104 protein-coding genes, 4 tRNA genes and 1 pseudogene (1 of these 109 cut by a window edge) are annotated in these 115,343 nt (G+C 59.2%); 41 read left to right on the top strand and 68 right to left on the bottom strand.

Features of this window, described 5'->3' with window-relative positions:
* Positions 1-418 precede the first annotated feature (418 nt).
* The 22 genes from FBZ97_RS15060 to FBZ97_RS14955 all read right to left on the bottom strand — a co-directional run bounded on the left by FBZ97_RS15060 (position 419) and on the right by FBZ97_RS14955 (position 20,530).
* Positions 419-694 carry a DUF1467 family protein gene (locus tag FBZ97_RS15060; protein WP_145320387.1) on the bottom strand — a complete coding sequence of 92 codons (276 nt, stop codon included), beginning with the start codon at positions 692-694 and terminating at the stop codon, positions 419-421.
* A gap of 149 nt (positions 695-843) precedes the next feature.
* Positions 844-1,248 carry a methylmalonyl-CoA epimerase gene (gene mce / locus FBZ97_RS15055; RefSeq protein ID WP_069614964.1) on the bottom strand — a complete coding sequence of 135 codons (405 nt, stop codon included), beginning with the start codon at positions 1,246-1,248 and terminating at the stop codon, positions 844-846.
* 24 nt (positions 1,249-1,272) lie between these two features.
* Positions 1,273-2,946, bottom strand: coding sequence for a ribonuclease J (locus tag FBZ97_RS15050; RefSeq protein WP_112723119.1), 1,674 nt, complete (start codon positions 2,944-2,946; stop codon positions 1,273-1,275).
* A gap of 14 nt (positions 2,947-2,960) precedes the next feature.
* Positions 2,961-3,725, bottom strand: a complete 765-nt coding sequence (locus FBZ97_RS15045; RefSeq protein WP_145320389.1) for a biotin--[acetyl-CoA-carboxylase] ligase — start codon at positions 3,723-3,725, stop codon at positions 2,961-2,963.
* A complete protein-coding gene (gene nuoN / locus FBZ97_RS15040) occupies positions 3,725-5,167 on the bottom strand; it encodes an NADH-quinone oxidoreductase subunit NuoN (RefSeq protein ID WP_113328973.1) in 1,443 nt (480 codons plus the stop codon). Before nuoN ends, FBZ97_RS15045 begins: the two co-directional genes overlap by 1 nt.
* Before the next feature lie 18 nt (positions 5,168-5,185).
* Positions 5,186-6,697, bottom strand: coding sequence for an NADH-quinone oxidoreductase subunit M (locus FBZ97_RS15035; RefSeq protein ID WP_069614968.1), 1,512 nt, complete (start codon positions 6,695-6,697; stop codon positions 5,186-5,188).
* Complete coding sequence (gene nuoL, locus FBZ97_RS15030) at positions 6,697-8,691, bottom strand: NADH-quinone oxidoreductase subunit L (protein WP_145320391.1); 1,995 nt, start codon at positions 8,689-8,691, stop codon at positions 6,697-6,699. Before nuoL ends, FBZ97_RS15035 begins: the two co-directional genes overlap by 1 nt.
* A gap of 7 nt (positions 8,692-8,698) precedes the next feature.
* Complete coding sequence (nuoK, locus tag FBZ97_RS15025) at positions 8,699-9,007, bottom strand: NADH-quinone oxidoreductase subunit NuoK (RefSeq protein WP_007689961.1); 309 nt, start codon at positions 9,005-9,007, stop codon at positions 8,699-8,701.
* Between the two features lie 31 nt (positions 9,008-9,038).
* Positions 9,039-9,653 (bottom strand): NADH-quinone oxidoreductase subunit J, encoded by a 615-nt coding sequence (locus FBZ97_RS15020; protein ID WP_069614970.1) that lies wholly within the window; start codon positions 9,651-9,653, stop codon positions 9,039-9,041.
* A 149-nt stretch (positions 9,654-9,802) separates the two neighbouring features.
* Entirely contained in the window at positions 9,803-10,294 is a 492-nt protein-coding gene (nuoI, locus tag FBZ97_RS15015) for an NADH-quinone oxidoreductase subunit NuoI (protein ID WP_112511122.1), read from the bottom strand.
* Positions 10,295-10,334: 40 nt separating this feature from the next.
* Positions 10,335-11,378 carry an NADH-quinone oxidoreductase subunit NuoH gene (gene nuoH / locus FBZ97_RS15010; RefSeq protein WP_047627053.1) on the bottom strand — a complete coding sequence of 348 codons (1,044 nt, stop codon included), beginning with the start codon at positions 11,376-11,378 and terminating at the stop codon, positions 10,335-10,337.
* Positions 11,379-11,390: 12 nt separating this feature from the next.
* Positions 11,391-13,472: an NADH-quinone oxidoreductase subunit NuoG gene (gene nuoG, locus FBZ97_RS15005; protein WP_145320393.1), complete on the bottom strand. Its 2,082-nt coding sequence runs from the start codon at positions 13,470-13,472 to the stop codon at positions 11,391-11,393.
* A 242-nt stretch (positions 13,473-13,714) separates the two neighbouring features.
* Positions 13,715-14,473 (bottom strand): 5' DNA nuclease, encoded by a 759-nt coding sequence (locus FBZ97_RS15000; protein WP_145320395.1) that lies wholly within the window; start codon positions 14,471-14,473, stop codon positions 13,715-13,717.
* A 9-nt stretch (positions 14,474-14,482) separates the two neighbouring features.
* On the bottom strand, positions 14,483-15,787 hold the full coding sequence (gene nuoF / locus FBZ97_RS14995) for an NADH-quinone oxidoreductase subunit NuoF (protein ID WP_069614974.1): 1,305 nt from the start codon (positions 15,785-15,787) through the stop codon (positions 14,483-14,485).
* A gap of 10 nt (positions 15,788-15,797) precedes the next feature.
* Entirely contained in the window at positions 15,798-16,919 is a 1,122-nt protein-coding gene (locus FBZ97_RS14990; protein WP_145320397.1) for an NADH-quinone oxidoreductase subunit E, read from the bottom strand.
* Positions 16,920-16,934: 15 nt separating this feature from the next.
* Positions 16,935-17,252: a hypothetical protein gene (locus FBZ97_RS14985; RefSeq protein WP_145320400.1), complete on the bottom strand. Its 318-nt coding sequence runs from the start codon at positions 17,250-17,252 to the stop codon at positions 16,935-16,937.
* Complete coding sequence (locus FBZ97_RS14980) at positions 17,252-18,442, bottom strand: NADH-quinone oxidoreductase subunit D (protein WP_113328981.1); 1,191 nt, start codon at positions 18,440-18,442, stop codon at positions 17,252-17,254. The genes FBZ97_RS14985 and FBZ97_RS14980 overlap by 1 nt, the downstream gene beginning before the upstream one ends.
* 69 nt (positions 18,443-18,511) lie before the next feature.
* Positions 18,512-19,114: an NADH-quinone oxidoreductase subunit C gene (locus FBZ97_RS14975; RefSeq protein WP_069614978.1), complete on the bottom strand. Its 603-nt coding sequence runs from the start codon at positions 19,112-19,114 to the stop codon at positions 18,512-18,514.
* A gap of 18 nt (positions 19,115-19,132) precedes the next feature.
* A complete protein-coding gene (locus FBZ97_RS14970) occupies positions 19,133-19,714 on the bottom strand; it encodes an NADH-quinone oxidoreductase subunit B (RefSeq protein WP_015339504.1) in 582 nt (193 codons plus the stop codon).
* Positions 19,705-20,070 carry an NADH-quinone oxidoreductase subunit A gene (locus tag FBZ97_RS14965; RefSeq protein WP_028754004.1) on the bottom strand — a complete coding sequence of 122 codons (366 nt, stop codon included), beginning with the start codon at positions 20,068-20,070 and terminating at the stop codon, positions 19,705-19,707. Before FBZ97_RS14965 ends, FBZ97_RS14970 begins: the two co-directional genes overlap by 10 nt.
* A 258-nt stretch (positions 20,071-20,328) precedes the next feature.
* A tRNA-Asp gene (locus tag FBZ97_RS14960) sits at positions 20,329-20,405 on the bottom strand.
* Between the two features lie 48 nt (positions 20,406-20,453).
* Positions 20,454-20,530 (bottom strand) — tRNA-Asp (locus FBZ97_RS14955).
* A gap of 390 nt (positions 20,531-20,920) precedes the next feature.
* Here FBZ97_RS14955 and FBZ97_RS14950 point away from each other — a divergent pair.
* Positions 20,921-20,996 (top strand) — tRNA-Val (locus tag FBZ97_RS14950).
* A 362-nt stretch (positions 20,997-21,358) separates the two neighbouring features.
* On the opposite strand, the gene FBZ97_RS14945 is transcribed toward FBZ97_RS14950, so the two are convergent.
* The 7 genes from FBZ97_RS14945 to FBZ97_RS14915 all read right to left on the bottom strand — a co-directional run bounded on the left by FBZ97_RS14945 (position 21,359) and on the right by FBZ97_RS14915 (position 35,974).
* Positions 21,359-22,654, bottom strand: a complete 1,296-nt coding sequence (locus FBZ97_RS14945) for a capsular biosynthesis protein (protein WP_145320402.1) — start codon at positions 22,652-22,654, stop codon at positions 21,359-21,361.
* Entirely contained in the window at positions 22,651-24,228 is a 1,578-nt protein-coding gene (locus FBZ97_RS14940) for a sulfatase-like hydrolase/transferase (RefSeq protein ID WP_145320404.1), read from the bottom strand. The genes FBZ97_RS14945 and FBZ97_RS14940 overlap by 4 nt, the downstream gene beginning before the upstream one ends.
* Before the next feature lie 130 nt (positions 24,229-24,358).
* The gene (locus FBZ97_RS14935) at positions 24,359-25,213 is read right to left on the bottom strand and encodes an SDR family oxidoreductase (protein ID WP_145320407.1); all 855 of its coding nucleotides are present in this window, start codon (positions 25,211-25,213) and stop codon (positions 24,359-24,361) included.
* A gap of 18 nt (positions 25,214-25,231) precedes the next feature.
* Complete coding sequence (locus FBZ97_RS14930) at positions 25,232-26,590, bottom strand: aminotransferase class I/II-fold pyridoxal phosphate-dependent enzyme (RefSeq protein ID WP_246661783.1); 1,359 nt, start codon at positions 26,588-26,590, stop codon at positions 25,232-25,234.
* 62 nt (positions 26,591-26,652) lie between these two features.
* Positions 26,653-34,116: a type I polyketide synthase gene (locus FBZ97_RS14925; protein ID WP_145320413.1), complete on the bottom strand. Its 7,464-nt coding sequence runs from the start codon at positions 34,114-34,116 to the stop codon at positions 26,653-26,655.
* A gap of 342 nt (positions 34,117-34,458) precedes the next feature.
* Positions 34,459-35,637: a polysaccharide biosynthesis/export family protein gene (locus tag FBZ97_RS14920; RefSeq protein ID WP_145320415.1), complete on the bottom strand. Its 1,179-nt coding sequence runs from the start codon at positions 35,635-35,637 to the stop codon at positions 34,459-34,461.
* 103 nt (positions 35,638-35,740) lie between these two features.
* Positions 35,741-35,974, bottom strand: a complete 234-nt coding sequence (locus tag FBZ97_RS14915; protein WP_145320417.1) for a hypothetical protein — start codon at positions 35,972-35,974, stop codon at positions 35,741-35,743.
* A 302-nt stretch (positions 35,975-36,276) separates the two neighbouring features.
* Here FBZ97_RS14915 and FBZ97_RS14910 point away from each other — a divergent pair, with 302 nt between their 5' ends.
* From FBZ97_RS14910 to FBZ97_RS14880, 7 genes are all read left to right on the top strand, one after another.
* Positions 36,277-37,113 (top strand): class I SAM-dependent methyltransferase, encoded by an 837-nt coding sequence (locus FBZ97_RS14910; RefSeq protein WP_145320419.1) that lies wholly within the window; start codon positions 36,277-36,279, stop codon positions 37,111-37,113.
* 140 nt (positions 37,114-37,253) lie between these two features.
* Positions 37,254-38,318 (top strand): hypothetical protein, encoded by a 1,065-nt coding sequence (locus FBZ97_RS14905; RefSeq protein WP_069616301.1) that lies wholly within the window; start codon positions 37,254-37,256, stop codon positions 38,316-38,318.
* Between the two features lies 1 nt (position 38,319).
* The gene (locus FBZ97_RS14900) at positions 38,320-39,600 is read left to right on the top strand and encodes a capsule biosynthesis protein (RefSeq protein WP_145320421.1); all 1,281 of its coding nucleotides are present in this window, start codon (positions 38,320-38,322) and stop codon (positions 39,598-39,600) included.
* Between the two features lie 13 nt (positions 39,601-39,613).
* On the top strand, positions 39,614-40,267 hold the full coding sequence (locus FBZ97_RS14895) for an ABC transporter ATP-binding protein (RefSeq protein ID WP_069616299.1): 654 nt from the start codon (positions 39,614-39,616) through the stop codon (positions 40,265-40,267).
* A 95-nt stretch (positions 40,268-40,362) separates the two neighbouring features.
* Positions 40,363-41,562 carry a capsule biosynthesis protein gene (locus FBZ97_RS14890; protein ID WP_233788738.1) on the top strand — a complete coding sequence of 400 codons (1,200 nt, stop codon included), beginning with the start codon at positions 40,363-40,365 and terminating at the stop codon, positions 41,560-41,562.
* A gap of 17 nt (positions 41,563-41,579) precedes the next feature.
* Entirely contained in the window at positions 41,580-42,686 is a 1,107-nt protein-coding gene (locus FBZ97_RS14885) for a hypothetical protein (RefSeq protein WP_145320423.1), read from the top strand.
* A 56-nt stretch (positions 42,687-42,742) separates the two neighbouring features.
* The gene (locus FBZ97_RS14880) at positions 42,743-44,926 is read left to right on the top strand and encodes a glycosyltransferase family 2 protein (RefSeq protein ID WP_145320425.1); all 2,184 of its coding nucleotides are present in this window, start codon (positions 42,743-42,745) and stop codon (positions 44,924-44,926) included.
* 17 nt (positions 44,927-44,943) lie between these two features.
* On the opposite strand, the gene FBZ97_RS14875 is transcribed toward FBZ97_RS14880, so the two are convergent.
* Positions 44,944-48,399, bottom strand: a complete 3,456-nt coding sequence (locus FBZ97_RS14875; protein WP_145320428.1) for a YhaN family protein — start codon at positions 48,397-48,399, stop codon at positions 44,944-44,946.
* Positions 48,399-49,634 carry a DNA repair exonuclease gene (locus FBZ97_RS14870; protein ID WP_145320430.1) on the bottom strand — a complete coding sequence of 412 codons (1,236 nt, stop codon included), beginning with the start codon at positions 49,632-49,634 and terminating at the stop codon, positions 48,399-48,401. The genes FBZ97_RS14875 and FBZ97_RS14870 overlap by 1 nt, the downstream gene beginning before the upstream one ends.
* Positions 49,635-49,853: 219 nt before the next feature.
* On the opposite strand from FBZ97_RS14870, the gene FBZ97_RS14865 reads away from it, so the two are divergent.
* The gene (locus FBZ97_RS14865) at positions 49,854-50,840 is read left to right on the top strand and encodes an aldo/keto reductase (RefSeq protein WP_145320432.1); all 987 of its coding nucleotides are present in this window, start codon (positions 49,854-49,856) and stop codon (positions 50,838-50,840) included.
* 146 nt (positions 50,841-50,986) lie between these two features.
* The gene (locus FBZ97_RS14860) at positions 50,987-51,724 is read left to right on the top strand and encodes an SDR family oxidoreductase (protein WP_145320434.1); all 738 of its coding nucleotides are present in this window, start codon (positions 50,987-50,989) and stop codon (positions 51,722-51,724) included.
* 144 nt (positions 51,725-51,868) lie between these two features.
* Here the strand turns inward: FBZ97_RS14860 and FBZ97_RS14855 are convergent, their stop codons facing one another.
* Entirely contained in the window at positions 51,869-52,387 is a 519-nt protein-coding gene (locus tag FBZ97_RS14855; protein WP_113390754.1) for a helix-turn-helix domain-containing protein, read from the bottom strand.
* Between the two features lie 89 nt (positions 52,388-52,476).
* On the opposite strand from FBZ97_RS14855, the gene FBZ97_RS14850 reads away from it, so the two are divergent.
* Entirely contained in the window at positions 52,477-53,118 is a 642-nt protein-coding gene (locus FBZ97_RS14850; RefSeq protein WP_145320436.1) for a dihydrofolate reductase family protein, read from the top strand.
* Positions 53,119-53,327: 209 nt separating this feature from the next.
* Here the strand turns inward: FBZ97_RS14850 and hupB are convergent, their stop codons facing one another.
* From hupB to clpP, 4 genes are all read right to left on the bottom strand, one after another.
* Positions 53,328-53,603: a DNA-binding protein HupB gene (gene hupB, locus FBZ97_RS14845; protein WP_015339480.1), complete on the bottom strand. Its 276-nt coding sequence runs from the start codon at positions 53,601-53,603 to the stop codon at positions 53,328-53,330.
* A gap of 203 nt (positions 53,604-53,806) precedes the next feature.
* Positions 53,807-56,227 carry an endopeptidase La gene (gene lon, locus FBZ97_RS14840; RefSeq protein WP_145320438.1) on the bottom strand — a complete coding sequence of 807 codons (2,421 nt, stop codon included), beginning with the start codon at positions 56,225-56,227 and terminating at the stop codon, positions 53,807-53,809.
* Between the two features lie 416 nt (positions 56,228-56,643).
* A complete protein-coding gene (clpX, locus tag FBZ97_RS14835) occupies positions 56,644-57,921 on the bottom strand; it encodes an ATP-dependent Clp protease ATP-binding subunit ClpX (RefSeq protein ID WP_047627083.1) in 1,278 nt (425 codons plus the stop codon).
* A gap of 298 nt (positions 57,922-58,219) precedes the next feature.
* Positions 58,220-58,852 (bottom strand): ATP-dependent Clp endopeptidase proteolytic subunit ClpP, encoded by a 633-nt coding sequence (clpP, locus tag FBZ97_RS14830; RefSeq protein ID WP_015339477.1) that lies wholly within the window; start codon positions 58,850-58,852, stop codon positions 58,220-58,222.
* 403 nt (positions 58,853-59,255) lie between these two features.
* Here clpP and FBZ97_RS14825 point away from each other — a divergent pair, with 403 nt between their 5' ends.
* Entirely contained in the window at positions 59,256-60,509 is a 1,254-nt protein-coding gene (locus tag FBZ97_RS14825; RefSeq protein WP_145320440.1) for a GGDEF domain-containing protein, read from the top strand.
* A 140-nt stretch (positions 60,510-60,649) separates the two neighbouring features.
* Here FBZ97_RS14825 and pstB read toward each other — a convergent pair whose 3' ends face one another.
* The 5 genes from pstB to FBZ97_RS14800 all read right to left on the bottom strand — a co-directional run bounded on the left by pstB (position 60,650) and on the right by FBZ97_RS14800 (position 65,059).
* A complete protein-coding gene (pstB, locus tag FBZ97_RS14820; protein ID WP_095434490.1) occupies positions 60,650-61,486 on the bottom strand; it encodes a phosphate ABC transporter ATP-binding protein PstB in 837 nt (278 codons plus the stop codon).
* Between the two features lie 29 nt (positions 61,487-61,515).
* Positions 61,516-62,367, bottom strand: coding sequence for a phosphate ABC transporter permease PstA (gene pstA / locus FBZ97_RS14815; protein ID WP_113328999.1), 852 nt, complete (start codon positions 62,365-62,367; stop codon positions 61,516-61,518).
* 10 nt (positions 62,368-62,377) lie between these two features.
* The gene (pstC, locus tag FBZ97_RS14810; RefSeq protein ID WP_145320442.1) at positions 62,378-63,349 is read right to left on the bottom strand and encodes a phosphate ABC transporter permease subunit PstC; all 972 of its coding nucleotides are present in this window, start codon (positions 63,347-63,349) and stop codon (positions 62,378-62,380) included.
* A gap of 76 nt (positions 63,350-63,425) precedes the next feature.
* Positions 63,426-64,451, bottom strand: a complete 1,026-nt coding sequence (gene pstS, locus FBZ97_RS14805) for a phosphate ABC transporter substrate-binding protein PstS (protein ID WP_113329001.1) — start codon at positions 64,449-64,451, stop codon at positions 63,426-63,428.
* Positions 64,452-64,714: 263 nt separating this feature from the next.
* Entirely contained in the window at positions 64,715-65,059 is a 345-nt protein-coding gene (locus tag FBZ97_RS14800; protein ID WP_113329002.1) for a cupin domain-containing protein, read from the bottom strand.
* A gap of 208 nt (positions 65,060-65,267) precedes the next feature.
* Between FBZ97_RS14800 and FBZ97_RS14795 the strand changes: the two genes are divergently transcribed.
* On the top strand, positions 65,268-65,816 hold the full coding sequence (locus tag FBZ97_RS14795) for a phosphatase PAP2 family protein (protein WP_113329003.1): 549 nt from the start codon (positions 65,268-65,270) through the stop codon (positions 65,814-65,816).
* A 113-nt stretch (positions 65,817-65,929) separates the two neighbouring features.
* Here the strand turns inward: FBZ97_RS14795 and FBZ97_RS14790 are convergent, their stop codons facing one another.
* Together FBZ97_RS14790 and FBZ97_RS14785 are read right to left on the bottom strand one after the other, a co-directional pair.
* A complete protein-coding gene (locus tag FBZ97_RS14790; RefSeq protein ID WP_145320446.1) occupies positions 65,930-67,213 on the bottom strand; it encodes an O-acetylhomoserine aminocarboxypropyltransferase in 1,284 nt (427 codons plus the stop codon).
* A 167-nt stretch (positions 67,214-67,380) separates the two neighbouring features.
* Positions 67,381-67,809, bottom strand: a complete 429-nt coding sequence (locus FBZ97_RS14785; RefSeq protein WP_015339469.1) for a CoA-binding protein — start codon at positions 67,807-67,809, stop codon at positions 67,381-67,383.
* A gap of 113 nt (positions 67,810-67,922) precedes the next feature.
* Between FBZ97_RS14785 and FBZ97_RS14780 the strand changes: the two genes are divergently transcribed.
* From FBZ97_RS14780 to FBZ97_RS14740, 9 genes are all read left to right on the top strand, one after another.
* A complete protein-coding gene (locus FBZ97_RS14780; protein ID WP_113329005.1) occupies positions 67,923-68,249 on the top strand; it encodes a hypothetical protein in 327 nt (108 codons plus the stop codon).
* Between the two features lie 825 nt (positions 68,250-69,074).
* On the top strand, positions 69,075-69,911 hold the full coding sequence (locus FBZ97_RS14775; RefSeq protein ID WP_145320448.1) for an EamA family transporter: 837 nt from the start codon (positions 69,075-69,077) through the stop codon (positions 69,909-69,911).
* 237 nt (positions 69,912-70,148) lie between these two features.
* Positions 70,149-70,613, top strand: a complete 465-nt coding sequence (gene rplM, locus FBZ97_RS14770; protein ID WP_004122374.1) for a 50S ribosomal protein L13 — start codon at positions 70,149-70,151, stop codon at positions 70,611-70,613.
* Positions 70,614-70,615: 2 nt separating this feature from the next.
* Positions 70,616-71,086, top strand: coding sequence for a 30S ribosomal protein S9 (gene rpsI, locus FBZ97_RS14765; RefSeq protein ID WP_069616279.1), 471 nt, complete (start codon positions 70,616-70,618; stop codon positions 71,084-71,086).
* Between the two features lie 140 nt (positions 71,087-71,226).
* The gene (locus tag FBZ97_RS14760; RefSeq protein WP_145320450.1) at positions 71,227-71,490 is read left to right on the top strand and encodes a hypothetical protein; all 264 of its coding nucleotides are present in this window, start codon (positions 71,227-71,229) and stop codon (positions 71,488-71,490) included.
* 65 nt (positions 71,491-71,555) lie between these two features.
* Positions 71,556-71,933, top strand: coding sequence for an antibiotic biosynthesis monooxygenase (locus tag FBZ97_RS14755; protein WP_145320452.1), 378 nt, complete (start codon positions 71,556-71,558; stop codon positions 71,931-71,933).
* On the top strand, positions 71,914-72,867 hold the full coding sequence (gene speB, locus FBZ97_RS14750; RefSeq protein ID WP_145320455.1) for an agmatinase: 954 nt from the start codon (positions 71,914-71,916) through the stop codon (positions 72,865-72,867). Before FBZ97_RS14755 ends, speB begins: the two co-directional genes overlap by 20 nt.
* A 137-nt stretch (positions 72,868-73,004) precedes the next feature.
* Positions 73,005-73,937, top strand: a complete 933-nt coding sequence (gene argC / locus FBZ97_RS14745) for an N-acetyl-gamma-glutamyl-phosphate reductase (RefSeq protein WP_145320457.1) — start codon at positions 73,005-73,007, stop codon at positions 73,935-73,937.
* Between the two features lie 429 nt (positions 73,938-74,366).
* The gene (locus FBZ97_RS14740) at positions 74,367-75,677 is read left to right on the top strand and encodes a DUF2778 domain-containing protein (RefSeq protein WP_145320459.1); all 1,311 of its coding nucleotides are present in this window, start codon (positions 74,367-74,369) and stop codon (positions 75,675-75,677) included.
* A gap of 23 nt (positions 75,678-75,700) precedes the next feature.
* Here FBZ97_RS14740 and FBZ97_RS14735 read toward each other — a convergent pair whose 3' ends face one another.
* Positions 75,701-76,804 (bottom strand): COX15/CtaA family protein, encoded by a 1,104-nt coding sequence (locus FBZ97_RS14735; RefSeq protein ID WP_145320461.1) that lies wholly within the window; start codon positions 76,802-76,804, stop codon positions 75,701-75,703.
* Positions 76,805-76,916: 112 nt separating this feature from the next.
* Between FBZ97_RS14735 and FBZ97_RS14730 the strand changes: the two genes are divergently transcribed.
* Both FBZ97_RS14730 and FBZ97_RS14725 read left to right on the top strand, forming a co-directional pair.
* Positions 76,917-77,126, top strand: a complete 210-nt coding sequence (locus FBZ97_RS14730) for a DUF2842 domain-containing protein (protein ID WP_069616272.1) — start codon at positions 76,917-76,919, stop codon at positions 77,124-77,126.
* 135 nt (positions 77,127-77,261) lie between these two features.
* Positions 77,262-78,518 (top strand): GNAT family N-acetyltransferase, encoded by a 1,257-nt coding sequence (locus FBZ97_RS14725; protein WP_145320463.1) that lies wholly within the window; start codon positions 77,262-77,264, stop codon positions 78,516-78,518.
* Here FBZ97_RS14725 and FBZ97_RS14720 read toward each other — a convergent pair whose 3' ends face one another.
* The gene (locus tag FBZ97_RS14720; RefSeq protein ID WP_145320465.1) at positions 78,519-80,774 is read right to left on the bottom strand and encodes a Wzz/FepE/Etk N-terminal domain-containing protein; all 2,256 of its coding nucleotides are present in this window, start codon (positions 80,772-80,774) and stop codon (positions 78,519-78,521) included. It lies immediately after the preceding gene.
* Positions 80,775-80,965: 191 nt separating this feature from the next.
* On the opposite strand from FBZ97_RS14720, the gene FBZ97_RS14715 reads away from it, so the two are divergent.
* From FBZ97_RS14715 to FBZ97_RS14690, 6 genes are all read left to right on the top strand, one after another.
* The gene (locus tag FBZ97_RS14715; protein WP_069616269.1) at positions 80,966-81,541 is read left to right on the top strand and encodes a polysaccharide biosynthesis/export family protein; all 576 of its coding nucleotides are present in this window, start codon (positions 80,966-80,968) and stop codon (positions 81,539-81,541) included.
* 12 nt (positions 81,542-81,553) lie between these two features.
* Positions 81,554-82,699 (top strand): glycosyltransferase, encoded by a 1,146-nt coding sequence (locus FBZ97_RS14710; RefSeq protein ID WP_145320467.1) that lies wholly within the window; start codon positions 81,554-81,556, stop codon positions 82,697-82,699.
* A gap of 76 nt (positions 82,700-82,775) precedes the next feature.
* On the top strand, positions 82,776-84,332 hold the full coding sequence (locus FBZ97_RS14705; RefSeq protein ID WP_113354719.1) for an undecaprenyl-phosphate glucose phosphotransferase: 1,557 nt from the start codon (positions 82,776-82,778) through the stop codon (positions 84,330-84,332).
* Positions 84,329-85,591: an O-antigen ligase family protein gene (locus tag FBZ97_RS14700; RefSeq protein WP_113354718.1), complete on the top strand. Its 1,263-nt coding sequence runs from the start codon at positions 84,329-84,331 to the stop codon at positions 85,589-85,591. The genes FBZ97_RS14705 and FBZ97_RS14700 overlap by 4 nt, the downstream gene beginning before the upstream one ends.
* Complete coding sequence (locus FBZ97_RS14695) at positions 85,588-86,823, top strand: glycosyltransferase family 4 protein (RefSeq protein WP_145320469.1); 1,236 nt, start codon at positions 85,588-85,590, stop codon at positions 86,821-86,823. Before FBZ97_RS14700 ends, FBZ97_RS14695 begins: the two co-directional genes overlap by 4 nt.
* A gap of 63 nt (positions 86,824-86,886) precedes the next feature.
* Positions 86,887-87,177 carry a DNA-binding protein gene (locus tag FBZ97_RS14690; RefSeq protein ID WP_069616264.1) on the top strand — a complete coding sequence of 97 codons (291 nt, stop codon included), beginning with the start codon at positions 86,887-86,889 and terminating at the stop codon, positions 87,175-87,177.
* A 68-nt stretch (positions 87,178-87,245) separates the two neighbouring features.
* Here FBZ97_RS14690 and FBZ97_RS14685 read toward each other — a convergent pair whose 3' ends face one another.
* Entirely contained in the window at positions 87,246-88,268 is a 1,023-nt protein-coding gene (locus tag FBZ97_RS14685; protein WP_246661063.1) for a PHB depolymerase family esterase, read from the bottom strand.
* A 224-nt stretch (positions 88,269-88,492) separates the two neighbouring features.
* Positions 88,493-88,705: a hypothetical protein gene (locus tag FBZ97_RS14680; RefSeq protein WP_069616263.1), complete on the bottom strand. Its 213-nt coding sequence runs from the start codon at positions 88,703-88,705 to the stop codon at positions 88,493-88,495.
* A gap of 370 nt (positions 88,706-89,075) precedes the next feature.
* Here FBZ97_RS14680 and FBZ97_RS14675 point away from each other — a divergent pair, with 370 nt between their 5' ends.
* Positions 89,076-89,339 carry a hypothetical protein gene (locus FBZ97_RS14675; protein WP_246661771.1) on the top strand — a complete coding sequence of 88 codons (264 nt, stop codon included), beginning with the start codon at positions 89,076-89,078 and terminating at the stop codon, positions 89,337-89,339.
* Between the two features lie 93 nt (positions 89,340-89,432).
* Entirely contained in the window at positions 89,433-90,128 is a 696-nt protein-coding gene (locus FBZ97_RS14670) for a thermonuclease family protein (protein ID WP_145320471.1), read from the top strand.
* A 36-nt stretch (positions 90,129-90,164) separates the two neighbouring features.
* Here FBZ97_RS14670 and FBZ97_RS14665 read toward each other — a convergent pair.
* Positions 90,165-90,241, bottom strand: a tRNA-Pro gene (locus FBZ97_RS14665).
* Positions 90,242-90,327: 86 nt separating this feature from the next.
* Positions 90,328-90,738 carry a BA14K family protein gene (locus tag FBZ97_RS14660; protein ID WP_113329025.1) on the bottom strand — a complete coding sequence of 137 codons (411 nt, stop codon included), beginning with the start codon at positions 90,736-90,738 and terminating at the stop codon, positions 90,328-90,330.
* A 174-nt stretch (positions 90,739-90,912) separates the two neighbouring features.
* Here FBZ97_RS14660 and FBZ97_RS14655 point away from each other — a divergent pair, with 174 nt between their 5' ends.
* Complete coding sequence (locus FBZ97_RS14655; RefSeq protein ID WP_112723085.1) at positions 90,913-91,173, top strand: hypothetical protein; 261 nt, start codon at positions 90,913-90,915, stop codon at positions 91,171-91,173.
* A 168-nt stretch (positions 91,174-91,341) separates the two neighbouring features.
* Here FBZ97_RS14655 and FBZ97_RS14650 read toward each other — a convergent pair whose 3' ends face one another.
* The 8 genes from FBZ97_RS14650 to FBZ97_RS35110 form a co-directional block, all read right to left on the bottom strand.
* Positions 91,342-91,671 (bottom strand): hypothetical protein, encoded by a 330-nt coding sequence (locus FBZ97_RS14650; RefSeq protein WP_069616257.1) that lies wholly within the window; start codon positions 91,669-91,671, stop codon positions 91,342-91,344.
* Between the two features lie 248 nt (positions 91,672-91,919).
* A complete protein-coding gene (locus FBZ97_RS14645) occupies positions 91,920-93,026 on the bottom strand; it encodes a porin (protein ID WP_145320473.1) in 1,107 nt (368 codons plus the stop codon).
* 341 nt (positions 93,027-93,367) lie between these two features.
* Positions 93,368-93,913: a MerR family transcriptional regulator gene (locus tag FBZ97_RS14640; protein WP_145320475.1), complete on the bottom strand. Its 546-nt coding sequence runs from the start codon at positions 93,911-93,913 to the stop codon at positions 93,368-93,370.
* Positions 93,914-94,143: 230 nt separating this feature from the next.
* Complete coding sequence (locus FBZ97_RS14635; protein WP_069616254.1) at positions 94,144-94,482, bottom strand: integration host factor subunit alpha; 339 nt, start codon at positions 94,480-94,482, stop codon at positions 94,144-94,146.
* Positions 94,483-94,589: 107 nt separating this feature from the next.
* On the bottom strand, positions 94,590-95,561 hold the full coding sequence (locus FBZ97_RS14630) for a beta-ketoacyl-ACP synthase III (protein ID WP_113354714.1): 972 nt from the start codon (positions 95,559-95,561) through the stop codon (positions 94,590-94,592).
* A 19-nt stretch (positions 95,562-95,580) separates the two neighbouring features.
* Positions 95,581-96,627, bottom strand: a complete 1,047-nt coding sequence (gene plsX, locus FBZ97_RS14625) for a phosphate acyltransferase PlsX (protein ID WP_113329028.1) — start codon at positions 96,625-96,627, stop codon at positions 95,581-95,583.
* Between the two features lie 102 nt (positions 96,628-96,729).
* A complete protein-coding gene (locus FBZ97_RS14620) occupies positions 96,730-97,287 on the bottom strand; it encodes a DUF177 domain-containing protein (protein WP_095434461.1) in 558 nt (185 codons plus the stop codon).
* Between the two features lie 9 nt (positions 97,288-97,296).
* Positions 97,297-97,854, bottom strand: a complete 558-nt coding sequence (locus FBZ97_RS35110) for a ubiquinol-cytochrome C chaperone family protein (RefSeq protein ID WP_069616334.1) — start codon at positions 97,852-97,854, stop codon at positions 97,297-97,299.
* A 280-nt stretch (positions 97,855-98,134) separates the two neighbouring features.
* On the opposite strand from FBZ97_RS35110, the gene FBZ97_RS14610 reads away from it, so the two are divergent.
* A complete protein-coding gene (locus tag FBZ97_RS14610) occupies positions 98,135-98,644 on the top strand; it encodes an outer membrane protein assembly factor BamE (protein WP_069616250.1) in 510 nt (169 codons plus the stop codon).
* 79 nt (positions 98,645-98,723) lie between these two features.
* Here FBZ97_RS14610 and FBZ97_RS14605 read toward each other — a convergent pair whose 3' ends face one another.
* The 3 genes from FBZ97_RS14605 to FBZ97_RS14595 all read right to left on the bottom strand — a co-directional run bounded on the left by FBZ97_RS14605 (position 98,724) and on the right by FBZ97_RS14595 (position 102,052).
* Positions 98,724-100,862, bottom strand: coding sequence for a sodium-translocating pyrophosphatase (locus tag FBZ97_RS14605; protein ID WP_145320477.1), 2,139 nt, complete (start codon positions 100,860-100,862; stop codon positions 98,724-98,726).
* 248 nt (positions 100,863-101,110) lie between these two features.
* Positions 101,111-101,593, bottom strand: coding sequence for a transcription antitermination factor NusB (gene nusB, locus FBZ97_RS14600; RefSeq protein WP_047627120.1), 483 nt, complete (start codon positions 101,591-101,593; stop codon positions 101,111-101,113).
* 3 nt (positions 101,594-101,596) lie between these two features.
* Complete coding sequence (locus FBZ97_RS14595; RefSeq protein WP_075852228.1) at positions 101,597-102,052, bottom strand: 6,7-dimethyl-8-ribityllumazine synthase; 456 nt, start codon at positions 102,050-102,052, stop codon at positions 101,597-101,599.
* Positions 102,053-102,250: 198 nt separating this feature from the next.
* Here FBZ97_RS14595 and FBZ97_RS14590 point away from each other — a divergent pair, with 198 nt between their 5' ends.
* From FBZ97_RS14590 to FBZ97_RS14580, 3 genes and pseudogenes are all read left to right on the top strand, one after another.
* A complete protein-coding gene (locus tag FBZ97_RS14590; RefSeq protein WP_145320480.1) occupies positions 102,251-102,760 on the top strand; it encodes a cupin domain-containing protein in 510 nt (169 codons plus the stop codon).
* Between the two features lie 37 nt (positions 102,761-102,797).
* Positions 102,798-103,316, top strand: a complete 519-nt coding sequence (locus FBZ97_RS14585; protein WP_145320482.1) for a GNAT family N-acetyltransferase — start codon at positions 102,798-102,800, stop codon at positions 103,314-103,316.
* Positions 103,317-103,336: 20 nt separating this feature from the next.
* A pseudogene (locus FBZ97_RS14580) lies at positions 103,337-103,818 on the top strand (GNAT family N-acetyltransferase).
* A gap of 46 nt (positions 103,819-103,864) precedes the next feature.
* Here the strand turns inward: FBZ97_RS14580 and FBZ97_RS14575 are convergent.
* From FBZ97_RS14575 to FBZ97_RS14545, 7 genes are all read right to left on the bottom strand, one after another.
* Positions 103,865-104,485, bottom strand: coding sequence for a riboflavin synthase (locus tag FBZ97_RS14575; protein ID WP_113329032.1), 621 nt, complete (start codon positions 104,483-104,485; stop codon positions 103,865-103,867).
* Positions 104,485-105,594, bottom strand: coding sequence for a bifunctional diaminohydroxyphosphoribosylaminopyrimidine deaminase/5-amino-6-(5-phosphoribosylamino)uracil reductase RibD (gene ribD, locus FBZ97_RS14570; RefSeq protein WP_145320484.1), 1,110 nt, complete (start codon positions 105,592-105,594; stop codon positions 104,485-104,487). The genes FBZ97_RS14575 and ribD overlap by 1 nt, the downstream gene beginning before the upstream one ends.
* A gap of 2 nt (positions 105,595-105,596) precedes the next feature.
* Complete coding sequence (nrdR, locus tag FBZ97_RS14565) at positions 105,597-106,073, bottom strand: transcriptional regulator NrdR (RefSeq protein WP_015339425.1); 477 nt, start codon at positions 106,071-106,073, stop codon at positions 105,597-105,599.
* Between the two features lie 9 nt (positions 106,074-106,082).
* Positions 106,083-107,381, bottom strand: coding sequence for a serine hydroxymethyltransferase (gene glyA / locus FBZ97_RS14560; protein WP_113329135.1), 1,299 nt, complete (start codon positions 107,379-107,381; stop codon positions 106,083-106,085).
* A 175-nt stretch (positions 107,382-107,556) separates the two neighbouring features.
* Positions 107,557-108,870: a L,D-transpeptidase family protein gene (locus FBZ97_RS14555; RefSeq protein WP_113329034.1), complete on the bottom strand. Its 1,314-nt coding sequence runs from the start codon at positions 108,868-108,870 to the stop codon at positions 107,557-107,559.
* A gap of 513 nt (positions 108,871-109,383) precedes the next feature.
* Positions 109,384-109,899 (bottom strand): MarR family winged helix-turn-helix transcriptional regulator, encoded by a 516-nt coding sequence (locus FBZ97_RS14550; protein ID WP_069616333.1) that lies wholly within the window; start codon positions 109,897-109,899, stop codon positions 109,384-109,386.
* 133 nt (positions 109,900-110,032) lie between these two features.
* Positions 110,033-110,473: a DUF6163 family protein gene (locus FBZ97_RS14545; protein ID WP_069616240.1), complete on the bottom strand. Its 441-nt coding sequence runs from the start codon at positions 110,471-110,473 to the stop codon at positions 110,033-110,035.
* Between the two features lie 143 nt (positions 110,474-110,616).
* Between FBZ97_RS14545 and hemB the strand changes: the two genes are divergently transcribed.
* The 4 genes from hemB to FBZ97_RS14525 all read left to right on the top strand — a co-directional run bounded on the left by hemB (position 110,617) and on the right by FBZ97_RS14525 (position 114,004).
* Positions 110,617-111,630 carry a porphobilinogen synthase gene (hemB, locus tag FBZ97_RS14540; RefSeq protein WP_113329035.1) on the top strand — a complete coding sequence of 338 codons (1,014 nt, stop codon included), beginning with the start codon at positions 110,617-110,619 and terminating at the stop codon, positions 111,628-111,630.
* 180 nt (positions 111,631-111,810) lie between these two features.
* A complete protein-coding gene (locus tag FBZ97_RS14535) occupies positions 111,811-112,269 on the top strand; it encodes an RDD family protein (RefSeq protein WP_145320486.1) in 459 nt (152 codons plus the stop codon).
* Between the two features lie 181 nt (positions 112,270-112,450).
* A complete protein-coding gene (locus FBZ97_RS14530; RefSeq protein ID WP_069616237.1) occupies positions 112,451-113,230 on the top strand; it encodes an arginyltransferase in 780 nt (259 codons plus the stop codon).
* Positions 113,231-114,004, top strand: coding sequence for a DMT family transporter (locus tag FBZ97_RS14525; protein ID WP_246661770.1), 774 nt, complete (start codon positions 113,231-113,233; stop codon positions 114,002-114,004). It abuts the gene before it with no gap.
* Positions 114,005-114,011: 7 nt separating this feature from the next.
* On the opposite strand, the gene parC is transcribed toward FBZ97_RS14525, so the two are convergent.
* Positions 114,012-115,343 carry the 3' portion of a DNA topoisomerase IV subunit A gene (parC, locus tag FBZ97_RS14520; protein WP_145320488.1) on the bottom strand. It continues 927 nt past the right edge of the window, so 1,332 of the gene's 2,259 nt are visible here — the last part of the coding sequence; its start codon lies off the right edge, out of view; it ends in the stop codon at positions 114,012-114,014.

The following is a 115,343-nucleotide window of genomic DNA, read 5'->3' as shown; positions in this document are numbered from 1 at the left end:
AAATTCGTCAACAGAAAAATTCTGCGCGGCTGCAGCAAAAAAGCAAAAAAAAGGATGACAAAGCTCAATGTTTGAGCTAATTTTAGCTCACAAAAGAGGCAGGAAGGCTAAATTCTTGCCGTTTCGCGGTCAAGTCTTGGGAGGATCAGATCTTAGGCGCGCTCGTTCGCTGCCCCGGTAACGGATAAGGATCACGCGATACTTTAAAACAAGGCTTTTAGCCTTGTTTTTTTTTGCTTTCTCAGCTCAGCCTCGACGGACCACGGATTTGCCCGAAACACTCGGCTCGTGCTTCTGCTGAAATAATATACACAGATTGTAAATTCTTTGCTCCACGCTCATGACAAGCGTGTGACGAATTGATGGCGATCGCAAGGCACCCGCATTCCGGGCACCTTTAATTTACAGCTGCCACAGATCACTTGTAGCTTGGAACGACCTGCGGAATGGAATCTATACTCAGCCCGAAATAACGCGAGGCGATATACCACGCGCCATAAATAAGGGCCGATACCAGCGTTGTAGCAAGCACGACCCGCCAAGCACGAAATTTCGTCGGCGCACTTTCGACCGTACCCAGAATGACATGCTCATCCTCGGCCTGAGTACGCAAGCCAAAGGGCAGGACGGCGAAAAGCGTAATCCACCAGATGACGAAATAGACGGCGAAACCGGCGGCAATCTGCTGTGCCATTGTGCTCCCTTCGAGACGAGCCTGCTCGCCTCCTCCTCTTCCAAACTGCTTATAGGGGCAAAGCAGTTGTCTTTCAAAGCGCCGATCAGCGCACTTAAAGCAGATTCAGATTTTAGGCCAGTTCCGCCAAAAATCATCCGGCTCTGATGTCACACCTGCTCAAGCTCGATGAGCGTGCCGAAGAAATCCTTCGGATGCAGGAAGAGTACAGGCTTGCCATGCGCACCGATCTTCGGCTCGCCATTACCAAGCACGCGTGCACCGCTGGAAACCAGCTGATCGCGTGCCGCCAGGATATCCGCAACTTCGTAACAGATATGGTGCATGCCGCCATCCGGGTTCTTGGCGAGGAAGGAGGCGATGGGCGAAGCCTCGCCCAGGGGCTCGAGCAGCTCCACCTTGCTGTTCGGCAGCTCGACGAAAACGACGGTTACGCCATGCTCCGGCAAGGATTGTGGCGCGGATACAGTGGCGCCGAGCGTCTCGCGATAGGCTCGGGAAGCCATGGCGATATCGGGAACGGCGATCGCAATGTGATTGATGCGTCCCAACATGACCCTCTCCTCCCCGCTCAGACCTCAGCCGCCAGTGCGCGTGACGAATACGGTCACGACCGGCTTCTTGCCCCAGCCCTGATTGGCGGCGGCACGCACCGCGCGGCGTACAGCCTCCTGCAGCATGTCCAGATCCTTGCGGCGCGCGCGCGGAATGCTCTCGATGGCACTGACAATGGCGTCGAAGAGCGTATCCTCCATCTCCTCGCCCTCGTCGTCATAGGCCGGCAGGCCGATCGGTACGAGGTCGGGATCACCGACGATGTCATAACGAGCATCGAGCACGACATTGACGGCGACGTGGCCGACATAGGAGAGCTTCTTGCGCTCGCCGATGCCCATCTCGTCAAAATCGCCGATCAGAATACCATCCTTGAAGATGCGTCCATGCGGCGCCTCGCCGATGACCTCGACGGGACCGGGCGCAAGGCGCACGACATCGCCGTTGCGCACCCGCGGCACGGTGGCAATGCCGCTCTGTTCGGCCAGCTCCTTATGGGCGGTCAAATGCGTCGCCTCGCCATGCACGGGGATAACGACCTTCGGGCGCGTCCACTCGTACATCTTCTGCAGTTCGTTGCGGCGAGGATGGCCGGAGACGTGCACAAGCGCTTCGGCATCCGTGACCACATGCACCCCCTGCTCGATCAGGCCGTTCTTGATGTCCTGAATCGCCTTTTCATTGCCCGGAATGGCGCGCGAAGAAAAGACGACGATATCGCCAGCGGCCAGTGCGACATTGCGCATCTCGTCCCGGGAGAGCTTGGCAAGGGCTGCGCGCGGCTCGCCCTGGCTGCCGGTCAGGATGACCACAACCTTGTCGCGCGGGATATAGCCATATTCGTCTTCAGCGATGAAGGGCTTGATACCTTCCATGAGGCCGATATCGCGGGCAACATCGACGACGCGCTTCAGCGAGCTGCCGAGCAGCAGCACTTCGCGGCCGGCGGCTTCGGCGGCCTCGGCGATGGTGCGGATACGGCCGACATTCGAGGAGAAAGTGGTGATCGCTACCCTACCCTCGGCATCCTCGATAATCTTGCGCAGGCTTTCCGAAACGTCCTTTTCCGAAGGCGAAACGCCATCGCGCAAGGCGTTGGTGGAATCGCACATCAATGCCAGCACGCCTTCGTCCCCGAGCTGCCGGAAGCGGGTCTCATCGGTCAGCGGCCCAAGCGAGGGTTCGTGATCGATCTTCCAGTCGCCCGTATGGACGACATTGCCGAGCGGCGTGCGGATCATCAGCGACATCGGCTCGGGGATCGAGTGATTGACGGCCACGCCCTCGATCTCGAAAGGGCCGACATTGATGCGATCACCAGCCTTGAAAAGCGTCACCGGGATTTCGCCCATCGACTTCTCGTAATCGCGCTTTGCTTCAAGAAGGCCAGCGGTGAAGGCAGAGGCATAGATCGGAACATTCAGGCCCGGCCAAAGATCGTTCAATGCGCCATAGTGATCCTCATGGGCATGGGTGATGATGATACCCTTGAGGTTCTTGCGCTCCTTGGCGAGGAAACGGATATCCGGCAAGACGAGATCGACGCCAGGCAGATCCGGCCCCGGGAAGGTGACGCCGCAATCGACCATGATCCATTGGCGCTGTTCCGCCGGGCCGTAGCCGTAGAGCGCGAGATTCATGCCGATTTCGCCGACGCCGCCGAGAGGCAGAAACACCAGTTCGTCTTGCTTCGCCATGTGATCCCCAACCATTATCTAAAGAAAACGTCGCCCGCCGCGATCGGCATGATCCTGCCGTCCTCGGTTTCGAGCATCAACAAGCCATTATCATCGATTCCCGAGAAATGGCCCGAAATCGAGCGATCCGGCAAATTTACCGTGATCTTTTCCCCGATGCCGCACGCAAATTCGCGCCAACGCGCGGTGATCTCGCGAACACCCTTGCCGCGGTTCCAGACACCGAGCGCCTCGGCCATATCGGCGTAAAGATGGGCAAACAGCTCGTCCGGCGACACCATCGAGCCCTGCTGCCTGAGGCAGGTGACGGGATACATCGGATTGTCAGGCATGACGGCAATGTTGATGCCGATGCCGATGACCAGCGCATAACGCCCATCCGGCAATGCCTCGCCTTCGATCAGAATGCCGCAGGTCTTCTTGCGACCGATCAGGATATCGTTCGGCCACTTGATCTCGGCGGCTTCTGCTGCCAGCGGCAGCACGCTGCGCACCGCCTGATGCACCGCGACCGCGACCGCAAGCGGCAGCGAGCCGAGGCGGTCCATCGGAGCGGGATCGATCAGAAGGAGAGATGCATAGAGATTGCCGGCTTCCGAAACCCAAGGGCGACCGCGGCGGCCGCGTCCACCCGTCTGACGCTCGGCGGTCACCCAAAGGTTCCCGGGATCGCCGGCACGTGCACGCTCGAGGCACACGCTATTCGTAGAGGACGTCTCTTGAAGGGCATCGTGCCGGAAGTCGGCGAGCGACTTCCGGCTGTTCATGTCAGACGCCATCAAAACAGTGTCGCAGCAGCGAGATCGGCCGCTCCGCCGATTGCACCGCCGAAGAAGACATAGGTGATGACGAACAGGCCGGAGAGACCGAAGACGAGGCGCAGCGAACCGGCCGTGCGCGTGAATTCGTCCTTGGCTTCATCGAACCACATTACCTTGATGACGCGCAGATAGTAGTAAGCGCCGACGACCGAGGCCAGAACGCCGATGATGGCGAGCGCATAGAGATGCGCCTGGATGGCGGCGACGAAGACGAAATACTTTCCGAAGAAGCCTGCGAGCGGCGGAATACCAGCCAGCGAGAACATCAGCGCCGTCAGAACGACCGCCATGAACGGATTCGTCGTGGAGAGGCCGGCGAGATCGTCGATGCTTTCGACCTGACGGCCATCCTTGCGACGCATCGCCATGATGATGGCGAAGGAGCCGAGCGTCATGACCATATAGATGACCATATAGAGCATGACGCCGGATACGCCGGTCTTGGTGCCGGCGGCGAGGCCGACGAGTGCATAGCCCATGTGACCGATCGACGAATAGGCCATCAGTCGCTTGAAATTGCGCTGACCGATCGCAGCGAAGGAGCCGAGCAGCATCGAGGCGATCGAGATGAACACGATAATCTGCTGCCAGTCGGCGAGCACCGGATGGAAGGCGGTGACGACGATGCGGGTCAGGATCGCCATGGCGGCAACCTTCGGGGCAGCCGCAAAGAAAGCGGTAACCGGCGTCGGCGCACCTTCATAAACGTCCGGCGTCCACATGTGGAACGGCACGGCGGAGATCTTGAAGGCGAGGCCCGCAAGCACGAAGACCAGACCGAAGACGAGGCCCAGCGAACGGGTCTCGGCGCTGAGTGCTGTCGCGATCGCATCGAAGGTCGTATGGCCGGTGAAGCCGTAAACCAGCGACATGCCATAGAGCAGCATACCGGAGGATAGCGCACCGAGCACGAAGTATTTCAGGCCGGCTTCGGTCGACTTGATGCTGTCGCGGTTGATAGCGGCCACGACGTAAAGGGCCAGCGACTGCAGTTCCAGCGACAGGTAGAGCGAGATCAGATCGTGTGCGGAGATCATCAGCAGAATGCCGAGGGTCGCGAGCACGAGCAGGACCGGGAACTCGAAGCGATCGAGCTGCTGCTCGCGCGCCTGGCCCATGCTGAGGAACATGGCGACGATCGAGCCGACCAGCGCGACGATCTTCATGAAGCGGGAGAAGCCATCGGCGAGATAGGCACCGCCATAGGCAAGCCCCTCGCCCGGCACGAAGATGATCCAGAGACCTGCCACCGCGAGGACCGCGATGGCAAGACCGGTGACCGTGGGTCCCGACCGCTCGCCCGAGAAGACGCCGATCATGAGCAACGCAAGCGCACCGACCGCGAGGATGAGCTCCGGAATGGAAAGATGCAGGCTTGCAAGAATTGTGTCAGCAGTCATGTCGAATAGGTCCCGTCATCAATTCATCGACAGCGCAACATTCTGCGCAGCGTGCAGGGCAGCGGTATAATTGTTCACCAGCAGATCCACCGATGCCGCCGTGGCATCGAAGATCGGAGCCGGATAAACGCCGAAGAGGATCGTCAAAGCGATCAGCGGATAGAGGATCAGCTGTTCACGCGGCGACAGATCCAGAAGCTTCTTCAGGTTTTCCTTCTCCAGCGCGCCGAATATGACGCGGCGGTAGAGCCAGAGCGCGTAAGCCGCCGACAGGATCACGCCGGTCGCGGCAAAGAGCGCAACCCAGGTGTTGGCGCGGAAGACGCCGATCAGGGTCAGGAATTCGCCAATGAAGCCGGAGGTACCGGGCAGACCGACATTGGCCATGGTGAAGACCATCATGGCGACGGCATATTTCGGCATGTTGTTGACCAAGCCGCCGTAAGCCGCGATCTCGCGGGTGTGGGTGCGGTCATAGATCACGCCGACGCAGAGGAAGAGCGCCCCCGAGACGATGCCGTGCGACAGCATCTGGAAGATCGCACCCTGGACGCCCTGCTGGTTGGCCGCGAAGATACCCATCGTCACGTAGCCCATGTGGGCGACCGACGAATAGGCGATCAGTTTCTTGATGTCGTCCTGCATCATCGCCACGAGCGAGGTGTAGATGATGGCGATGACCGAGAGTGCGAAGACGAGCGGAGCGAAATATTCCGAGGCGTTCGGGAACATGCCGAGCGAGAAGCGGATGAGGCCGTAGCCGCCGAGCTTCAGGAGAACGCCTGCCAGGATGACCGAGCCTGCCGTCGGCGCCTGAACGTGTGCATCCGGAAGCCAGGTGTGAACCGGCCACATCGGCATCTTCACGGCGAAGGAGGCGAAGAAGGCGAGCCACAGCCAGGTCTGCAGCTGCGGCGGGAACTTGTAAGCGAGCAGCGTCGGGATGTCGGTCGTACCAGCCTGCCAGTACATCGCCATGATGGCGAGCAGCATCAGCACGGAGCCGAGCAGCGTGTAGAGGAAGAACTTGTAGCTGGCGTAGACGCGGTCCTTGCCGCCCCAGACGCCGATGATCAGGAACATCGGGATGAGGCCGGCTTCGAAGAAGACGTAGAACAGCACGATGTCAAGCGACACGAACACGCCGATCATCATCGTCTCGAGGACGAGGAAGGCGATCATGTAGTCCTTCAGGCGCTTTTCGACCGAGAGCCAGCTCGCGAGCACGCAGAAGGGCATCAGGAAGGTCGACAGAATGACGAACAGCATAGAGATGCCGTCGACGCCCATGTGATAGCTGATGCCACTCGTCAGCCATTCATGCTTTTCGACGAGCTGGAAGCCAGGATTGGCGTTGTCGAACCAAATCCAGACGAAGAGCGACACGATGAAAGTGACGATGGTCGTCGCCAGCGAAATGTTCAGGACGTTCCGGCGACCATTGGCGCCGTTCTCCTGCGTGAACAGCAGAAGGAGAACGCCCACCAGCGGCAGGAAGGTGACCGTTGAAAGAATGGGCCAATCGGTCATCAGAGGGAACTCCCGAGCATCATCCAGGTAACGAGGGCTGCGATACCGAGCAGCATCGCGAAGGCATAGTGATAGAGATAGCCGGTCTGCAGGCGCACGACGCGGTTGGTGACATCGACGACGCGGGCGGCAATGCCGTTCGGGCCGATGGTGTCGATGACCCCGATATCGCCCTTCTTCCAGAGGAAGCGGCCAAGCGCCTTGGCCGAGCGGACGAAGAGGAAGTCATAGAGTTCGTCGAAGTACCACTTGTTCAGCAGGAACTGGTAGAGCACCTGCTGCTTTTCGGCGAGGCGACGCGGTGTTTCCGGCGACTTGATATAGAAGTACCAGGCGGTGACGAGACCGAGGAGCATGGCTATGAAGGGGCTGAGCTCAACCCAGACAGGCGCATGTTCCATCTCTTCGAGGATCTTGTTGTCCGGGAGCGTGAACAGCGCATGCTTCCAGAATTCCTCGTAGGCGTGGCCGACGAAATCGGCGTTGAAATACATACCGGCGGCGACAGCACCGATCGCCAGCAGATAAAGCGGGATCAGCATGACATTCGGCGATTCATGCACGTGGTGCATGACCTCATGCGAAGCGCGCGGCTTGCCGAAGAAGGTCATGAAGATCAGGCGCCAGGAATAGAAGCTGGTGAACATCGCAGCGATGACCAGCAGCGTGAAGGCGAAGCCGGCAGCTGCGTTGTGCGAGGCGAAGGCCGCCAGGATGATCGCGTCCTTCGACAGGAAGCCGGCGAAACCGATATGGGTCAGCGGAATGCCGACGCCGGTGATCGCCAGCGTGCCGATGATCATCATCCAGAAGGTCTTCTGAATATGCGGGCGCAGGCCACCCATATGGCGCATGTCCTGCTCGCCATCGACGGCGTGGATGACCGAGCCGGCGCAGAGGAAGAGCAGAGCCTTGAAGAAGGCGTGGGTGAAGAGATGGAAGATCGCAGCACCGTAAGCGCCGACGCCGAGGGCTACGAACATGTAGCCGAGCTGCGAACAGGTCGAGTAAGCGATGACGCGCTTGATGTCGTTCTGCACGAGGCCGACGGTCGCGGCGAAGAAGGCCGTGATCGCGCCGATGACGGTGACGAAGGTCAGCGCATCCGGCGACAGTTCGAAGATCGGCGACATGCGGGCGACGAGGAAGACGCCTGCGGTGACCATGGTTGCAGCATGGATGAGCGCCGAAACCGGCGTCGGGCCTTCCATGGCGTCCGGCAGCCAGGTGTGCAGCAGGAACTGCGCCGATTTACCCATTGCGCCCATGAAGAGCAGCAGGCAGACGGCCGTCAGTGCGTGGCCGCGATCGAGATGCATGCCGAGGAAATTGAGCACGATATCGGTCGGCTGGCCGCCCTGCCCGGAAGCGAAGCTCTGGGCATTGCCGAAGATCACATCGAAATTGATCGAGCCGAAGAGGACGAAGACGCCTGCGATGCCGAGAACGAAGCCGAAGTCGCCAACGCGGTTGACGATGAAGGCCTTCATCGCGGCGGCCGAAGCGGACGGCTTCTTGAACCAGAAGCCGATCAGCAGATAGGAGGCGAGACCGACGCCTTCCCAGCCGAAGAACATCTGGGCGAGGTTGTCGGATGTCACCAGCATCAGCATGGCGAAGGTGAAGAGCGAGAGATAGGCGAAGAAGCGCGGACGATGCGGATCGTGATGCATGTATCCGATCGAATAGACGTGAACCAGGGTCGAAACCGAGTTCACGACGATCAGCATCACAGAGGTCAATGTGTCGACGCGCAGCGCCCAGGAAACGTCTATGCCGCCGGACTGGATCCAGCGCAGGACTTCGACCTTGATCGGGCCATCGGTATGGCCGAGCGCCACCGTAAAGAAGACGATCCATGAAAGGACGGCCGCGATGATCATCAGCCCGGTGGTAACATATTCCGAAGCCTTGGCGCCGATCGCGCGGCCGAAAAGGCCGGCGATAACAGCGCCAATCAGGGGAAGAAAGACGATAGCCTTATATAAGAACATAGCTTTATCAGCCCTTCATCACGTTGACGTCTTCGACCGCGATCGAGCCGCGGTTACGGTAGAAGACGACGAGAATTGCAAGACCGATTGCAGCTTCAGCCGCAGCGACGGTCAAAATGAATAGAGCGAAAACCTGGCCGACGATGTCGTTGAGGAACGACGAGAAGGCGACCATGTTGATGTTGACGGCGAGCAATATGAGTTCGACCGACATCAGGATGATGATGACATTCTTGCGGTTCAGAAAGATACCGAAGACGCCGAGCACGAAGAGGATGGCGCTGACCGTGAGGTAATGGGAAAGTCCGATGACCATGTTCTTGTTCCTTTGATCCTCGTGCCTCGCCTCAGACGCCCTGCCCCGGCTTGACCTTGACCACCTCGACGGCGGTCGCGGGCGTGCGGGCGACCTGTTGGGAAATGTTCTGGCGCTTGATGTGCGTGCGATGCTTCAGCGTCAGCACGATTGCGCCGATCATCGCGACCAGCAGAACGAGGCCAGCGATCTCGAAGAAATAAACGTAATTGGTATAGAGCACGTCGCCGAGGGCGGCGGTGTTCGTCCGCTGCGTCAGAGCCGGGATCGGCATGGCGACGGTCTTGGCAACGGTCGGCGAGATGACGCTGCCGCCGATGACGACGATCAGTTCGGCCGCCAGGATAACGCCGATCAGCGCGCCGATCGGTGCGTATTCCAGAATGCCGGCCCTGAGCTCGGAGAAGTCGATATCGAGCATCATGACGACGAAGAGGAAGAGAACCGCCACGGCGCCGACATAAACGACCAGCAGGATCATCGCCAGGAACTCAGCCCCCATCAAGAGGAAGAGGCCGGCCGCGTTGAAGAAAACCAGGATGAGGAACAGGACCGAATGGACCGGATTCCGCGCCGAGATGACCATGAACGCCGACGCCACAGCGACAAAGGCGAAGATATAGAAAAAAAGAGCCTGCAGACCCATGTTGGTGCCTTTTTCGTCTTCCCCCGGGCAGCCGGGAGTTTCCCTGCCCGATGGAGCTCGGCCGGACGACAGGTCCGACAAAACTCCGGTCTAGATTCAACCGCGACGGCGACAATCGGCCGCCCGTCGCGGCATATTCAGAATTCCGCTCAGCGGTATGGCGAATCCATCGCGATGTTGCGCGCGATTTCGCGTTCCCAGCGGTCGCCATTGTCCAAAAGCCGCGCCTTGTCGAAATAGAGCTCTTCGCGGGTCTCGGTGGCGAATTCGAAGTTCGGCCCTTCGACGATGGCGTCGACCGGGCAGGCTTCCTGGCAGAAGCCGCAATAGATGCACTTCACCATGTCGATGTCGTAACGCACCGTGCGGCGGGTGCCGTCGTTGCGGCGCGGCCCGGCCTCGATGGTGATGGCCTGGGCAGGACAGATGGCTTCGCAGAGCTTGCAGGCGATGCAGCGCTCTTCGCCGTTGGGATAGCGGCGCAGCGCATGTTCGCCGCGGAAGCGCGGGCTGACCGGCCCCTTTTCGAAGGGGTAGTTGATCGTTGCCTTCTGCTTGAAGAAGTAACGCATCGACAAAAAGAATGCGCCGACAAATTCCTTGAGGAACAGCGAGCTGACGGCGTTGGAAATTCCGGCCATCTTCAACCTCCAAATCTGCTTGAAGCGAGGATCGACATCATCATGCCCATCCCGTCAGCTTCAGCACGAATGCAACGATAACGACCATGGCGAGCGATAGCGGCAGGAAAACCTTCCAGCCAAGGCGCATGAGCTGGTCATAGCGGTAGCGCGGCACGAAGGCCTTCACCATCGCGAACATGAAGAACACAAAGCACGACTTCAGCAGGAACCAGATGATGCCCGGAACCCAGTTCAGGATCCAGATATCGACCGGGGGCAGCCAACCGCCGAGGAATAGGATCGTCGTCAGCGAGCACATCAGGACGACGGCGGCATATTCGCCGAGCATGAACATCATGTAGGGCGAAGAGCCGTATTCGACCATGAAGCCGGCAACCAGCTCCGATTCCGCTTCCGGAAGGTCGAAAGGCGGACGGTTCGTTTCAGCGAGCGCCGAAATGAAGAACACGATGAACATCGGGAAGAGCGACAGCCAGTGCCAGTCGAGGAACGAGGCCGGCAGGCCGAGCTTGGTGCCGAGGCCGGTCTGCTGCGACAGCACGATATCCGTCAGGTTCAGCGAACCGACGCAGAGCAGAACGGTGACGATGACGAGACCGATCGAGACTTCGTAGGACACCATCTGCGCCGCCGAACGGAGCGCGCCGAGGAACGGATACTTTGAGTTCGAAGCCCAGCCGCCCATGATGATGCCGTAAACTTCGAGCGACGAGATCGCCAGAATGTAGAGGATGCCGACGTTGATATCGGCGACGACCCAGTTCTGCGCGACAGGCACGACGGCCCAGGTCGACAGCGCCAGCACCACGGAAACCAGCGGAGCCAGCAGGAACACGGTCTTGTTGGCGCCGGCGGGGATGATCGGCTCCTTGAACATGAACTTCAGCAAGTCAGCGAAGGACTGGAACAGACCGAAGGGGCCGACGACGTTCGGGCCGCGGCGCAGCTGGACGGCTGCCCAGATCTTGCGGTCGGCAAGCAGAATGTAGGCGATGAAGATCAGCAGGCAGACCAGGAGCAGCAGAGACTGGCCGATCATGATCAGCGCCGGCCAGAGATAGGTCGAAACGAATGAATCCATAGTCCTCTGCCCTTACTCTGCCGCAACGCGGAAATTGTTGCGGGCCAATGCCGAGCATTCGGCCATGACAGCCGACGCGCGCGTTATCGGGTTCGTCAAATAGAAGTCTTTGATCGGCGAAGCAAATGCCGATTTGCCCATCGTGCCGGCTTTTTTCGCAAGTGCGGCAATTTGGGCGCTATCGCCTTCGGCAATCTCGTCAATCCCGGCGAAATGCGGGAAGGCTGCATAGAGCTGGGCCCGCAATTCTCTCAGCGAATCAAAGGGAAGCTTCTTGCCGAGCACGTCGGAAAGAGCACGGATGATCGCCCAGTCCTCGCGGGCGTCGCCCGGTGCGAAACCGGCACGGTTGCCCATCTGGACGCGGCCTTCGGTATTGACCCAGGTACCCGACTTTTCGGTATAGGCGGCCGCCGGAAGGATGACATCGGCGTTCTGAGCGCCGTTATCACCATGCGAGCCGATATAGACCGTGAACTTCGCGCCCTTGCGACTGAAGTCGAGTTCATCGGCGCCCAGCAGGAAGAGGACGTCCATCGACGACAGCATGGTAGCGGCATTGACGCCCTTTGCGCCCGGCACGAAGCCGAGATCAAGGCCGCCGACGCGCGCGGCTGCCGTGTGCAGCACGGCAAAACCGTTCCAGTCTTCCTTGACGACGCCAACGGCGGCAGCGAGTTTGGCGGCATTTGCCAGAACCTCGGCACCATCTTCACGGGTGAGAGCGCCCTGGCCGATGATGATCATCGGCTTCTGAGCATTCTTCAGGACGTCGGCGAAGCTGTGCGAGCCGCTGACGAGATCGGCCAGCGTATCCGGGCCTGCGCCGAGATAATCATAGGAGTAGCGAAGATCTGCAGCTTCACCGATCACGCCGATCGGGAACTTGCCGCGGCGCCAGCGCTTGCGGATGCGCGAATTAAGCACGGCAGCCTCGAAGCGCGGATTGGCGCCAACGATCAGCAGCGCGTCGGCGGCTTCGATGCCCTGGATGCTCGGGTTGAAGATGTAGCTTGCGCGGCCGAGCGACGGATCAAGCGCCGTCCCGTCCTGGCGACAGTCGAGATTTTCCGATCCCAGCGACTTCAGCAGCTCGCCGAGAGCGTACATTTCCTCGACCGAAGCGAGATCGCCGGCGATCGCGCCGATCTTGTCGCCGCTGGTAACGGAAACCGCCGACTTGATGGCGGCGAAAGCGTCGCTCCAGGTCGCCGGCTGCAGGCGGCCGTCCTTGCGGACATAGGGCTTGTCGAGGCGCTGCGTCTTCAGGCCGTCCCAGATGAAGCGGGTCTTGTCGGAGATCCACTCTTCGTTGATCTGCTCGTTGACCCTCGGCAGAACGCGCATGACTTCACGGCCGCGGGTATCGACGCGGATCGCCGAGCCGAGAGCGTCCATGACGTCGATCGATTCGGTCTTGTTCAGTTCCCACGGACGAGCCGTGAATGCGAAAGGCTTGGAGGTCAGAGCGCCGACCGGGCAAAGGTCAACGACGTTGCCCTGCAATTCCGAGGTCATCGCCTGCTCGAGATAGGTGGTGATTTCAGCATCCTCACCGCGGCCGATCAGACCAAGCTCGGAGATACCGGCAACTTCCGTTGTGAAGCGGACGCAGCGCGTGCAGTGAATGCAGCGGTTCATCACGGTCTTGACGAGCGGGCCGATATACTTGTCTTCGACCGCGCGCTTGTCTTCCTGATAGCGCGAGCTGTCGATACCGAAGGCCATGGCCTGATCCTGCAGGTCGCATTCGCCGCCCTGGTCGCAGATCGGGCAATCCAGCGGGTGGTTGATCAGCAGGAATTCCATCACGCCTTCGCGGGCCTTCTTGACCATCGGCGTGTTGGTGAAGACTTCCGGAAGCTCGCCGTTCGGGCCGCCGCGAATATCGCGCACGCCCATGGCGCAGGATGCCTGCGGCTTCGGCGGGCCACCCTTCACCTCGACGAGGCACATGCGGCAATTGCCGGCCACCGACAGTCGTTCATGGAAGCAGAAGCGCGGGACTTCGGCGCCGGCTTCCTCGCACGCCTGGATAAGCGTGTAGTGATCCGGAACTTCGATCTCTTTACCGTCAATCTTCAGTTTAGCCATCGTCCACTCAGTCCTATGTCACGTCTCCAGCCCAACCTGGCCGCAGACAATTTCATGATCGCAAACCGGGTTGCCATCGGGGCGGCTGAAACGCCTGATAGCACCGGCTTGCTCACAATAAGCTTTGCTGAATCTTGTCCCCGCAAGACCAGCTTTGCGACCAAAACACTGCGGACATCTCCGCAATGATCTCACCCGCGTTCATTCACCCTCCCCGGCGGCGATCCAGCCGAGGAAAAATCTCAGCTCCGGCCCTTCGGCAGCAGCGCCTTCGCCTGGCCAACCCAGTCGTCGCGCCGGATGCGGCCGTCGAAGCCAAGCTCCGTGTCGATCCGCTCGATATCGGCATCGCTCCAGGCGGCAATATCGGCAAATCGCTTGATGCCCCGTCCGTTCAGCACCTGCTCCAGCTTCGGACCGACACCGGAAATCCGCTTCAGGTCATCAGCCTTCTCAGCTGCCTTGCGGCCGCGCGGGGGAGCCGCCTTTGCGGCAACCGGTGAAGCGGCTTCAGCCTTCGCCGTCTTCTTTGCAGTTGTCGTCGCGGCCTTGGGCGCGGCAACTACAGGCTTCGGCTCAGCCTTCTTTAAGCCAACCGCCTTCTGCTTGGCAGCAGCCGGCTTCGATGCGACTGGCTTCGGCGCAGCTGTCTTGACCACGGACGCTGGCTTTACAGGCTTTGTGTCCCCTGCCCCGCCATTCGCAGCAGTCGGCTTCGCAGCGGCTTCAGCCTGATGCTTTTCGTCTTCCAGGGCTTCGGCCAATTTGGTGGTCGCCTCAACGGCACCCTGGAAAGCGCCAAGAAATGCGCCGGCCAGTTGCGAGGTAAAGCCGAAACCGATTGCGGTCGCAGCGGCTATGGCCGCGGCCGGATGGGCCATCAGCGGATGGATCGGCATGATCGGCGCATTCCCAAATATATCGGCAGCGGCGCGGCCGAGATCGGCCGATGCACGATCGGTCGCTCCGCTGTCCTGCCTGATATCGTTGGTCTTCGCCATCTTCGATCCTTATTCGGCTGCTTCCAGAACCGCGCCGTGGCTCGTCGCGTTGGCGGTGTACTGGTCGATGCGCTTTTCGATCTCGGGACGGAAATTGCGGATCAGGCCCTGAACCGGCCATGCGGCTGCGTCACCGAGCGCACAGATGGTATGACCTTCGATCTGTTTCGTCACCTGGAACAGCATGTCGATCTCACGCTTCTGGGCGTTGCCGCGAGCCATACGCTCAAGAACGCGCCACATCCAGCCCGTACCTTCGCGGCACGGCGTGCACTGGCCGCAGCTTTCATGCTTGAAGAAGGCCGAGATGCGGGCAATCGCCTTGATGATGTCGGTCGACTTGTCCATGACGATCGCCGCAGCCGTGCCGAAGGACGACTTGACTTCGCGCAGGCCGTCGAAATCCATCGGGCAGTCGATGATATCGGCAGCCGGAACGACCGGGCACGATGCGCCGCCGGGGATGACGGCAAGCAGGTTGTCCCAGCCGCCGCGGACGCCGCCTGCATGCTTGTCTACCAGCTCGCGGAAGGTGATGCCCATGGTTTCTTCGACCGTGCAGGGACGGTTGACGTGGCCCGAGATCATGAACAGCTTCGTGCCGACATTGTTCGGGCGGCCGAAGGAGGAGAACCAGCCAGCGCCGCGGCGCAGGATCGTCGGTGCTACGGCGATCGACTCCACATTGTTGACCGTCGTGGGGCAACCGTAGAGACCCATATTGGCCGGGAATGGCGGCTTCAGGCGCGGCTGGCCCTTCTTGCCTTCCAGGCTTTCCAGCAGCGCGGTTTCCTCGCCACAGATGTAAGCGCCGGCGCCGTGATGAACGAAAACATCGAAATCCCAGCCGAGCTTGTTGTTTTTGCCCAGCAATCCAGCATCGTAGCACTCATCGATGGCAGCCTGCAGAGCTTCGCGCTCGCGCATGTATTCGCCGCGCACATAGATATAAGCGGTATTCGCGCCCATGGCGAAGCCGGCGATGACGCAGCCTTCGATCAGCGTATGCGGATCGTGACGCATGATGTCGCGGTCCTTGCAGGTGCCAGGTTCGGACTCGTCCGCGTTAACGACGAGATAATGCGGGCGCCCGTCGCTTTCCTTCGGCATGAAGGACCACTTGAGACCGGTCGGGAAGCCTGCACCCCCGCGGCCGCGAAGGCCGGAAGCCTTCATCTCGTTGATGATCCAGTCACGGCCTTTTTCGAGGATTTGCTTCGTGCCGTCCCAATGGCCGCGCGACATCGCGCCCTTTAGGGATTTGTCCTTAAGGCCGTAGATATTGGTAAAGATGCGATCCTGATCCTGTAACATGCTTCACCTCTTACCGCGGCTTCTTGCCGAAGACCTTGATATATTCCGCTTCGCCACCCTTAGCGAGTGCCTCAGCCTGCCTGACCCAGTCGTCGCGCTCGATCCGGCCCTTGAAATTCAGATAGCCGTCGACCCAATGACGCTCGGCCTCATTCCAGCTGGCAATCTGCGTGAAGGTGAAGATACCGAGCTCATGCAAGGTCCCTTCGATCTTCGGGCCAACGCCTGAAATGAGCTGCAGATTGTCCGGCTGCGCGGGTCTTTCGACACCGGCGGGACGATTTTTGTCGTCGAGCGACGGCTTTCCGGCAGCGGGTTCCGCGGCTGCAGTGCCCGAAAGCGGCTGCGTTTCGGCCGCTTTGGCATTCTTGGCTGCTTCCTTCGGCGCCGTCGCCGGCGTCTTCAGGCTGGGATTGGTTTCGGCATCCGTGCTTTTTGCACGGCCGGCTTCCGACGGCGGGATCGATACGGCGTCAGCAGTGGCCTTGGCCCTCTTGCTTGCGACACTCTTTGCCTTCGCCTCATCCGAAAGCAGCGACGTCAAGCCGCCTTCCGGAGCGGAGAAAACGCGATCGATCTGCGGGCCGGTCTGAATCTCATGGCCCTTGCCTGCGGCGAATGCATCGATGATTTCTTCGAGACGTGCCGGCGTCAGATCCTCATAGGTATCCTTGCCGATCACCACCATCGGTGCGTTGACGCAGGCGCCCTGACATTCGACTTCTTCCCAGGAGAGCGTACCGTCGGCATTGCGCTCGAAAGCGTGATCGTTGATCCGGCTCTTGCAGACCTTGATCAGCCCCTCGGCGCCGCGCAGCATGCAGGGCGTCGTGCCACAGACTTGAACGTGGGCGCGCGTACCGACCGGGTGCAGCTGGAACTGTGTATAGAAAGTCGCGACTTCGAGCGCGCGGATATAGGCCATGTCGAGCATGTCGGCGATCGTTTCGATAGCCGCCTTGGTGACCCAGCCTTCCTGCTCCTGCGCACGCATCATCAGCGGGATGATCGCGGATTGCTGACGACCATCAGGATATTTCTGAATCGTCTTTTCAGCCCAGACCGCATTCTCCGCATTGAAAGCGAAGGCGGCAGGCTGGAATTGATCTTCGGCTAGTCGACGAACGGACATCTTTCACGCCTTATCTCAGTTTAAGGACCCACACCGCGTATTCGTCAGAGACGAGAATTCGCAGGCATAGGCCGACTGGTCTTTCTGCATAAACACAACAAACTTGCCGCCATTCGGCACAGCGGCCTTGATCTCGTAACCGCGGGAAAGGAGGTCAGCCATGGTCGAATCTCCGCCCGACGTAACCTCGCTTCCACTTTTCGCAGAATTCGAATTGATCGAATTCGAATTCTGCAGGTTGATGCTCGGCAGGCCCTGCGTCTTGCCGGTCTGCTGTGCCGAAGCACCGCAGGCGACGAGAAGCGCTGGAATGAGGACCTGCCAGGCTCGCATCAACGATCCACCTCACCGAATACGATATCGAGCGAGCCGAGCACGGCCGCGACGTCGGCGAGCTGGTGACCGCGGCACATGAAGTCCATGGCCTGCAGATGCGCATAGCCCGGCGCACGGATCTTGCAGCGATACGGCTTGTTGGAACCGTCCGAGACGAGGTAGACGCCGAATTCGCCCTTCGGCGCTTCGACAGCCGCATAAACCTCGCCGGCCGGCACGTGATAGCCTTCGGTGTAAAGCTTGAAGTGGTGGATCAGCGCTTCCATCGAGCGCTTCATCTCGCCGCGCTTCGGCGGAACGACCTTACCATCGAGCGACGAAACCGGTCCGGTCTTGGCATCACCCAGCAGGCGATTGACACACTGCTTCATGATGCGGACGGCTTCGCGCATTTCGATCATGCGGATGAGGTAACGGTCGTAGCAGTCGCCGTTCTTGCCGATCGGAATGTCGAATTCGAGATCGGCGTAGCATTCGTAAGGCTGTGCCTTGCGCAAGTCCCAAGCAGCACCCGAGCCGCGGACCATGACGCCGGAGAAGCCCCAGGCCCAACAGTCTTCCAGCGAGACTACGCCGATATCGACGTTACGCTGCTTGAAGATACGGTTACCGGTCAGGAGGTCGTCGATATCGTCGAGCGCCTTCAGGAAGGGATCGCACCAGTCGCCAATATCCTGCACGAGCTTTTCGGGAAGATCCTGGTGAACGCCACCCGGACGGACGTACGCTGCGTGCATGCGCGAGCCGGAGGCACGCTCATAGAACACCATCAGCTTTTCGCGCTCTTCGAAGCCCCAGAGCGGCGGCGTCAGCGCGCCGACGTCCATTGCTTGGGTCGTGACGTTGAGGAGATGCGACAAGATACGGCCGATTTCCGAATAGAGCACGCGGATCAGCTGACCGCGGATCGGGATATCGATGCCGAGCAGCTTTTCGACGGCCAGCGCATAGGCGTGTTCCTGGTTCATCGGCGCCACGTAGTCGAGGCGGTCGAAATAAGGAACAGCCTGAAGATAAGTCTTCGATTCGATCAGCTTTTCAGTGCCGCGATGCAGCAGGCCGATATGCGGATCGACGCGTTCCACAATTTCGCCGTCCAGTTCGAGGACAAGACGCAAAACGCCGTGCGCAGCCGGGTGCTGCGGGCCGAAATTGATGTTGAAGTTGCGAACGTTATGTTCTGTCATGGCGGCGATGCTCGCGTTTTCAGAATGTCAGAGGATGGCAGGCTGGAAAGCCCGCCACACGCCATCAAATTATGCCTTCGCCTTCTCGTCGCCGGGCAGCACATAATCGGTGCCCTCCCATGGAGACAAAAAGTCGAAGTTGCGGAATTCCTGCTTCAGTTCCACTGGCTCGTAGACAACGCGCTTGGCGGCGTCGTCATAACGAACCTCGACGAAACCGGTCGTCGGGAAGTCCTTGCGCAGCGGATGGCCTTCGAAACCATAATCCGTCAGCAGGCGGCGCAGATCCGGGTGGCCGGTGAAGAGAACGCCGTACATGTCCCAGGTTTCACGCTCGAACCAATCGGCACCGGGATAGACGCCGCAAGCGGAGGGAACGGGCTGATCTTCGCCGACGGGAACCTTGACGCGAATGCGCAGGTTCTTCTTGGGCGACAGCAGATGGTATACCACGTCAAAACGCTCGGCGCGCTGCGGCCAGTCGACGCCGCAAATATCCGTCATGTTGACGAAACCGCACTTGGCGTCGTCACGCAGAAAGGTCAGCAGGGCGATAACGTTTTCGGTCGTCGTCGTCACGTTCAGCTCGCCATACTTGATCTCGCTCGAGGAAATCAGGGCGCTGCGAACTTCCGTGAGGTAGGCTGCGAGTTCGTTCAGGGCTTCACTCATAGTACCTTGTCCCCTGCCTTACCGTTCGATCGTGCCAGTGCGCCGGATCTTCTTCTGCAGCAGAAGCACGCCGTAAAGCAGTGCCTCCGCCGTGGGAGGACAGCCCGGAATATAGATGTCGATCGGAACGACACGGTCGCATCCGCGAACGACGGAATAGGAATAGTGATAGTAGCCGCCGCCGTTGGCGCAGGAACCCATCGAAATGACGTAACGCGGCTCAGGCATCTGGTCATAAACCTTGCGAAGCGCGGGCGCCATCTTGTTGGTGAGCGTGCCGGCGACGATCATGACGTCGGACTGGCGCGGCGACGCGCGCGGCGCAAAACCGAAGCGCTCCACGTCATAACGCGGCATGGAAACCTGCATCATCTCGACAGCGCAGCAGGCAAGTCCGAAAGTCATCCACATCAAGGAACCGGTACGGGCCCAGTTGATCAGCTCATCTGTGGAGGTGACCAGAAAACCCTTGTCGGCGAGCTCGTTGTTGATTTCGCCGAAGAACGGATCGTTGCTGCCGACCGGCCGGCCGGTTGCGGGATCGATGATCCCCTTCGGCTGTGGCGCCACGAGCGTCGTGTTGCTTGGGGCTACTCCCATTCCAGGGCTCCCTTCTTCCATTCATAGATAAAGCCGATGGTCAGCACCGCGAGGAACACCATCATCGACCAGAACCCGAACCAGCCGATGGCGCCGAAGGATACGGCCCACGGGAAAAGAAAGGCGACTTCCAGATCGAAGATGATGAAGAGAATCGATACGAGATAGAAGCGGATATCGAACTTCATGCGGGCGTCATCGAATGCATTGAAGCCGCATTCGTAAGCCGACAGCTTTTCCGAGTCGGGCGCCTTGAAGGCGACGGCGAACGGCGTGATCAACAGCGCCAAGCCGATTACCACGGCAATACCAATGAAAATCGCTATCGGAATATAGGAACTGAGCAGTCCAGTCATCATGTCCATCCCTGCTTGCGATCAGCGCCGGGGCGGCGCATCTGAGCAAATGCCCAGCAAGCGAAAGAGCGTTGCAACAGAGCCGTGGTTAGCGCAGGCGGAGCGCGCGCGCAAGCCTTTTGAATCTGTCTGTTAGGGTACTATCGAGCGGTAGATATCAATGTGTTGCGACGGCAACGCGACAAATCAGCGCTGGCGCGAAAAGGCTTCTTCGCAATCGCAATAAATTGATGTTTGATTGTAATGGCTTGGAGAGAATGGCGCGAGTGACGGGGCTCGAACCCGCGACCTCCGGCGTGACAGGCCGGCACTCTAACCGACTGAGCTACACCCGCGCATTGTTTGGCCTTTCAGCCGGTGCAGATCCGAAATTTGCCTTGAAATGGCGCGAGTGACGGGGCTCGAACCCGCGACCTCCGGCGTGACAGGCCGGCACTCTAACCGACTGAGCTACACCCGCATTTCATTTCAAGCATTCCAGATGCTTCCGCACCCATCAAAGCGGCCCTCGCCGTTCGATGAGCGGCTAACTACGGGGTTCGTGTTTGGGTGTCAAGCAGGTTTGAATACAAATCGATGACAGAGTGCGAATTGTTTTGGACAAGCTCGCCCGCAACTTTCCGTTCCGGCGATTTAACATGGCAGGTTCCCGCCCCACGCATTTCATTCGCGCCTGATATGCACAGGAGCAATCCAGCAAGCCTCACATCTGCTCATGTGGATGACGACGGCCGGAGAGTGTAAAATTCAAAAAAATCAAAAAATCTTCACAAACACTCTTGCGGTTTGTCGTCGTTCCGCATAGATCACGGCCACCGAACGCGGCGGGCCAACGACCCGCTTCGCAGAAGGGCGATTAGCTCAGTTGGTAGAGCGCCTCGTTTACACCGAGGATGTCGGGAGTTCGAGTCTCTCATCGCCCACCATTCTCCACATATTTGATTGTCAGTTTGAATGATCGGCGGTTGTAGGCAGCAATCACGATGAACGCCTTTGTCCGCCCGACACCTGTGGCTCAGTAGTTGCCGAGAATGATGACGGCCAGAAGCACGACGGAAACAAGCACGAGGGCTGCTATGATAACAAGCAGCTCCTTCAACATGAATCGTTCCATCTTGCTGTCATCCATCGCGTTTGCTCCCGGCAAACCGTTATCCACATTCATTCCCAGTGTCGAATCGCTGCGCTGAGTTCTGTATCAGTCCACATGTAAGTGGCCTCGTTGTCAATTTCAGCCTGAAGACCCTCGCAGGGGCAACAATTCCTCTTCCATCCCATTGCGCCTTCATTACGGCACATGAAATTTCATCGGTCGCTGCCTTGGCGGCGGCTCGATGTAGGCATCCGGCAGGTTGACCGTCCGCGACAGCAGTCTCCCCGCGATCTGCGCGGCGGCGGCGCGCGCGCCCTCGCGCGAGCAAAAGTTGCCGCGTACCTGTACCGCCGCTGCCAGCAGGCGAAAAAATGCGCTGCATAGCTCCGGCGACGGCGGTATCGGCTCCCACCAGAATCGATCCAGGCTACCTTGATCGCTCAAACCATCGATATCGTAGATCGCCGCTCCCAGCGCTTTGACCGGCTTCCCAGCCTGCAGCGCGGAAAGCGCCGCCGTCGAGTTGACCGTCACCATGCCCTGGCCGGCGGCAATCAACCGATCGAGATTGCCGCCATCGATCAGATGGATGCGAGATGACAATCCGCATGAGGCGCCTATGTGCTCGATATAGGCTCGCCAGTCCACGAGCCCGTTGTCGAGCGGATGGAGCTTTAAGACGAGATGCATATCCGGCGCGGCATGCTCCGTGAAGGAACGAAGAATCAACCGGATAGCATCCTGCTGCTGATGGAAGGGCGAGTGCGCTCGCAACTGAAAATCGGTCTGAAGCTGTAGCGGATAGACGAAGAAGCGCTTGCCGGCGGCAATCAGATCCTTGATCACACCCTCTGCCTCTCGTGCCCTCCTGCCCCTGAAAGGAAGTTTCCTCAGCCAGCCGGCGTATTCCATTAGGGGATGGTAGAGCCCGTGCCGCCGATAGCCTGGATAGAGGAACCACAGAAAGACGGTCGGGAGATAATAGGCGAGATCATAAAGGGCTTCCGCCAGGAAAGTTTGATTGTAGCGGCGTTTCCACTCCGGCTCCGGCAGCTTGGACGCTGCTTTCAATATATGGGCAGGATCGGCCGGAAAGTGCGAATTGGAGGAGAGGCCATCTCGCTCGAGCGTCACCCAGTCAGGCCGCAAATATCCCATCTCGACGACATTGACGGTGACGCCGGCACGCCGCGCCTCCTCGATGGCAACCTTATGGTAGGGGCGCTCCTCGCCGTGCAGGATCAGGTCGGTGACGTTCTCGGCCTCGATTCGCTGCCTGACATAGGCGCGCCATCTGGCAAAACCGCCGCGATAATTGGAGGCGCCGCGGCAGCGCCAAGAAATCCAATCCCCGGCATTCAAGTTGATGCGGATGCAGCGGCCGCCAGCCTTTTCCAATATCCTGGCAGTCTCAACGAACAAAGGCGAGGATGGGCCCTGCAGGAAGAGGAAGACGCGCGGGCGCGTGACCCCTTCCCCATTGGGCATCATTCCGCGACCTCGGTGGCAAGTCCGGCATAGTGCAGCAATGTGCCGATCAGATTCCAGGGCGCCTCTTCCTGCGGTGGCTGCGGCCTTTGCGAATGGGCGCGCGCGCGGCCTAACGGAACGATGACGTAATCGGTGCGCGGATCGGGGAAAGGATCGGCAAAGGCTTTCAGCAAGGGCGCATGATCACCATAGAAGAGCAGCCAGACCGGGCGATCCAGCCTGTCGAGGTGATGGGCGAGATTGCCGAGTGCATGATCGGCGCGCATCAGGAGCTCGCCATAGATATCCACCGGATTGACGAGGTCGCCGCAGCGGCCCGGCTCCCAGGGGCCATGGTTCGCCATGGATGCGACAAAGAGGAAATTCTTGCCCACGCCATCGTCGTCGATCGTCCGAATCACACTCTTGGTCAGCGAGAGATCGCTGACATAGGGTCCATCGCGTTCCGGATTGTGATCAAACTCGTCCAGCATCATCATCCGGTCGAAGCCGAGCTGCGGCAATGCCTTATGGCGAAGGAAGAATGTCTTGTCGTAGGGATGGATGAACTGCGTCTTCCAGCCCGCCTTCTTCAGCCGCGCCGGCCAGACCACATCCTTATAGTGGCTGGCGCGCAGATAGGGGTAGCTGGCATCGATATGCACATTTTCGGGCAGTAGCCCACTCAAGACGGCAAATTCGGTTCGCAGCGTATAACCACCCTCGAAGACGCTGGTCATGCGGCCCCATTGCGCGGCCTGCTCACGCAGGCGGTCGAGATTGGGAAGCTTGATATTGTCGACGCCGAAATGTCTGAGGTCGATGAAGGATTCGGATTGCCAGACGACGATGAGCGGTTCGTCTTCACCATGGTCCCAAAGCTCCTGAAGCGCCGACATGAAGCGCCCGGACAATTCCGAGACGATCGCCTCGCGCCGGACACCAACCCAGATGACGAAATGAAAGACGACGGAAGCGAATGTGCCAAACCGCACCGTATCGATCTTCACATCAACCCTACCGAGAAACTTCTGTGTGAAACGACAGACCGGTTCGCTGACGACCCTGCTGAACAGCGCGAGCCATGGCGCGAAGGCAACCACCAACATCAACATGACCCACAGCAATTGGTTCGACGAAGGCAAAACCGACGGCTCGAGATACATGTAGAGGCCGCTGAGGCCGAAAACATAAGCAAAGGCGATGATCCAGAAGACAATGTTCAGCGAAGTCGCGTAGAAGATCTCCTTGTATTTGAAGACATCTACGACGAGCGCGATGTCCGAAAAAACCAGAGGCTCACGGATAAACTCGAACTTCGCCCTCGATATGCCCGTGAAGATGACGAAGAAGCTGATGACAGCCTGCGTGCTGTAGAGCGGGCGCCAGGAGATGGCGAAGAAGGCGACATAGATCAATATGATAACCGGAATCCTCGCCGCCCAGTCGCAGGCTACCCGCCGCCAGCTTCTTTTCGGGCGATTCTCGGCGGTGACAGCAGCCGGCATTGCGAAAGGATCAGTCAGCAGGACGATGACGCAGGAAAACGCGAAGCAGGCGAGCGTCAAAAGAACTGGAAAATCATGAAGCTTCAAGATTGCGCCATCCAAATGCCCGCCGCCTCTATAACATTCTCATATCCGCGAGGAACGGGCCGCCAATTCCCTGACTTACCTTCTCTTGCACGTGTTTCACCGACAGCGCAACACCGGTAGTTGTTTCGTATTACTTATCACTATCAAAGCCTTGCTCGGCGGTATCGGCAAGACCGCGCGCCCCCTCCCCACCAAATATTTTTCGCGTCGTGCGCGAAAACCACCATAGCAGCGGCGGTTTTATCAATGGTCCGAAAAATGCAAGCGCCGTCAGCGAAAATCCGAAATGGATTCTCTGCTTGCCACGATCCAGCCCGTGGACGATTTTTGCCGCGACCGCCTCCGCGCTCCACGGTTTGACGGCCCCCATCACCACCTCCGCCTCGCGAGGCCTGAGCGAGATTTCCCGGCGATATTGCGGCGTCATCGTATCGGGCGGAAAGCAGATCGAAATCTTTACGCCCGAAGCACCAGCCTCGGCACTCAAAGCTTCGGCAAAACCCTCCAACGCAGATTTGGATGCGCAATAGGCGGTGTAGCCGAAGATACCGATCAAGGCAGCGCCCGAAGAGATCATCATGATCCGGCCGCCGCGCCGGCTCTTCATGCCTTTATAAACAGCGCGAACCGCATTGGCCGTCCCGACGACATTGATGGATATCTGCTCATCGAAAACCGATGCCGGCATTGCATCGAAGGCGCGAGGCTCGACGATACCCGCAGAAGTTATGAGGATATCACACGGACCAAGGGACGCCTCGCAAAGCTTTACCGCCTCCGCGGTCTGTTCGGCCGAGGCCACATCAGCGGAAGCCGCCCGGATGAAGGCGCCGTCGACACCGGGAAGCGCTGCGATTTCGGCGCGCGCCGCTTCGAGCCGCCCCACATCGCGGGCAAGAAGCGAAACTCGAGCGCCCCTGGCCGCATAAAGCTTCGCTACCGCCAGACCAATTCCGCTTGAACCTCCCGTGACGATAACGTGCATGAGACGACCGCCCCGAACTTATGAGCCGCCTGGAGCCTGAGCCAGGGGCAGCAGCTGCATCATCTTGTCCATATCCAGCGAGGCAAGACCGAAATTGCGGTCCTCCAAACTCTTGAGTTTTTCGGCCGTGAGCGCGACCGCCCGCCGGATCTGTTCCTCGGTGTGATTGCAGGTGATGAAGAAGCGGAGCCGCGCCATGCCTTCCGGCACCGCCGGATGGATGATAGGCAGCACATTGATGCCTTCGGCGAGCAGGTCGTTCGAAAGCTGCGCCGCACGAAGCGAATCGCCGACGATCACGGGCACCACCGAATGGCCCATGCTGAGGCCGGTATCGAGACCCGCCGCCTCTGCTTCTTCGAGAAAAAGATGGCCGTTACGCCTGAGGCGTTCGGTTCGCTCCGGTTCGGATTTGAGGATATCGAGGCCAGCAATGGCGGCGGCGGCGAGAACCGGTGAGAGACCGACGCTGTAAACGAAACCGCCGGCTTCCGCTTTTAGAATATCGGCAAGTGCGCTGCTGCCGGCAATATAGCCGCCACAGCTGGAGGTCGTCTTCGACAGCGTGCCCATCCAGATATCGACATCACGCGGATCGAGATCGAAATGCTCGAACGTGCCGCGGCCCGTCTTGCCAAGAATGCCAAGCGCATGCGCTTCGTCGACCATCAGCCAAAAACCGTAGCGCGCCCTCAATTCCAGCAGGGCCGGGAGATCGGCGATATCGCCATCCATCGAATAGATGCCTTCGACGATAACGAGGATGCGCCGAAAATCCGATGAGAGCGTCTTCAGGATATTTTCGAGATTCTCGACATCATTATGCTGAAACAGCCGGCGTGCCGCGCCGGAAAGCTTGATGCCGGCAAGCGCACTGTTATGAATGAATTCGTCGTGGATCACGAGATCCTGCGGCCCCATCAGGCAGCCGATTGCGGCAACATTGGTCAGGTAGCCGCTGACGAAGCAGACGGCGGCATCGACGCCATAGACTGCGGCGAGCCTGCGCTCGAGCTCGACGTGACCAGGTCGCTCTCCTGCCACGAGGCGACTTGCCGACGCCGAAATTCCGAAGCGGTCGATCGCTTCTTTCGCACGTGCGGCGACATGCGGATCGGTATTGGTCGCCAGATAGTCATAAGAAGCAAAATTGACGAACTCGCGCCCGCCGATGCGTGTCGTTGCTCCCGCAGCGGCATCATGCGATCGGTAGAAGGGATTGGCAACGCCAAGCAATTCCCCCGCAATGCGCTGCGTTGCGACGCGCTTGTATTCCGGCAGATCCTCGAAGCGCGTCACCTGGCGCGGCTGTGCCTGCGGTTGCCGGTTCAGCCGTTCGGTCCGATTGCGGCCGGAGGATTCGCCAACTCGGCGCATCTGTTCGAGCAGCTTGCTCTTCTTCCGCTCCGCCGGATTGCCATCATCGGCATTATACGTGGTCACTGGACGGCCCTTTTTTCCTGGTCTGAGGCATGGCTGCGCGCCAGACGCTCGACCACGCCGTCATCACCCGCTGCGTCACCATTAGCATCATCACCATTGCGATTCATGACACGATCACGCAAGCGGCTGACGACATCGCCCACGGTGGTACCCTCGCCTACGCCGCTCAGAGGAATATCGAAGCCGGTCTTCTGCTGGAAGCTCATGCCGAGCTCCATGGCCATCAGGCTATCGAGCCCGATATCCTTCAACACCTTGTCAGGCGTCACCGTGTCTTCCGTCACGCGCAAGATGGCGGCAATCTCCGCAGCGATGAGCGCATGCAGTGCGGCCTGAGCCTCCCCTTCCGACTTCCCCCTGATCAGCTCCCTGAGATCGACGTTGTCTCCCTCGTTGAAGACCTGATGACTGCCTGCATGGCGCATCAGCGGCTCGAACAGCGACCGGCCTGAGATCGGCAGCAGGCGCACGGCATTCCAATCGATCTCGGCGATCATGACCGCCGCTGCATCGATCGCGCCTCTATCCGCCAGCATATAACGCTCCACCTGCTCCAGAGCATCGCGTGCCTTCAGCGCAGCCTTGCCGATGCGCTTGGAAAGGAGATCATTGACCTCGATATTGCGGGCAAGGAAGCCCTTGTCGGCGATGGCGCCGAAACCGACGGCGAGCGCGGGCTTACCGGCAGCGCGGCGCGCACGCGCCAGGCCCTCCAAGTAGCCGTTTGCCATCACATAATTCGCCTGGCCGGGATTGCCGAGCATGGTCGTTGCCGAGGAGAACAGCAGGAAAAGCTCCAGCTTGTCGTCTCGCGTCGAGCGATCCAGGTTTTCGGCGCCACGGATCTTGACCTCGAGAACGGGACGATTGCGCTCCGGCGTCAGGTTGGCGAGCAGCGCGTCGTCCAGAACCATGGCGGCATGAACGACACCCTTCAGCGGTCCTTCGGAACGAAGCGAGGCAAGCAGCGTCTCAACCGCGGCAGCATCGGTGATATCGCAGGCATGCAGCGTCGTCACCACACCCCGCCTGGCCCAATCGGCTATCGCCTTTTTCGTTTCCGTATCGGCAATGCCTCGGCGCGAGCACAGAGCTATGCGGCGCGCACCCCTGGAAACAAGCCAATCGGCGGCGGATAGGCCGAAGCCGCCAATGCCGCCCGCAACGAGAAAAACGCCTCCGGCATCGAAACGCAGAGATTTCGCAGGCGCTCGCAAGACGCTGTCGACACGCGCAACAGGCGGGCGCACCACGATCTTGCCGATATGGCCGGCATTCTGCATCAACCGGAAAGCGTTGCCGATCTCGTCAAAAGCGAAGGCGCGATACGGCAGCGGCGTCAGCTTTTCTTCGGCGAAAAGCTGACCGATCTCCCTGAATATGCGCCGTGTCAGGTCGGGTACATTGACCAGAAGCTGATCGGCATCGATACCGAAATAGCTGACATTGCGCCGGAATGGACGCAGGCCGATCTTGCGGTCGGCGTAATAATCACGCTTGCCAAGCTCCAGGAAACGGCCAAAAGGCTTGACCAGCTCGATGCTCCGTTCCATCGCTTCCGAAAAGAGCGAATTCAGAACGAGATCGACACCCTCGCCGCCCGTAAGCCGCCGCACGCCGGAAACGAAATCCAGAGAGCGGGAATCAAGCACGTGATCGGCGCCGAGCATTTCAAGGAAGCCGCGCTTCTCGACTGTGCCGGCCGTGGCGATCACCTTCGCTCCCCTGTGCTTGGCGATCTGGAGTGCAGCCAGACCGACGCCGCCGGCAGCTCCATGGATCAGGATGGTCTCGTCAGACTGAATGCGTCCAAGCTCGACCATCGCGTAATAGGCGGTCAGAAAGGCAACCGGCACAGTGGCGGCAGCAACGGTTTCCATCTGCTCCGGCAGCTTTGTCACGCCATCGCGATGGACACGCACATGAGTCGAGAATGCTGCAGGCCCGATCCCCATCACCCTATCGCCCGGCTTGAGATCATCGACCGCATCGCCCACGGCAAGAATTCGTCCGGCGAATTCCATGCCGATCGTGGCACCGGCAAAGCCGTCTTCCAATGCTTCCTCGGGCAGAACGCCCATAGACCACATGACATCCCGAAAATTGAGGCCGGTGGCTTCGACGGAGACGACAACTTCGCCCCCGTCGGGCACGGGAAGACTCGCCTCCTCCCAGGCTACGCTGTCCAGACGCCCGCTCACATGCTGGCGGATCGTTGCTGCTGTGAAATCACTGCGGCTCGCTTCGATGGCATCGAAGGGACCAGCCACAGCTCGGACTTCCCGGACCCTTCCGGTCGCGCGATCCAGGAACCATTCCCTATTGTCCGTTTCCGCGACCATCAGGGTATCGACCACCAATAGCGCTCGACTGCCAGCCATATCGGCATCCAGCAGGTGCACGTCAAAGGCATCATATTCATTCTGCAGGACGCGTCCGAAAGCCCACAGGCCCGCATTGGCACCATCGAGAGAGCCAGCCGACAGCGGAGAGCCGCCAGGCGCCACGATGACCATTCGAGGCCGTGCTCCATCGGCGTACTGAGACAACAGGTTCGCCAATTGCGTGAAGGCGGAGAGACGTGACAACGAGAGCTCCGCTGCATCGCCGCGCTTCATATCCGCAAGATAAACGACGCGGCGCGTAGCCGGGTCAATGGCATCGAGAGCGTCGACAATATCCGGAGACGATGCGTCGAGATCGATGATCGCTATATTCTTGCCCAGCTTGCCGAGACCCTTCCGGCCTTGTTCCGACAAGATCAGGATCGGATCGACGGCTTCCGCAACAATATCCTCTGCCGGCTGCCGCTCGGAGACAGCCGACACCGTAATCAGCGCACCTTCGGGGAAAGTCTGTTCCTGGATCAGAGGCTTGGCAAAGCCCAGAGTTCCGAGGAGATCGGCAATCTGCTGGGGCGTACCGAGCCGTCCGACCGGGAATTCCGGCGACTGGCTATCGGCAAACCAGCTTTCGGAAAGACCGAAGACGAAATCATTGAAGGCGCTCGGTGCGCGATCGACGAGCAGCAGCTGCGCGCCGCTGGCGGCGACCGACCGGACCATCCGCTTGATCTCATCATTGTGGCGCATCAGATGCTGGCTCTGATCGCCGGAGACGACCACGATGTCGGCGACACGGTGATCCGTCAGCCTGGCGGGATCGGCAACGATAACATGCGCGTCACGCTCGAAAGCGATCTCCAATGCTCGACGGGCTTGCTCGCGCGGCTCAGCGATCACGAGACATGCACCTGAGGCTGCGGCGATCGTTGCCAGCTTTCGACTGAACGCAACCGATATCGAGCCGACCTCAAGAACGTGCCCGATCGGCCCGTCATTTGCCTCGATGGAGGAAGCCAATGCCTCTGCCAGCATCGAAAGCCGTCTCTGGCTCAACGGAGAATGTACAAGCACATGCTCCAACGTCGCCCCACCCGGCATATTTGCGCCCTGGGCCGCAGGCTCTCGCCCCAGCACATGCGGGCGTATCGTCGCCAGATGCTCGAGCGTCTCGCGATAGGCATCGCCAACGAGGACACTCTCGGCCACGCGCCCGGCGTCCTCGCGATAGATTTCCTGCAGCAGCTCCGCCACGGGCGGCAGCGTCGGCTCCAGGGGAACATGCCACCTGCCGTCTCCCGTCTCCGCGATGCCGGCGTCCTCCAAAATGTAGAGGCAATTGACGAGGAAAGACCTGAACTCAGGATCGCCGGGAAGGCCGGAGAATGCGACGGTACCGTTGCGGTCCGCAACCTTCAGCGCGATATTATGGCAGGCCCGATAGATCGCGGCATCAAGAAGAAGACTTGCATTGTTGAGTGCATGGTTCCCATCTGAGCTGCCGTATGATGAAATTCGCCGTCTGCCGGCGCCGGTTCTGTCTTCGCCGGCGAAAAGAGCCGAAGGCACGCCCTCGTAATGAAAAGCGACGGATTCGAGCGTTGCCCTGCGGCGCAGCTGTGTGCGGCGGAAACGGCTATCGTCAAGAACGACGACCGGCATGGCATCTGCATCGAACAGGGTGAAACGGGCCTTGATCGAATTCGCGCTGAACCGCTCGATCTCGATAACGGCTTTGACGATCGGCCTTCCCTTGCCGAAAACTCTCACGGTGCCGAAACGAACGGGAACATAGGGAGCACCGGTTTCGCCGCCGGAGAATTGATCGAACAATGCGACGAGTCCGTGAAACGCCGCATCGATCGACATGGGGTTGAGATTATAGCTGGCGAAGGGATGAGACGGCGGGGCAGCCGGTTTCAGATCCACTTCGATCGCATGATGACCGAATGCCACGGCTTTCGACAGAAGCTGGAAATGCGGGCCATAATGCAATCCGAAACGATCCGCCGTTTCGTAGGTCACGTCGGAGGTCAGCGTCGATTTGCGCTCTGTTCCCGATCGCTCGAGGGATCCGCTGTATCCCTCGCCGGCCAGCGGCTTGCGGCAACGTCCAACCACGTGAACCGCCCATTCGTCATGGCTCAGGCGTTCGCGCGACCGGATCTCGATATCTCCGGTCTCAGGCGACAGGACGGTCGACAGCTCGACCATTCGATCTTGGGACAATTCCAGCGGCCGGATGATTTCGAGATTGCCGATTTCAACCTCATCCGTCCCGTAATAGCGTTGCGCCGCCGTTACTGCGATCTCGACGAAACCACTACCTGGCATGATAGCCTTGCCGTCGACCACATGTTCAGCAAGGTCCGGGAAGAGACGGGCATCGAGATGGTTCTTCCAATTCGAACCATTAAGATCGGCGCGCCAACCGAGCAGCGTATATGGGCTCTTGCGATCCCGACCGAAGATATCGATCTCGTCCGTCGTCGGAGGGGTGCGAAGCTCCAGTGGCTCGAAAGGCAGAGACGGAAGTTTGACGAAGGCGTTGCGGGTGGCACTGCCGCGGGCACGCAGCGCAGGCGCTCCATTGGCGACTGCCCGCGCAAATGATTGCGAAACCGGATCATGGTCGGCAACAGGCGCTTCCCGTAGCAAGGTCGGTATCGCAATGATCTGAACCGATGCCTGTTTGGCGATCTCCGCCACATAGTTCGACAGGATCGGGCGCGGCGAAATCTCGATGAAGAGGTTGCATCCCATTGCCATCGCGGCCTGACAACCCGCCTTGAAGAGCACGGGATCGCGAACATTGCGCCACCAATATTGCGTGTCCAGCAGGCGCCCGTCGCGCAGTTCGCCTGTTACCGTCGAGATGAAGATTCCCGTGCCGCTATCCGGTGCGAGATCGGGCAGGTCCGCAAAAAAAGCCTCTTTGGCGCGGTCGATGATCGGATGATGGAACGGATAATTGATATCGAGAACATGCGCGACGATCTGGGATTTGCGAGCAGCGTCCCTGTAGGCCTCTATCTCATCGGCCGGACCGGAGATCGTTACCGAATTCGGAGCATTGATCGCCGCGATACATATATTGTCGAGACCTTTGGATTTCGCAAAGGCCAGCGCGGCATCCTCGCCAAGCACCACGGCAGCCATCTTGCCCTCGCCGGCGAGGAGATCCTGATGCAGCGAGCGCTTGGCGACGATTGCAACCGCTTCGGCTGCCGTCAGCGCCTTGGCGGCATAAGCGGCTGCGATTTCGCCGACCGAATGGCCGAAGACCGCATCGGGCTTGACCCCCATGGACCATAGACAATCCGAAAGAGAAGCCTGGATTGCAAACAACAGCGGCTGCGCGATCTTGGTATCGGCCAGGCGTGCGGCAAGATCGGAAGCGACGAGCACATCGGTCAGCTTCTCGCCGAGATAATATTCAAAGAGCGCGCTGAAGGACTGGAAGCACTGCCGGAAATGGCGGTTTTCCTGATAGGCACCAACACCCATTCCCGCCCATTGCGAGCCGTTGCCGGAAAAGACGAAGGCGATCTTGGCGGCCTGCGCCGGAGCTTCACCTGCCTCGCCGACTGAATTTCTGCCTGCAAGATGCGCATCGATCGCGGCAAGCACGGCCGCGCTGTCCTTAGCGCGGGCAGCAAAACGATGACGCATGGGTTCGCGATTGGCAGCAGCGGAAGCAACGATCTGACGAGCCTCCTTGGGTTCGGCAGTTTCAAGACGGGTCCTGTAGTCTTCGAGCAGCGTCGAAAGAGCGGACGCCGTATGAGCGCTGACGGCAAAAACGATCCCCTCGCCTCGGATTGGCGGCTCCGGCGGCGCGATCGGATCGGGATCGCTGACGACAACGTGAGCGTTCGTTCCGCCGAAGCCGAAAGAATTGATCCCGGCAAAGCGTGCCTGCTTGGCCGGAAGAAGCTCGATCGTTGATGTGTTGACCCGAACGTTCAATCCCTCGAAGTCGATGGACTCGTTCGGATGGTCGAAATGCAGCGAAGCCGGAAGGAAATTATTCTCAAGCGCAATCACGGCCTTCAACAGCCCGAAAAGGCCGGATGCGGGTTCGGTATGGCCGATATTCGTCTTTATGGAGCCGATCGGTACAGGCGCCCGGCGATTGCGCCCTATGACTTCGCCGATCGCCCAGATTTCGGCGGGGTCGCCGACCTTCGTTCCCGTTCCATGGCCCTCGATGAAAGCGATGCGGTTGACGTCGATATTGTGCCCCTCATAGATCGACTGAAGTAAGGCGGCCTGCGCCTCACGGGACGGCATGGAAATGCCGTTGGTGCGTCCCGAAGAATTGACCCCTACGGCATGGATCCTGGCATAGCTGCGGTCCTTCTCGCGAAGCGCAACGTCCGTCCGGCGCAGTACGATCGCCGCACCGCCCTCTGCGCGGACATAACCGCGGCCATTATCGTCATACGCGCGGCAGAGGCCTTCTGGGGAGAGCATGCGTGCCTGCGCAAACCCCACGAAGGACATGGGGTTGAGCAGGATATTGATGCCGCCGACGATTGCCGTATCGATCTCGCCGCTCTCCAGCGCCTTCACCGCCTGATCGAGGGCGACCAGCGACGACGAACAGGCCGTGTCGATCGTCATGCTCGGTCCGCGCAATCCGAATATGTGCGAGATGCGGTTGGAAACGATGGAAAGCGTGTTGCCCGTCATGAAATACGGGCTGCCCGAGGCGGGGTCTTCCAGCGTCAGATTGCCATATTCAAGGGAGGATGCCCCGACATAGACGCCGACGCGCTGCCCCTCGAATCCATCGAGCGGCAAGTTTGCATCTTCCAAAGCGCGCCAGACTATATTCAGAAGAACGCGCTGCTGCGGATCCATCTGCATCGCTTCGCGCTGGGAAAGGCCGAAAACCGCTGGATCGAAGGCGTAGACATTCTCGAAGACGCCAGCTGCAAAACTGTAAGTCTTCCCTTGAATACCAACAGCCGGATGCCAAAAGCGCGCAAGATCCCAGCGCTCCTCTGGTATGCGGCTTACGGTACAACGCCCCTCCTTGAGGACAAGCTGCAGTTCTTCAATCGAACTCGCCCCTGGGGCAACGCTTGCGCGTCCGATAATTTCAACTGTCATGTTCTCTCAGCAATACTCGAAGAAGTGCACCAAACTGCTAAATTCAATATTAGCTGCGCACGTTATTATCTGTGGTTGTTATCGACAAAAAATTTGCGTGTGCAACCATTATGCGGCAGCGCAACAACCGATGCAATATGCGATCTCTTACACCCTTCAATCCAAGTCGAAGATCGCAGCTATTGCTTGCGACGATTGTCGCGTTTTCGACAAGTCAGTTCGCGATGAATTTCCGTTGCCGACAAGGCACGATCCGTCACAATCATACAGATGTCGGCATCCGCCGACGAATAGGAACACAGGGAGACCAGATGGCACCGCCGCTCCTTCATTTTTCCAGGATTACTGCCCCAGATTCACCGCTGTTGCTGCTCCCTGGGACGCGATGCCTAGCGGCGTACCGATAAGATTCAAGAACTTCCTGATGTCGACGGAAGGATGGCGCGACACGTAGATGACGTCGCGGCTCTTGACCGGGAAGGTCTGCCCTACGATCAGGCTGTCGGGATTGGACATATCGAACCGATAAACGATCGGATAGCGTCCCTTGGCATCCGGCACCATTCCCTTGCGCAGCAGCTCCTGGAAACGGGCGGGGCCGAGCAGAATCTTCGCGATTTCAGGCTCTTCGTAGCGGAACAGGAAGAAGCCCTTGGCATTGCTCGAATCGTCGATCGCGCCATGACCGAGGGCAACAGCCTCGAGCAGATTCAGATCGTTCGCCCCGAACTCGATACGGCCGTCTCCACGAACAGAGCCGAGCAAGGTGAAGGTTCGCGGATCGCGGACGAGGAAAATCTGGTCGCCCGGCTGTACATAGATATCTTCCGAAGGATGCTCGATGATCGACTTCAGCAGAACCGTGCCGGTCTTGCTGCCGCGAACCAGCGTAACATAGGTTTCATAGGGTTGCGTCGAGGGGCCACCGGCCTTGGCGATGACTTCGGTGATCTTTTCCCTGGTCAGATCCAGCGGCACCATGGAAGGACGGCCAACGGCGCCCGAAACCGTAACGGTGCGCGACGGCGTACCCATGCTCGTCACGATGACATCCGGCTCGACGGCCTTTGTAGCCAGCGCCGCCAGGATTGCCTTGCGAGCCTGGTCAAGCGTCTTGCCCGCGAATCGAACCGAGCCGGCATACGGGATTGCCGCCGTGCCGTCCGGCTGCACGACGATATCGAGCGATACCTGCTTCGATTGCGCCGTCGAAAACAGGCCATCGGCACCAGCTTCGAAAATCGTGACCTTCAATGCGTCGCCGACACCGATGACGACCGGACCGACGCCACCGCCCATGCCAAAACGGCGATTGAAGGTGGAGGAAACATAGTCGGAAACCAGGCGCGCACTGCGGCTGTCGATGTCGACAATGTCGAAAACTGCGGCATTCCTGCGACCCAATTCGACACTGGATTGACCGGCATCTTTTACAATAGCGCCAGCCAGCGGACCTTCGCTCGAAACGGAATTACATCCCGCCAGAACCACGCAACAAAGTACGGCGCCAATACGAAACAATTGAAACCCTCAAACCAATTAGCTGCCGTGATTACCTGATGGCATACATCGACATAGAATGCATCAAATCTATCGACGCCTTGAAAAGCATAACGGGCGCGCGTCAACAAGCCCAAACGCCGGGAATACAATCAAAAATATCAGGTGCGATCATCTGAACACACCCGGGTTTAAAGAAGCGCCCCATCAGATCGAGTTTATAAGGGGCAAAAGCGGTTAAAGCAATTTGGACGAGTATTATTTGCGGTTTAAAATTAAAATTTTCTGAAAAATAAAAAGGAGCGGTTAAGTAACGGCAATAGTAAAAAAGCGCCCGAACAGCGACATAAAGTTCCACAGAATCGCACTTGTGCCGCTTTTCATAAGATTGCTATTGCCTATAAAGGAGTTGAGTCCTGACCCGCAACCCATGCAGAAATGACAGACCACAACAATCGGTACTTGCCGAATTTCTGCCTCCAGCGAGATAGCATCAATGGCTCCTCGAATCAGTCTCGGCAATCCTCGATTGTCCACCGGCACTTATAAATTCCGCCAACTTGCTGCGAGGCAAAAAGCGGTTTTTGGGGGCTGCGATACGCCAAAGCGAGAACTTCTCCGGATCGGCGGGATGCCGATTGAAATGAAGGTTATGTATTAATGCTTGGTTTTTCAAAGCGCTCCCAGAAGAAAGCATCGAAAAGTCCTCTGGAGATATTCGATCAGTACGAGCAAGGCAGGCCAGCGCACCAAAATGCCATCGATGCGCTTCAAGGATGGAACTGTGCGTTCCCGCCGGAATTCGGTCTTAAGGCCGGCAACCTGCCTCTTTACGCCGACGACCGCATCGATTGGGCGTTGCACACATTCGGATCGATAGAAGGCAGGACCGTTCTCGAAGTCGGGCCGCTTGAAGGGATGCATACCCATATGCTGAATTGCCATCGCCCGGCGCGGATCGATGCGATCGAAGCGAACCGTCTCTGTTTTCTAAGGTGTCTGGTCACCAAGCAGATTCTGAACATCGACACCGCCTCTTTCATGCTCGGCGACATTCAAGCGTGGCTGACGGAAGGCGAAGAAATCTACGACTTAACGCTTGCATCGGGGGTTCTCTATCATATGGCCGACCCCGGCGAGTTTCTTCGTTTGCTCGCAAAGCGGTCCCATACGGTTTTCATCTGGACGCACTTCGTCCTTGAGGACGCAATGCCCGAGGGCGATGTGCGTTGGCTGCCTTTCAGCGGTAAAGTGGAGACGAAACTGATAGATGGCATTGCGGTGCGTTATTACGAACGTAGCTATCACCACGCCAATGCCAATGCGTCTTTCTGCGGAGGCATGAAGGACCGGCACTTTTGGATGCACAGGGATGACATCTTGATGCTGCTGCGTACATTCGGCTTCAATGACGTTGTCATCCGAGATGAAAATCTAAGCCATCCAGGCGGCCCAAGCTTCTCGCTGCTGGCACGAAAAGCGCCCAGCGAGGCCTGACGAGGTTCGAATGCAAAGGCCCGACATCTGCGATATCGATAGGCATCTTGATAGATGTGATACTATGCAGGGCGTAATAACGTCATTCCATCACCAATTTCGGCGCTGTGCCGATCTGCTAGAAGCGCCGGAGCAACTCCGTGCTTTTTAACCTCGAATATGATCATGGCAATGTTATCGAGGGCTATCTGATCCCGGATGGTTTTTCCGACAAACCGCAAATCAGAATCTCGGACGCCGCCGGCGATCTGATGATCCTGCCGTGCGACCAGCTCAAACAGGCGGTCATCGACTCGGGACGGCACGAAGATGGCTATGTCGGATTCAGGCTCGACACAACAATCATGCCGGACCTCATGGAACGTACGTCGCTGATGATCCATGACGCCAAGTCGGGGCTACTGATCTACCGCCGGCCTCAGGTATCGAACACGATTCCGTTAAAGATTGTAAGGCTCGAGACACAGCTGCTGCCAATGGTCAAATTCGACTACTATTGCGGCCGCAATTTTCAATACGAGCTTTCATCCGTTGAGCGCTTCGGTCACGAAACGACCCTTCAGGCCTTTCATCTGAACGCCATCCAGTCAATCTATCTTAGCGGCCGGCTGTTGATGCGCAATTACGAAGAGTTTCTCGACAAGGGATTCAAGGCCATCGTTCTGCTTACCGATCCCTATTACGAACTTGCTCTGCGGATATTCCTTCTGAAACGGATGGCGAAAACTCAGATTTCCTTCTTCGGCGATCGCGACAAGATCATCCTGGCGCCTGCTGCGGAGCATTTCGCCGAGGTAAGCCTTGAAAACGAAGCCTCTCTCAAGACCGCCCTGAAGAAGGCGCCTCAGAGCGTCAGAAACGTCCTCGTATCGCCGGTCACCCGGCAATTGGCCACGACCATACCGGAACAGACGGTGACACGTGCCGATGTCGCCAGCGCCATCGATCTTCTCTCGCGCTTTGCAATTGTCGGTTTCGATACGGACAGTCTTTATTTTCAACAGGCGCTCAGCGAGCTCATCGGGATTTCGGTTGACGATTTTCCATTGCCACCCAGACACAGCACCCTTGAAGACGTTGCGACAAGGTTGCGTTCATTGCATATTGCCGAGCTCATGCTCGAAGAGGATTTGATTTTCGACCACTATGTGCGTCAGGCGATGAAACCAACCGCGCCCGGACTGCCGGAAACGATTGCAAGCTGACATGCCGAAGCCAGTCATTGAAGACGCGATAATTCAGGACTCTCCGCGGGTAAAAACGAGCCGGCATATCCTGCCTTCGCTGTTTCGGCGCAGGCTGCCGGCGCAGCGTGCGCGCACCGATCTCGAGGGCATCGAATACATACCGGTGCATGACAGCAACGAGCCCGAAACACAGTCGGGCGGTAAGCCGCCGCTGAGGCTTATCGGCTTCGTATTGCTCGTTATCCTGCCTTTTCTGGCCAGTTCGGTGTATTACGCCTTCATTGCCTCGAACCAATATGTGGCGGAAGCACGTTTTGCCGTTCGTGCCGTGTCGGGAGCAGGCGACACCAGCGATGCCGGCGACCCCGGCGGAGCCACCAGCGCTCTGAACATGCGCTCGGCTTCGCAGGACGCCTATGTCGTCACCAGCTTCATTCACTCGACGGAAATTCTGAACCGGATCGCTAAGAAACTCGATTATCGGGCCATGTTTACCCGGCAGGATGCGGATTTCCTGTCGCGATTCAGTTCGGCGCGATCCGACGAAGAGTTCCTGAAGTACTGGAACGACCATGTCAGCGCCTATATAGACGTCACCTCCGGCATCATCACACTGAAGGTCAGGGCTTTCACACCGGATGATTCCGTCAAGCTCGCTGACGCCATCATCGAGGAAAGCGAAAAGCTCATCAACGAGCTTTCCGAACGGGCGCGCAATGACATCGTGCAGAGCATGAAGGCCGACGTTCAGAAAAGCGGCAAGGCCTATGGCGACACGCTGATCGCCCTCAACCAGTTCCAAAATGCATCCGGCCTTCTCAGCCCGCAGATGCAAGCCAGGAACAGCGGCACGCTTCTGACAGGGCTGCTGGCCCAGAAACTGGAATTCGAAACGCGCCTCTTCGTCATGCGGCAATCCAATGCCCAGAATTCTCCGACCTATCAGCAGCTCAATCTCGCTAAAGACAGTCTCGATGCACAGATCGAAAAGATGAGATCGGAGTTGACAGGCCCTGAGAATGCAAGCCTTGCAAAGGCCCTGCTGGACTATTCCAGGCTGGAGACCGATCGCATGATCGCGGAAAAGCTCTACGAAAGCGCGCAGAAGAACTACGATGCCGTGCTAGCCGAAGCTCTGCGCAAGACGCTCTATCTCGCCGTTTTCGTCAAGCCGGTGCTGCCAGACGAATCGATATTTCCGCGTCGCGTCAGCACACCGCTGATCATATTGCTTGCGCTTGTTGTCACTTGGGCGACCCTTTCTCTCATCTGGGCATCCGTCGAGGATCACCGGATATGAGTGGGAAAGCACCATGATCAGCTTCAAGAACGTCTCGAAATTCTTCAAGACACAGAGCGGCAAGAAGATCATCCTCGACCGGGTGCATTGCGAATTCGAATCCGGCTATTCCTACGGCCTGCTCGGCGTGAATGGTGCCGGAAAATCGACAACGATCCGCATGATTGCAGGCACGATGCTGCCGAATTCGGGCAAGATCAGCAAAAATGTTCGGGTATCCTGGCCGCTGGGCCTCGGCAGCGGCTTCAATCCCTTCATGACGGGGCGGGCCAATGTTCATTTCGTTGCGCGCGCTTACGGCGAGGATGTCAGGCGCGTCTCCCGCTTCGTCGAAGAGTTCGCCGAATTGGGCGACTATCTCGATGCGCCGGTACGCACTTATTCCTCGGGCATGAGCGCTCGATTGGCATTCGGGCTTTCGATGGCAATCGAATTCGAATGCTATCTCGTGGACGAAGTTCTGGCGGTCGGCGATGCGCGCTTCCAGGAGCGCTGCCGCATTGCATTCGAGAACAGGCGCAAGAATTCCGATATCATCATGGTGTCCCATAGCATGAGCATGATTAATACACATTGTGACAGGGGTATTGTACTTGTCGATGGCAGACTTATCGTCTTCGATAAGGTAGAGCAGGCTATCGAAGCCTATTATAGATTGAATCGATAGAAGATCAGGGATCGACAGCAAGGCCCAATATGGCTCATGATACCGAAAACGCGCCAAAAACGCTTCAGCTCAGCGCGACGGAGCGTAGCCGGAACGTGGCCACGAATCTGTCGGTGACCGCGCGGAAACTGCGCTTCTCGACATCGAGGCGCAGCCAGTTGTTCAAGGCCGTCGGCCTGCGGCCGCGGCCGATGCAGCAGATCATCGGCAAGGTCATGCTGGCATCGACCTTTCTGCTGATTGTCGTCCCCAATGTTGCTTCGATCTACTATTTTACCTGTGTCGCGTCCGATCAGTATCAATCAGAAACGCGCTTTACGGTCCGCACCTCCACGCCCGCACTCGGCAGCAATCAGATTACCAAGGTGACCGGCCTGCCGCCGGCACAGATCGTCCAGAATACCCTGATCGTCACCAACTTCATCAAGAGCAAGGACATGGTTACCGCGCTCGAGGAAAGGGTCGACTTTCAAAAGATCTACGGCAACGACTCGATCGATCGGATTGCGCGCCTGAAGAAGGATGCGAGCTCGGAAAAGCTGCTCAATTACTGGGAAGACATGGTTTCGGTCAAAATCGATGCGAACAGCGGCATCGTGACGGTCAAGGCACGGGCTTTCACCGCGGCCGATGCCCAGAAGGTATTGCGCGAGGTTGTCGCTGCGTCCGAGGTCGTTGTCAACGACGTCAACACCCGCATCTGGCGTGACGTCATCGCAACCGCACAGGCGAATCTCGACAATGCTAGGGATCAGCTGCAGAAGGCGCGAGATCAGCTTTTGATTGCGCGCAACCAGACAGGCGTCCTCAGCGTCGAGGGATCGTCGACCGTTATCACGAACCTGATCTCATCCGTGCAGAAGGAGAGGATAGAGCTTCAACAGAAATATGACGCGCTGCTTGGGACCGTCTCCGCCGATGCACCGCAGATGCGCGTGTTGAAACGCGAGATCGACAGCAGGCAGAAGCAGATCGATCAGCTCAACAGCCAAGTCGCCGGGCAGAACAAGTCCGAACAGAATCTCGCGGATGTTTCCGTGGATATGTCGCAGCGCGAACTGGAACAGAGCCTTGCCGAGCAGCAATTTGCCTCGAGCATGAAGACGCTGGAGCAGGTCAAGTTCGTCAGCAAGCAGCAGTTGCTCTACCTCGATACGTTCCTGGCGCCCAGCCTGCCCGACGAGGCGGAGTATCCTCAGCGGGCACTCTGGATCGGCGGGATCTTGGGTGTGACGCTCCTTGCCTGGGGTGCCGTTTTCGGCATCCTCGCAAATCTCCGAAGTCGCCTGGCGTGATTTTGCGCGGAAGCCCCATGCAAGTTTTGCGCGACATCGTCTATCAATTGCTTCCAAGACCGCGGCCATCCAGTGCGTTGGCGGGAGATGGTGAGCGCGTTGCCAGGCGTCTGCTCATCTTGTCGCGCCACCCCAATCCGAGCTTCAGCTACTATCTTGCTGAGCGGGCCAAGACACTCGGCCACATTCCGGTCATCATGAAAGGCCTCGACGACCCACTCGACGCTATCGATAGCGACGGGCTGTTCGTCATCATTTGCCGCTACATTAAGCAGCCGCAATTGCGCTGGCTGGAGGAAAGGCGAGGCACGCTTGCCGGGGTCGCTTATTTCGTCGATGACGACATCCCCGCCGTCGTGACCGGCAACGAAGCCGGTTGGCTCTATAAGTTCAGGCTGATCAAATTGGCGGTCCGCCCAATGCCGAGGGTCAATAGGCTCCTCACTCATGTCTGGACTTCGACCGAACCCCTGGCAAACGCGCTCGCGATGAGAAGCCATCGGATAGATATCCTGCCCCCGCTTCCAGCGGATGCAGCAGAAATCGTGGTCAATGGCAGGGATGACGGAGGCACGCCGCTGAGGATGGTCTACCATGCCACCGGCGTCCATCGCCGCGAACACGAGTTCCTCATGCCGATCGTCAAAGCCGCGATGGAAAAACACGGCAACCTGCATTTCGAGGTTTTTGCCGCTGGTGCTCTCGCTCGACGCTGGGCTTTGCAAGGGATCGACCCGGCGAGAATGGCGATCATTCCGCCACTCCCGTGGCCGGCCTATCTCGCAAAGACAGCGCATCATCAAGCCGATATCGCTCTGGCTCCTCTTCTGTCCGGAAAGACCAATGCGAGCCGCTCGGATACCAAGCGGATCGACATCAGCCGCCTGCAGGCAGCAGCCATATTTTCCCGATGCCCGACTTTCGAACGATGCGTCGTCGCCGGGGAACTTCACATCGGCAATACCGCCGACGAGTGGCTTGCCGCTATCGACCTGCTCATCGGCGACCGCGCGCGACGGCTTTCTGCTCGCGATGCCACACGACATTCGATCGAGAAAATGCGGCTGTATGCCAGTCCGACATTTCCAGGCATACGTTTTGAACCTCTCAGCGGCGCGGGCTAGGCCAGGAATTTCTCAGGCAATGCCTCTGCTCGCATTTAGAAGAAATCAATATTTTGATGACACTCAAAATCATACCGAACGCCGATCTCGAACGGGAAATCTCCGTTGACGCCGATCCCAGCCTATGGAAATCCATGGGGGATGATCCGGCTTTCGAGATCAGATTTTCGCCGGTGCGAAAGAAGCTGATCGTCATCCATGTAGTCGCAACCGACGAGCCGCTAGATCCCAAATTCTATATCAATCGCGGCTACGGCTTCCGCGAGAAGGATACGGTCTCTCTTCCGGAAGGGCATCGTTTCGTCATCACCGCGGACATCGGTTCGGTCGGCTCCATCTGCGCCCTGCGTGCCGATCCGGCCAGCTTCCCGACGACGTTCCAGTTCGCCGCCAGGGCCTTTGCGTCCGAAAAATCGGCCGAAAGATATATTGCAACCCTTCTTCGAAGCGAGGAACGAACCAAACGTGTCGATCTCGGCAGGCTGCCCCAGTATTGGCTGAAATTGCCCAGACTGCGCTTGGGGCGCCGCGCGCCTAACCTGACGATACAATATGCCGAGGCGAGCTATAGGCTTGCTGCAGAACTGGAGACAGCATCGGTACCGGCGGTGGGAACCTGGCTCAGTGTGGTAGTTCCCGTCTATAATGCTCCGCCCCGTTATCTGGACGACCTCGTCAAATCCTTCGAAGAACAGGGTGAAACAGGCACCGAGCTCATCCTGAGCGATGATGGCTCGACGTCGCCGGAAACGCTGCAGTGGTATCGGAGCCAACAATCGAAAGACAATATCCGTTTTGTGCTGAATGAGCGCAACGGTGGCATCGCGGCCGCTACCAATACAGGTCTGTCCCAAGCACGAGGGCAATGGATCGCCTTTCTCGATCATGACGATGTCATCGCACCGCATGCCTTCAAGCTCATCCGGCATACGCTGGAGCAAAATCCGGACGCGAATTTCCTCTATACAGACGAACTGGTGGTCGACGACATCTTGAAGCCGACCGGCGTCATGCTGAAGCCTGCTTATGATTCCGTGCTGCTGACGGGCGTCAATTACATCAATCATTTTTCGGTCTACCGCCACGACCGCCTCCGGGAGATCGGCTATCTCCGCATGGGCTACGACGGCTCGCAGGATTACGATCTGCTGCTGCGCTATCTGGAGGGCGTCCCCGAGGAGAGCGTCCTCCACCTGCCCTACCCGGCATATTGGTGGCGGCGCAACGGCAAGACCTTTTCCCGCAAGTTCATGGAGGCCGCCACCACGAACGCCAGGAAAGCGCTGGTCGAACGATTTGAGCGGCTAAAGCAGCCGATCGCCGTCGAGGGCGCTCTCACCACGACGCTGCACCGGATCATCTTCGAAGCCCCGCATGCGTGGCCGAAAATCTCGATCGTCATTCCGAGCAAAAACAATTTCGATCTGATTTCACGCATCCTCGGCGATCTCTTTGAAAAGACGGATTATCCGAATTTCGAAGTTCTGGTCGTCGACAACGGTTCCACGGATCAACCAGTCCTCGATCTCTACGAGCGCTACCGCCAGAGCGAGCCGCGATTTTCGGCAACTGTCACACCGGAAGCCTTCAACTTCTCGCGCTCGGTCAATCGCGGCCTGAGCGCGGCGACGGGGGAGCACTATCTCATCCTGAATAACGACATCGAGGTCATCGAAGCGGGCTGGTTGAAGGAGATGGTCTCCTGCTTCGCCTATGACAGGACCGGCATCGTCGGCGCCAAGCTGCTCTTCGCAAACGACAAGATGCAGCATGCCGGTGTAGTCATCGGTTTCGGCGGACTTGCAGGTCACTGGTATTTGAACAAGCCCAAGGAGTTCGGCGGACCGATGAACCGGCTGCATGTGCGCAACACCATGACCTGCGTGACCGGAGCGGTGATGCTGATCTCGGGGGACTGCCTACGGAAAATCGGCCTTTTCGACGAGGAGAATTTCGCGGTCGCCTATAATGATGTGGATTATTGTCTGCGGGCTCACAAAGCCGGCTATCGCATCGTCTGGACGCCCTTCGCCTGTCTTTATCACCATGAATCGCTGTCGCGCGGCTCGGACAAATCCGGCGAGCGGAAAAAGCGTTTCGAGCAGGAAAAGCAGAACCTGCGCCGGCTCCACGCCACGCAGGGTTTCATCGACCGCGCGCTCAATCCAGCCTACAGCCGGGACAAGTCGGACCCGAGGATCGTGATACCGACGCAACTGCATATCCCGTCGATGCCGTAGCGCGATCTGCGAGCCGGTCAGAGCTGGATCAAGTCGAGATCCTTGCCGATTTCCCTTTTGGCAATGTCGACCACGCTTCTCTCATGGGTAAAGAGGATCGTCTGGAAACGATCGGACGTTGCGGCCAGTACCTGTAGACCCGCCCGAACGCGCTCGTCATCGAAGGTCTGGAAGATGTCGTCGACGATCAGCGGCGCAGGCTCGTTGCGGGCAGAATAGTCTTCGAGAAACGCCAGCCGTAGCGCGAGATAAAGCTGGTCGCCCGTCCCTTCGCTCAAGCCGTCGAGCGGCACGCGTTCGCCGGCCGCTCGTTCCGCCAGCAACTGCAGCGCATCGCTTTCATCGTGGGCTTCGACCAGGCGGGAGAAGCGGCCACCCGTCAGCTGCGAGAACAGCTCACCGGCACGCCGGATGACCGGATCGGCCTGCTTCTCGCGATAAGCCTCCATCGAACCTGCGAGCATGCGGGCTGCAATCTTCAGCACGACCCATTGTCGCGCGAGATCCTTTGCATCCTGCTCGGCCGAGAGCTTCTCGAAAACCGCGTATTCGGCGCTAACGCCTGTTTCCAGCGCCTGCCGCTGGCGGCGGTTCTCCGCCAGCCGTGCGGAAAGTTCGCCATGCACGGCGAACTGCCGCTGATCTTCCTCCGTCAATCGCTCGATTTCGAGATCGGCCGCAACCCGTTCGAAGCCGGCAAGCTCGGCCCGAAGCTCGTCTTCGGCCTTGCCGTCGGCTTGGTGGCGGAAGCGATCACGGCTTTCGACGAGCCGGGCAGTCAAACGAGTGCGTTCGCGCAGTCGAGAGAGGAGTGCAGGCAGATCTTCGATCCCGCCGAGATCGGCGGTCAGTCCTTCCAGATCGGCGGCGATGGCGGCAAGCGCAGCCTCCTGGCGGACGACGAGCCCTTCCCCACGCTGCCGTTCCTCCTCCAGGGCGTCGCGCTTCTTCAGTTCGCCGCGCATGGCGTTGACGCGGGTATGCAGTGCCTCGGCAGCGGCATCTGGCGGCAGATGATCCAGCTCATAGCCGCTATTGGCGCCAAGGGTCGCCAGCCGCCGCTCGAAATCCGCCATGTCGCGCCGCATGCCATTGACCCGGCGCAGGCGGTTTTCGCGCTCCGCCAGGACATCGGGCAGTTCCTGCCATGCCTTCAAGGCGGCATTGGCCATGTCCATGGTCGTGTCGGATGGCAGACCGAGCAGTTCCACGGCTTTGGCGAATGCGCCGCGCCAATCGGTGTATTGTCGTTCCAAGCTCTTTTGCTGGTCGTCGAACCGGGTCAGCCTTTCACGCGCCGCGCCGATCTCCCCTTCCCGCGTGCGGCTTTCGCTCCAGCGTTCGGACAGAAGGCGCAGATGCTTGCGCAGGCCTTCCGCAATCGCTGCCGGCGGAAGGCGGCCGCTCCTGTAGCCGCTTGCCTCGACGATATCCTGCAGAGCGGGCAAGACGCGGTTTTCCGCCAACGCATTCTCATCCCGTTGATCGATTAGATCCCGCAACGCTTTGCGCTCACGTCGCAGCAGCTCCACTCCGCGGCGCCATTCCAGCATCGTCGATGGATCGAGGGCATCGACACCGCAAGGCTCAAAAAGGGCTGCGAAGGCTTCCTGTGCATCCTTCAGCGCCTTCTCGAAGCCCTTGAGCCGACCGGAAGCCTCCTCCCGCTCCTGCAGCAGACGCGCCTGCCGCAAACGATAGTCGGCGTGGCGCGCGACCCGATCCGCATCGCTCAGGGCGGCATCGGCCAGACGGTCCGCCTCGGCCACGCTGACAGTCAGTGCCGCAAGGGTCTTCGCTTCCGGAGCCGCGCCGTCCTTCCACTTTTCCTGGATAGAGGCCCATTGCACATCACGGCTTTCGCGTGCAGCGGCGATCTGCTCGCGCGTGACAACTGGCCCGGTGCGCTCGGCATCCGCGAGGATTCGCCCTATCTCAGCCAGCTGCTCATCATAGGTCTGCAGCTTGCCGGTAGCGTCGCGCACCTTCGATCGCGCCGCGTCGATCGCATCGCGATGTCCTATAATCTCCGTCGTTTCGGGAAGCGGTACCGAGAAGAGCAGATCAATGTTACCGACCGGTGGCTGCAATCGTCCCGCGGCCTCGTGGAGATCGGCATCGGTGCGACGTATCTGGGTTTCCAGCCTATCAAGGCGAGCCAAGGCGGAAAGATCGCTGCCCAAAGCCTCAAGCTGGTCAATATAAGGTCTCGGATCGATCAGCCGCCCGTTAAGGCTGTCCTTCTGGAGCGTGGCCAACTGCCTGCGCTCGCTGTCGGATTGTTCGGCAAGCGACTGCATCTGCCGCGCAAGCTGCGTGCCCTGCTCCACCAATTCGGACAGGCGCGCGCGATCGATATCGCTCGGCTGCTGCCGTTCCAGCTCGGCTTCGGCAAGACCGAGGCGACGGGCAAGCTGCGAGAGCGTCGTATCGTAGCCGGCAAGTTCCTGATCGACGCGCGGCAGGTCGTGACGCTGGGCGCGGTAGTTGCCGGTATCGGCAAAGAGCTGGGTGATATCGCCCGACATCTGCAGTAACGCTTCATCCACCTGGATGCGCGAGAGATCCTCTTCCGCGCGCAGAACGGCTTGCCGCGCGCGTCGCAGTTCCGCTTCGCTCGCCTCTTTATCCCGCAGTCTCTGTTCTAGCTTATCGGCAAAGCCGTCCGGTATGGCGGCAAGATCGGAAAGGCCATCGAGCGCAAGAGTTTCCGCATCGATTTCTGACAGCAGAGGCTGCAGCGTCTTCAGCCGCTGGAGCCGATCCAGCGCCTCACGCGTGCTGCGGCGCTCCGCCTGCAGGCGCTCCAGCTCCGTCTCCAGCTCGGCCGCTTCGGCAAGCAGCTTCTTCCAGTCGCCGGATTTCAGCTCGTTGTCCTTCTCGGCCTTGCGGGCATCCTCATAGCGGTCGAGAGCCTGGTAGAAGCCACGATCCTTCGAGCGCCTGGCCGCATAGATGCTGTCCGCCTCCGCTTCCAGCGACTGGCGCAGACGTGACAGGCCCGTCAGACCGGACGCCGCCGAAAATAGCAGACTGCCGATCTCGCCGCCGCTGCGCAGCATCGCAGTCGCGCCCTGCCGCAGTCGCTGCGAATCGAGCCCGAAGGCGCGCTCGAAGACATCGCGGCTCAAATTGCCAAGGAAGGGCGAAAGCGCATCTTCGGCGAGCGCCGTCTCCTTATCGTCGGGTGCGAGAAGCGTCCCCTTGCGGCCACGGCGGCGGCGGAAGCTCAGCTTTGCACCATCACGCGCGCTGATATCGGCGCCGATCCTCAAGGTATTTGGTTCATGCAGGAAGCTTTGCTCGGCAGCAGTCGGGAAACCGAAGAGAAGATCGGAGATCGCGCTCAAAGCCGAGGATTTGCCCGCCTCGTTCGGACCATAGATCACATGCAGCCGTGCGTCGGGGCGAAAATCGATCGCTCGATCGGTCAGCGCGCCATAGCGGAGAATATCGAGGCGGGTGAAGCGCATCAGCCTGCCCCCTGCCCGCGCGCCAGCAGCAATTGCCGCGCCTCTTCTATGAGGGTGTCCATGCTGTCGTCCAGCGGCCGTTCCGTCGCGCCGAGGCCGCCCGGCAGCCGCACCGCAATCTCATCGATCAACCGGGCCGCCTCTGCTGCAATATCCGTGTCGCCGGCATGGTCTGCCAGTAACTGGCGCAGATCGAGCGCGCCGTCCGCCTCCGCCGATCTTTCCGGCGGCGGCTCAAGACGCAGCTCGAGCTTTTCCAGCCAGATATCCTCATGTACGCGGTGACAGGCAGCTTCCACTTCGTCACGCCATTGCTGGCGATTGGCAGCTATCGCACCCTGCAGCGGCGTTACGCCGGAAAGCCGCACACGCAGCGCGGTCATGCGACCCGCCATCTCATCGGCTACTGGCTGCACCGCCTGCTCCACATGACGCAGGATCGCCGCCTGATCGTCCTCCAATCCAACCACGACATCAATTTGCGCAAAGCGCGCCTCATCGACGATCAGCCGCTCGTGATCGATCCGCCCGTCTTCGACGGTCACCAGCACCGCGCCCTTGGCACCGCGTTCACGGATATTGCGGCCCTGCAGATTGCCGGGAAAAATAACGAGCGGGTCCTGCGCCACCACTTCAAAATCGTGCACATGGCCGAGCGCCCAGTAATCATAGCCGCGCGAGCGCAGATCATCCACGGAACACGGCGCGTAGGGTGCGTGCGGCTCGCGCCCGGTCAGCGAGGTATGGAGAATGCCAATATTGAACCAGCCGGAAACGGGCGCGGGATAGGCAATCGCCAGATTGTCGTTGGCGGAGCGTTCGGCAAAGCCCTGGCCATGCAGCGCCACCTTCAGCGCCTCCAGCCTGACACTGCCCGGTTTGCTAGTCGGAAACTCATGAACGTTTGACGGCAAGGTGATCGTCTTGGTGATGACGCTTGCCGCATCGTGATTGCCGCGCAGCAGGTAGACCGGAATGCCCGCCCGCTCCAGTCGCGCCATCTCGCGATTGAAGAACAAGCCGATCTTGTTGTCCTTCCAGTCGCCATCATAGACATCGCCGGCAATGACGAAGAAATCGACGCACTTTTCGATCGCCAGGCCCACCAGCGTCGAGAATGCCTTGCGGCTCGCTTCGACGAAGACAGCAGCGACGGCGGCATCCTTCAGGGCCAGGCCCTGAAAGGGGCTGCCAAGATGGAGATCGGCGGCGTGGATGAAGCTGAAAGAGGACATGGGCTCCGATAGCGGTCAGAAATCCGGCCTTTCCTTTTAAGGAAATAGAGGCGCAATGAATACCGCGCCGGCGACTTCATCCAACGGTTTCGTAAGCCGGCTCGCCCTGCCGTGTTCAGTCACGCGATTGCGATCCTCGATCGCCAATGTGCGCTTGTGGCCCTGTCGGGCGGCTGCTACTGCGCTATCATCTTATGAATAAAAGAGAGGAGACTACTCATGAGACATCATGCCTTCGGACGGACGCCCTTTATCGTGACCGATGTCGGCTTCGGCGCCTGGCAGATTGGCGGCGCATGGGGCGATGTCAGCGAGGCTGACGGCCGCGCAGCGCTCAACGCCGCCCTCGATGCCGGCATGACCTTCATCGATACCGCCGACGTTTATGGCGATGGCCGCTCGGAAAAGATCATTGCCGATGTGCTAAAGGCGCGCGGCGGCGAGCGCCCGATGGTGGCGACGAAGGCCGGCCGCCGGCTGAGCCCGCATGTGGCCGACGGCTATACCAAGGCCAATCTCGAAGGCTTCATCGATCGCAGCCTCAAGAATCTCGGCGTCGAGAGCCTTGATCTCGTGCAGCTTCATTGCCCATCGACCGAAGTTCTCTATCGGCCGGAAGTTTTTGCCGGGCTCGACGAATTGCAGAAGGCGGGCAAGATCAAAGGATACGGCGTCAGCGTCGAGAAGGTCGAGGAAGCGCTGAAGGCGATCGAATATCCGGGCGTGCTCAGCATCCAGATCATCTACAACATCTTCCGCCAGCGTCCCGACCATCTGTTCTTCAAGGAGGCCAAGCGCAAGAACGTCGCCGTCATCGCCCGCGTGCCGCTCGCCTCCGGCCTACTGTCCGGCAAGATCACCCGCGATACGCAATTTGCCAGCGACGACCACCGCAATTTCAACCGTCATGGCGAGGCCTTCGATGTCGGCGAAACCTTTGCCGGCGTGCCGTTCGAAGTCGGTCTGCAGGCAGTGGAAGAGGTGCGCAGGCTGGTTCCAGCCGGTACCAGCATGGCAGCCTTCGCGCTGCGCTGGATCCTGATGAACGATGCCGTCACCGTCGTCATTCCGGGTGCGCGCAATGCCGAGCAGGCCAAGGCCAATGCCGCCGCGGCCGATCTCGCTCCGCTCTCCGCCGATGTCATGGCGGCGACGCGCGAAATCTACGAGCGCCTGATCGCGCCGCATGTTCATCATCGCTGGTAACATCCATATCTGAAATGGATGGCCGGAACGTGCTTTCGGCCACCATGGACATATTGTTCCATAGATGCAGAGACAGCATCAATGTGCTGCTGCCCAAGCTTGACACCATAGAGGAAAAGGGCCGGACAGGCCCAAGGAGGAATGCCATGAAAGTAGCGCTGGTAACGGGCGCCTCTCGCGGTCTGGGTGCGGTGATCGCCTTGGAGCTTGCCGAGGCTGGCTGGGCCGTCGCCGTCAACTATGCAAGCGACACTCAGGGGGCCGAGAAGATCGTCGATACCATTCGGCAGCGTGGTGGACAGGCTTATGCCGCAAAATTCAGCGTGATCGACAAGGACCAACTCGTGGACGGTCTGGAAAAGATCAGGGCAGCGCTCGGGCCGGTCGATCTCATCGTCAACAACGCGACCGGCCCCCAGCCGGATATGCCACTCATGGAGCAATCCTGGCGGACTTACCTCGACCAGCTCGAATTCTTCGTCAAGGCGCCGCTGGAACTACTGCAAGCCGTGCTGCCGGACTGGCGGGCGCGCAAATCGGGCCGCGTCATCAACATCGGTTCTGAGATCGCCGAGCTCGGCAATCCGAATTTCGGCAATTATGCTGCCGCCAAGGGCGCTATGCTCTCGATGACGCGCTCCTGGGCGAGAGAGCTCGCGCCGGAAGGCATTACCGTCAATCTCATCGCGCCTGGCTGGATTCCGGTCGAGCGCCATGCCGATGCTTCCCAGCAGGCAAAGGAAGGCTATCTCGCGCAGACGCCCATGGCCCATTTCGGCAAGCCGGAAGACATCGCCGACGCCGTCGTCTTTCTCGCCTCGAGCAAGGCGGATTTCATCACGGGGCAGAAACTTGCCGTCAACGGCGGCCGGACGCTGCTCTGACGCCGCCAAGCAGAGAAACGGATTCGATAACAGACGACTTGAACCGAAATAGCGGCGATTGCCGCTATTTTGCACCTTTGCTGGACGGCTCCAGCGCAAAGTCGCCGAAGCGGAGCATTCCACCGTTATCGGCGCAAAATGATTTCACTCTTTGCGCTCCATTTTTGCGCGGACCTCGAGAAAGGCGTTTGTAAGACCTATCAAGACGGGCGATGTGACACTCCCATTTGCTCCGCCGATCGGGTCCGCAATGTGAATATTTCTAAGATCGTTCATGAAGTCATCCCAAAGGGCGGGTCCGCCTTTCTCAAGAAGTTCGGCGCGGATGCTCAGGTCTTCACTGACGGGCAGATGCCGCCTACCCCAGGCGCCGATCATGGCAATCATCGGCACGAGCTGAATCGCCGGTTCCGTCAGACTGTAAATCGCCTTCTGACTGTGGCTGGGATCGTCCAACTTGGTGATCAAGCCGAGTGAAACAAGACGCTTCAGACGCGCGGCGAGTATGTTGGAGGCAATCCCCTCCTCGGACCGATTGAGCAGTTCGCGAAAATGCCGCCGATTGCCGAACATGATGTCCCGAATGACGACCAGACTCCAGCGATCCCCCAACACCTCCATTGTCAGGTTGATCGGGCATCCCGACCGCCGCTCGATATCCATATTCGCTTCCTTCGGTGAATCGATTGCAATGTAGGACGAGCCATGCTACCACACAACCAGTTGCAAATTGCAATTGGATGGAGGACAGCATGTCGAAAGTTCGTGTCGCAGGATTCTCGCTCTCGATCGATGGCTTCGGGGCTGGACTGGAGCAAAGCCTGAATGACCCCTTGGGCAAGCGCGGGCCGGAATTGTTCGAGTGGTTTTTCCCGACCCAGACATTCCAAGCGATGTTCGGCAAAGAGGGTGAAACCGAAGGTGCCGATGCGAAATATGCAGCATTGGCGAATACCGGTTTTGGAGCCTTCATCCTCGGCCGCAATATGTTCGGCCCCATTCGCGACGAATGGCCCGATGAAAACTGGAAAGGCTGGTGGGGCGACAATCCGCCCTATCACGCGCCGACCTACATCCTGACGCATTATCCTCGCAAGCCGATCGTCATGGAAGGCGGTACGACCTTTTATTTTGTCACGGGCGGAATCGAGGACGCGCTCATGCAGGCCAAGGCCGCGGCCGGAGGCAAGGATATCAAGATCGGCGGCGGTGTCAGCACGGTGCGGCAATATCTCCAGGCTGGCTTAGTCGATGAGATACACTATGCCATTTCACCGGTCGTGCTCGGGAGGGGAGAGGCAATGTTTGCCGGCATCGACCTGCCTTCGCTTGGCTTTCAGGTTGCCGCCCATGAGGCGACGGCGAAAGCCACGCACATCGTCCTGAAGAAATGACGGCCATCATATCGTTGGTCATCCACGCGCACTGAAGCCATCCGCTTTGACGGCGTTGCGAATGTTCGCATCTCCTGTCGATCGCTCACCCGGCCCGGCATTGAACTTTCAGCGCGTAATGCTGCATGAGACCATAAAAAGGGCCCGCTTTTGCGGGCCCCAATCTTGTCCACCCGCAAGGCTAAAGCCTCGCAGCGGGTGAAAACGAATTAGCTGTTGACCGAGTCCTTCAGGCCCTTGCCGGGCGTGAACTTCGGTACGTTACGGGCAGGAATATCGACCTCGGCGCCGGTGGACGGGTTACGGCCCTTGGTGGCTGCACGGTGAGAAACGGTGAAGCTGCCGAAGCCAGCAAGGCGAATGTCGCCGCCCTTCTTCAGTTCGGCCTGGACAGTATCGAAAACAGCGTCGACAGCGGAAGCAGCGTCAGCCTTCGTGATACCGGCCTTCTCGGCCACTGCGGACACGAGCTCATTCTTGTTCATGTTTCCACCCCTTTCTCTGGTATGAAACGACTTATCAGTAAGCGGGGCGCAAAATAGCAATGCTCTTACCCGCCGCAACCCCAAAAGCCCTGCAAATCAAGGAAAAGCAAGCGTTGCCATGCGCTTTTCACAAAAAAAGACCGGCAAAAATGCCGGTCTTTTCGTCCATTTACGTCAATTCGACAGAATTGAGGCGAAGGGGCTCAATGAGCGATGGCAGAACCTACTTCGTCGACGCCTTCGACCGTTGCGATCACAGGCGTTTCCACGGTGCCATCCCACTCGATCGGTTCGGGACGGCGAATAAGCGCGTGCTTGATCACCTCGCCCATGCGCGACACGGGGATGATTTCCATGCTGTTCTTCACGTTGTCCGGAATCTCCGCCAGATCCTTGGCGTTTTCTTCCGGGATCAGCACCTTCTTGATGCCGCCGCGCAGTGCTGCGAGCAGCTTTTCCTTCAGGCCGCCGATCGGCAGCACACGGCCGCGCAACGTGATTTCACCCGTCATGGCGACGTCCTTCGAGACCGGAATGCCGGTCATGATCGAGACGATCGCGGTTGCCATGGCGACACCGGCCGACGGACCATCCTTCGGCGTCGCACCTTCCGGTAGGTGCACGTGGATGTCGCTCTTGTCGAAGCGCGGCGGCTCGATTCCGAAATCGACAGCGCGCGAGCGGACGTAAGAGGCCGCCGCCGAGATCGATTCCTTCATGACTTCCTTCAGGTTGCCAGTGACCGTCATGCGGCCCTTGCCCGGCATCATCACGCCTTCGATCGTCAGCAGCTCACCGCCGACTTCGGTCCAGGCGAGACCGGTGACAACACCGACCTGATCGTCGCGCTCGGCTTCGCCATGGCGGAAGCGTGGCACGCCGAGGTAGTCCGGGACATTCTCAGCCGTGACGGCAACCGACTTCACCTTGCCCTTGATGATCTCGGTGACCGCCTTGCGGGCGAGCTTCATCAATTCGCGCTCGAAGTTACGCACGCCAGCTTCGCGGGTGTACTGCTGGATGATGACCATCAGGGCGCCGTCGGTGACCGAAAACTCGTTCGGTTGCAACGCATGTTCCTTGATGGCCTTCGGCAGCAGGTGCCGCTTGGCGATTTCGCGCTTCTCGTCTTCGGTGTAGCCGGCGATACGGATGATCTCCATGCGGTCCATCAGGGGCGCAGGGATATTCAAAGTATTCGCTGTCGTGATGAACATCACGTCCGACAGGTCGTATTCGACTTCGAGGTAATGATCCATGAAGGTCGAGTTCTGTGCAGGGTCCAGCACCTCAAGCAGAGCCGAAGACGGATCGCCGCGATAGTCCTGGCCGAGCTTGTCGATCTCATCGAGCAAGAAGAGCGGGTTGGACTTCTTCGCCTTCTTCATCGACTGGATGACCTTGCCGGGCATCGAGCCGATATAGGTGCGGCGGTGACCGCGGATCTCGGCTTCGTCACGAACGCCGCCAAGCGCCATGCGGACATACTCACGGCCGGTCGCCTTGGCGATCGACTGGGCGAGCGAGGTCTTGCCGACGCCCGGAGGGCCGACGAGGCACAGGATCGGGCCTTTGATCTTCGTCGCGCGGGCCTGGACGGCCAGATATTCGACGATGCGCTCCTTGACCTTGTCCAGACCGAAATGGTCCGCTTCGAGGATCTTCTCGGCATTGTTCAGGTCGGCCTTGATCTTCGACTTCTTGTGCCAGGGGATGCCCAGCAGCCAATCGAGATAATTGCGCACCACGGTCGCTTCAGCCGACATCGGGCTCATCTGCCGGAGCTTCTTCAGCTCGGCATCGGCCTTTTCCTTGGCTTCCTTCGACAGCTTGGTCTTGGAGATGCGCTCTTCCAGTTCGGCCATCTCGTCGCGGCCTTCCTCGCCGTCACCGAGTTCCTTCTGGATCGCCTTCATCTGCTCGTTCAGATAGTATTCGCGCTGCGTCTTCTCCATCTGGCGCTTGACGCGCGAGCGGATGCGCTTCTCGACCTGCAGAACCGAAATCTCGCCTTCCATGAAGCCGAGCGCCTTTTCCAGACGAGCCTTGACGCTGGTGGTTTCCAGCATTTCCTGCTTTTCGGTGATCTTGATCGAAAGATGCGATGCGACGGTGTCAGCCAGCTTCGAATAATCGTCGATCTGGCTGGCTGCGCCGACCACTTCCGGCGAAATCTTCTTGTTGAGCTTCACATAGCTCTCGAATTCGGAAACGACCGAGCGGCTCAAAGCTTCGAGCTCAACCTGGTCTTCTTCCGGCTCATGCAGGACATGGCCAAGGGCTTCGTAGAAGTCTTCACGGCCGGTATATTCGTCGATCTCAGCACGCGCACGGCCTTCCACCAGCACCTTGACGGTGCCGTCGGGCAGTTTCAGCAGCTGCAGAACATTTGCAACGGTGCCGACCTTGTGGATGGCATCCGGCGCGGGATCATCATCGCTGGCATTGATCTGGGTGACGAGCATGATCTGCTTGTCCGAACCCATGACCTCTTCCAGCGCGCGAATGGATTTCTCCCGTCCGACGAACAGAGGCACGATCATGTGGGGGAAGACCACGATGTCGCGCAACGGCAATACCGGATAGGCAATGCTGTCGTGTGTCGCAGACGTTTTCTTACTCATGTCATTTCCTTTCCGTCGTCCCGTTCCCGGGCTCTCTGCCGGCTGGGGGGAGTTAGCCGGCTCTCTCACTTGGTAAACAAGTGGAGCTTCACACTGCCTATTTCAAGTCACAGGAACGCCCGCCACGAGGCAACGATCCCGCATGTCTGCAAGAAGGAACGCAACAACAAAACACCAAAGCCCGACAACTCGAACACTGCCGGCGACGCTAAGATCCGAAGAAACGCCGGGCCTGCGCCCCATCCGCCTCATGCTCCAGAATCATGCCATCATGGCCGCAGCAGGGGCTCTTCACAACCGGTTTCGACGGCATTCCCATAAGCTTATCCAAGACTTTATCAGCAAACCGTGCGATTTTTCAAACAGAAAGGGGCCCGTCGATGACGAGCCCCCGATTCGTGATCACGGATGACGGATCAGGCCGTTGCGTTGGCCTTTTCCTCCTGCCGGTCGGCATAGATGTAGAGCGGACGGGCGGAGCCGCGAACCACTTCCTCGGAAATGACCACTTCGCGCACGCCTTCCAGGGCCGGCAGCTCGAACATGGTGTCGAGGAGGATCTTCTCCATGATGGAGCGCAGACCGCGGGCGCCCGTCTTGCGGACGATCGCCTTACGGGCGATTTCGCGCAGAGCATCCTCGTGGAAGGTCAGTTCGACGTCTTCCATCTCGAACAGGCGCTGATATTGCTTCACCAGCGCGTTCTTCGGCTCGGACAGGATCTGGATCAGCGCATCCTCGTCGAGGTCCTCCAGCGTCGCCAGAACGGGCAGACGGCCAATGAATTCCGGGATGAGCCCGAACTTCACCAGATCTTCCGGCTCCAGCTCGCGCAGCACTTCACCGACGCGGCGGTCATCCGGCGCCTTGACGGTCGCACCGAAGCCGATCGAGGTCTTCTCGCCGCGGGCAGAGATGATCTTGTCGAGGCCGGCAAACGCGCCGCCGCAGATGAAGAGGATGTTGGTCGTGTCCACCTGCAGGAATTCCTGCTGGGGATGCTTGCGGCCGCCTTGCGGGGGAACCGAAGCCACCGTGCCTTCCATGATCTTCAGGAGCGCCTGCTGCACGCCCTCGCCCGAGACGTCGCGCGTGATCGACGGATTGTCCGACTTGCGGGAAATCTTGTCGACTTCGTCGATGTAGACGATACCGCGCTGTGCGCGCTCGACGTTGTAGTCGGCGGCCTGCAGCAGCTTGAGGATGATGTTTTCGACGTCTTCGCCGACGTAACCTGCTTCGGTCAGCGTCGTCGCATCGGCCATGGTGAAGGGAACGTCGATGATGCGGGCGAGCGTCTGGGCAAGATAGGTCTTGCCGCAGCCGGTGGGGCCGACGAGCATGATGTTCGACTTCGCCAGCTCAACGTCACCGTTCTTCGATGCGTGAGCGAGCCGCTTGTAATGGTTGTGAACGGCCACGGAGAGGATCTTCTTCGCCTGCCGCTGGCCGATGACGTATTCGTCAAGAACCTTAATGATGTCCTGCGGGGTCGGAACACCGTCACGAGACTTCACCATCGAGGATTTGTTTTCCTCGCGGATGATGTCCATGCATAGCTCGACGCACTCGTCGCAGATGAATACGGTCGGTCCGGCAATCAACTTCCGGACTTCATGCTGGCTCTTACCGCAGAACGAACAATAAAGCGTGTTCTTTGAGTCGCCGCCGTTGCTGCCGCTGACTTTGCTCATATCACTTTCCTTCCAGCACGCCGCAAATTTCCAAATTGAAATCGCGGTCCACTCTATGCGCCCGCCGGACCTGCCCCTCGTTTGCAGATCGCGGCGCCCTTCAGGGTACTGAACGCAGGCCAGGCAACCAAACCGGAACTGCGTGGCAACGAATCCCCCTTCGAATGCCGAATGCTATGTCACAAAAACGCTACATAGCATTAATGCGTACTATTACCGCGTTCCGCTCCACATTAAACCCCTATTCGATCACAAATGGGATAGAACTGTGGCGTAGAAGTCACCGCCTAGTGGATAATCACGAGGCGGTTTCACCTTCTATTTCAGTACGCGACGTCAGCACCTTGTCGATCAGACCCCATTCCTTGGCCTCATCCGAAGACATGAAATGGTCACGATCGAGCGTCTGCTCGACCTCTTCATAGGTCCGGCCGCAATGCTTGACGTAAACTTCATTGAGACGGCGCTTCATCTTGATGATGTCGCGCGCGTGGCGCTCGATGTCCGAAGCTTGGCCCTGGAAGCCGCCCGAGGGCTGATGAACCATGATACGGGAATTCGGCGTTGCGAAACGCATGTCCTTGTCGCCGGCGGCCAGAAGCAGCGATCCCATCGAGGCAGCCTGGCCGATGCAGAGCGTCGAAACGGCCGGCTTGATGAACTGCATCGTATCGTAGATCGCCATGCCGGCGGTCACGACGCCGCCCGGCGAATTAATATAGAGCGCGATTTCCTTCTTCGGGTTTTCGGCCTCGAGGAAGAGAAGCTGTGCGCACACCAGCGTCGCCATATGGTCTTCGACCGGTCCGGTCAGGAAAATGATGCGTTCCTTCAGCAGGCGGGAATAGATATCGTAAGACCGCTCCCCGCGGTTGGTCTGCTCGACAACCATCGGCACCAGAGCCATAGCTGTATCGACTGGATTTCTCATGTGCGTCCTTTATCAAACTTGCCCCGGCGACGGAGACGCCGGGAATCGGAGTAAAAATCCTTTACTCCTACATAGAGTGTCCCTGCCCTGCACTTCAAGACGCCCGTAAGCATAACGTCAAAAAGCACGAATGCCCCACGAAGCGTTCACAAAGCATTTCTAACCACGGCTCCTCGAATTCCAAGGTGCCGTAGCGACGGACCATCCGCTACCCACTACAATTCGCGGTCGCAAGGTGAAGGAAGCATGAAGGTCTGTACCCGTCGGGCGGAGATCTCCACCACAGGCAAAATTTACCAACTCATTTAAGGAACTTGCCATCTTATTGGGCAAGGATGAAACGATCGCAGAGATCGTCGTGCCGCTTGCGCCGACGGCCCCCAAAAAGCGGAGACGTCCGATCGTGCTGAATATGACCACAGGCCTCACCATCTGGTGCTCGGAAGCCATAACCCTGGCGACCGTTCTCCTTCTTGCCTGGAGGCATGATCGCAAATCCCCAGCCTATTTGATCTGGGCACTCGGCTTCACGGTCAGTGCTGTGGGATTCGCCTTGGTGGCTGCCCGAGGCCTCATTCCCGACATTTGGTCGATCCAGATCGGCAATGCCGTGGCCCTGCTCGGCGAGAGCGCGTGGATCGTCGGATTTCGCGTGATGGACAAGCGCAAGCTGGAATGGTCGGCATTCCTGCCGCCAGCCATCTGGATCGTCGGCGTCAGCCTTCCCTGGGTCACCGGCAATATCGCTAATCGCGTCGTCGTCTATGACCTAGCCGGCGCAGTCGGCGCGACCTTGCTTGCCTTCGCTGTGCATCCCGGAGACGGCCGACGGGAGCCGGCACGCGGACAACTCGGCATCGTCTTCGTGGCGCTCGCCTGCTTCTGTTTCGGTTCGGCTCTCTGGATGGTGCTTGCTGCCCCTTCGCTGGATGAGGCCATGATCTATCGTGGCTACATGGCGCTTGGCTACGGGCTGCTCATCATCATCGCCATCGTTCTCAATGGCAAGCTTCTCATGGAACGCGCCGAGCGCCGTTGGCGGGCAATATCCATCACCGATACTTTGACGGGAGTTCTGAACCGGCGCGGGCTTCAGGAAAGCTACGAGATTCTCGTCGGCAAGGGGCAGCAACAACCGCAAAAGCTTGCCGCCCTGTTATTCGATCTCGACCATTTCAAGAAGATCAACGACCGCCATGGCCACCAGGCAGGCGATGCGGTTCTGGTCGAGTTTGCCCGCATCGCGCGTCAGTTCGTGCCTCGCATTGGCGCATTCGGCAGAATGGGCGGAGAGGAATTCGTCGCCTTCGTTCCGATAGACGAGCAATCGCAGGCCGAAGCGCTGGCGGAAACCATCCGCGCCGATTTCTGCCGCGTGCCGCTGCTTGCTGGTCGCTCGCTGGTGCCGGCAACCGTCAGCATCGGCGTCTCGATCATGCCCCACGATACCGTCAGCTGGGACGGGCTGGTCTCTTTTGCTGACCGTGCACTTTACGCCGCCAAACGCGCAGGCCGCAACTGCACTATCGTCTTCAATGAAATGGAGACTGCGAGGGAGCCTGACGCGGCGACCGCAGCGGATGAAGGCGAGCTGGTGCCGACGCTCGACGACCAGATCCACGCCTTGCGGCGCATGGGCACGCTCGCGAGGATGTGATCGGCTCATTCGGCACACCCATCCTATAGGCTTTCTCTTGACCAAATTGTGCGAGTGCCGAACAAGGCCGCCATTCTCAAACGCAAAAGACGCGCCTGAACGGCGCGCCTCCGCAAATTGTGCGGCAATGTCCAGCCGTATCAGCCGTAACGACCGGTGATATAGTCTTCCGTGCGCTTGACCTTCGGCGCCTGGAAGATCTGTTCGGTCGCGCCGTATTCGATCAGCTCGCCCAGATACATGAAGGCGGTGCTGTCGGAGATACGGCTTGCCTGCTGCATATTGTGCGTGACGATGACGATGGTGAAATCGCCCTTCAGCTGCGACACCAGTTCCTCGACCTTGGCGGTCGAGATCGGGTCAAGAGCCGAGGTGGGCTCGTCGAGCAGGAGGACTTCGGGACGAATGGCGATGGCGCGGGCAATACAGAGGCGCTGCTGCTGGCCACCGGAAAGGCCAAGTCCGCTCTGGTGCAGCTTGTCCTTGACTTCGCTCCACAGTGCCGTTTCCGTCAGCGCCGCCTCGACGCGGGCGTCCATTTCCGCCTTGGAGATCTTCTCATAGAGGCGGATGCCGAAAGCGACGTTCTCGTAGATGGACATCGGGAACGGCGTCGGCTTCTGGAACACCATGCCGACCTTGGCGCGCAGATCGTTGAGATCGACGTCCTTGGTGAGGATGTTGCGGCCATCCAGCAGAATTTCGCCAGCCACGGTCTGACCGGGGTAAAGATCATACATGCGGTTGAAGGTGCGCAGCAGCGTGGACTTGCCGCAACCCGAAGGGCCGATGAAGGCGGTGACCGCGTTCTTGCGGATATTCATATTCACACTCTTCAGAACGCGATGGCCGTTCTGATAGGTGAAATCGAGGTTCTTCACCTCGAGCTTCGCGAGCGCACCGAGATCCGACTGGGAAGCGGCGTCCTTCCCCTGTTGTGCGTTGACGCTCTGAAATTTGCTGTCGCTCATGTTCATGGTCTCATTCCTATCGTTCGACGGCTGCGTCATTGACGGCGCCCACTCAAGACACGGGCAAGGATGTTCAGGGCAAGGATGGCGACGGTGATGATCAGCGCACCGGCCCAGGCCAGTTGTTTGAGATCCTCGCCAGCATCGGCGGCAAGCGTGTTGATGGCAACCGGCAGCGTGGCGATCGGACCGGTCAGGCCCGTATTCATGAATTTGCTATAGCCGGCAGTGAAGAGAAGCGGTGCGGTTTCGCCGCTGATGCGGGCGATGGCCAGCAGAATGCCGGTGAGAATACCGGTCCAGGCGGAACGGTAGATCACCATCATCATGGACTTCCAGCGCGGCGCACCGAGCGCGGCAGTCGCCTCGCGAAGCGCATTCGGCACCAGCAACAGCATATCCTGCGTCGTTCGGTTGACAACCGGAAGGGCGATCAGCGCCAGCGCTAGGATGCCCGCGATGGCAGAATTGCCGTGCATGGGCACGACCACGGCGCCGTAGACGAACACGCCGACGATGATCGAGGGTGCGGACAGCAGAATGTCGTTGATGAATTTGGCGACCTCGGCAAGCTTGGTCCCGTTGGCATATTCCACCAGGTAGGTGCCGGCTAGAATGCCGATCGGCGCTGCGATCAGGATGGCGCAGCCGGTGACCAGCACCGTGCCGTAGATCGCGTTGATCAGACCGCCGCGCGAGCCCTGGGCCGGGATCGACATGGTGAACACGTCGAGGCTGAGCGCCGATACGCCACGATAAACCAGGCTGACAAGGATCACGCTGAGAAAGAATATGCCGAGAATGGCCGCGAGGAAGGACAGGGCCATCATCACCTTGTTCTTCGTATAACGCCTCGACACGAGATTCTGACGAACTGCATTTTCCATGGTTTCTTCCTCAGAGCGAGTCGCCGCGGCCGATCATCCATCTCGCCACTGCAAGCACGCAGAAGGAAAGGACGAACAGGAGCAGGCCGAGCGCGATCAGACTCGACAATTGCAGACCGTCGGCATCGCCGAAGTTGTTCGCGATCTGGGCGGAAATGGTCGTGGACGGCGAAATGATCGACGATTGCAGACGGCTTACCGAGCCGACGACGAAGGTCACAGCCATGGTTTCGCCAAGCGCGCGGCCAAGGCCAAGCATGATGCCTCCGACGAGGCCACGGCGTGTATAAGGGATCAGGATGTGGCGGGCCACTTCCCATGTCGTCATGCCCATGCCGTAGGCGGATTCGCGCAGCATCGGCGGCACGGTGCTGAACACGTCGCGGGAGATTGCGGTGATGAACGGCAGGATCATGACGGCGAGCACGAGGCTTGCCGTCAGCAGGCCGACGCCCGGGGCCGGCGGCTGGAACAGCAGACCGATCACCGGCACCTGGCCGACCGTAGAGATAAGGAATGGCAATATATAGTTCTGCATGAGCGGCACGAGAATGAACAGGCCGACGATGCCGTAGATAATGGAGGGAACGCCTGCCAGAAGCTCGATGGCCGTACTGATTGGACGGCGCAGGCTGCCGGGGCAAAGTTCCGTCAGGAATATGGCGATGCCGATGCCGAGGGGAACGGCAATCAGCATGGCGATGAACGAACTTACAAGCGTACCGAGCATGGCGGGCACGGCGCCATAAATATCAGCCGGCGCGCTCCACTTGGTGCCCCAGAGGAACGACAAGCCAAAGGTCTGAAATGTGGGCAAGGCATCGATGACAAGAACCACGAGGATTGCCAGCAGCAGAAGCACGACAAGAACAGCCGAGCCAAGCGTCATCAAATAGAAAATCCGATCCTGGATTCGGAATTTTCTGGTCGCGGCGGAGGTATTCACAGCCTGGAAGCCCGCCATTTGAGTCGCGTCAGCCATCGATTTCCCCTTATCCTGTCACGAAAGGCGGACAGGGAAATACCCTGCCCGCCGCAACTTTCTCGCCTAGCACAAATTACTTCGTGCCGAAGTCCGTCTTCCAAGACTTCTCAACGATCTCGACAACATTGTCCGGGACCGCGAGATAAGACAGGGCGGTCGCGTCCTTCTGGCCATGCTCATAGGACCACTTGAAGAACTTCAGTGCCTCTTCGTTCTTAGCAGCATCGGCCGGCTTCTTATAGAGCAGAACCCAGGTCGAGGCAGCAATCGGCCAGCTCTTTTCGCCCGGCTGATTGGTGATGATCAGGTTGAAGTTCTTGGCCTTGGCCCAGTCGGCGTTGGAAGCGGCAGCCTTGAAGGTTTCCAGGCTCGGCTCGATAACCTTGCCGGCAGCATTCTTCATCTTCGCGAAACCGATGTGGTTGGCGACGACGTAGGAATATTCAACGTAGGAGATCGAACCAGCCGTCTGGTTGACGGTCGTGGAAACGCCTTCCGAACCCTTGGCGCCGAAACCGACCGGCCATTCAACAGCCGTGTTCGAGCCAACCTTTTCCTTCCACTCCGGCGAAACCTTCGACAGGTAGTCGGTGAAGTTGAAGGTCGTGCCCGAGCTGTCGGCGCGGTAAACGACCGAGATCGGCGTGGACGGCAGCTTTACATCAGGGTTGAGAGCCTTGATGGCTGCATCGTCCCACTTGGCGATCTTGCCAAGGAAGATGTCAGCCAGCGTCTTGCCGTCGAGAACGAGTTCGCCCGGCTTTACGCCTTCGACATTATAGGAAACGACGATGCCGCCGGAGATCATCGGGAACTGGGCAATGCCGTTCTTCTCGAGGTCGGCGTCGCTCATGGGCTTGTCCGAAGCGCCGAATACGATGGTCTTGTCGAGAAGCTGCTTGATGCCGGCGCCCGAACCAACCGACTGATAGTTGACGACATTGTTCGTCGCAGCCTTGTAGCCTTCAGCCCACTTGGACAGAACCGGTGCGATGAAGCTCGAGCCGGCGCCCGTGATGTCGGCAGCGGAGGCCGAAGCGGACATAGCCGCGATGAGGCCTGCAGTCAGGCAAAGCGAACGGAGTTTCAGGTTAAGCATAGTAGACTCACTTCCTCAAGTGAATGAAAGGATGGCGAGCAGAAGATCGGCGCGAGGTCCCCATGGTAAACGAACCTCCCCGCCTGAAATCTCCCGGCGACAGACTTGGCTCTAAAGACGCATTGTTTCAGTTTGATGACAGTTTAATGAAGCGGCAGTGACACAACCTGCGGCAATCATCACGGCCATCGCGGAACGGCAGGAAATGAAGCGCGCCAAAGGGCGCATGAACGCGAACTTCATGTTCTAATTCAAGAGCATCGTCAAAGACGGATCACATAATCCTTGCGAGTCGTTTCAATCACTTCCCAGGTCCCCTTGAAGCCCGGCTTCAAGATAAGGCGGTCGCCCGCACGCAGATGAAAGGCCTCGCCATCGTCTGACGTTACAACGGAGTAGCCGGAGAGGATATGGAAGTATTCCCACTCGTCATAGACGACCTTCCATTTGCCAGGCGTCGCCTCCCATATGCCGACGTAAAGGCCGCCATCGGCCTCTTCAACATTCCATGTGCGAAAGATTGGGGCTCCCGAAACGAGGCGATCAGCTGCGGGCGCGCCCGTTTCCGGTTCGATGTCGCTGATGTCCACTGCCAGATAGGTCGTCACAAATGTCTCCTGTCGATTGCCTTATGTGGCTCTCCGCGAACCCAATAAAACGCGAACCCGAAAAGCATATCATCCTGACCTGCCGCCCCATGCCAAGCTCCCACCTTTCAGGGAAACGTCAGAAAACAATGCCCTAGTGCGCTTCGTTAATTTGGCTCGACCATCTCAATCGGGCCGAAATCGCAATCGCAGTTCAGAAGGGGCCAGCATGTATGGACTAGATGTCGTTATAACAGAGTGGATCAATGGCATAGCCGGAAACCCGACAGTCGACAGCCTGATGATCCTAATCACGGCTTACGGCGTTCCCTTGTTGATCGTTCTCGTCGCTGTCCAATGGTGGGTCGGAGAACGTCGATCGGAAACCCGACACGCACTCGTTGCCGCGGGCCTGACCTTCGTCATCGGTCTCGGCATCAACCAAGTCATCCTGTTTTTTGTCAGTCGCGTTCGCCCGTATGATGTCGGAGTCACCAAGCTACTTATAAATCGCAGCAATGACCCGTCCTTTCCCTCCGACCACGCGACGGCCGCGTTCGCGATCGTTGCCGCATTTGCGCTTCAACGCATGCCAGAGCGAAGCTTCTTCTTCCTACTCGGCGCGATCCTTGTCTCCTTCTCGCGAGTCTACGTCGGCACGCATTATGTCGGTGACGTCATGGGCGGGGTGCTTACCGCCGTTTTCGCGGCGATCCTGGTCAAGACACTCTATCGTCCAGAAACCCGGCTGGATCGCTTCGTAACCGGCATCCTATAGGGTCAGATTTGAAGAGGCCATATATGCGAGCGCCCCGTTTTTCAGGTTTTTTCGCCGGTCGACTCAATATAACCCAATAAAAAACTGTTGCCAAAGCTATGTGAGGAACCTCATCAGACTTTCGCGAGCGCCTGTTCCAGGTCGGCGATGATGTCCTTGACGTCCTCGATGCCGATCGACAAACGCACGACATCCGGGCCGGCACCGGCGGCAACCTTCTGCTCGTCAGTCAACTGTTTGTGGGTCGTCGAGGCGGGATGGATGACGAGCGAACGCGTATCGCCGATATTGGCAAGATGCGAAAAGAGCTCCAGGCCTTCGACCAGCCCCTTGCCCGCTTCATAACCACCCTTCAGTCCGAAGGTGAAGACCGAGCCCGCGCCTTTCGGTGAGTAACGCTGCTGGAGGGCATGGTTCGGATCGTCTTCCAGGCCGGAATAGTTCACCCATGCCACCTTTTCCTGCGCTTTCAGCCAACGCGCAACGGCAGCCGCATTGTCGGAATGGCGCTGCATGCGCAATGGCAGCGTCTCAATGCCGGTCAGGATCAGAAAGGCATTGAATGGCGAGATGGCTGGCCCGAGATCGCGCAGGCCTAGCACCCGGCAAGCAATGGCGAAAGCGAAGTTGCCGAAAGTCGAATGCAGAACGACGCCGTTATATTCCGGGCGCGGTGAAGACAGCATGGGATAATTGCCCGAGGCGGACCAGTCGAAAGTGCCGCCGTCGACGATGATGCCGCCCATGGAATTGCCGTGGCCACCGAGGAATTTTGTCAGCGAGTGCACGACGATATCGGCGCCATGCTCCAGCGGCCGGATGAGATAGGGGCTTGCAAGGGTGTTGTCGACGATCAGCGGCAGGCCATGCTTGTGCGCGATGGCCGCGATCGCGGCGATATCGACGAAGGTGCCGCCGGGATTGGCAAGGCTTTCGATGAAGACGGCGCGGGTGCGGCCATCGATCTGCGCCTCGAAGGTCGCAGGATCGGCGGAATCGGCCCAGCGGACTCGCCAGTCGAAATTCTTGAAGGATTGCCCGAACTGATTGACCGAGCCACCATAGAGCCGCTTGGCCGCAACAAAATTGTCGCCCGGCTGCATGATGGCATGGAAAACGAGCAGCTGTGCCGCATGACCGGAGGCCACCGCGAGAGCCGCGGTTCCGCCTTCAAGAGCCGCCACCCGCTCTTCCAACACCGCCTGCGTCGGGTTCATGATGCGCGTGTAGATATTGCCGAACTGCTGCAATCCAAACAGTGCAGCGGCATGATCGGCGTCCTGAAAGACGAAGGAGGTCGTCTGGTAGATCGGCGTCGCGCGCGCGCCTGTCGCCGAGTCTGGCTGCGCGCCGGCGTGGATCGCAAGCGTGTCGAAACCTGGGTTGTTGGTTGGCATATTTTTCCTCCCGCCGGATCTTGTTCGTAACGGGAAAAGCATAACGCCTGGCATATGAAAGTTAACCGCGAACTTTGCCGTGCTTCTCGGCTCGCGGAAAAAACTTGCCATCTTTCAGTGAGATCGCGCGATAAACGGCAGAATGCAGCCGTCATGCATGATCTCGGTCAAGCGACCAGACGCGGATACTCGATAGCCGGGCAGCGGTCCATGACGACCCTTACCCCCGCAGCTTCCGCTCTCGCCGCAGCCGCATCGTCACGCACGCCGAGTTGGCCCCAGATGACCGGGGGCCGCGGCTCGATCATGATCGTCTCCTCCACGACCGATCGGAGATATTCCGGCGCCCGAAAAACATCGACCATATCCACAGGCTCGGGAATGTCGGCCAGGCGTGCATAGACCCATTGCCCCAGAATTTCCTTGCCGGCCTGTCCGGGATTGATGGGGATGACGCGATATCCCCTGTTCAGGAGATAGGCCATCACACCGTTGCTCGGGCGCGCGGGATTGGGCGAAGCGCCGACGAGCGCGATGGTCCTTACGGACAAGAGGATATCGGCTATATAGGAATCGTCATAACTATCGTGGTTCATCACGAAGCCTCCCACCTCGATCACACTTGCGTTTTGTCACAAATATGGAAACCGCAATGGCGGTCTCCGCGTATATATATTGTATTATAACAACTTCAGGGAGGATTACTCAGATGAAAAATTTCATCCTGCTGGGCCTGCTCGTCACTTCGGCCGCGACGCCGGCATTGGCGATTTCGCGATATAATTCCATGTCCATGACCTGCGCCGAGGCCAGGGCGGTCATCAATCGGGAGCGTGCAGTCATCATGCGTTATCCGGCCAGAAGAACACCGAACATGACGCTCTATGATCGCTATGTTGCGGACAGCGGCGCATGCGATATGGGCTTTTACGCCTATCAGGATTATCTCCCCACGAAGGATCGCGCTTCCTGTCCGGTCTATATATGCAGGCCGACGACCGACCTCGATGACGATGATTTGATTTTCCGACGCTGATCGCAATAGACTACGGCTGGATATGACGGACGGCTCACGAGTTCGATACGACCATTGATTGTCCCAGGCACGGTGCATCTTGGGCCCTATGGCCGCGCGCGGGCATTTATACGCCTGTGTTCAAGCCCCTCTCCAAAGCGCTTTCATAAATTTTCCTGAAGCCGCGGGGTTGCGTTCTCAGGAAATGCAATCTTTGTTCGCTTTTTATTCGCATATAAATTAGAAACTTCGAATAGACAGTCAATTCCAACGAGAACCGAATGCGAACGCGGAACATATGCTATTTGATTATTTTCCCACAGAATAATTTTCGAGTTCGCGCAATGATATTGCCCTGCCAATTTTTGGTTCGACGATTCTATACTTATCTCTTATTATGATTTTCATCAGCAGCATCGCGCGCTCTACCTGTAATATTTTTCACCTCTTGTAGAATTATCCACTCTATTCATGAGGGGAAGAGAGATTGCGCGCGGCGTTTTCGCGTCGATTTTCCCACGCCCGACAACACGCGGCGTTGCAGGCGACACAGCCCTCTGTCGTTTTTAAGTAAGAAGTGTCTAATGCTACTCTCGCGTTCACAGGACATGCGATATTTGTTCGCGCTTCATACTCCAATAAATTAGTTACTTATAATGCTGAAAAGAGCGATCTGGAACATAACAAAAACACCATTCTCAGCGCCCGACATGACCGGAGCAAATGGCAAGCCGTCAGAATGACCGATATTTCGTTGCTTTTCGATGTATTGCGGATCATATGGGGACCGCACTCCCACAAAATACCAAGCATTGCCATTACGCCTGCCAATTTCCGAGGTTTTCCGTGTCTCTCGACGTTATCGCGCTCGTTCTTTTCGGCGCCCTGCTGCACGCGACGTGGAATGCGATCATCAAGGCCGGAACCGACAAATCGCTCGATGCGGCGCTGGTTTCGGCCGGCGGCGCGGTCGCGGCATTGCCCCTTCTGCCGTTCCTTCCCCTGCCCGCCTCAGCGACCTGGCCGTTCATCGGTGCCTCGGCCATCCTTCAATTCGCCTATTTCCAGCTGGTGGCAGCCGCTTATCGCGCCGGGGATATCGGGCTCGTCTATCCGCTGATGCGCGGTGTCGCACCGCTCATCATTGTTTCGACAAGCAGCTTCATCCTGAAGGAAACGCTTTCGGGCGGCGCATTGATCGGCACCATGACCATTTGTGCCGGCATATTGACGCTTGCCTTCGAGGCCCGAAAGGGCAGCCGCCGGGCGATCGTTCTCGCCCTCGCCAATGCCGTTGTCATCGCGACCTATACCTATGTCGATGGCATCGGCGCGCGGATATCGGGCAATTCGGTATCCTATACTCTGTGGATGGCACTCCTTCCCCCCATTCTCCTTTTCGCCTGGGCGATATCGCAACGCGGCATCAATGCCGTCGCCGCCCACGTCCGTTACAACTGGTGGCGCGGGCTTATCGGCGGCGGCGGCTCGATCGCTTCCTACGGGCTGGCCTTGTGGGCGATGACCAAGGCGCCGGTCGCCATGGTCGCCGCCTTGCGCGAGACTTCGATCCTCTTCGCTTTGGTGATATCCGTCGTCGTTTTGAAGGAGCGGTCCAGCATCTGGCGCTATATTGCCGGTGCCATTATTGCTGGCGGAGTACTGGTTTTGCGGCTTGGCTGACAATAAATTGTGTGGTTTTATTTTACCACATAAACAACATATTGATTTTACTTTATAATTTTTGCGGCCCACCAATCAGGCGATATTGACCCTGGCCCTTAATCGATCTATAAGCCGCCGCAGATTGCAGCCTCTCCCGGCTGCTTTCTTTTTGGCACGCATCCATGCGCGCCAAATCAAGCAACAAGAAACGCCCAGACGCCTTCGGGCCAAGGGTCCTAAAAGAGAGTATGCAACATGGCAACCTTCTCCCAGAAGCCTGCAGAGGTGGAGAAGAAGTGGGTTCTCATCGACGCCGAAGGGCTTGTCGTTGGCCGTCTCGCTTCTATCATCGCAATGCGTCTGCGCGGCAAGCATAAGGCTACCTTCACGCCGCACGTCGACGACGGCGACAACGTCATCGTCATCAATGCCGACAAGGTCGTTTTCACCGGCAAGAAGTACGAAGACAAGGTTTACTACTGGCACACCGGTTATGCCGGCGGCATCAAGGAGCGTACGGCTCGCCAGATCATCGAAGGTCGTTTCCCGGAGCGCGTCGTTGAGAAGGCCGTCGAGCGCATGGTTCCCCGCGGCCCGCTCGGCCGTCGCCAGATGAAAAACCTGCGCGTCTACGCCGGCTCCAACCATCCCCACGAAGCCCAGCAGCCGGTCGTCCTCGACGTCGCCAAGCTGAACAAGAAGAACGTAAGGAGCGCCTGATAATGGCTGACCTTTCCTCCCTGAAGGACCTCGGCACGACGTCTGAAGCAGCTGCTGCTCCGGTTCACGTCCGCAAGGTTGACTCGCTCGGCCGCTCCTACGCGACCGGCAAGCGCAAGGACGCCGTCGCCCGCGTGTGGGTCAAGGCCGGCTCCGGCAAGATCATCGTCAACGGCAAGGACTACACGGCTTACTTCGCCCGTCCGGTTCTGCAGATGATCCTCCGTCAGCCGATCGTCGCTGCTGCCCGTGACGGCCAGTTCGACATCGTAGCAACCGTAGCCGGCGGCGGCCTCTCCGGCCAGGCCGGTGCCGTTCGTCACGGCCTGTCCAAGGCGATCACCTACTTCGAGCCGGGCCTGCGCTCGGTCCTGAAGAAGGGTGGCTTCCTGACCCGCGACAGCCGCGTCGTCGAACGCAAGAAGTACGGCCGCGCAAAGGCACGTCGTTCGTTCCAGTTCTCCAAGCGTTAATCGCTTATCCGAGATCGGATTTTTGGAAAGGCCGGGTTTTCCCGGCCTTTTTCTTTTACATCATGAGAAAAGATGCAGATCCGCAAAGGCAAGCGGCACATTTTGTGGCAAAGTCCCGATACAAGCACCGGGAGAGTTCAATGCGTGGATTCATCTTTTCGTTTCTGTTTTTGATCGCGAGCGCCGTACCCGTTCTGTGTGACGATGCCCAGCCAGCTCCGCCTGCAGAAACGACGGCGGATATGCAGAGCATGAAGGATTTTCTCCACGCAAATGCCGATTGTCGCGAGTTTAACGACAGCTGCTCCTACTGTGTCGTGACCGATGGGCAGGCCGAGTGTTCCACGCCGCAGATCGCCTGCGTGAAAAAGGCGTATCAATGCACCGCTCGATCAGGCAAATAGTCTCTGGATCTGGCTTACGATTCCAGCCCGAATTTCGAGATTTGACCGCTCTCCGGAGAAACACTATGAGCAAGAGTACTTCGTCGCATTTTGCGGCTACTCCCGAGCCGCCCTATTACATCGTCTCTTTCGCCTCGATCCGGACAGCCGGCGACAATGGCTATGGCGCCATGGGCGAACGCATGGAGGAAATGGCATTGGCGCAGGACGGCTGTCTTGGGCTGGAGAGCGCGAGAGGCGCCGATGGCTTCGGCATTACCAATTCCTTCTGGCGAGACGAGGAGAGCATTCTTGCCTGGAAGAACGTCATCGCCCATCTGGCGGCGCAGAAACTCGGTCGCGAGCGCTGGTACGAAGAATACAAGGTTCGCATAGGTAGGATAGAACGGGCCTACGACTTTCAAGCGAGCAAAGGAGAGGCCCTTGCCGAGCACATCGATTGACCATGCCTTTACCGCGGCAAGCCTGACCTCGGCTGCGAGCGACCCGACCTTTGCCGGCGCGCTCTCCTTCATGCGCCGCCGCTTCACGAAATCGCTTGATGGTGTCGATGCCGTGGTTTGGGGCATCCCCTTCGATGCCGCCACCTCGAACCGGCCGGGAACGCGTTTCGGACCGCAGGCGATCCGCCGTGCGTCGGCCATCTTCGACAATGATCCGCAATATCCGTTCAATCGCGATCTTTTCGCCGAGATGGCCGTCATCGACTATGGCGACTGCCTGCTCGACTACGGCAATCATCAGGAGACACCCGCTGCAATCGAAAGACAGGCGGCCACGATCCTGGACAGCGGCGCCTTCATGCTGACCCTAGGGGGCGATCACTTCGTCACATGGCCGTTGTTGAAGGCGCATGCCGCCAAGCATGGGCCGCTGGCACTGGTGCAGTTCGACGCCCATCAGGACACCTGGTTCGATGACGGCAAGCGTATCGACCACGGCTCCTTCGTTGCGCGCGCCGTACGCGACGGGCTGATCGACCCGGACCGCTCCATCCAGATCGGCATCCGCACGCATGCGCCCGAGGATTTTGGTATCCAGATCCTCTATGGCCATCAGATCGAAGATATGAGCGCCGGCGATATCGCTTCGATGATCATTTCTCATACCAAAGGCGCACCAACCTATCTGACCTTCGATATAGATTGCCTCGACCCAGCCTATGCCCCGGGCACGGGAACGCCGGTCGCGGGCGGCCCTTCCAGCGCCAAGATCCTGTCGGTGCTGCAGCGGCTGCATCAGCTGGACATACGGGGTGCCGACATCGTCGAGGTCTCCCCCGCCTATGACCACGCCGACATCACCGCCATTGCGGGGGCGACCGTGGCGATGTATATGCTCGGTCTCCACGCCGAACGACGTGCGAGCGGTCGTTGAGACATGATTTCTGGATAGGCGCGAGGGTTTTCGCAAGTCGTCCTGCCGCTTCAGCAACGACCGTTATGAAATTGAATCAACTGCATGGCAAACTGAGTCCGGAAACACTCTGAACCTATTGAAAGAGCAGGAATAAGATGGCACCGAAAATTTTCATCGATGGCGAACACGGAACCACGGGCTTGCAGATCCGCACGCGCATGGCCGACCGCCGCGATGTCGAGCTGCTGTCCATTCCCGAAGCCGAACGCCGCAACGCCGCCATGCGCGAGGACATGCTGAATAGCGCCGATATCGCCATCCTCTGCCTGCCCGACGACGCGTCGAAGGAAGCGGTGAAGATGGTGGCGGGCAACAACAACGTCCGCGTTATCGACACCTCGACGGCTTTCCGCATCCATCCCGACTGGGCCTATGGCTTTGCCGAAATGGACAGCAACCAGGGCAGCAAGATCAAGGCAGCACGTTTCGTCGCCAATCCCGGCTGCTATCCGACAGGTGCGATCGGTGTCATTCGGCCGCTGCGCGCCGCCGGCATCCTTCCGACGGACTATCCCGTGACGGTCAATGCCGTGTCGGGCTACACGGGCGGCGGCAAGCAAATGATCGCCCAGATGGAAAATCCGGATCATCCGGATGCGATCACCGCGCCGCACTTCCTCTATGGCCTGCCGCTGACCCACAAGCATGTGCCGGAGATGACGACCCACGGCCTGCTGGAGCGCGCGCCGATCTTCTCGCCCTCCGTCGGCCGCTTCCCCCAGGGCATGATCGTGCAGGTGCCGCTGCATCTTGGCGATCTCGCGGAAGGCGCGACGCTGGAGAGCATTCATGCCGCGCTCGTCGAGCATTATGCCGGTCAGGATATCGTTCAGGTCGTTTCGCTCGATGAGAGCCGCACCCTGCCCCGCGTCAACGCCGTCGAGCTCGCCGGCAAGGACACGATGAAGCTCTTCGTCTTTGGCACGCCGGGCGGAGCGCAAGTCAATCTGGTGGCGCTGCTCGACAATCTCGGCAAGGGCGCATCTGGCGCAGCCGTACAGAACATGGACTTGATGCTGAGCGCGTAGCTCAGCCTGACGCGGATCGAAAATCGATAGGGCCTGGCCTGTTTATCCATCGTGATGGATCAGGCCGGGCTTTTTCATGTCAAAAGCAGTTTGCGTAATTTCAGCTCCGCTGCCGTCCGCGGCCTTATTTTTGCCGTTGCTCTAAATTAGCCGAACCTACACGGAAAAGTGAACAACCGTCGAGCTTGCGGCCAATTGTCGGCCGAATTTGCTCTTAACGGCTTTGCTGGTCCGAATGGGCGGGACGTTTAAAACTATCCCTTTTTTCAATGAATATCCAAGAATGAGCCATCGTAAAGGAATTGGTTACCATAATTCGGCATGCTTCCAGACAGCCGGCAAGTTGGCGACCGAACGCGACACTCGCGTTAGGGCGCGTGTGCGTTCTTGAGCCGGCTTGGTGTCTGTGTAGTTTGGATAACGAGTATCATGGCGTTCGTGACCGAAACGTTCGGTAACTTCAATTCGCGCTCCGGCTACGCCTCGCGATCAAAAAAATCCTTCAGCATCCGTCCCGGCACCCTGGCCACCGGCGTCGCAGTCGCTGCTTTCGCTTGGATCGCGGCGACGCTGATGACGACGCAATCGATGGTGCTATCGCTTCCCGGCGCAGCGGCGCCGACCGATAATTTCCTGGCGCCCCGCGCATCGGCATTCATCGTTCCGCCAAGCCGCGCGGTCCATCCCGTCCGCTACGCCAGCCAGACGACCTCGCTGCATGGACAGAGCCGCTTCGGCAGCATCGCAGACGCGGATGTTCAAACGAAAGGTGTCGGTGCGGACGCGGTTCGACTGCAACTAGCCTATGCGCTTGCACAGCAGACCTCCGAAATGAAACAGGCGCAGGATGTAGCGGCGAGCATCAAGAGCGGTCGTATCGAAGTGGCCGCGGCTTCACCCGAGAAGATCAACCATTTGCGCAAGGTCATCGCCATAAACTTCGCGACTGCAGTGCAATCGCTGAGCCAAGCAAAGTATGCAGCCGCGCTGATACCTGCCGCAAGTCCTCTAAAGACGACCGGACAGCCGGCTGCGGTTGCTTCGGCAGCCCCCGCAGTAAGCTTGCCCGCCGTTGCGGAAGCCAAGCCGTTGCCCGCCAAGGACGCCGACATTGCGGTGGCCGAAGCCGTTCTGAACGTCATTCCGGTGGCCCGCCCCGCCCGCGAGACACCCATGCAGCGCGCCAATGCCACAAGCGCGATCGCCAGAGCGACGGGCGACGAAGCAACCGCTCAGCCACCATCACGTCTCACGGCCTATGCCGATCCGGATGACAGTTCCGTGCGCAAGACGAAACCGTTCATCAATCCGTTTGCGGCGATCAGCCCCGGCGCAGGCACGGCGATCTACGACATCGAGGCGAAAACCGTTTATCTGCCGAGCGGCGAGCGCCTCGAGGCCCATTCCGGCCTCGGCCACATGCGCGACAATCCCCGCTATGTCGACCGCAAGAATACCGGCCCGACGCCGCCTGAAACGTATAACCTGACCTATAGGGAAAGCCTGTTCCATGGCGTGCAGGCGCTGCGCCTGACACCCGCAAACGGCGCTCGCGTCTATGGCCGCGACGGCCTGCTGGCTCACACCTACATGCTCAGAGGCGGCCGTGGCGAATCGAATGGCTGCGTGGTCTTCAAGGATTACAATCGCTTCCTGGCTGCCTTCCGGCGCGGCGAAATCAAGCGGTTGAAAGTCGTCTCGCGGATGTCGTCGGCGGCAAGCGTCGCTTCTGCGCGGTAAAAGGATTTGAGGCGCAAAGCGCCTCAATCTCTCACGACGATCGATGTCTGGCGCGGCAGTTCACCATAGAACCCGCGCCAATTGGCAATCGCGAAGCCGAAGACGATCAGGGCGCCGGCCTGATGTGCCAAGGCCAAATGCAGCGGCACGTGCAGCAGCAGCGTCGAAATGCCGAGGATCGCCTGGATCAGCACAAGCACGAAGAGAACGACGGATCGCCGCGCATGGGTCGTTTGCGCCGCCGCGCGCAGCGAGATGATCATGTTGATGGCAACCACGGCGAAGAGCACATAGGCGCCGAGGCGGTGAACGAACTGGACCGTCTTCGGGTTCTCGAAGAAATTGATCCAGCCCGGCGACTGTATGAAAAGATCACTCGGGATGACGGCGCCATCCATCAGTGGCCAGGTATTGTAGCTGAGGCCTGCATCGAGACCGGCGACGAGCGCGCCGAGATAGATCTGAAACAAGGCCATAAAAGCAATCAAACCGGCGAGTTTTGCCGAATGACGTGTAGGCGGCGGTTCGTTCGAATGCGGCGACAGGGCGCGCATGAACCACATGCAGGCGGCAAAGATCAGACAGGCCGTCACGAGATGCGTCGCAAGACGATATTGGCTGACGTCGGTGCGCGCTTCGAGCCCCGAGGAGACCATCCACCAACCGATCGCGCCCTGAAGGCCGCCGAGTAGGAAAATGCCGGCCAGCGGCAGCCAGAGCTTGCGCTCGACGCGGCCCGTCAACACGAAGAACAGTAGCGGCAGGCCAAAGATGATACCGATGGTGCGGGCCAGCAGGCGATGAGCCCACTCCCACCAAAAGATGCTCTTGAACTCTTCGACCGTCATATCCTTGTTCAGGATCTGGAATTGCGGGATGCGCTTGTAGAGATCGAATTCGTCCTGCCATTCCTGCGCATTCAGCGGCGGGATGACGCCGTGGATCGGCTGCCATTGTGTGATCGACAGGCCGGAATTGGTGAGGCGCGTGGCGCCTCCCACCAGCACGAGACCGAAGAGAACCAGAAGCACACAGGCGAGCCAGATTCGTATAGCGCGACGATTGCGGTCCTGCCGGGCCACTTCCTTCAAAATGGCCTGTTCGGTCGTAAAATTAGTGGCAGCCATGGCTTCTCCCTTCGATCAGGCTGTTGATTTGCCCGATAGGGGCGTGCAAAACAAGTCCCGGGAGTTTGCGGCATGCCGTCGCGGCATGTTGCCATAATGAGGAGAAAACCCCGTGCCCCTTCGCCTGCGCAAATTCATTGGCATGATCCTGCTGGTGCTGCTGGTTGCAATCTATGCGATCGTCGCCATGATCGTTGCAGTGCGAACGCTTGCAGATCAACCCGGCTGGGTGCATTTCCTCTATTTCCTTTTCAGCGGCATCATCTGGGTGCTGCCGGCAATGGGCATCATCAAGTGGATGGCCGGGCCGCGCCCGCAATGACGCCCGTCCCGGCCCGATTTACACAAGGCTAACCCTGATCCGTACCTTGTCCGGCGCGAGTGTCCCATCTTAAGCCAAAAATAAGCCGTTGCCCGCCAGACTGCGCCCGAATACCGCCGGAGCGGAGAAGATCGGATGCGGACCCAGACGCAAGATATCGCCGGCATGGCCGCCGAAGCAACGGATAAGCGAATTGCGTCCATCGAGATGGAGTCAGCGGCCGCCGATCAGTTGCGGGTCGACATCTTCGACAGCATGGCACCGCTCGAAGCCGAATGGCGCGCGCTGGAACGGGACGATCTCAACTCGCTGCACCAGAGCTATGACTGGTGCGCAGCTTGGGTGGAGAACCTCGAACGTCCTCTCGCCGTCATCCGGGGCTCGATCGGAGATCACGTCGCCTTCATTCTGCCGCTCGAGATCATCCGCAGCCGCGGAACAAGATGCGCCGAGTTCATCGGAGGCCACCACAACAATATCAATACAGGCCTGTTTTCCGCTCGGTTCCTGGCGAATGGAGAATTGACGGCTGCTCAGGCGAGCGCCATCTCGGCGGCTTTGCGCGGCAAGGTGGACGTTGTCATCCTGCGCAACGTCCCGCTCGAATGGCGCGGCCGCAAAAACCCGCTCGCCTCCCTGACGTCGATCGAAAATCAGAATCGTGCCTTTCAGATGCCCTTCCTTGGCAGTTTTGAAGCGAGCCTGAAGCAGGTGAATGCCAAGCGCCGGCGCAAGAAATTCAAGCATCAGAGCCGGCTTCTCGATGCCAGGGGCGGCTACGAATATGTGATCGCCGGCCCTGACGAGCAGGACGCATTGCTCGATCTATTCTTCCGGCAGAAGGCGATCCGCTTCGAGGATGCCGGCCTGCCCGATGCGTTCAAGGATGATCGGATCAAGGCTGCGCTGCACGCCATGTTGCGCCGACGCCAAGGCGATGGCATCGGCGCGACGCTGCAGATGCATGCGCTGCGCCTGAAAGGCGAACACGAGGGCCATATCCCGGCCATCGCTGCCCTGTCCCGCAAGGGGGATCATGTCATCTGCCAGTTTGCCTCTATCGATGAGGCTCTGGTTGCGGAGGCGAGCCCCGGCGAATTGCTGTTTTGGCTGATGATCGAGCGGCTGCATCGCGAAGGCGTCGCGCTCTTCGACTTCGGTATCGGCGACCAGATTTACAAGCGTTCCTGGTGCCCGATGGAAACGGTGCAGTATGATCTCTTCCTGCCCGTCTCAGGCATGGGGCGTCTCGCGGCGATGGCGAACCGGGTCATCACGCGTACGAAGGTCGCGATCAAATCCAATCGCAAGCTCTATTCCTTCATCCAACGGCTGCGGGCACGGCATGGAGCCGGCACCGCATCGGATGATGGAGGCGGCGACGCGGATTGATCAGGCTGCGTCCCGGCGCGTGTCCGGATCATGCTCCTCGCGCCAGCCGGACATCAGAATGATGTGCTCGTAGCCGGCCTTCTGGAATTCCGTCATGGCAGCGATGAACTGGCTTTCGTCGGGCTCAGGCATGGAGAGGATGATTTCCGTCTCCTTGCTGCGCGTCAGCCGTGCGACGCCGGAGACTTCAGCCGCGCCACATTCCACCAGAACGATGTCATAGGCCGAACCGAGTGCGTCGAGGATCAGCGACAGACGATCGGCGCCGCGCATGGCACGGGCAAGGTCGCTCATGCCCTGCGGCACGAGATGGGCGTCCGACAGGCGATCCGGATGGATCGTATCGGCAAAGGCCGCTTCGCCGCACAGCAGGTCGGTTACGCCAGGAAGTTCGTCATGCTCTGCCATGAGCCTGGAGGGACATCCGGTGCCGGTCATATCGACCAGCACGATACGGCTCCCCGCATCGGCGATGGTCCGCGCCAGCATGACAGTCGCGGTCGAACCATTATCACCGGTCGGAGATATGGCGATCGCCAGCCGCGAGCCGCTGTCGATCAGATAATCCGCGACGGATTGGATGGAGAAATCCTCCTCTTCCTCCGTCGCGCGAGCAGCCTGGCTGGGTTCATGGTCCGGAGCGATTGCAGTGCCCGAGGCGGCAGCGGCGTCGGGAGCAATTGCAGTGTCTGCAACCTGAACCGCGATGTCTTCTGGCGGGATCGAAAGCATGCTTGCCGGCGCCTCGGCACCGCTCGCGCTCGCAACTGCCCGAACCGGAGCAGGTTCGACGACGGGTCGAGTGCGCTTCGCCGTCTCCAGCATGACGGCATCTTCCCTGCGGGCAGGCCCGACCGGCCGCAATGCACGGCCGCTGAACAGCTCCGCGAGCATGATAACGATAGCCGTGAGGATGAAGGTGGCAAGGGTAGCGACGATGACGATCGGGCCGACTTTCGGGAAAGAGGGATCGACCGGTTCGACCGCCGTGGAAACGATGCGCGCATCGGCAGGGCTGGAATTCTTGTCGACGCGAGAGGCCGCTTCGCGATAACGGGCAAGATAGGTCTCTAGCAATTGTCGCTCTGCCGCAGCTTCACGCTCCAGCGCATTGAGGCCCACTTCGTCCTCCCCTGCCCGGGCGCTATCGGCCTTCAGCGTATTCGATTGGGCGAGGAGCTGCTGTTCGCGCAGCTGCGCTACCTTCGCCTCGTTCTCGATGCTTGCCAGAATCCTCTGGGTCTCGCGATCAATCTGCTGACGGATATCGACGAGCTGCGCCCGCAGGCTCTTCAGCCGTGGATGCCCATCCATCAGCGTCGTGGACAGATCCGATATCTGCGACTCGAGATTAGATTGGGTCGCCTTCAGCCGCTGAATAGTTTGCGAGCCTGCGACGTCCGCAAGCGTATCGGTCGAACGGCCGCTGGACAATGCGCTGCGCACCGCCTGCGCTCTCGCCTCGGCATTGGCCTTGTCGCCACGCACCTGCGCCAGCTGCGTCGAGATATCCGCGAGCTGCTGCGTGGCGAAATTGTTGTTCTGACTGGTCTGGAGAAGACCGTTGGCGGAACGATAATCCGCAACCTTCTTTTCCGCCTCGCTGACCTTATCGCGCAGCTTGGCGATCTCCGGCTCCAGCCAGCGCGTCGCCTCGCTATTGGAATCGAGCTTGGCGCCGCTCTGCATGGATAGATAGACCTGCGCCATGGCATTCGGCACGCTGGCGGCGAGATCCGGATTGCGGGACGTGAAGCTGATGCCGATCACGCGTGAGCTGTTGATCTGATAGACCTGCAGGCGGCTGTTGAAGGCGTCCAGCATCCGCTCTTCCGGGGCCTTGTCGGCCGCCGCCCGCTTCAGATGCAGCTTGATCAGAATATCAGAGAGAGCAGAACCGTTGTTGCCGGCGGCGAATTCGGGACGATCGTAGAGCTTGAGATTGGTAATGACCTGCTTCACCAGATCCGCCGACTGCAGGATCTGCACCTGGCTGGCAATATTCAACTCGTCCAGCAGCGGGCCAGCACCGGCATCGTTGCCCGATGTCGTCGCCGCAAAGGCAGGCGCACGCTGCTCGATGAGGATGCGGGCCTCGCTGCGATATTCCGGCGACATGACCTTGGCGATCGCGAATGCCGCGCAGGCGCCTGCCAGCGTGATGGCAACGACGCGCACCCGCCGCTGCCACACAGCGCGAAAGAGCTGAGCGAGATCGATGTCCACATCCTGCTGGGTGTTGTTGACACCGGACATATGCAAAACTCCGTAATAGAAAGCCAAAATTAATCGTAAACGACTATGGTAACCCAAGCGTTAATAGTATTTCGCCAGCATTATTTTTGGCATCTCTAATTTTTTCCTGGAATTTGATTTACTCTTTACCGACCGTTAACCCTAACGGATCGATAACGACGGCAGTGTCTTCCCTTTCTAATGAGCGCGAAATGCCCTTCGCAAAGTCAAAGATTGTCCTTGCACTCGGCATGGCTGCCGTGAGCGCCGCGCTCACCGGCTGCAACACCTATCAACCGGCACCCAAGGCCTTCAACGAGGCCACGATCCAGCCCTATACCCTCGACAGCGGCGACCGGTTGCGCGTCACGGTGTTCGATCAAGCCGGGCTGACCAACACCTATACTGTCGATCAGGCCGGCTATATCGCCTTCCCGCTGATCGGCCAGGTTGCTGCCCGCGGCCGCACGCTGCAACAGCTCTCCGGCCAGATCGCGCAGAAGCTTCGCCAGGGATATATTCGCGATCCAGACGTCACCATCGACATCGACCGCTATCGCTCGGTCTATATTATGGGCGAAGTCGGCCAGCCGGGCCAATATTCCTATGTGCCGGGCATGACCATCCAGAATGCCATCGCGGTCGCAGGCGGATTCACCAGCCGGGCCAACCAATCCAACGCGGATGTCACCCGCAAGATCAACGGTCATGTCATGACTGGACGGGTCGGCATCTCCGATCCGGTGCTGGCAGGCGACACCATCTATGTCAGAGAGCGGTTGTTCTAACCGCGACCGCTCATGGCCCGACCGCTTCGAATCCTTCACTGCTTCAGATCGCCCGTCGGCGGGGTCTTCCGCCATGTCCGGGATTTGGCGGAGGAACAGAGCAAAGCGGGCCATGAGGTCGGCATCCTTTGCGACAGCCTGACGGGCGGCGAGCATGAGGATCGTCTGTTCGACGATATCGCGCCATTCCTGGCTCTTGGGGTCGTCCGTCTGCCGATCCGACGGCAAATTACCCTCTCGGATGCTGCGACACTTTGGAGCAGCTATAAAGAAATCAAGAGTTTGCGGCCGGATGTGCTGCACGGGCACGGCGCCAAGGGCGGCCTGCTTGCGCGCGTTCTCGGCTCGATCCTGCGGGTCAACAGGTGTCGCGTAGCCCGCCTCTATACAGCGCATGGCGGAAGCCTGCATTTCTCGCGCGGCTCGTTCCAGGGCATGCTGGTGCACAGCCTGGAACGGATGCTCGAGTTTCTCACCGATGGCCTGATCTTCATTTGCGACTTCGAACGCCGCACCTATGAAAGAAAGATCGGCAAGCCGCGCACCCGCTCTGTGATGATCTATAACGGCATCAGCGAAAGAGATTTTCGCACCATACCGACACGATCGGACTCCGTGCATTTCGTCTATATCGGCATGCTGCGGGACCTCAAAGGTCCCGATCTGTTCGTCGACGCCTTTGCAAAAACGGAGCGGCGGATCGGCAGGCCGCTGTCAGCGCTGATGATCGGCGACGGACCGGACAGAGACAAATATCACCGAATGATGGTCGAACGGGGCCTCGGTCACCGTATCGGCATGCTACCCGCGATGCGCGTGCAGGAAGCCTTCACGGTATCGCAGAACATTGTCGTCCCCTCGCGCGCCGAGGCCATGCCCTATATCGTTCTTGAAGCGCTCGCAGCCGGCAAGACCGTCATCGCCTCGCGCGTCGGCGGCGTTGCGGAAGCGCTTGGCGAAAACAGCGCAGCACTCGCCAAACCGGAAGATGCCGATGACCTCTCGCGCATCATGGCCGAAGCGATCACAGAACCGCTATGGGGTCCTCGCAACATGCCCGATATCGGAACGATACGATCGAATTTTTCGGCTTCGGCCATGGCGCGGGATACTTTGCACTTGTATCAAAATATACTTGGCCTGAACGAAGACGGTTAGAATACAGGCAAGTGTTGTAAGTGTTTCTTAGCTGATATCTGATAGGCCTTGTCCGGTAACGACTGGATAAGTTGCCATGAACACTACCGAAAAGTCCGAGCAATTCAACTTGGACCATCTTCGCAAACAGGTTTCGGAAATCCGCACCCGCGGTGCCAGCGAGCCTCATAGCGATCGCCCAGACAGCATGAATGCCTATGCGCGGCAAATCGCCGAACAGCTTCGCGAAACCAACCAGTCCCCGGCAATCATCGTCGGACAATACCGGCTGTTCGAATTTCTGTCGCTGCTCGCATTCGGGCTTGCGATCCTCCTCTTCGGGACGTCGGACAATCATCCCTTCCTGTCGAAGGCCGTGGTGACGATCGCCCTCTGCGGCCTTGCCATCGTCTTCCTGCAGATTGCGGATGCCTATCAGATACCGGTCTTGCGCTCGCCGCATCACTTCCTCCACCGGATACTCGGATCCTGGGCAGCCGCCTTCGCGGTCATGGTCATCGCCCTCTTCCCCTTCGACATCAACAATATCTATTCGCTCTCACTTCTCAGCCTTTGGTTTGCGGCGGGTGCAGGCTTCCTCCTCGTCGCCCGCCTGCTTTTCGCCTACGGTATCCGCCACTGGGCCCGTAACGGCGTCATGGAAAGACGCGCCGTCATCGTCGGCGGCGGCGAACCGGCAAAGGAGCTCATCCGCGCGCTCGAGCATCAACCCGACAACGATATCCGTATCTGCGGCATCTTCGACGATCGCGGCGAAAAGCGCTCGCCAGTCATGGTCGCCGGTTACCCGAAGCTGGGCACGGTATCGGAACTGGTCGAATTCGCCCGACTCGTGCGCATAGACATGCTGATCATCGCGTTGCCGATCAGCGCCGAAGATCGCATTCTGCAATTGCTGAAAATGCTTTGGGTGCTACCCGTCGACATTCGTCTTGCCGCCCATGCCAACAAGCTGCGGTTCCGCCCCCGCGCCTATTCGCATGTCGGCGCCGTACCGATGCTCGACATCTTTAACAAGCCGATCCGTGACTGGGATGGCGTTGCCAAACGCATCTTCGACATCTTCTTCAGCCTGGTCGCACTTGCGTTGCTCTGGCCGATCATGCTCGGCGCCGCAATTGCCGTGAAGGCAACCTCGAGAGGGCCGATCTTCTTCATGCAGAAGCGCCACGGCTTCAACAACGAGATTATCAACGTCTTCAAGTTCCGCTCGATGTACACCCATATGAGCGATCCGTCGGCACGCAATGCCGTGACCAAGAACGACCCGCGCGTGACCCCCGTCGGCCGCTTCATCCGCAAGACATCGATCGACGAGTTGCCGCAGCTCTTCAACGTGCTGCTCGGCAGCCTCTCGCTTGTGGGACCGCGCCCCCACGCCGTTCTGGCCGCCAGCCATAACCGCACCTATGCCGATGTCGTCGAAGGCTATTTCGCGCGCCATCGCGTCAAGCCCGGTGTCACCGGCTGGGCGCAGATCAACGGCTGGCGCGGCGAGATCGACAGCGACGACAAGATCAAGTTCCGCACGGCTTACGATCTGTACTACATCGAGAACTGGTCGTTGCTCTTCGATCTGAAGATCCTGTTCCTGACGCCGTTCCGTCTGCTCAATACGGAAAACGCCTATTGACCACGCTGGACCTGCCATCGCCCCGCGTCGCGCAGCCGCAGCTTGCCGCCATGCGGCTGGTCGGCACGGCAAGCGTTGCTGTCGGCGTGTTTCTGTCGGGTTTCGTCATCGCCGAGCCGGCACCCTACGAGCTGTGGCTCGCTTTTCTGATCGGTACCTGGTTCATTCTCGGGCTCAAAATCTCGCGCAGCGTCGCGCCACTGCTGGCGCTGTTCCTGCTGTTCAATATCGGCGGCATGCTGTCGATCACCCAAATGCATGATCTTGCCGCCAGCGATCATCTCGCCGGCCCGATCTATATCGCCGTTTCCACTTTCCTGGCGCTGAGTTCCGTCTTCTATGCCGCCATCACCGAAGACAACGAAAAGCGGCTGAAGCTGATCTTCAATACATGGGTCGTGGCGGCGCTGATCACCGCGAGCCTCGGCATCCTCGGCTACTTCCACGCCGTGCCGGGCTTCGACATCTTCACCCGCTATGATCGCGCCATGGGTGCGTTCCAGGATCCGAACGTCTTCGGCCCCTATCTCGTGGCGCCAAGCCTTTACCTCATGCACGGCTTGCTCATCGGTGACCTGAAGAAAGCGCCGATCAAAGGCATATGCCTGTTCGTGCTCGCCTTCGGTATTTTCCTGTCTTTCTCCCGCGCCGCTTGGGCCCTCTTCGCCTTCGCCTCGGTGATGCTGATCTTCTGCATGCTGCTGAAGCACCGCAGCAATACCTTCCGGCTGCGGATCCTGGTGATGTCGCTGGCGGCCATCATCCTCATGGTCGTTCTGCTCGTCGTTGCGCTGCAATTTCCCCAGGTCAGCGACCTGTTTTCGACGCGCTTGCAGCTGGTTCAGAGTTATGACGGCGGACATCTCGGCCGCTTCGAACGCCACAGCATCGGCTTCCAAATGTCCATGGAACGGCCTTTCGGCATCGGGCCGCTGGTCTTCGGTCAGATCTTCCGCGAGGACGAACACAATACCTGGCTAAAGACACTGACCACTTATGGCTGGCTCGGCTTCGTCACCTGGGTCAGCATGATCTGCTGGACCATCTATATCGGCTTCCGCAACCTCCTGAGGGAGCGTCCCTGGCAGCCCTACCTGATGATCGCCTGGATCGTCATTCTCGGCCATGTCGGCATCGGCAACGTCATCGATACCGACCACTGGCGCCATTTCTACATGCTGATCGGCATCGTCTGGGGCTGCGGCGCCCTGGAGCAAAAGTATCAGCGTGACCTGAACAAAAGGAAAGCAGCGCCGTGAACATTCGCACCAACGTCAAACGCCTGTCGTTGCTGCAGGTTCTTGAACCGAGCGGCGGTGGCTCCGGGCGACATTTTCTCGACCTATGCCGGGCCATGCAGCATCGCGGCCATTCCGTGACCGCTATCTATTCCCCGGTGCGCGCAGAGCCCGCTTTCGTCACAGAACTGGAAAATATCGGCCTGGACAATGTCATTCCGCTGGGCATGCGGCGCGCGCCCGGCCCCTGGGATCTGACTGCATGGTGGCAACTGCGCAAGATCGCGGCCAGTCATGGGCCGTTTGATCTTATCCATGGCCATAGCTCGAAAGCCGGCGCGTTAACGCGCTTGCGTTTGCCGGGGCGCCATGTCCCCGTTCTCTACACGCCGCATGCCTTCCGCACCATGGACCCGACGCTCGGTGCGAAAGGCCGCCTGATCTATGGCGGTATCGAGCGCTTTCTCGGGACGTGGCTGACCGATCGCCTGGTCTGTGTTTCGCAAGATGAATATAATCACGCCCTGTCGCTCGGCATCCCGGAAAAACGCCTGCGCGTCGTCGTCAACGGCGTCAACGCGCCTCCCCTCAGCCAGCGAGCAGCCATCCGCAGACGATACGGCATTCCTCAGGAAGCTTTGCTCTTCGGCTTCGTCGGCAGAATGACGCAACAGAAGGCGCCTGAGCGCCTGGTCGCGGCTTTTGCACGGATAGCAGCCCAATTGCCGCAAGCCCATCTGCTGATGATCGGGATCGGTGAACTGGCCGACACTGCAAGGGAGATGATCAAGGCGGCCGGACTTGAAGATCGCGCCCGCATCGATGGTAGCGTGCCGGGGGTGACGGCCATCGACGCCTTCGATGTTGTCGTCATGCCGAGCCGCTATGAGGCGATGTCCTATGTGATGCTGGAGGCCGCAGCTGCGGGCAAGCCGCTGCTGCTTGCCGATGTCGGTGGCGCGCGCACGGTGCTGGAGCACGGCAAGAACGGCTACATCGTGCCGAACAGCGATAATCCGGAAGCGTTGGCGGCCGCGATGGCACGTCTTGGCGATCCGACGTTGCTGGCGAATTTTACTGCCGAAGCCCGTCGCCGCAAGGATGGATATACGCTCGCCGGCATGGCGGATGCGACCGAGAAGATCTATCACGACCTGCTCGGCTACCCCGCCCCTGCCCCGCTGGAATTGGTAGCAAATTCCAGTTTGGACGATAAGCGGGAGGGCCGGGAGAAAAGCGCGGTTGCCCTTTAAACTCGCGAGGATTTTCGCCGGAAATCGGTTCCGCTTTTCAAGCCGATGCGATAGACTTAACTCATGATTACTTCAGCACAATTGCGCGGCGCGCGCGCCATGCTCGAACTGACGGTGGAGACGCTTGCCAGCGAGAGCAAACTCCCGGTTTCGGCGATCGAAGCGCTGGAAACAGGGACAAGCCCGGCGGATATGAGGGCGCTTGCGACAGTTCGCTCCGTCCTCGAGAGCCACGGGGTGCTTTTCCTCGCCGGCGGCAGTGACGGCATGGGTGGCCCTGGCATTCGCTTCAAGCATTGGTCCGAAAATGATGGCATCCGGCCTGAGAACCTGAATGCCACCAATGACGATTGACGGCTGACGCAGTGCCTGAAATCTCCCAGCGCCGCTTCGCCTTCAGGCCTTAGGTCTTGCGATCTGCCTCAGGCCGCGAGCTTCCAGCCTTTGACAAGCTCTTCGGGCGCAGAGAGGGCTGCAGGCAGGATGTAGCGCTCGGTGTTGTTTGCCGGCTCCCAGCCTTCAACAATGGAGCCAACCGGCAGGCCATGCCCGAAATCGGTCAGCGTCACGAGCTCCAGGATCATATGGCCGTAGTCGTCGCGCCATTCGCGCCGCTCGCCACCTTCGAAGAGACGCAACCGACCCTTGGTGCGCGGACGCTCGCGAGCAGTCAGCCATTGCGCCACGGATGCCTCGGCATTGGCGAAAGACACCACATTATCGGCATCGCCATGCCAGATGGAGACGACGGGATAGCGAGCAGCTTCGGGGGAAACTTCGCGAACGAGCTCGCCCCATTTTTCCGCCGGGCGGCTTGAGCCGCGCTTCATGACGTCAAGCGCCGATATGGCATCGCGGGCAGCGCCGAAAGGCAGGCCGCCGATGATGGCGCCTGCGGCAAAGAGTTCCGGATAGGTCGCGAGCAATGCAGCTGCGATGGCGCCACCGGCCGAGAGGCCCATGACGAAAATCCTGCTATCGTCGATCGCATGCAGGCGGCGGCTGAAATCAATCATTTCTCTGATGGATCCGAGCTCACCGCGATCGCGCGTGACCATGCTCGGGCGAAACCAGTTGAAACAGAGATTTGGGTTGTTCGATGCCTTCTGCTCCGCATAAAGCACGGCAAATCCGTGCTGGCGCGCAAGTGCGGTCCATCCGCTCGCGCGATCGAAATCCTCGGCATTCTGATGACAGCCGTGTAGGACAACGACGAGCGGCATCGGTCCTTTTACCCCCGGGGGTACATATTCGAGCATGCGCAAATCGCCGGGATTGCGGCCAAACCACAAAACTTCCGTCAGCCGCTGCGGCGACGGGCGCGTGGAAACGCGACGGCGCGACGGCTGCGATTGCGGCTGCATCATCGGAAATTTGAGCTGCGGCAGCTCGACGGAATCGACGAGCAAGCGGCGAAGCCGGCTCGGAACTTTAAAATTCATCATGGACCTTTCTATCCACGTCAGCCACGGCCGGTTTTTTCCTCCGCTGCGGGCTGACGCGCACTGTTCCTTTCCAGAATCAGTGACATCGAGAAATCGAATCTCTTTGTGCAACGCAGCAAATATAGGGAGGCTGCCCCGCTTCGAACAGGCACAAAGCATCATTGCTGCTATGTGAAATCAGCTTAAATCGATTAGATTTTCGGCCACAAAAAAACGCAGCTGCGTCAGAAATAAGCCCGTGCAAGTGCGAGAAGCTTCGCGTCGTCCTTTACGCCCTGGCGATAAAGCTGAATAATCAATGCGCCGAGGCGCTCTGCTTCGAGGCTTCGCGGGCTCATGCCACGATCCTTGCAGACCGTATCAAGCACCTTCTCGAGTCGGTCCAGATCGTCTGAAAACAGCGGCAGATCTCGTGGATGGATAGGTGTGTCCAGCATTTGCGCGTCTCATTGTCCGTGGGGCAGAAGCACGCAGTACTTCGCCGGCACCCGTTTTATTCCCGACGATAGGATTAGACTATGCGCCTTGCGCGTGGGGTTGGCAAGGAAGCATTTCGGCCGACGCATTTCTGATTCGCAGATTTTACGGAAATTCGATCGAAGGTACAATTTTAAGTTAGTGCATCACCAAGCCTTTATCCGCATCTGCAATAAGCGGAAAAAACGCAGGCATAATGATGACCAGATTTCTGATCCGGGCTGCTCTCAGCTTGACGCTTGCAGCCGCGGCCCTGCCCGCCCTCGCGCAGAATTTTTCGAATCTTCCGCTGCGCAACCCTCGCCAGCCCCACCCGAAGGATATATTTCCGTGCAATCGGGAATATCGATCTCCTATCCTATAACAGATGGCGACAGCGAGGAGCAGCAGGAGAAGGCGTTGAAATCCTTCTATAAGTTTGCCGCAAGCAGCTGCGCCACCCTGCTCGACACGATTGCCGATGCCTGCGAGATCAGTGCTCTGTCGAGCAATACCTCGGTCAACAATCCAGACAATCGCGGCACGAGACTTTCCATCAACGGACAGGTGACGATGGCGGTGAAACTGAAGCCGCCGACGGCGGCCACGAAATAGCCTTGCCCCATCGCAGTTCATGATCTCCGCCAAAGCCAACGGATCGGTAAGAAATGGCGGCGATAATCCCCCTCGCAATTGAGGGATGATACCATGGCGAAAGCGAAACGACGCACGCGGCGCAAGCCGCAATCCAAGGCGGGCAATTCGATGTGGCTATGGGGTGTGGTCGGCCTGGCAACGATAGCCGGCATCTACGCCTATCAGCATCGCAAGGACATGCCGTCGATGCTGGCGCATGCCGGCGCAGTCGCCGGCATGCCGCATATGGCTCGGGAAGCACCGGTGCCAGCGGCAAAACCGCAAATAAAGACGGCAGCAGTGACTTCGGAGCCGCGCGCAACATCCGCCCTGCCGGTACCGCCCGCCGCCATTCCCGTGGCGATGCCGGTTAACAAGATACCGGTCGAACGGCCGATACCCAGCTTGCGTGTGCAGTCCGGCGGTCGTTTCGTGCTATGCGGCGCCGGCTCTGGAACGAACTGCGTCGTTGATGGCAATACCTTCTGGCAGGATGGCATCCGGATTCAGTTGGCCGATATCGATGTGCCGGACGCAGGTGCCGCGCGCTGCCCCAGCGAAAGACAGAGAGGCGTAGCCGCGAAACTGCGCCTGCAGGCCATTCTCAACGATGGAAGCTTCGTGCTTTCCGGCAGCAGCCGTCGCGACGACCCGAATGGCGGCAAACTGCGCATTGCCATGCGCGCGGGGCGCTCGCTCGGCGATCAGATGGTGTCAGAAGGTCTCGCACGCCGCTGGACCGGCCAGGCGTCGTCCTGGTGTAGCTGATTTTCAGAAATTCGATTGGGAGTTCAAGGAGATAAATGGTCGGGGCGACTGGACTCGAACCAGCGACCCCTTGACCCCCAGTCAAGTGCGCTACCGGGCTGCGCTACGCCCCGACCTGCCGAAACGGCTTGTTTCGTTTAGAGTTTAGCGTTTCCCGACGCAAGCGAAAAGTGTCGGCCTGCTCAGAAAAAGTTGCCGTTCAACGGCACAGCTGCCTCGGTCCGCGGCTCGGCTGATAGGTGTTATCGGAGGCGCGATAAGAGCGGTAGCGGCTTGCGCAGTCACGCGCATGAACGCCGTAATAGCTCTGTGAGCCCTGCCTGTTGAACAGCGTGCCGGTCACAAAGGATTTAAAGAGCACGCCGCTATCCGAATCGTCGTCATAATAGCTGTCCGAGCCATGCAGCCGATGGCCGCTGCCCCAACGATTATGGTGATGATGCCAATGGCCGTGGCCATGACCGTGATCGCGCACCTGGATGATGTCCGACTGTCCGGTTGCAGGCACGGTCAGGGTCGGCATGGTGACGGCATTCGCCGGCATGGCGGCACCGGCCGCCAGCAAAAGACCAAAGCCTGCGGCAGTTATCGATCTCGCAATCGTAAACATATGCGACTCCTTCGAAATCCGGCGGCGCAATCAAGTAAATCTGCACAACAACCTTGCTGCCGAGCACGCCGTCATTATCTGTATATAGTGATTTGGAGCCACACTCATAGATGCCCTTCCGTCTTTATGTGCGACGGATATCGCAAGACGGAAAGTGGGCGGAAAGTCAAAGCAATGAAGCCTTATATAATGACTCTCCTGTTATGTGCACCGCTGCTTTCCTCGTGCAATACGACGGAATCGGTGCAGCCCATCCCGGGCAGCATTACCTATGGCGGCCAGCCGCATATGAAACTGACGAAATCGCCTCCGGGATCGCAATTCCAGCATCACTTCACGAACCAGTGGGGCCAGGATGTTATCGAAACCTATATTGTCCAGCCGGACCGAAGCGTGAAGCTCGTGAACCGCCAGGAAATGAGCCCGCCAGACTAAAGCCGTTTTCCTCGAAACGCGAAAACACCCATCCACTTGTCTTTCCATATCTCTGGACGGAAAATCGCCGCAGTCTTCTGGAGCCGCTCTGGAGGTTCGTTGGCCTGAAACGAAAACTCCGTCAGCGTGAGCCGACGGAGCGTATTGGAATGCAGATAAAAGCTACGCTTACCAACAGCGGTAGCACCGACGGTAATAAGGCCGGCCGTAATAGCCGCGGTGATGATGATTGTCGCTGACAGCGGCGCCGACGAGAACGCCGCCGATGATGCCGGCAGCGGCCAGGGCAGCAGCCTGGTTTTCAGCCTGTTGCGCCTGAGCGCGATTGGACTGGTAGGTCGCGCCGACGCAGCGGTTATAACGCTGCGTACCTGGACGGAAGCCCTGCGACTGGCAGGTCATTTCCGCATTCATCGCAGATTCCTGCGGTGTCTGACAGCTCGATAGAATGGTTGATATAGCGACAAGGCTCGCCGCCATCGTGGCACGTATGCGCATATTCCCTCCGGCAATTTAGGATACAACCCCGGAAAGCGAAATACAGCCAAAGGTAAGCTTTAGCAAGCCAACCTTATCAAGCATCGCGCGAAAATCCGTCAAATCGTGGCAAAACTGCACGCAAGGATGGCATCGTGCTTAACGGCCGGATAGCAGCATAGCGCAAAATGAAAAGACCCCGCTGAGACGGTGTCTTCATGTCCGATTTGCACGCCCGCAGCCCATCGAGACGGCGGGCGTGTTTTAGATCAGAAGTTCCGTTCGAAACGAAGGATACCGGCGACCGTATCATCCTTGATATAGTCGTAACGCACATAGGTCAGTTCCGGCTCGATGAGGAAATCCTTCACCGGATAGATCTTGAGGTTTGTGGTCGCTTCGAACATCTTGGATTCGGTATAGGCAAGCTGCAGATTCCACTTCAGCTTGTCGTTGATCGGGACGCCGACGCCACCCCAAAGCGCCCAGTCACCCCAACCACATTTGGCGGCATTCACCGTACCGTTCGATCTCGTGCAAGCTGAGATGTCCTGGTTCGTGCCTGCATATTTGTTCAGCTTGTCGCCGTCCGTATTCCAGCCCCCCATCAGGAAGGCTTCCACGCCACCGAATTTGGCGTCGAGACGAGCCTTGATGGCACCCTCCTCCACGATGGAGTCATAGCCACCGACAACCTTGATGCCCCAGTTGCCTGCCTTATAGCCGAGGCCAGCCACGACGTCGGGAGCATAGTGGTTGGATTTGTCGTCCGTCCACCAGCCGGCACCGTAGGAGGCCTCACCGTCGGAGGTGGAATTGGAGTCTTCCAGCGAGATCATAGCCGAGAAGCCATTGTCCGGCTCGTATTTATAGGTCAGCTGATTAAGTTCATACGGGCCGTCATAGATCACGTCGTCGTTGATGACATCGCCAGCATAGCCGGCGTAAAGATTGAATTGCGAATCGAGCTTACCCACCGTGAAGCCGGCGAGGCTGATATTGGCAAACAGCAGCTTCGAGGATGTCGCGCCCCCATCGTTCCACTCCCAGCGGAAGATGGTGTTGGTCTTCAACGGCCCGTATTCGGTGTCGGTCGCCGTATCGACGTTGAGCTCCACACGCTCATGCCAGAGCGTGCCGACCTTGCTGCGCGGATTATAGGCGTCATACCACTCGCCCTCCGTGCGAACCTTTCCGCCGATTTTCAGGCAGGTTTCAGTGCCGGGAATATAGAAATAGCCTGTGCCATATCCATCGCAGATGCGGACATATTCAAGCGGTTCGGGTTCCGCAGCGACAATGGCGTCGGCGGCATGGGCGGCGCTCGCCGCTACGATGGCGGCGGCGGAGCCAAGAAGAAGGCTCTTGATGTTCATGGTGTCTCCATTCGACTATCCGTCAGAGATGGAGTCTCCCGGCAGACAACAGCGTGCCCCTCCATAGCCTGACTGTTCCCCTCAAACAGGGCGAAGCAATAAGCTTCGCCGTCAAACTGAACCCGTGAGCTTGCCCCAGCAAGTTAATAAGGCTGCCGAACTAATTCCTACAACGCAGAAGAGTGGCAGACGTGACAAAAATGTCACATGCCGGTCGCAATGACAAAACGAACGCACCACAGGTAGCCGAAACATGCATCGGACAAGAGAATGCATACACCTGCAACATAATATGCTTTAAACGCAATCCCCAACACGTGCGACCCGGGGCGCGGGCAGTCTTATCGCACCTGATCGAGGAGACGCTTGCATTCCAGAAGATCGTAAAGCGTCTCCTGAAGCAAAGCGCGATCTTCCTTGCCGACGCTCGATTTGCCGATGGAGACGTCAGGCGCGCCATCGTCGCCGCTGACGAAATTGAAGAAACGGCGGCTGATCGGTGCCTTGGCGCGGCCGACGATCTGATCTTCGTCGGAATTGGCAGAGGCGACGCGGGGCTCCATGGCGGCAGGCTCCTGGGCCGCCGCAAGCGCTTCCACACTGGCCAGATCACCATGCCCGACAGCGATGACGAACTTGTTGCCGTTGGTCTTCAAAAGCTTCTGAACACCCTTGATCGTATAGCCGTGATCGTAGAGGAGATGGCGGATACCATTCAGCAGGTCGACGTCCTCGGGGCGATAGTAGCGCCGGCCGCCACCCCGCTTCATCGGCTTTATCTGCGGAAACCGGGTCTCCCAGAACCGTAGGACATGCTGCGGCAGATCAAGGTCTTCCGCGACTTCGCTGATCGTGCGAAATGCATCCGGGCTCTTGTCCATCATCATACTCCCACACTGCGCATGCAGCGCCGTTTGGCCGGATCACGCAAAAGCGGATGTCGGCATTCGTATCGCTCCATGATACGACTCACCATATTTCAACGGTTTGGCGGTGGAAATTCAAGTCACATCTTCAGCCGCTGCACAGGCTGGCGACAAATCAACACTGAAGATGCACTGGCGCGACCGCACGACAAGGCATGCGGCCGAGCGAAAACAGAAATCCCAAGGATGGATCAGGAGGCAGGATTTACCGGCTTGGCCTTCGCCTTGCGGCTCGCATGTGCTTTTAGAATGCGGGTCTTGAGGACGTTCGACGCCTTGAAGGTCATGACACGCCGCGGAGAGATCGGCACTTCCTCGCCGGTTTTCGGATTGCGGCCAATGCGCTCATTCTTGTCACGCACTTGGAATGTCGCAAACGAGGAGAGCTTTACCGTTTCCCCACGCACGATGGCGTTGCAAATTTCATCGATCACAGTCTCGACGAGCTCCGCCGACTCCGTTCTGGAGAGACCGACTTTCCGGAATACCGACTCCGCCAGGTCTGCGCGCGTCACTGTCTTGCCCGTCATAGCTCCCCGCCCATATTGCTGCGTAATCTTCTTCAAGTTTCGCGAGACTATTGCCGTTGCGCCGCACGGTCAAGCTCTTGTTCGGAACGGCTTTTAGAGATGTGGCACTACCAGCGCAGCAGGACCGCGCCCCAGGTGAAGCCGCCACCCATAGCCTCCAGCATCACCAGGTCGCCCTTCTTGATTCGTCCATCACCTGCCGCAACGGCGAGCGCAAGCGGAATTGATGCAGCCGATGTGTTACCATGAAGGTCCACGGTGACCACAACCTTCTCGGGAGCAATTCCGAGCTTCTTGGCGGAACCATCGATGATGCGGCGGTTGGCCTGATGCGGTACGAGCCAGTCGAGATCGTCGGGCGTGGTGCCCGTTGCATCGAATGCGGCCTGGATGACGTCGGTAATCATGCCGACGGCGTGCTTGAAGACCTCACGACCCGCCATATGCAGGACACCAACCGTTCCCGTCGTGGACGGGCCGCCGTCGACATAAAGCTTTTCCTTATGGGAACCGTCGGAGCGCAGGCTTGCCGTCAGCACGCCGCGATCGCTATTGGCACCGCTTCCCTCGCCAGCTTCCAGGATCAGCGCGCCGGCACCATCACCGAAGAGGACGCATGTCGTGCGGTCGGTCCAATTGAGGATGCGGGAAAATGTCTCGGCGCCGATGACGAGTACGCGCTTGGCAAGGCCGCCGCGAATATAGGCGTCAGCCGTGGTCACCGCATAGACGAAGCCGGTGCAGACGGCCTGGACATCGAAGGCGAAGCCATGATGCATACCGAGCCGGTTCTGGATATTCACCGCCGTTGCGGGAAAAGTATTGTCCGGCGTCGAGGTGGCAACGATGATCAGATCGAGGTCATCCGGTGTCAAACCGGCATTGGCGAGAGCGGCGCGTGCCGCCTGCTCGCCCAGGGACGCCGTGGTTTCGCCTTCACTGGCGATGTAGCGCTGACGAATGCCCGAGCGTTGGACGATCCAGTCGTCGCTCGTGTCGACGATCTGCTCCATCTCGGCATTGGTCATGACGCGTTTGGGGAGCGCCGCCCCAAAACCGCGGACTATTGAACGGATCATTCTGCGTATACCCCGTCTCTCATGCCGCTTCCGGCCCGATAGGGGGCAGCCGTTTGGCATGATATCTCTTCAAATCGTTTTCGATTTTCTGCGTGAGCCCATTCTTGGCCATATCGTAGCCGACATCGATGGCAGCTGCGAAGGCTTCGACATTCGCACCGCCATGGCTCTTAATGACGATGCCGTTCAGGCCAAGGAAGACGCCGCCATTGACTTTGCTGGGATCGAGCTTTTCGCGCAGCAGGTCGAAGGCGCCCTTGGCAAAGACATAACCGATGCGTGCAAGCAGCGTGCGCGACATGGCGGCGCGCAGATAGGCGCCGATCTGCTTTGCCGTGCCTTCGGCCGCCTTCAGCGCGATATTGCCGGAGAAGCCTTCCGTGACGACGACGTCGACCGTGCCCTTGCCGATATCATCGCCCTCGACGAAACCGGAATATTCAAGCGATTCGAGATTGGCTTCGCGAATGAGGCGGCCGGCGTCCTTGACTTCTTCCTGTCCCTTGATTTCCTCGACGCCGACGTTCAGCAAGCCGACGGTGGGGCGCTCGATCTCGAAGAGCGCGCGTGCCATGGCGCCGCCCATCAGGGCAAAGTCGAGCAATTGCTGGGCATCGGCGCCGATCGTGGCGCCGACATCGAGCACGATGCTTTCGCCACGCAGCGTCGGCCAGATCGCCGCGATTGCCGGGCGTTCGATATTGGCCATGGTGCGGAGACAGAATTTCGCCATCGCCATCAGCGCGCCGGTGTTGCCGGCGGACACGACGACATCAGCATCGCCCGTCTTCACCGCCTCGATCGAGCGCCACATGCTGGAGACGTAGCGGCCGCGGCGAAGCGCCTGGCTCGGCTTTTCATCCATGCTGATGGCCACTTCGCATTCGTGAAAGACCGATTTTTCGCGAAGCTTGGGATATTTGGCGAGGACCGCCTCGCAGCGTTCCTTCTGTCCGTACATGACGAATGTGATATCGGGATGCCTATCCAGCGCCTTGGCCGCGCCGGGAACAACAACCTCAGGGCCGAAGTCGCCACCCATTAGGTCAAGAGAAATTCTGATCACGCGTCCCTAGTCCTTTTTCTTCGCCGCGACGGGCGAATTTGGCGTCAAAATACCGTTTTCTCCCCCGGTTACAACTGAATTGTGCTCGAACGGCACCGGGGCCTATTCCTTTTTCCAGTCTTTCAGAACAGCAAAGGGCGACGGTTTTCTGTCATCTTCGCCCGTGTCTTCAATATGCGCTTCGAATTCGACGCCAGGCTTGCGCGGATAGGGATCAATGGCGAGAGCGGCAAATTCCGCAACGACCGCGCCGGCATCAATCGTGTCACCGGTAAAGGTCTCCGGAAGATCCGGACCATCGGGATCAAGTATCATTTCTCCGGCATCCACAGAGGGCGCACGCGCCAGTTTGGAATCCTCGGGCACGAAGATGTGCTCGAAGTCCTCGTCGATATCAGATTCGACCGGCTCGAGTGTGACAACGCAAGCCTGAACGATCTTTGCCTTCACATTGCCCTTGATGCGCACGCCGTCGCGCTTCCAGCGAGAAATCTTGAGGTCGGCTTCTAGCTTGCCGACCGAGAGAACATCCCAGAGAGCAGCGAGCCCTGCCAGTTCGCGATCGTCAGCCTCGAGGTGCACATCCACCGGATTGGCGGAGATATGCCCCACCTTCACCGGATAGGAGAACGGCGTTTCATCGGAGTCGTGTCTTTTCATTTTTATCTCCTAACCGGCCCGTTGGCCGACTTTATCTGGCACTGGCAGCGTCGCCGAGCCCGTAGCGATCTGATTTTCGGTTATGGTCGCCAAGTGCGCTTCTGCGATCATCATCCAATCGGCCAGCGAACGCATGGATGCAGCATTTTCATTCGCCTTGGGATAGATGTTGCGCTGTAGCGCCGCGGCAAGCGCGGTGCGATCATCGCTATCCATGGCACCCGCATAGCTTTCGAGCCGTCCATAAAACATGCCGGCCAGCTTCTTCATGCGCTTCGGCACGCTGTTGTCGCCTATACCGAGCTCGCGGATCGAATAATCGATATCCTCGAAGAAGGCATCCACGATTTCCTGCGCCAGCTCCTGGCCGCTTGTCGCCGAAGACCGCGTGCGGCGAAAGAACAGGATCATCATGACAGACAGCAATTCGAAGCGCCCCATCACCGTATCAGGCACCTCGTAGTCGGTATAGAAAACCGGCTGCCGCGCCATGGATGTCAGGATCTCATACTGCCTGACCACGATGATCTGATTGTGATTTCTTTTACGGAAGAGCCCAAAAATCATGAAAATTCCCGGAATTGGCTCCCTCAGAGCGCGCCGTTTTTGCTTGGCCTTGTTGCATCCACGCAAAAGCTGGTTTACCGAAGCAAGCGCGAATTGCAATGCCGTTTGTGCCCGCTTCGAGGCTCCAGCCCTTACCGTCGTCACGTTGTGCATGATCGGTGACGAAGAGTGCCGAACAACATGATTGTGCCTTTTGCCATCGCGGAAAGGCCACAATGATGTGCACAGCAAGGTCATATCGGCCGTCCGGCCATCGGATTGATTCATTAGGGGAGATGAGATGTCGTTGACCAGACGGTATTTCAAGTCTGACATTACTTTCAGCAGCGCTGCCGCCATCGCCCTGGTGATTGCGACCATGGGCCTTTCGGGATGCAAGACCAGTGAGGTCATGAACAACGGCTACATCTTCGACCCGCAGTCGCTGGCGCTCGCGCCGGTCGGTTCGAGCCGCGAACAGGTCCTGCTGTCGCTCGGCACGCCTTCCACCACCGCAACCTTCGATGGCGAGGTCTTCTACTATATCTCCCAGAAGCGTACGCGCGCCGTCGCCTTCATGAAGCCGAAGCTGGTCGACCAGAACATTCTGGCGATCTATTTCGACAAGGACGGCGTGGTGAAGCAGGAAGCCAACTACACGCTGAAGGACGGCAAGGTCTTCGACATGATCAGCCGCACGACCCCGACCGGTGGTCGCGACATCACCTTCCTGCAGCAGATCCTCCAGGGCAGCGGCAGCGGCGTCAACGGCGCACGGAACTTCCTCAACAACCTCAACCCGGGCCAATAAGACCGGGACGATATCTCAACGAAAAACCCGCGAGGCACTGCGCCCCGCGGGTTTTCTTTTTGCGTTCGGTCTGCTTCGCTTAGCCGGCGAGAATCGCAAGTAACAGCAGGGCGACGATATTGGTGATCTTGATCGCCGGATTGACGGCCGGACCCGCCGTATCCTTGTAGGGATCGCCGACGGTGTCGCCCGTCACCGATGCCTTGTGAGCTTCCGAGCCCTTCATGTGGCGCGTGCCGTCCTTGTCGACGAAACCGTCCTCGAAGCTCTTCTTGGCGTTATCCCAGGCGCCGCCGCCCGACGTCATCGAGATGGCGACGAAGAGGCCGTTGATGATCACGCCGAGCAGCGAGGCGCCGAGAGCGGCAAAGGCAGAGGCCTTGGAGCCGGACAGCAGCAGGACGCCGAAATAGACGACGACAGGCGCCAGAACCGGCAGCAGCGACGGGATGATCATTTCCCGAATGGCAGCCTTGGTCAGCAGATCGACGGCGCGGCCGTAATCGGGACGCTCCGTGCCCTGCATGATGCCGGGCTTTTCACGAAACTGTCGGCGCACCTCTTCCACGATCGAACCGGCGGCACGACCGACGGCCGTCATGGCGATACCGCCGAAGAGATAGGGGATCAGACCGCCGAACAGCAGGCCGGCAACGACGTAGGGGTTTGAAAGCTCGAACGAAATCGTGCCTACATTGGCGAAATACGGGAACTTGTCGCCGTGCGCCGCGAAATATTGCAGGTCGTTCGAATAGGCGGCAAACAGCACGAGTGCACCGAGACCGGCCGAACCGATGGCATAACCCTTGGTGACGGCCTTGGTGGTGTTGCCGACCGCGTCCAGCGCATCGGTGGATTTGCGCACTTCCGGCGGAAGATGCGACATTTCCGCGATGCCGCCGGCATTGTCCGTCACCGGACCGAAGGCATCGAGCGCGACAATCATGCCGGCAAGGCCGAGCATGGCGGTGACCGCAATACCCGTGCCGAACAGGCCGCCGAGCTGGTAGGTGGCGATGATGCCGCCGACGATGACGATCGCCGGCAATGCCGTCGATTCCAGCGAGACGGCAAGGCCCTGAATGACGTTGGTGCCGTGACCGGTAACCGACGCCTGGGCGATGGAATTGACCGGCCGCTTGTTGGTGCCGGTGTAGTATTCGGTGATGACAACGATCAGCGCCGTGACGATGAGACCGACGATACCGCAGGTGAAGAGCTTCGTGCCGGTGATGTCAAAGCCGCCAACGGTGCCGATCGAACCCCAGCCTATGGTGAGCGAGGTGGCTGCGGCCAGACCGACGATCGACAGCACGCCGGTCGCGATGAGGCCCTTATAAAGAGCGCCCATGATCGAGCCATTGACACCGAGCTTGACGAAGAAGGTGCCGATGATCGAGGTGATGATGCAGGCGCCGCAAATCGCCAGCGGGTAGATCATGGCAGAACCGAGGATCGGGGAGCCGGCGAAGAAAATGGCGGCGAGAACCATGGTCGCAACGACGGACACCGCATAGGTCTCGAACAGGTCGGCTGCCATGCCGGCGCAATCGCCGACATTGTCGCCGACATTGTCGGCGATCGTGGCGGGATTGCGCGGATCGTCTTCCGGGATGCCGGCCTCGACCTTGCCGACGAGGTCGCCGCCGACATCGGCCCCCTTGGTGAAGATACCGCCGCCGAGACGGGCGAAGATCGAAATCAGCGAGGCGCCAAAACCAAGGGCGACGAGCGCATCGATCACGTCACGTGAACCCGCTTCGTGACCGAGGATGCCGGTAAGCACATAGAAGTAGATGGAGACGCCGAGCAGGGCGAGACCTGCAACCAGCATGCCGGTGATGGCACCGGACTTAAAGGCAATGTCGAGGCCTGCAGACAGGCTCTGCGACGAGGCTTGCGCGGTCCGAACATTGGCGCGCACGGAGACATGCATGCCGATGAAACCTGCGGCGCCTGAGAGGATTGCGCCGATCAGGAAGCCGAACGCGGCTTCGGCCGACAAGAGGAGCCAGGCCGCGATGAAAACAATGATCCCGACGATGGCGATGGTTCTATATTGGCGCGCCAGATAGGCTTGCGCTCCTTCACGAATATACCCGGCAATCTCCTGCATGCGGGCATTGCCCTGATCGGCGGCGAGCACCGACCGGGTTGCCCATACGGCATAGATGACCGAGAGCAGTCCGCATGCGATCACTCCTAAAAGAATCGACATTTCGCTTTTTCCCTCCAAAAAAGCCGGCGGTTTACTCCTCCCCCGGCCGCCTGCGACAACGATCGGTCCCCTCCTCCAGGAGATCGGCTGATGTGCAGTTGCGAGATTGATGGCGGGAAAACGTCGCGTCAAGACCGTCCGCAGGTAAAACACCCGCAGGAGGTTCAAAAGAATATTCGAAGATGAAATCAGGCGCGAACGAAGAAAACGAAAATGCGTTACATCGCGATCTGAACGTCCGGCGAAGCCTATTTCTTCGCTTCGCCGCGAACCTGCTTGGCGATTCGGTCGAGCACGGCATTCACGAGCTTCGGCTCGTCCTCCTCGAAGAAGGCATGCGCAATCTCGACATACTCGGTGACGATGACCGGGACCGGCACGTCCTTGCGGTCGATAAGCTCGAAAGTGCCGGCGCGCAGGATAGCGCGCACGGTGCTGTCGAGACGCGACAGCGCCCAGTCATCCTGAAGCGCGGAACCGATCAGCGGATCGAGCCGGGTCTGCTCACGCACGACGCCCGACACGATGGAGCGGAACCAGGATGCGTCGGCCTTCAGATAGGTCTCGCCATCCAGCTCCTGCCCGAGACGGTGGGCCTCGTATTCAGCCACCACCTCCAGAACGCCGGTTCCGCCGATATCCATCTGATAGAGCGCCTGAACCGCCGCAAGACGTGCGGCACCCCGCTGGTTGGCGGGCTTGGCCGGTCGCTCGTTATCCTGATTGCTCATCTATTATGCACCCAACTTCTCTTTCAGCGCGATCATGGTCAGCGCCGCACGGGCGGCAAAACCGCCCTTGTCCTTGTCCGAACGGCGCGCACGCGCCCATGCCTGCTCATCGTTCTCGACGGTGAGGATACCATTGCCGATCGCAAGAGATTCGCTGACGGCCAGATCCATCAGTGCCCGCGAGGATTCATTGGCGACGATATCGAAATGATAGGTCTCGCCACGGATGACCATGCCGAGAGCGACGTAGCCGTCATAAACAACATTACCATTGTCGCCGCCATCGAGCGCCATGGCAATCGCTGCCGGGATCTCCAGTGCACCGGGCACGGTCACGATATCGTAAGTCGCGCCAGCCTCGTCGAGAGCGGCCTTAGCGCCGTCGAGCAGGGCATCGGCCATATCGTCATAGAAGCGAGCTTCGACGATAAGGATATGAGCGTTGGAAGAGCTGGTCATACATCACCTGCAATCTGAGAGGGCGCGGCACCTTGTTAGGCCCGGGTCAAATCACGGCGAGCCTCGCTTGGCAAGTGTTTTTCAATGGCGTGGGCCGATTCCGACCCTATTTGGAAATGATCGGCGCACCGCGGAAATTGTGGCTTTCGCACACGCAACCGCTTCGGTAATAATTTGCAGCCTGCGAGGGGGAGGTTCATGACAGAGAAATCCACACCCGCCATCAATGTCGGCGAGCTTGAACTGGAACATTGGCAGCAAGGCAGCTTCTTTGCCGGCAGCGACACGTCCTTCGGGGCGAAGCTCGGGCTGAAGCAGCTTGGCATCAGCTACAACGAGGTGCCCCCGGGCAAATCCGGCTGTCCATTTCACAATCATCATGTCGAGGAGGAGATGTTCGTCATTCTCGACGGCGAAGGCGAATACCGCTTCGGCGACCAGCGTATCACGGTTAGCAAGGGCGATGTTCTTGGAGCTCCGGCCGGCGGCCCGGAAACGGCACATCAGCTGATCAACATCGGCCCCAGCGTGCTCACCTATCTCGCCATTTCAACGAAGGCGCGGACCGAGATCGTGGAATATCCCGATTCCAGCAAGTTCCTGGCCAAAACTTATAGCGGCGGCAAGACGGCGTTCCGCGCCATCGGCCGCGCCGCTGCCACCAACCTCGACTACTGGGACGGCGAGCCCGGCGCCTCGGACGACTGACCATCACCAAAAACATTTTCGGCAAAGACCTGACCCGATGACCCACATTCCAACATTGACGACTGACCGGCTTCTGCTGCGCGGCCATACGCTTGATGATTTCAACGAATTCCTCGAGCTCTGGAAGCACAAGGAGATTGTCCGCTTCATCGGCGGCGAGATGCCGACACGCGAGCAGGTTTGGGCCCGACTGTTACGCTATGCCGGCCTATGGCATCATCTCGGCTTCGGTTTCTTTGCCGTCGAGGAACGCCAAAGCGGCCGGTTGATCGGCGAAGTGGGCTTCCTCGACCTGCATCGCGACATGACGCCGATGACGGAAGGCACGCTGGAGGCCGGTTGGGGCATTACGCCGCCGATGCAGGGCAAGGGCTATGCTACGGAAGCCATGAATGCGGCGATTGCCTGGGCGGACAGACTGTTCGCAGGCCGTCGCATGACCTGCATCGTGGATTTCGAGAACCTGCCGTCGATACGGGTTGCCGAAAAAATCGGCTTCCGCCGTATCGGCGAACTCGTGCTCAAGGACAGGTCCAACGTCCTATTCGAACGTTAGGCGTTGCGGGGAGAACTATCATGCCGGCTCTGCAGGACAGGTTTTCCGTCCGACCTTACGAACCGGATGACGCCGAAGCCACGATCGACATTTTCCTGAGAGCCATTCGCGAGGTGGCGTCCAAGGACTACAACCCGGCCCAGATCGCTGCCTGGGCGAAAATCGATGATGCAGAAAATGGGCACAATATCGAGCGAGCCGGCCGACCTGGCTTGCGATGGACGGTTCGAAACCCATCGGCTTTACCGATCTGAAATCGGATGGTTGCCTGGATATGATGTTCTTTTCGCCCGATTATCAGGGAAAAGGCGTCGCCAGCCTGTTGCTTGCAACCGTCGAAAATGCGGCCCGTGAACAGGGCCTTCAACGGATCTTCACGGAAGCGAGCCTGACGGCCCGCCCCTTCTTCGAACGCAAGGGCTTTGTCGTCGTGACCGCGCAACAGGTAGAAAAGCGCGGCCAGATCTTCTCGAACTTCCTGATGGAAAAAATGCTCGCGTAAGTCGCCGAGGCGCGGCCGGCGCCCTGCCGCAGCGAGCCTGTAACACTCAGTCCTCACGGACGACAGGGAATTCCGCCAGACGAGCGGCGTAGCGGGCCATGGTGTCGACTTCGAAATTGACGAAATCGCCAGCCTTGCGCTCGCCCCAGGTGGTGACTTCCAGGGAGTGGCGGATCAAGAGCACATCGAATTCCGTACCCTCGACGGCATTGACCGTGAGCGAGGTGCCATCAAGCGCGACCGAGCCCTTCGGCGCCACGAATCTTGCGAGATGCTCCGGCGCGCGCAGGCGGAAGCGGGTGGCCTCGCCTTCTGATGTCACCGAGAGGATTTCCGCCTTGCCGTCGATATGGCCTGACACGATGTGGCCGCCAAGCTCGTCGCCGATCTTCAGGGAACGCTCGAGATTGATCTTAGCCCCGGCCTCCCAGCTGCCGATGGTCGTCAAGCGGAGAGCCTCTTCCCAAGCCTCGACCTCGAACCAGCGTCCATTGCTGCCCTCTTCCGGCAATCCGGTCACTGTCAGGCAGACGCCTGCGTGCGAGATGGATGCGCCCATGTCGATCGTCGCCGGATCGTAATTGGTGGCAACGCGCAGCTTGATGCCTTCCTGCATCGGGGAAATGGATTCGACCGTGCCGACGTCGGTGACAATTCCGGTAAACATCAAAAACCTCTCTCGTATTCGTCGCAGAGATCGTCGCCGAAGCGGCTCTCGCCGACATGCATAAAATCAGCTGGGATATTGGACTTGAGGACCGGCGATTCAATACCGCCCTCGCCGATATCGGCCGGCCCCCGGAACAGCAGAATGCGATCGACGAGCCCGGCGTCGAGAAAGCGCTGCGCCGTCCTGGCGCCGCCTTCCACCAGCAGGGACGAGATGCCGCGCGTACCCAGCGCCTCCAGCAGCTCTCCCGGCTCGCTGGAATTGGATTGCAACACTTCGACGCCAGCAGCATCGAGCGCCGCGCGCCGTCCGAGGAACGCAGCATCGGTATTGTCATCGAAGGACGGCGGATGGCCGGCAACTGCGATCACCGGATACTGCCGGGCCGTCCGGACCAGCTTGCTGCCGAGAGGCAGCCGCAGTTCGCCATCGATGACGATACGGAGCGGCGAACGATCCTCCAGGCCGGGAAGCCGGCAAGTCAATTCCGGATCATCTGATATCGCCGTGCCTATGCCGACGAGAATGGCGTCGCTTTCGGCGCGCAGCATCTGGACCTGCGCGCGCGCGATATCGCCGGTAATGCGCACCTGTCCCCCGCCCGACTTGCCGATCATGCCATCGGCGGAAACGGCAAGCTTGAGAGTCACATGGGGCCGGTTTCTCGTCTGGCGCATGAGATAGCCGGCAAGAGACCGCCTGCCTTCCGCCTCCAGAATGCCGGCGTCGACCTCGATGCCCGCATCGCGCAGCATGGCGATGCCACGCCCGGAAACGCGCTGGTCTGGATCGGTGACGCTGATGACGACGCGTGCCACGCCATAGGCAATCAGCGCCTCGGCGCAGGGCGGTGTCTTGCCGTAGTGAGAACAGGGTTCCAGCGTCACATAGGCGGTAGCGCCCCGCGCCGCCTCCCCCGCCTCGGCCAGAGCCTGAGGTTCGGCATGCGGCCGCCCCCCAAGCGCTGTCACAGCGCTGCCCAAGACTACGCCGTCCTTGACGACGATGCAGCCGACGGACGGATTGGTGGAGGTCAGTCCCAAATGCCGGCGCGACAGGCGGATGGCCGCGGCCATGAAACGCTCGTCTTCAGGCCGCAACACCATGGTCAAGGGTCCAGCGGATCGCGGGCGATCTTGGCGTTGATCTCGTCGATCACGTGCTCGAAATCCTCCGCATGCGAAAAATCGCGGTAGACGGAGGCGTAGCGCACGAAGGCGACGTCATCGAGACTTTTCAACGCTTCCAGCACCTGCAGACCGATCTGCTCGGAGCTGATTTCGGTTTCGCCCGAGCTTTCGAGGCGGCGGACGATACCAGACACGGCACGCTCGATCCGGTCACGATCGACCGGACGCTTGCGTAGCGCGATCTCGAAGGAGCGCACCAGCTTGTCACGATCGAACGGCACCTTGCGGCCTGTCTTTTTGATAACCATGAGCTCGCGCAGCTGCACGCGCTCGAAGGTGGTGAAGCGGCCGCCGCAATCCGGACAAATGCGCCGACGGCGGATGGACGTATTGTCCTCCGCCGGGCGCGAGTCCTTGACCTGGGTATCTTCTGAGCCGCAGTAAGGGCAGCGCATGCGCTCTCCTTAGCCCATGTAGCCGTACATCGGGAAGCGGTCGGTGAGCTTGACCACCTTCTCGCGCACGGCAGCCTCGACGGCAGCATTGCCTTCGTCGGAATTGGCAATCTTCAGGCCATCGAGCACTTCGATGATCAGATTGCCGATCTCGCGGAATTCGGCTTCCTTGAAGCCGCGCGTCGTGCCGGCCGGCGTGCCGAGGCGGACACCTGAGGTGACGAAGGGCTTTTCCGGGTCGAACGGAATGCCGTTCTTGTTGCAGGTGACGTAAGCGCGGCCGAGAGCTGCCTCGGCGCGCTTGCCGGTGGCATTCTTCTTGCGCAGATCAACCAGCATCAGGTGGTTGTCGGTGCCGCCAGAGACGACGTCGACGCCGCCGGAAATCAGCGTTTCAGCCAGAGCCTTGGCGTTCTTGACGATCTGGGCGGCATAGTCCTTGAAATCGGGTTGCAGCGCTTCGCCGAGGGCAACGGCCTTGGCGGCGATGACGTGCATCAGCGGGCCACCCTGGAGACCCGGGAAGACGGCCGAGTTGAACTTCTTCGCCAGATCCTCGTCATTGGTGAGGATCATGCCGCCGCGCGGGCCGCGGAGCGACTTGTGCGTGGTCGTGGTGGCGACATGGCAATGCGGGAACGGCGACGGATGCTGTCCGCCGGCGACGAGACCGGCAATGTGGGCCATGTCGACCATCAGATAGGCGCCGACGCTGTCGGCGATCTCGCGGAAGCGTTTCCAGTCCCATATACGGGAATAGGCTGTGCCGCCTGCAATGATGAGCTTCGGCTTGTGCTCCTCCGCCTTGCGCTGCACTTCATCCATGTCGAGCAGGTTATCGCCTTCGCGCACGCCGTAGGACACGACGTTGAACCATTTGCCGGACATGTTGACCGGCGAACCATGCGTCAGATGACCGCCCGAATTCAGGTCGAGGCCCATGAAGGTATCGCCCGGCTGCAGAAGCGCGAGGAAGACGGCCTGGTTCATCTGCGAACCGGAGTTCGGCTGAACGTTGGCGAAGTTGACGCCGAACAGCTTCTTGGCGCGCTCGATGGCGAGTTCTTCGGCGATATCGACGAACTGGCAGCCGCCGTAGTAACGCTTGCCCGGATATCCCTCGGCATATTTGTTGGTCATGATCGAGCCCTGCGCTTCCAGAACGGCGCGCGAGACGATGTTTTCCGAGGCGATCAGTTCGATTTCGTGCCGCTGGCGACCGAGTTCCTTGCCGATCGCGCCAAAGATTTCCGGATCGGTGTCGGCAAGCGAGCGATTGAAGAAGGGTTCGGTGGACGCGTTGGTCATCGTGAAAGCTCCTGAACGGGCCGGAACGGCAATGCAGACGGTATTAACGCCCGGGTCGCCGGAGAGCAATACGACCAGCGACATTTGCTGGGCAAACTACGATAGCTGACACCGACACACGAAAAAGCCGCGTCCGAAAACGCGGCTTCGATAAGAATTGCAATTGGAATGCCGATTATTGAACCGGCTGCTCCATGCCCTCAGTCGTATTGAGCGCCAACTGGGAATTGCCGTCGAGATTATAGATATCGTCACGGAACTGGACGATGCCGTCGCGGGCGCTCCAGGCCGAAATATAAACGAAATAGACAGGCACTTCGGTCGCCAGCTTGATCGGCGTGTTGACGCGGGTGGAAATGACCTGCTCGATGTGCTGACGCGGCCAGCCTGGCGTTTCAGCCAGCAGCCAGGTTGCGAGGTCGCGTACGTTCTGGACGCGCACGCAGCCCGAGCTGTCGAAACGCATTAGCTTGTTGAAGAGGCCCTGCTCGGGCGTATCGTGCATGTATTCGTTATTGGGATTATAGAAGTTGATCTTCGTGGATGCCATGGCATTCGTCTTGCCCGGGTCCTGACGGAACATCAGGTCCGGCGCCTTGTCCGAATTCCAGTCGATCGTCTCGGGGGCCACTTCCTGGCCCTTGCCGTCGAGAAGGCGAATGTTGTTCTTCGTCAGGTAGGTCGGGTCCTTGCGCATCAAGGGCACGATGTCCTTGACGACGATGGAGCGCGGCGCCGTCCAGTACGGGTTGAGGATGACCTCATAGATCTTCGAATTGATGATGTGTGTCGGCCGCGATTCACGGCCCACGATCGCCTGGTGGCGCAACGCTACCTGGCCATCCTCGACGGCTTCGACACGTGTCGCCGGGATGTTGACCATGACGTGACGACGGCCGAGGTCGGACGGGAACGTCTGGAGGCGAACAAGATTGGTGTTGAGCTGCTGCAGGCGGACATTGGCGGGGATGTTCATCGCCTTCAGCGTGAAATCGCCCAGGACGCCATCTGCCGGCAGTCCGTGACGGGCCTGGAAGCGCTTGACCGCACCGTCGACATAAGAGTCGAAGGCAGAGGAGATACCAGCCTCACGCGGCAGGTCGCCGGTGATCATCAAATGCTGGCGCAGCGACTGTACCGCCGGATCGGTCACACCGAGCTGCAGCGGCTGCTGGCTTGTCGGATTGATCTGCGGCCATCCGCCGTTGGCGGCAATACTCTGATATTGCGCGATCGCCTGCTGAATATTCGATACGGAATCTGGCCCGAGAATTGGCGTGTTCGACTGAACAGCAGCGGCGGTGCGCGCCGCAGCCTTGGCGTCGAACTGATCATCCCAATTGCCGCGAGAACGGTCGTTGATCAGCGCTTCCAGTGGGGTCGCGTTTTGCGCGAGAGCCGGAGCAGCCAGTGCAGCAGCGCCAAGAGTTGCAGCCGACCGCAGGAAAGCGCGGCGCGAAAAGGGTTCAATTCCGTTTTTCTTCGACATATCCTAACCGTTCAACGCTGCGATCCAATCATGCGCAGCCTAGAGAGGAAGCAGTAAATAGCGCAAGCTTGCGCCAAGTAACGTGGCTCAGTATCAATCCGTTCCCTTAATGCACCACCAAAAACTTGGCCACGAACTATCACAATATCGCGAAGCCAAGACCTTCAGGTCGGAAGATCGTATTTCGAGAACGCTGCCTGCAGTCGATTTCCGCTGTCATAGCAATATGGCCAATTCGTGTCTCACGGCATGAAACTTGCTTTGCCGCGCGAGTGCGAAAGAAAAGCCAAACTGCATTTGCTAAAATACCACAGCTGCGCGTGGTTCATAGCGTGTCCTGATCTTGCGTCAATGGCTTAGCCGCCCGGGACGTTACATGTGACGGAAGGTGAAGCGCGGACGTGGCAAAAAACGCACAACGGCCGAACCGTCAACGCGTTCAAGCCGGACACGCAGGGAACGTGTCCAGCTTGCTTTGACTGGAAGGCCTTGGGATCTGTCCCTGCCCGCTACTTACAGGCGATAGAGGATCTGATCGTTCCAGAAGCGGTCCAGACGCTGCAGGAGCTTGTTCATCTGAGTGAACTCGTCCGTGCCGATGCCGCCGACCTTGTCGATCGAGCCGATATGGCGCTCATAGAGCTTGGCGACGGTTTCGGCGATATCCTGGCCGGTTTCCGTCAGGCTGATGCGGACCGAGCGACGGTCGATGCGCGAGCGCTGATGGTTGATGAAGCCCAGGTCGACCAGCTTCTTGACGTTGTAGGAGACGTTGGAGCCGAGGTAGAAACCGCGGGAGCGCAGTTCGCCGGCCGTCAGCTCGGAATTGCCGATATTGAAAAGGAGAAGTGCCTGCACGGCGTTGACATCGTCACGACCCTGACGGTCGAACTCGTCCTTGATAACATCAAGCAGGCGGCGGTGCAGACGCTCGACCAGGTGAAGGGATTCCATGTAGAGGGCCCGGATGTCATCAACCTGCTGATCCCGAGCGTTTGCAACTGCCTGCGGCTTGATTTTCGTGTTCATCATGACTTGGCCTCACTCTGTTTTGTTTGGCGGTGTCGTTTTCTTCCCGCCTTGAGTGAGACCCTATCGAATACACATAAAATTCTACTTAAACTGCAGGCTTAACAGCATCTTACCAGGAAGTGTTGCTGTCTCAGGGTAAATCAACCATTACCTGCTGCCGACGACGCCGGCGTTTCTCCTGCCACAGCAGGACGCGGAAAGCGCAATAGATCACCGCAACGCAGGCATGCAATATCATGATCAGCGGGTTGGATCCGAATATCTCCGGCCAGACGCCATACATCAACCCCTGCCCGCCTGCAGCCAGCACCCACATGACCGGCCCCCAGGAAACTGTAAGCCATAATCCAAGGGCTGCGACCGGAAAAACCACGGCAAGCCCGGCACCCGCGACCTTCCATGGCAGCGCCAGCAGATCGAAGCGGGCGTGACCATCCAGCGAATAGCCGACCAGCATCGCCCAATATTGCAGGCCGAGCCAGAAGCAGGCGATCGCGATCAGCCGCAGGAACAGCACGAACAGGATGTCCGTCAGCGTATTCTTGGGTACGGTCGAAGAATCAGGTTCCATGCGCGAACAATACGTAGGAGGCACGTGCCTCGCCAGAATATAATGGCTGCGGCCTTTCGCCTTGTTTTGAATCCTGGGGACGGCGTGATAGGTACGCGCCCCATAGAGAATGCCATAAATAGACGAAGAAGGATGGCGGCATCATGGAGAACAAGACGCATCTCGTTGACGAGATCACCGGTCATCGGCGCATGCGGCGCAACCGCAAGGCCGATTGGACGCGCCGTCTCGTGCAGGAAAACCGGCTGACGGTCGACGATCTGATCTGGCCGATCTTCGTGATCCCAGGCACCGGCATCGTCGAGCCGATCCCGGCCATGCCAGGCGTCAACCGCATGACGGTGGACAAGGCCGTGGAAGCGGCCAAGGAGGCAGCCGATCTCGGCATTCCCGCGCTCGCGACATTCCCCAACATCGAAATGGAACTACGCGATGAGACCGGCTCCAACAGTCTCGAGAAGAATAATCTCATCAACCTCGCCACGGCCGCAATCAAGAAGGCGGTGCCGAACATTGGCGTCATCACAGACGTCGCGCTCGACCCTTTCACCAGCCACGGCCATGACGGCATCCTGCGCGGCAACGAGATCGTCAATGACGAAACGGTCGAACAGGTGGCGCGTGCCGCAGTATATCAAGCGGATGCCGGAGCAGACATCATCGCGCCTTCGGAAATGATGGACGGCCGCATCGGCGCGATCCGCCAGGCACTCGATGCAGCCGGCCACCAGAGCGTCGGCATCATGAGCTATGCGACGAAATTCAGCTCTGCCTTCTATGGCCCCTACCGCGAGGCGATCTCGACCGGTGGCCTGCTGAAGGGCGACAAGAAGACCTATTATATCGACCCCGCCAACGGCACCGAGGCCGTGCGCGACGCGACGCTCGACGTCGAGGAAGGCGCCGACATGCTGATGGTCAAGCCCGGCCTGCCCTATCTCGACATCTGCTGGCGGCTGAAGGAAGCCTTCGGCCTTCCGACCTTTGCCTACCAGGTCTCCGGCGAATACGCGATGATCAAGGCGGCCGCTGCTAACGGCTGGATCGACGGCGAGAAGGTAATGCTCGAAACCCTGCTCGCCTTCAAGCGCGCCGGCTGCGATGGCATCCTCACCTATTTCGCTGTCGAGGTGGCGAGACATCTGGCGAAGAAATAACGTCACGCCGCCCACTTATTGTATTTGCTGAAGCCGATACCATATGTTCGGCAAATGTTTCCCCGCCGCGACTTTTGCGTGCCCTACCGGTCGCACAAAAGTCGCAGAGGGATCTTTAACTGGCATTGGCCCCTTGCGGATCTGAAGAATTGACGGGGGCTAGTGCGAAGGAGCAAAACGATGAGCCTGAACCCCAGCCCGCTCTATGCAGCACCGGATGACTGGCGCGCCTATAGTGGCGTGCTGAGCCGGCGCATCTTCGCCTTCATCGTTGACTACATCATCGTCGCGCTGCTGTGCATTCCCGCGGCCGTAGTGCTGTTCTTAATTTCGATCCTGACACTGGGGCTCGGCTTCTTCCTTTATCCGGTGCTGTTCGTTCTCGTTGCCGGCCTCTATTTCGGGTGGACGCTTGGCGGCCCCTATCAGGCGTCGCTCGGCATGCGCGCCATGGGCCTCACCATGGTTCGAGTCGACGGCCGGCGCATGGATTTCCTGACCGCGATCGTCCATCTGGCCCTGTTCTGGATCCTGAACTCTGTCCTGACGCCGCTTATCCTGCTGGTAGGTCTCTTCACCGACCGCAGCCGGCTTGTGCATGACCTGCTGCTTGGCACGGTCATCGCCCGAACGGCCTAAAACAACGCATAAGCATAGGGCACCCCACGATTTCCCACGGGCCATGGCGCGCGCGGGAGATATTTCTGTGCATGGTCAATTAGGAAACTTCGATCTTTAGCGAAGGACGTAGTTGACGTTTTCTAAACTTGGGCCATGCTTGTAGAAAACGGGTGCCGAGAGAAAGGTCAATCAACGGCAGATGAACACGCAGTCGACGCCATCTCCGCAGTTTTATCTGACGGCACCGGCTTCCTGCCCGTACCTGCCGCACGAAATGGAACGCAAGGTCTTTACGCACCTTGTTGGTCCGCGCGCCGCCGAGATGAACGATATTCTGACCCAGGGCGGCTTCAGGCGCTCGCAGAACATCGCCTATCGTCCCGCCTGCGAATCCTGCAGGGCCTGCATATCGGTACGCATCCTCGCCCAGGAATTCGAGCCCACCCGATCGATGAAACGGGTACTGACCGCCAACAACGATATCATCGCCACCGAATTTCCGGCGCAGCCCTCCAGCGAGCAATATTCGCTCTTCCGTCGCTATCTCGACTATCGTCATCAGCAAGGCGGCATGTCCGACATGACCGTCCTCGATTATGCGATCATGGTCGAGGACACGCATGTTAACACGCGCATCATCGAATATCGCCGCCGCGAGGAAGGATCGGGCCTGGAGCAGCGCCCGAAGGGCGAGCTACTGGCTGCGGCTCTGACCGATGTAATGAGCGACGGACTGTCCATGGTCTATTCCTATTTCAATCCCGATCTCGATGCGCGGTCGCTCGGCACGTTCATGATTCTGGACCACATCAAGCGGACGAAGGCCCTGGGGCTGCCGCACGTCTATCTCGGCTATTGGGTCAAAGGCTCGCGCAAGATGGACTACAAGACGCGCTTCCAGCCTCAGGAGCATCTCACCCCACGCGGATGGGAGCGCTTTGATCCGGCCGCCGACGGCGACAAAGAAACCGTCCGCTGAATGTTCTCCCAGCTTTCGGACCACAAGAAGGGCCTGCTGCTGACGACGCTCGGCGGCCTGGCGCTATCGATGGATATTCCCTTGATCCGGCTTTCCAGCGGCGAAGTCTGGTCGGTGCTGTCGGCACGCAGCCTTGCGACCATCGTCGTGGCACTCGCAGCTCTTTTCGTCATCCGCCGGGTCACAGGCTCGTTGCAAGGCGTACTGCCGGGCTGGCTTGGGATTCCCGTCGGCTTCTTCTACGGACTGACCACCATCACTTTTCTTCTCGCGGTCTATTATACCAAGGCGGCGAATGTGGTCTTCATCATCGCGCTCAACCCAATGTTCACCGCGCTGCTGTCTTGGATTTTCCTGAAAGAGCGACCTGCCGTGTCCACCTTCATCACCATGGCAGTGATGATCCTCGGTGTTGGCCTGATCGTCGGCGACGGCATGGAGGCTGGGCACCTGCTTGGCGATGCCCTTTCGGTGATCGCATCGCTTTCCATCGCCTGCGCAATCACGATCAGCCGCGCCTCGGGGCGGGATATGGGCTTTGCTTCCTTGCTGGCAGCGATCATCCCAGCCGCCGTCGGCCTCTATCACGTGGCTCCCTCCGGCTTTTCCATCGACCATCCAGGCTGGATCCTTTTCGACGGCGCCGTGCTGATGCCGCTTTCCTTCTGGTGCCTTGCGACGGGCACACGCTTTCTCTCAGCGCCGGAAGTGCTAGCGCTCAGGGCGTTCGTCGCTGCAATCGACCCATGGGTCGATTACTCGGACTTTGCCTGACCGCTCCTTACCCCGAAAACCGGCCACTTCTAGGGAAGCCCTTCGGCACGGCTCTGCCGGCGCCAGCGCGGTCGCCCAACCATTCCACCAACTCATCCTTGCTCTTGGTGAAGGTGCGGCCGGCGCTGTCTTCCCAGGTCAGGCCATCTGCGATCGCGAAGCATCTGATATCGGCGATGCCGCCATCCTTGTAGCGCTGCAGGCGCACGCCCTTGCCGCGCGACATTTCCGGCACCTGCGAAAGCGGGAAGATCACCATCTTGCGGTTCTCGCCAACCACGGCGACATGGTCGCCCGAAACCGGAACCAGAAGCTTGGTCTCGTCGGGATAAGAGACGTTCATGATCTGCTTGCCCTTGCGGGTGTTTGCGACCAGTTCCGCCTCGGCAACGATGAAGCCGTTACCTGCCGTCGATGCGATTATCTGCTTGCGCTGCGGATCATGGACGAAGGCGGTCAGCACATCCTGATCGTTTTCCATGTCGATCATGATGCGCAGCGGCTCGCCATGGCCGCGGCCGCCCGGCAGCTTGTCGCCGCCGAGCGTATAGGCCTTGCCGCCGGTCGTAATGATGAGGATCTTGTCCGTGGTCTGCGCCGGGAACGCAACCTTGAGACCGTCACCCTCCTTGAAGGTCAGCGACGAGGTATCGGAAATGTGGCCCTTGAGAGCACGAATCCAGCCCTTTTCCGAAACGACGACGGTAATCGGCTCCTTCTCGATCATCGCCTGCTGGATGGCCGCATCATCGGCTTCGGGCGCTTCGGCAAACTGCGTGCGGCGCCGACCAATGTCAGTGGCCTTGGCGAATTTCTTCTTCACCTCGCCGATTTCCCAGGCAACCGTCTGCCACTGCTTCTCGTCCGAAGCGAGCAATGCCTCGATGTCGGCTTTCTCCTTCGTCAGGCCGTCGAACTCCTTGCGGATTTCGAACTCCTCCAGCTTGCGCAAGGAGCGCAGCCGCATGTTGAGGATCGCCTCGACCTGATTGTCCGTGAGGCCGAAACGCTCCATCATCACGGGCTTCGGCTCATCCTCCTCGCGGATGATGGCGATGACCTCGTCGATATTGAGATAGGCGACCAGCAAGCCGCCGAGAATCTCGAGGCGCTTTTCGATGGCCGCCAGACGGAAGCGCGAACGACGCAGCAGGACTTCCCGGCGGTGATCCAGCCATTCCTTCAGCACTTCGTTCAGCGCCATGACCTTGGGAATGCGGCCCATGGACAGAACGTTCATGTTGAGCGGGAACCGGCTCTCAAGCTCGGTGAGCTTGAACATCGACTCCATCAGGATCGTCGCGTCGACTGTGCGGCTCTTCGGCACGAGAACGACGCG

The sequence above is a fragment of the Rhizobium sp. ERR 942 genome, from assembly GCF_007828395.1.
In the GTDB taxonomy this organism is placed as follows: domain Bacteria; phylum Pseudomonadota; class Alphaproteobacteria; order Rhizobiales; family Rhizobiaceae; genus Rhizobium; species Rhizobium dioscoreae.
The sequence above is the reverse complement of the archived record's forward strand: the minus strand, read 5'-3'. Positions and strand labels throughout refer to the sequence as shown.

What these genes read in the sequence shown, in the direction of transcription:
- FBZ97_RS15060 (WP_145320387.1), bottom strand. Translation starts at nt 694, where the DNA reads ATGGCACAGCAGATTGCCGCCGGTTTCGCCGTCTATTTCGTCATCTGG.
- mce (WP_069614964.1), bottom strand. Translation starts at nt 1,248, where the DNA reads ATGTTGGGACGCATCAATCACATTGCGATCGCCGTTCCCGATATCGCC.
- FBZ97_RS15050 (WP_112723119.1), bottom strand. Translation starts at nt 2,946, where the DNA reads ATGGCGAAGCAAGACGAACTGGTGTTTCTGCCTCTCGGCGGCGTCGGC.
- FBZ97_RS15045 (WP_145320389.1), bottom strand. Translation starts at nt 3,725, where the DNA reads ATGGCGTCTGACATGAACAGCCGGAAGTCGCTCGCCGACTTCCGGCAC.
- nuoN (WP_113328973.1), bottom strand. Translation starts at nt 5,167, where the DNA reads ATGACTGCTGACACAATTCTTGCAAGCCTGCATCTTTCCATTCCGGAG.
- FBZ97_RS15035 (WP_069614968.1), bottom strand. Translation starts at nt 6,697, where the DNA reads ATGACCGATTGGCCCATTCTTTCAACGGTCACCTTCCTGCCGCTGGTG.
- nuoL (WP_145320391.1), bottom strand. Translation starts at nt 8,691, where the DNA reads ATGTTCTTATATAAGGCTATCGTCTTTCTTCCCCTGATTGGCGCTGTT.
- nuoK (WP_007689961.1), bottom strand. Translation starts at nt 9,007, where the DNA reads ATGGTCATCGGACTTTCCCATTACCTCACGGTCAGCGCCATCCTCTTC.
- FBZ97_RS15020 (WP_069614970.1), bottom strand. Translation starts at nt 9,653, where the DNA reads ATGGGTCTGCAGGCTCTTTTTTTCTATATCTTCGCCTTTGTCGCTGTG.
- nuoI (WP_112511122.1), bottom strand. Translation starts at nt 10,294, where the DNA reads ATGGCCGGAATTTCCAACGCCGTCAGCTCGCTGTTCCTCAAGGAATTT.
- nuoH (WP_047627053.1), bottom strand. Translation starts at nt 11,378, where the DNA reads ATGGATTCATTCGTTTCGACCTATCTCTGGCCGGCGCTGATCATGATC.
- nuoG (WP_145320393.1), bottom strand. Translation starts at nt 13,472, where the DNA reads ATGGCTAAACTGAAGATTGACGGTAAAGAGATCGAAGTTCCGGATCAC.
- FBZ97_RS15000 (WP_145320395.1), bottom strand. Translation starts at nt 14,473, where the DNA reads ATGGCGAAGACCAACGATATCAGGCAGGACAGCGGAGCGACCGATCGT.
- nuoF (WP_069614974.1), bottom strand. Translation starts at nt 15,787, where the DNA reads ATGTTACAGGATCAGGATCGCATCTTTACCAATATCTACGGCCTTAAG.
- FBZ97_RS14990 (WP_145320397.1), bottom strand. Translation starts at nt 16,919, where the DNA reads ATGTCCGTTCGTCGACTAGCCGAAGATCAATTCCAGCCTGCCGCCTTC.
- FBZ97_RS14985 (WP_145320400.1), bottom strand. Translation starts at nt 17,252, where the DNA reads ATGCGAGCCTGGCAGGTCCTCATTCCAGCGCTTCTCGTCGCCTGCGGT.
- FBZ97_RS14980 (WP_113328981.1), bottom strand. Translation starts at nt 18,442, where the DNA reads ATGACAGAACATAACGTTCGCAACTTCAACATCAATTTCGGCCCGCAG.
- FBZ97_RS14975 (WP_069614978.1), bottom strand. Translation starts at nt 19,114, where the DNA reads ATGAGTGAAGCCCTGAACGAACTCGCAGCCTACCTCACGGAAGTTCGC.
- FBZ97_RS14970 (WP_015339504.1), bottom strand. Translation starts at nt 19,714, where the DNA reads ATGGGAGTAGCCCCAAGCAACACGACGCTCGTGGCGCCACAGCCGAAG.
- FBZ97_RS14965 (WP_028754004.1), bottom strand. Translation starts at nt 20,070, where the DNA reads ATGACTGGACTGCTCAGTTCCTATATTCCGATAGCGATTTTCATTGGT.
- FBZ97_RS14945 (WP_145320402.1), bottom strand. Translation starts at nt 22,654, where the DNA reads ATGATGCCCAATGGGGAAGGGGTCACGCGCCCGCGCGTCTTCCTCTTC.
- FBZ97_RS14935 (WP_145320407.1), bottom strand. Translation starts at nt 25,213, where the DNA reads ATGCACGTTATCGTCACGGGAGGTTCAAGCGGAATTGGTCTGGCGGTA.
- FBZ97_RS14930 (WP_246661783.1), bottom strand. Translation starts at nt 26,590, where the DNA reads ATGCGCCGAGTTGGCGAATCCTCCGGCCGCAATCGGACCGAACGGCTG.
- FBZ97_RS14925 (WP_145320413.1), bottom strand. Translation starts at nt 34,116, where the DNA reads ATGACAGTTGAAATTATCGGACGCGCAAGCGTTGCCCCAGGGGCGAGT.
- FBZ97_RS14910 (WP_145320419.1), top strand. Translation starts at nt 36,277, where the DNA reads ATGCTTGGTTTTTCAAAGCGCTCCCAGAAGAAAGCATCGAAAAGTCCT.
- FBZ97_RS14900 (WP_145320421.1), top strand. Translation starts at nt 38,320, where the DNA reads ATGCCGAAGCCAGTCATTGAAGACGCGATAATTCAGGACTCTCCGCGG.
- FBZ97_RS14895 (WP_069616299.1), top strand. Translation starts at nt 39,614, where the DNA reads ATGATCAGCTTCAAGAACGTCTCGAAATTCTTCAAGACACAGAGCGGC.
- FBZ97_RS14885 (WP_145320423.1), top strand. Translation starts at nt 41,580, where the DNA reads ATGCAAGTTTTGCGCGACATCGTCTATCAATTGCTTCCAAGACCGCGG.
- FBZ97_RS14880 (WP_145320425.1), top strand. Translation starts at nt 42,743, where the DNA reads ATGACACTCAAAATCATACCGAACGCCGATCTCGAACGGGAAATCTCC.
- FBZ97_RS14875 (WP_145320428.1), bottom strand. Translation starts at nt 48,399, where the DNA reads ATGCGCTTCACCCGCCTCGATATTCTCCGCTATGGCGCGCTGACCGAT.
- FBZ97_RS14870 (WP_145320430.1), bottom strand. Translation starts at nt 49,634, where the DNA reads ATGTCCTCTTTCAGCTTCATCCACGCCGCCGATCTCCATCTTGGCAGC.
- FBZ97_RS14865 (WP_145320432.1), top strand. Translation starts at nt 49,854, where the DNA reads ATGAGACATCATGCCTTCGGACGGACGCCCTTTATCGTGACCGATGTC.
- FBZ97_RS14860 (WP_145320434.1), top strand. Translation starts at nt 50,987, where the DNA reads ATGAAAGTAGCGCTGGTAACGGGCGCCTCTCGCGGTCTGGGTGCGGTG.
- FBZ97_RS14855 (WP_113390754.1), bottom strand. Translation starts at nt 52,387, where the DNA reads ATGGATATCGAGCGGCGGTCGGGATGCCCGATCAACCTGACAATGGAG.
- FBZ97_RS14850 (WP_145320436.1), top strand. Translation starts at nt 52,477, where the DNA reads ATGTCGAAAGTTCGTGTCGCAGGATTCTCGCTCTCGATCGATGGCTTC.
- hupB (WP_015339480.1), bottom strand. Translation starts at nt 53,603, where the DNA reads ATGAACAAGAATGAGCTCGTGTCCGCAGTGGCCGAGAAGGCCGGTATC.
- lon (WP_145320438.1), bottom strand. Translation starts at nt 56,227, where the DNA reads ATGAGTAAGAAAACGTCTGCGACACACGACAGCATTGCCTATCCGGTA.
- clpX (WP_047627083.1), bottom strand. Translation starts at nt 57,921, where the DNA reads ATGAGCAAAGTCAGCGGCAGCAACGGCGGCGACTCAAAGAACACGCTT.
- clpP (WP_015339477.1), bottom strand. Translation starts at nt 58,852, where the DNA reads ATGAGAAATCCAGTCGATACAGCTATGGCTCTGGTGCCGATGGTTGTC.
- pstB (WP_095434490.1), bottom strand. Translation starts at nt 61,486, where the DNA reads ATGAACATGAGCGACAGCAAATTTCAGAGCGTCAACGCACAACAGGGG.
- pstA (WP_113328999.1), bottom strand. Translation starts at nt 62,367, where the DNA reads ATGGAAAATGCAGTTCGTCAGAATCTCGTGTCGAGGCGTTATACGAAG.
- pstC (WP_145320442.1), bottom strand. Translation starts at nt 63,349, where the DNA reads ATGGCTGACGCGACTCAAATGGCGGGCTTCCAGGCTGTGAATACCTCC.
- pstS (WP_113329001.1), bottom strand. Translation starts at nt 64,451, where the DNA reads ATGCTTAACCTGAAACTCCGTTCGCTTTGCCTGACTGCAGGCCTCATC.
- FBZ97_RS14795 (WP_113329003.1), top strand. Translation starts at nt 65,268, where the DNA reads ATGTATGGACTAGATGTCGTTATAACAGAGTGGATCAATGGCATAGCC.
- FBZ97_RS14790 (WP_145320446.1), bottom strand. Translation starts at nt 67,213, where the DNA reads ATGCCAACCAACAACCCAGGTTTCGACACGCTTGCGATCCACGCCGGC.
- FBZ97_RS14785 (WP_015339469.1), bottom strand. Translation starts at nt 67,809, where the DNA reads ATGAACCACGATAGTTATGACGATTCCTATATAGCCGATATCCTCTTG.
- FBZ97_RS14780 (WP_113329005.1), top strand. Translation starts at nt 67,923, where the DNA reads ATGAAAAATTTCATCCTGCTGGGCCTGCTCGTCACTTCGGCCGCGACG.
- rplM (WP_004122374.1), top strand. Translation starts at nt 70,149, where the DNA reads ATGGCAACCTTCTCCCAGAAGCCTGCAGAGGTGGAGAAGAAGTGGGTT.
- rpsI (WP_069616279.1), top strand. Translation starts at nt 70,616, where the DNA reads ATGGCTGACCTTTCCTCCCTGAAGGACCTCGGCACGACGTCTGAAGCA.
- FBZ97_RS14760 (WP_145320450.1), top strand. Translation starts at nt 71,227, where the DNA reads ATGCGTGGATTCATCTTTTCGTTTCTGTTTTTGATCGCGAGCGCCGTA.
- FBZ97_RS14755 (WP_145320452.1), top strand. Translation starts at nt 71,556, where the DNA reads ATGAGCAAGAGTACTTCGTCGCATTTTGCGGCTACTCCCGAGCCGCCC.
- argC (WP_145320457.1), top strand. Translation starts at nt 73,005, where the DNA reads ATGGCACCGAAAATTTTCATCGATGGCGAACACGGAACCACGGGCTTG.
- FBZ97_RS14740 (WP_145320459.1), top strand. Translation starts at nt 74,367, where the DNA reads ATGGCGTTCGTGACCGAAACGTTCGGTAACTTCAATTCGCGCTCCGGC.
- FBZ97_RS14735 (WP_145320461.1), bottom strand. Translation starts at nt 76,804, where the DNA reads ATGGCTGCCACTAATTTTACGACCGAACAGGCCATTTTGAAGGAAGTG.
- FBZ97_RS14725 (WP_145320463.1), top strand. Translation starts at nt 77,262, where the DNA reads ATGCGGACCCAGACGCAAGATATCGCCGGCATGGCCGCCGAAGCAACG.
- FBZ97_RS14720 (WP_145320465.1), bottom strand. Translation starts at nt 80,774, where the DNA reads ATGTCCGGTGTCAACAACACCCAGCAGGATGTGGACATCGATCTCGCT.
- FBZ97_RS14715 (WP_069616269.1), top strand. Translation starts at nt 80,966, where the DNA reads ATGCCCTTCGCAAAGTCAAAGATTGTCCTTGCACTCGGCATGGCTGCC.
- FBZ97_RS14710 (WP_145320467.1), top strand. Translation starts at nt 81,554, where the DNA reads ATGGCCCGACCGCTTCGAATCCTTCACTGCTTCAGATCGCCCGTCGGC.
- FBZ97_RS14705 (WP_113354719.1), top strand. Translation starts at nt 82,776, where the DNA reads ATGAACACTACCGAAAAGTCCGAGCAATTCAACTTGGACCATCTTCGC.
- FBZ97_RS14690 (WP_069616264.1), top strand. Translation starts at nt 86,887, where the DNA reads ATGATTACTTCAGCACAATTGCGCGGCGCGCGCGCCATGCTCGAACTG.
- FBZ97_RS14685 (WP_246661063.1), bottom strand. Translation starts at nt 88,268, where the DNA reads ATGATGAATTTTAAAGTTCCGAGCCGGCTTCGCCGCTTGCTCGTCGAT.
- FBZ97_RS14680 (WP_069616263.1), bottom strand. Translation starts at nt 88,705, where the DNA reads ATGCTGGACACACCTATCCATCCACGAGATCTGCCGCTGTTTTCAGAC.
- FBZ97_RS14670 (WP_145320471.1), top strand. Translation starts at nt 89,433, where the DNA reads ATGGCGAAAGCGAAACGACGCACGCGGCGCAAGCCGCAATCCAAGGCG.
- FBZ97_RS14660 (WP_113329025.1), bottom strand. Translation starts at nt 90,738, where the DNA reads ATGTTTACGATTGCGAGATCGATAACTGCCGCAGGCTTTGGTCTTTTG.
- FBZ97_RS14655 (WP_112723085.1), top strand. Translation starts at nt 90,913, where the DNA reads ATGAAGCCTTATATAATGACTCTCCTGTTATGTGCACCGCTGCTTTCC.
- FBZ97_RS14650 (WP_069616257.1), bottom strand. Translation starts at nt 91,671, where the DNA reads ATGCGCATACGTGCCACGATGGCGGCGAGCCTTGTCGCTATATCAACC.
- FBZ97_RS14645 (WP_145320473.1), bottom strand. Translation starts at nt 93,026, where the DNA reads ATGAACATCAAGAGCCTTCTTCTTGGCTCCGCCGCCGCCATCGTAGCG.
- FBZ97_RS14640 (WP_145320475.1), bottom strand. Translation starts at nt 93,913, where the DNA reads ATGATGATGGACAAGAGCCCGGATGCATTTCGCACGATCAGCGAAGTC.
- FBZ97_RS14635 (WP_069616254.1), bottom strand. Translation starts at nt 94,482, where the DNA reads ATGACGGGCAAGACAGTGACGCGCGCAGACCTGGCGGAGTCGGTATTC.
- FBZ97_RS14630 (WP_113354714.1), bottom strand. Translation starts at nt 95,561, where the DNA reads ATGATCCGTTCAATAGTCCGCGGTTTTGGGGCGGCGCTCCCCAAACGC.
- FBZ97_RS14620 (WP_095434461.1), bottom strand. Translation starts at nt 97,287, where the DNA reads ATGAAAAGACACGACTCCGATGAAACGCCGTTCTCCTATCCGGTGAAG.
- FBZ97_RS35110 (WP_069616334.1), bottom strand. Translation starts at nt 97,854, where the DNA reads ATGATTTTTGGGCTCTTCCGTAAAAGAAATCACAATCAGATCATCGTG.
- FBZ97_RS14610 (WP_069616250.1), top strand. Translation starts at nt 98,135, where the DNA reads ATGTCGTTGACCAGACGGTATTTCAAGTCTGACATTACTTTCAGCAGC.
- FBZ97_RS14605 (WP_145320477.1), bottom strand. Translation starts at nt 100,862, where the DNA reads ATGTCGATTCTTTTAGGAGTGATCGCATGCGGACTGCTCTCGGTCATC.
- nusB (WP_047627120.1), bottom strand. Translation starts at nt 101,593, where the DNA reads ATGAGCAATCAGGATAACGAGCGACCGGCCAAGCCCGCCAACCAGCGG.
- FBZ97_RS14595 (WP_075852228.1), bottom strand. Translation starts at nt 102,052, where the DNA reads ATGACCAGCTCTTCCAACGCTCATATCCTTATCGTCGAAGCTCGCTTC.
- FBZ97_RS14590 (WP_145320480.1), top strand. Translation starts at nt 102,251, where the DNA reads ATGACAGAGAAATCCACACCCGCCATCAATGTCGGCGAGCTTGAACTG.
- FBZ97_RS14585 (WP_145320482.1), top strand. Translation starts at nt 102,798, where the DNA reads ATGACCCACATTCCAACATTGACGACTGACCGGCTTCTGCTGCGCGGC.
- FBZ97_RS14575 (WP_113329032.1), bottom strand. Translation starts at nt 104,485, where the DNA reads ATGTTTACCGGAATTGTCACCGACGTCGGCACGGTCGAATCCATTTCC.
- ribD (WP_145320484.1), bottom strand. Translation starts at nt 105,594, where the DNA reads ATGGTGTTGCGGCCTGAAGACGAGCGTTTCATGGCCGCGGCCATCCGC.
- nrdR (WP_015339425.1), bottom strand. Translation starts at nt 106,073, where the DNA reads ATGCGCTGCCCTTACTGCGGCTCAGAAGATACCCAGGTCAAGGACTCG.
- glyA (WP_113329135.1), bottom strand. Translation starts at nt 107,381, where the DNA reads ATGACCAACGCGTCCACCGAACCCTTCTTCAATCGCTCGCTTGCCGAC.
- FBZ97_RS14555 (WP_113329034.1), bottom strand. Translation starts at nt 108,870, where the DNA reads ATGTCGAAGAAAAACGGAATTGAACCCTTTTCGCGCCGCGCTTTCCTG.
- FBZ97_RS14550 (WP_069616333.1), bottom strand. Translation starts at nt 109,899, where the DNA reads ATGAACACGAAAATCAAGCCGCAGGCAGTTGCAAACGCTCGGGATCAG.
- FBZ97_RS14545 (WP_069616240.1), bottom strand. Translation starts at nt 110,473, where the DNA reads ATGGAACCTGATTCTTCGACCGTACCCAAGAATACGCTGACGGACATC.
- hemB (WP_113329035.1), top strand. Translation starts at nt 110,617, where the DNA reads ATGGAGAACAAGACGCATCTCGTTGACGAGATCACCGGTCATCGGCGC.
- FBZ97_RS14535 (WP_145320486.1), top strand. Translation starts at nt 111,811, where the DNA reads ATGAGCCTGAACCCCAGCCCGCTCTATGCAGCACCGGATGACTGGCGC.
- FBZ97_RS14530 (WP_069616237.1), top strand. Translation starts at nt 112,451, where the DNA reads ATGAACACGCAGTCGACGCCATCTCCGCAGTTTTATCTGACGGCACCG.
- FBZ97_RS14525 (WP_246661770.1), top strand. Translation starts at nt 113,231, where the DNA reads ATGTTCTCCCAGCTTTCGGACCACAAGAAGGGCCTGCTGCTGACGACG.